The organism is Sinorhizobium sp. 7-81 (genome assembly GCF_030124405.1).
Classification (GTDB): domain Bacteria; phylum Pseudomonadota; class Alphaproteobacteria; order Rhizobiales; family Rhizobiaceae; genus Sinorhizobium; species Sinorhizobium psoraleae.
Genome location: NZ_JASKLT010000002.1, coordinates 798,507 through 913,849, shown reverse-complemented (window position 1 = coordinate 913,849; position 115,343 = coordinate 798,507). Strand labels below are relative to the sequence as shown.

Sequence of the window (115,343 nt, the reverse complement as noted above, 5' to 3'; positions counted from 1 at the left end):
ATCTTGCCACCGAGCGGGCTACCGTTCGCGTGATCAAAGGGCTCGCATCTGTTGACGTGCTCATCGAGGCCGTGCGTGGCGCCGGCTACGATGCCAGGCGCATAGCAGGCGGGCATGACGTCGACCAGGAAGCGGAGAAACGCGAGCAGGAAAGCCTTCGCCTGAGGCTCGCTCTCGTAATCGCCGCGCTGCTGACGCTGCCTGTCTTCGTCCTCGAAATGGGGTCGCATTTCATTCCGGCGATCCATGATTTCGTCATGACCCGCATCGGCATGCAGGAGAGCTGGTACCTGCAGTTCGTTCTCGCGTCCCTCGTCCTTTTCGGCCCCGGCCTTCGTTTCTTTGAGAAGGGCATTCCGGCGCTACTGAGAGCCGTACCGGACATGAATTCGCTGGTCGCGATCGGCACGCTTGCGGCTTGGGGCTATTCCGTCGTTGCGACCTTTGCATCCGGCCTGCTCCCGGCGGAGACCACCAACGTCTATTATGAAGCAGCGGCGGTGATCGTCACGCTGATCCTGCTCGGCCGCTTTCTCGAAGCGCGCGCCAAGGGCCGCACATCGGAGGCGATCAAGCACCTCATGGGCCTCCAGCCCAAGACCGCCCGTGTCATCCGCAATGGCGAAACGGTGGAAATTGCGATCGGCGACGTGCACGCGGGTGATATCCTTGTCGTCCGCCCCGGCGAGAAGGTCGCCGTCGACGGCATGGTCGTCGAGGGCAATTCCTATGTCGACGAATCAATGATCACCGGCGAGCCGGTCCCCGTTCAGAAGACGGAGGGGGCCGAGGTCGTCGGCGGCACGATCAACAAGACCGGCTCCTTCAGCTTCCGTGCCACCAAGGTCGGAACGGACACGGTGCTCGCGCAGATCATCCGCATGGTCGAGCAGGCCCAGGGCGCGAAGCTGCCGATCCAGTCGCTTGTCGACCGCGTGACCGCCTGGTTCGTACCCGCCGTCATGGTAATCGCTTTCGCAACGTTCCTCGTCTGGCTCGTCTTCGGCCCGGATCCCGCTTTGACGTTCGCGCTCGTCAATGGCGTCGCCGTGCTGATCATCGCCTGCCCCTGCGCCATGGGGCTCGCCACCCCCACTTCCATCATGGTCGGGACCGGCCGCGCGGCCGAATTGGGCGTGCTCTTCCGCAAGGGCGAGGCACTGCAGACGTTGCGCGATGCCGAAATCATCGCAATCGACAAGACCGGAACGCTGACCCGGGGGCGGCCCGAACTGACCGATCTCGAGACCGCAACGGGCTTTGAGCGCGATGCCGTTCTGGCCTTGGTCGCCGCGGTCGAGAAACGCTCCGAGCATCCGATCGCGGAAGCCATCGTCTCCGCGGCAAAGGAGGCCGGTCTCGCGGTCGGCGAAGCGGAGCAATTCGAGGCGATCCCCGGCTTCGGAACCCGCGCCGATGTTGCTGGACGAACCGTTCATATCGGCGCAGACAGGCTGATGGCGCGCGAGGGTATCGACGTCACCGTCTTCGCCGATCACGCTCGCCGCCTCGGTGACGAAGGCAAGAGCCCGCTTTACGCGGCGGTCGATGGCAAGCTCGCGGCAATCATCGCCGTCGCGGATCCGATCAAGGAGACGACGCCGCAGGCGATCCGCATGCTGCATCAGCTCGGCCTCAAGATCGCGATGATCACCGGCGACAACCGCCGCACGGCGGAGGCAATCGCCCGCAAGCTCGGGATCGATCAGGTCGTCGCCGAGGTTCTGCCCGAGGGAAAGGTCGCCGCGCTGAAGCAGCTGAAGACGACGGGACAAAACGTGGCCTTCGTCGGCGACGGCATCAACGACGCCCCGGCGCTCTCCGCAGCCGATGTCGGGCTGGCGATCGGCACGGGAACGGATGTCGCCATCGAGAGCGCCGACGTCGTGCTGATGTCCGGCGACCTCCTCGGCGTGCCGAATGCCATCGCGCTTTCGAAGGCCACGATCCGCAACATCAAGGAGAACCTGTTCTGGGCCTTCGCCTATAATGCCTTGCTGATCCCGGTCGCCGCCGGTGCGCTCTACCCGGCCTACGGCATTTTGCTTTCGCCGGTTTTCGCGGCCGGGGCCATGGCGCTTTCCAGCGTCTTCGTGGTCGGCAATGCGCTGCGTCTGAAGAGCTTCAGGAGCATCTCGCGTGAGAGCGCCGCAGTTCGATAGCGCCTGGCGCCATTGGCGCCTTGCGAGTGAGAGTCCTATATCAGCGGCATATGCTGCATTGTTCATTGAAACAGTGAGAGAATGATCCAACTCTTTGAATTAACGCAATTCCGGACGGGAAACTGTTGCACGCTTTTCCTGGAATTGCCCTGGAAGGTGATGTCATGAATATCGGCGATGTCGCGCGCGCCTCCGGCGTCTCGACGAAAATGATCCGCTACTACGAGACGATCGGCCTCATTCCGCCTGCCCACCGCAGCGAAGCCGGTTACCGCAACTATGGCGCCAACGACGTCCATACGCTCCGCTTCATCCGCCGCGCGCGTGATCTCGGCTTCACGGTCGAGCAGATGACGGATCTGCTTGCACTCTGGCGCGACCGCTCCCGCGCAAGCAGCGAGGTCAAGAAGATCGCGCTCGATCAAGTGGAAATTCTGGAGCGCAAGGCGGAAGAACTGAAGGCGATGAGCCGGACGCTCAAGCATCTTGCCGCCCATTGCCACGGCGACGAGCGGCCGGATTGCCCGATCCTCGATGACCTTGCCGAAGCGGAAGCGAATTCCGACAAGGCACAGGAATCAGCCCGTTTCGGCCGCAACGGTATCGATCCGCTGCGGGTCAAGGCACGATGAAGCCTGCAGGGTTCGCCGTCGAAGTCACGATGTGAACGACGGCGCGGCGGCCAAGAGCCGCTTCGCCGTACCGGCGGCCGGCGCGGCCCCGACTATGTCCTGCGAACGCGCCCAGCTGCACACGACGCCAGGGGGGCGCCTGCAGTCATTTCGCGACAAAGAGCAGATCGAAGCCCCTGAATTCGCGCCGCGCCACCGATTTGCGGATCGCCGCCCAGATGGCGGACGGGTTTTCGAGCCTGAATCCGCGAAAGCTCCGGATTAGGCGCACGGTGGCCGTGATCGTTCGCAGCGCGCGGGTGAACCGTGGACCGGATAGGGAGGCGGCGAGGATCTGCGGATGCACCGCGATCAGCACGCCCGCCGTTCTCTTGCGGTCGATCGCCCGGAACTGGTCGAGCGCCTTGTACTCGTAGCCTTCGATGTCGATCTTGAAGCAGAGCCGTTCCGTCCTTGCCATTCTCTGAAGGTCGGCAATGGTGACGGTTTGCGCCGTCACTGCCATGCCGGTGTCGTCGGCAATCAGCGCCGAGGTTTCGGAACTGCCGAAGCCGCCGCCGACCGAGTGCAACACCAGGCATTCGTCCTCGGAGAGCGCAGCGTTGATGAGCTTCACCTCGCCCGCATTTTCGCGTTGCATCTGCGTGAGTATGTCGAAGCACACCGGATCGGGCTCGACCGTGATGACATTGTCCGCGATCTGCGCCGTCCAGTAGGGCGTTACGCCGATCCAGCCGCCGATGTCGATGAACGTCGTCGTCCCGTCGACGAGGCGCTCTATGTTGCGGAACGTACCGGGCTCCCACTGGCCACCTTGCAGTCGGGCAAAGAAGCGCGCCTTCTCCGGCTTCTCGGGGAAATAGACGGTCTTCTGAAAATAGGTTATCGCGCGCATCGCGCCTCTTTAAGCATTTCGGGGCGACGTGTGAAGCGGTTCCCCAGGGAAATGCGAGGAAACAAAGAGTTAGGGCAATGCTGCGCCGCTGCCCGGTTGCAAACGTCAACGCGGCCGAGTGGTGCTTACGCCTCTGCCCTCTGAGCGCGGCTGCGCGCTTCGGTGAGTTCGGAGGTGGTCTGGCTGAGGCGGTCGGCGAGCACGCGCATGATTTCCACCGCCATCTCCGGGAAGTCCGCCAGCAATTTCAGGAAATCGTCCTTGCGAATGCGCAACGCTTCGAGCCCCGTACTTGTCTTGACGGTAGCTGTGCGCGGCGTGTTGCAGAGGATGGCGATCTCACCGACGATCGAATTCTGTTCCACCTCGGCGACTTTCAATTGTCCATTTGGCGTCGTAACTAAAACATCGGCTTTGCCGGAGAGGATCACATAGGCCGCGTCGCCGATATCGCCTTGATGAAACAGATTTTCTCCCGCGCTGTACATTACCCTGTCGGAGGTGAATGCCAGAAGCTTGAGCTTGGCGGGTGGTAAGCCGGAAAACAGCGTGATCCGGCGCAGCATTTCCACTTCATCTTTTAGGAGCATAACAGTCCGCTTCTCCGAGTGTGTCGCGGGCATAAGCACCCTTTCCCCCGGCGAGCGGGAAAATATGCTTGCGCCTTGACACTAATACTACATCAAGATGCCAGTTCCTTATAGTCGCTGTCTTTCACGCGTGTTTCCACAGCTTCGTCGCTCACGAGCCGCCCGTTTTCGAAGTACGCCTCGCGGTCGAACAATTCGGAAAGAGCCGGATTGGCGAGAACCCAGACGATCGCCGGCTTGCGTTCGTCCTGGCGCAGGAAGGCAAAGACGTTGCGGGTGATCTGCTCCTGTGCTCGCTGGTCGAGCGCGAGCAGCGGTTGATTGAAGATGTAGAAGTCCGATACGCGGATCAATGCGCGCGCAAGGTTGAGTTTCTGCCGCTGGCCCGCGGTCAGCCGCTTGCCGCCCGCGCCGACGTTGAAGTCCAATCCGAAGGCAAGCACATCGTTGTAGAGCCCGAGCGACTCGAAGAGATCGCGCACGATTGCGCGGATTCTCTCGGAACCGTCGGTGTGCTTGTGGCCGATGCGACCGAAGAGTACGTTATCGATGATGCTGGCCGAGGCTATGTAACGGTTCGGCTGGTAGTGCTCGATGATGCCGACGAGATCCTCGGGCAAACCTTCGCTGAACTCCCGCCGCGCCTCGACGATCTTCGTCATCAATTCTTCCGACAACAGGCCGAAGCGGTGGCGTGGCTCGATATAGCCGAAGCACAGACGGATGATCTTGATGGCATCATCCTCGGAAACTTCGTCGAGCGCTCGTCCCCTCACCTTCTGGAGCAGCGCTTCATAGACCGGAATCTCTTCTGCCGCCATGAAGGTGAGTTGCTGGAAGAACGGGTGGTCCGGAGGCAGGTCGCGGAACAGTTCGACGACGTTGCCGGCAATTTCCAGGCCCATCTCGTAGAAGATCTCGTGCAGCCCGGCTCTTCTCAAGACCGTCTTGAAGAAGGGGTGATCTTCGAGCGCCTTTTCCCAGCGCGCATGATCGGTCACCGTCCCGAAGAGCAGGTTTTCGCCGACCGTCGCCTCGATATTGTAGGAACCGGGTTCGAAGAACACGACGAGATCGCTGAGCTTCTCGGCTTCGAGGCGCCTGCGAAGGGCTCCACGCATCTCCACGATTTCAGCGGCAAAAGCTTCGTGTTCCTCAGGATTAATGGTCGCGCGGCCCGCAAGCGCCATGATGTCGTTCGTGAGAAGCACGGTATCGAGCACAGCTCTGACCTTCGCGAAGAGATCATCCGGGCCGGTCGCACCCGCAGCCCCATAATCGATCCAGTCGCTGTTGAGATCGAGCGAGGGATTGCCGGCAAGTTTTGCTTCGAGCACCTCCCACCGACGATGGGCAGCCTTGTCGCCCTCGTAAGCCACCTCCTGCAGAGGCGCGTGCTTGAGGCCGTAAAGCAGATTGTCGCCAAGGCTGCCCTGGAAGGTGTAGACCTCCGACGAGGCGTAGGAGATTCGCCGTCCGACGACCGATTCCGGCATGTCGTGGATATCATCGTCGCCGACGACGATCCTGCCGCTTTCGGGCCATGTCAGGCGTCCGAAGGCCTCGGCAAGCGCTTCTCCCCCGCCGGTCGAGCCGCCCGTGATCGCGACAGCTTCGCCGGGGCGCACCTGGAGCGACACATGTTCCACGAGCTTCGAACCGCCGTCGTCGGCGACAGAAAGGTTGACGGCTGCAAGCGCTCCCGTGATCGGCGCGGCAGCGGTGACTGAGATCGCCTGGACGCCTGGATCGATCAACGGCTGGACACTGAACTGCTCGACGACTTGGGCGTACTTGACCTGCACGTCCTGGCGCGCCTGGTCCCAGTCAATGAGTTCTTTCAGGGGACCGGGCAGGTCCTTATAGGCACCGATCACCGCAACGAGCTGGCCGATATCGAGCCGGCCCTGCAGGGCGAAATAGCCGCCGATCGAGTAGAACAGGAACGGAGTGACCTGAGCCAGGAAGTTGTTCAGGAACTTGACCAGGAACTTCCACTGATAGAGATCATAGCGGATCTTGAATATCCGGCCGAGGCGGGCGGCGATGTCGGCTCTTTCATAGTTGGACGTATCGTGCCCGCGAATGGTGCCGATGCCGTCCACGATCTCGCTGACCCGGCCCGACAATTCGCGCGCCGTCAGTTGGCGTTCGCGCCCGAGGACGATCAGCCGCCGGCGCATGCGTGGGATGATCACCGCCTGTATCGCGACGATAAAGGCGGCGATGAGACCGAGCCACAGGCTCTGGAGCAGGATGAAGATCAGTGCGGTCAAGGCCTGGCCGCCAAGCAGCGCCGGCTGTACGAAGGCATCGCCGGTGAACCCGCCAAGGGGCTCGACCTCATCCTTGATCATGGTCGAGATTTCGGCGGGCTTCACGCGCTTGAAGTGACCCGGCGGGAAGCGAAGCACGCGGTCGACAAGCTCGAAGCGGATGCGCCGCAGGAGGCGCTCGCCGAGCCGGCCCTTGTAGGTATTGATGTAGAACTTGAAGAGCCCGTTGATGATGACGAGCAGCAAGAAGACAAGGCTGAGGGCAAGCAGCATTCCCTCCCGCTCAAGCTGAAAGCCCGAAAACAGATTGACCTCGCCAAAAAAGGGCAGATCGAAGGAAATCGGCAGGAAGGCCTGGGTTGCCTCGGGGCTTTCGAAACCCGCGCCCTGAATCGGTCCGTTGACGATCTGCTTGGGGAGATCAAAGGACAGGAAATAGGGTACCATCGACAGCGCAACGACCAGCAGTATCCAAAGCTGCTGCTTGCGTGTGTGAGTCCAGATGTAGCGGGAAAGACGTGTTTCCATGTGCCGGCAATGTGACCTAACTTAAATACGGATCGCCGAACCGATTTGGGCCGGCGGGTTCCTGTCGCAGATGGTTCCAGTCCACCAGATCGTCAATGGACTCGCGCATCGTCCACGAAATCGTGACTGCCCGGCATGAGAGCAGAGCCCTGCCCCATGTCAAGCGGACACGAACCGCTAATAAGATCCGTCGAACAGATCGCCCCTTCAGCAAAGCCTGACGGTCCCTTGCATATGTCGCGAGCATCTTCGGCCTGCGGCGTCCTCGCGCGTGGCTTGCACTCGCCTACCCGTCAGCTTACAACAGCCTCATGATGCATGCCACCCATTCTCCCCCCGAAGATTGGCACGAGAACGCCTATGATCTCGTACGCGGGATCGCCGTTTATTCCGGCAGCGCCGTCGTGGCGGGCATCGGCAAGGTGATAGCCAAGCACCGGGACGCGGACATCGCGAACGCGTTCAACTATAAACAGGTCGGCTGCAAAATCTGGGCGCGTGACAAGCTGCTCGAAAGCTCTGGCCCGGCCTTCGATCGAATCGCCATGCTGGGCGGCTGGTACGGGATTTTGCCGGCAATGCTCTTCGAAGACGCGCGCTTCGACATCGGCGCGATCGATAGCTACGACATCGATCCTGCGGTGGAGGAGGTCGCACGCACGCTGAATTCTGCGCATGGCGACCGGTTCCGGGCGATAACGGCGGACATGTATGCTCTCGACTACCGGACCATCGGGGCCGACTTGATCGTCAATACGAGCTGCGAGCATATTGCCGATCTCGGACTCTGGCTCGAGCTTCTTCCACGGGCGACCCGCGTACTGCTGCAGTCAAACGACTATTTCAGCGAACCGACCCACATAAGCTGCGTCTCGTCGCTTGAGGAGTTTCAGGCACGAGCCGGCCTGGCGAAAGTTGACTTCGCGGGCACGCTGCCGATGAAAAAATACAACCGCTTCATGCTGATCGGGACGGTCTGACCTCCCGCTTACAGGTGCTCCCGGAGGATCGCTGCCGTCCGGGCGGCTCCGTCAAGATCAAGCGGCGGGACCTCCGGTTTAGGCCGGTCAAGCATCGCCTCGATATCGCGTGCGAGCCGATCGGACGTGATGTCTTCCTCCGGCAGAACGCGGGCAAGGCCGAGTCTTTCGAGCCGTATCGCACGTGTACTCTGCTCGGTTTCCCCACCCGCCGTGAAGGGAATGAGCAACGAGCCGCAGCCGGCGCGAAGAATATCGCAAACGGTGTTGTATCCGGCTTGAGAGACCGAGAGCCGGGCCCCGGCGAGCAGGGCCGCAAAATCCTGCCGAAAGCGAAAGAGGCCGACGCCGGCCGGAGCTACGGCGGCGAGGGCATCGAAATCAGCCTGCGGCAGGTTGGGCCCGGTTACGAGGCACCAGCGAAGCGTCTTCGGCAGGATTGCTGCGGCTCCGAGCGCTGCGCCGATCAGATCCTTGCCGACGGCGCCACCACCCGCCGAAACCACGACATCGAATTTCTCCTTCGGTTCGGCAGGTGGCGGCGGTGCGACAAGACCGGTGTAGGCGACCTTCTGGGCGATCTCGCCCGCGAGCGGAAAAGTTTCCTCAAGCCGAGCAAAGGCTGGATCGCCGTGGACGAGCACGAGATCGAAATGCGCCTTGACCAGTTCCACCGTCTCCTCTGCACGGCCGGGTTTGACCCGTTCCTGAAGAATGTCGCGCAGCGAAGTCGCCACCAGCGGCCGCCGCTCCATCGCCGCAATGGCATCCAGCAGCGGCAGCAGTTCGAAACGCATCTGCCTGCGGCCAAAGGGGAACGCTTCGATGATGACGACATCAGGCTTCGAAGCGTGCAGTGCCTCGATCAGCAGGTTCTTGCGGTGTTGCTGGAAAGCGTCCGTCACCGGATTGCCGTCGCCGTCGGTCAGACCGGAAAAGCCCTTGTCTCCGGCCGTTACCGACGGTAGCGCGACCGTCGTCAGGCCATCTGCCGGAAATCCCGGAACAGGCGCACCGCCGGTGACCAGCGTCACGTCGAACCCGTCGGCGGACAACGCTTTCGCGATCCGGCTCGCTCGTGCCAGATGCCCGATACCGAGCAGATGCTGCACATAAAAGAAGACGCGCTTGGTCAAGAGGCCTTGCTCCACTCGCTTTCGAAGAGCCCGATCAGTTGGCTCACACTCGCATGATGGTCGAACTCGGCGCGAACGCGCCGTTCGGCGGCCGCGCCAAGCTGGCGCCTGAGATCCGGGTCGCGAGCCAGCCGCTCGATCGCTACGGCGAGCGCACGAGGGTCTTCGGGGGGCACGAGAAGGCCGTTCTGATTGTCCGCCAGCAATTCCGGGACGCCCGAAACGGATGTCGAGACGCAAGGCAATCTCTGGCTCGACGCTTCGACCAGAACGTTGGGCAAGCCGTCGCGGTCACCATCGGCTGCAACCCGGCACGCCAACGCGAACATGTCGCTGTCGCGGTAATGCTGGAGCACGTCAGTCTGGTCGAGCGCACCTTTCCAGCTGACACGGTCGGCAAGGCCGAGTTCGCGGGCGATCTTCTTGAGGTCGCCGGCAAGTTCGCCCGCGCCGATATGCTCGAAGCGCCAGTTGAGATCGCCAGGCAAAAGCGACAAGGCTTTCAGCAGGATATCATAGCCCTTCTTGGCGACGGCGCGCCCGACGCTGACGATTCGAACGGGATCGGCAGGATCGGAGCCATCGCGGCCGGAGTGGTCGCCTCCAAAGGCCGGGAAGCGGTCCAGGTCGAGGCCATGATAGCTCAAATGCACCCTTGATTTCGATGCCGTCAGGCTTTGCAGGTGCTCGAAGCCGCTGCGTGTGCAGGTAACAGTCCAGCGGGCCCGGTCGAGCTTTTCGGAAAGCTCCCAATCGGACGACGTCCAGATATCCTTGGCATGGGCGGAGCAGGTCCAGGGGACGCCTGCGATGATGCTGGCATAACCGGTCACCGAGGCGGGCGTGTGGATGAAATGTGCGTGAAGCCAGGTCGCGGCGCCCGGCCATTCGGCGACCAGTACCAGTGCCTGCCCGAACCGCCGGAACCGGTTGCGCGTCGGGTCGCGCATGAGGTCCGCAAGGAATAGGCCGAGCGCTCGCCAGAAGCCGGCTTTCGGCATCAGCCGGAGCCACGCGCGAAACACGCGCCACGGTTCCTCGTGCAAATATTCCGGCAAATAGTAGACGTTGGCGCGGATTTCGTCGTGCACGGGATGTCGCTTGCCATCGGTCGGACGACGGAGCGCGACCAGAACGAGTTCGTGCCCCGCCTTTTCGAGGCCAAGCAGTTCCTGCGCGATAAAGGTTTCCGACAGGCGCGGATAGCCTTTCAGGACGACGGCAATCTTACGATTTGGCGACACTGGCTCAGCTCGTTTGCTTCACGATGCTCAGGTGCTCTTTCGATCTATGATCGAGCCAGCTGCCGACAAGCTCGGAGATGTGGACAAGGCCCTCAAGCCTTAGGCCATTGGCGGCGCGCGACGGGGGCGCGCGTCCCGGCAACGCCTTCAACGCGGCCGCAAACCGCAGCGGATCCTCGGCCTCATCGGGAAGCAGCATCTCGACCAGGCCAAGATCGGACGCGCGTCGAGCGCGGATCAACTGCTCCTCGCGCGGCTCGAGACGCGGCACAATCAAGGCCGGTTTGTCAAAGGAGAGAATCTCGCAGTAGGTGTTGTAGCCGCCCATCGAGACCACCCCTCTTGCGCCGGCGATCAGTTCCTCCATGCGATTGTCGAACTCGATTATCTTGATGAAAGGGATACGACCGCCCTTCTTGATCAGCTTGTTGCGTTGCTTCGCCGGCATGTAAGGCCCGAGCACCACGAGGGCGTTGTACGTCAGTTCGGGATCCTGCTGATAGGCGTGGATCACGTCATGAATGAGTTCGGCGCCGTCACCGCCTCCACCGGTGGTGACCAGGATATAGTCCCCTTCCGGCCTGTGGTCGGGCAGCCCGTCATGCGGCACGCTTCGTTGCAGGAAACCGACGAAGTTCATGCGTTCGCGCACCGCCGCGGGCACCTCAAGGCCCACCAGCGGATCGTAAAAATCCGGCGGGCCATAAACCCAGATCGCATCGTAGAACTGCTCGATCTTGCGCATGGTGTCGCGACGCTTCCATTCGACTTCGAGCAGATGCGGCGCGTCCATGATCTCCCGAAGCCCAAGAACCAACTTCGTGCCGTGGGTCTTGAGATAGGTGAGTGTATCCTCGACCTCTCCGCGCAGGCCCATCGGCTCTTTGTCAACGATGAAGATGTCCGGCTTGAACGTCTCGGCCGTGGAGCGAATGATCGACTGGCGCATCTTCAGGGTCTCGTGCAACTCGATGTGCCGGTCGAGCGATGTGTATTCACCGTTTCTGAGTTTGATGACGCTCGGAATCTTCACGAAGTCAACACGCGCGCGATAATCAAAGGCTCCGGCGATCGTTGCACCGGAGATGATCAGGATCTGCAATCCGCTATAGTCTTCCACGAGCGCATGCGCGATCGTCCGACAGCGCCGCAGGTGACCGAGGCCGAACGTGTCGTGGCTGTACATGAGGATCCGGGCATCCTCGAAACGCCGTACCATGCGAAGAACCTTTCGCTCATTATTTAGAAAGCCTGCAACACGATACAGGGCCCGCGGCAGTCAATGGCATGCCGGCCTTATTTGTAGGGATCGGCCGCGTCGCGCAAGCCGTCTCCCAGGAAGTTGAACGCCAAAATCACAAGAATGACCGGTATAGTCGGAAAGAGCAGCCAGGGATAGAAAGCGATGACGCTGACGCTCTTTGCCTCCGTCAGCAGAATGCCCCAGCTCGTTATAGGCGGGCGCAGACCCAACCCGAGGAAGCTCAGCGCCGTCTCGCCGAGGATCATGCCGGGTATGGAGATCGTCGCGGTGGCAATGAGATGGGACATGAACCCCGGCACAAGATGTCGCCCGATGATGCGGCTGCTTCGCGCGCCCATTAGCTGTGCCGCAAGGACATAATCCTCCTCGCGCAGCGCAAGCAGCTTCGAGCGGACGGCCCGCGCAAGGCCCGTCCAATCGAGAAGCCCCAGAATCACGGTGATGCCGAGATAGATGAGGATCGGGCTCCATGTTGCGGGCATGATCGCCGCAAGCGACAGCCACAGCGGAATGCTCGGAATCGATTGAAGCACCTCTATCAATCTCTGGACAATGAGATCGAAAACGCCGCCATGATAGCCGGCAAGCCCGCCGATGACGATCCCGAGCACAAAGCTCACGGTAATGCCGAGAAGACCGATCGTCAGGGAGATCCGCGCGCCGTAGATGATGCGCGACAGCACGTCGCGTCCGAGCCGATCGGTCCCCAGGAGAAAGAGCTCGCCGCCCTCTGCGGGGCAGGCCAGATGCAGGTTGGTCTCGAAAAGACCCCAGAAACGATAGCTGTCGCCGCGGCAGAAGAAGCGGATCGGCTCCACGTCCGCGGGATTGTCCGCGTAGTTCCGCTTCAGCGTGTCCATGTCCAATGTCATCGTCCGGCCGTAGACGAAGGGGCCGACAAATGCGCCCTCATGGAAAAAGTGAACGGGCTGCGGTGGCGTGTAGATGAAATCGACATTGCGCGTGTGGAGGTTGTATGGCGCCAGAAACTCGCAAAAGAGAATCATGACGTAGAGGATTGCCAGGAAAATGCCGGAGGCGAGCGCCAGCTTGTGCCGCTTGAACTTCCACCACATCAGGCGCAATTGCGACGCCTGGTTCACGCGCACCTGCTCCTCCGTCATGATCTCGACGGAATAGGGATCGAACGGGGCGGTGGATACGTAATGCGGCAGGGGTTCGCCGGGCGCCGGTATAGGTGACGTCACTTCGTACTCCTGCCTTGCAGACGGATTCTGGGATCGAGAACGGCGAGCGCAAGATCGGAAATCAGCACACCGATGACCGTGAGAAATGCGAGAAACATCAGGAACGAACCAGCGAGATACATGTCCTGGCTCTGCAGCGCCTTGATCAACATCGGTCCTGTCGTTTCAAGCGAGAGAACGATCGCCGTGATCTCGGCGCCGGAGATGATCGCCGGCAGGATCGAGCCGATGTCGGAGATGAAGAAGTTGAGCGCCATGCGCAACGGGTACTTGAGGAGGGTCTTGGTAGGTGAGAGCCCCTTCGCCCTCGCGGTGACGACATATTGCTTTTGAAGCTCGTCGAGCAGGTTGGCCCTGAGCCGCCGGATCATGCCCGCCGTTCCCGCCGCGCCTATGATGATCACTGGTATCCACATGTGCTCGAGCATCGACTTGGCCTTGTCCCAACTCATCGGCTCGGAAAGGTATTTCTGATCCATGAGATGGCCGATCGAGGTGCCGAACCAGATGTTGGCGAAATACATGAGGATGAGCGCCAGCATGAAATTCGGCACCGCAATCCCGATGAGGCCGATCAGGGAAAGTCCATAGTCGCCCCAGCTATACTGATGCGTCGCGGCATAGATGCCGATCGGGAACGCGATGATCCAGGTCAGCATGATCGTGAAGAACGAGACGAGGATCGTCAGCCAGAGCCGGTCTCCCACGACCTCGCTCACCGGCAGTTCGTATTCGAACGAATAGCCGAAGTCGCCCTGCAGCATCCCGGCGACCCAATAGACGTAGCGCAGCACCGGCGGTTGATCGAAGCCATACTCTTTGCGCAGCGCGTCGATCTGCTCCATGTTGACGCCTTCGCCCTGCGCCCTGATCTCGGCGATGTAGCTCTCGAAATAGTCTCCCGGCGGCAGTTCGATGATCGCGAACACCAGGGCCGAGATAATCAGGAGGGTCGGAACCATCGCGGCGATACGCCAGAGAATGTATCGCAGCATGTCAGGCGTCCTGTTCGAGCCAGAAGGTGTCGGGATTGTACACGCCGAAATAGCTCGTCGGGTCGAAGCCGTATAGCGCCTTGTCCGGCACATTCCGGAGCTTCGCGGCGACGAGGATCGGCTGCAGCGATGCGTTTACGAGGCCGATCGAGAAGACCTGATCGGTATAGATCGAGAGCATCGATTTCCAGATCTCCGCCCGCTCGACGTCGGTCGACGAATGCCGCCAGCGTTTCAGCAGGTCCAGAAGCTCGACCACCGGCGGCAGCTCCGGCGCCTCGCCCATTTCGCCGTGCGAGAGATAGTTGAGCCCCCAGACCGGCCATTGCAACTGGTCGTCGGCCGTGGGTGCAAGCTGTCCCGGATTCATGTCCGCGGTCGGAACGCCGTTGTCGATGCCGAACCACATGGACATGATGATCTCGCCGCCGACCGCGCGGCTGCGGAAGGTGTCGCGCTGGGATGTCCGGATGAAGAGCGATATGCCGACCTTCTGCCAATAATCGGTTATGAGCTGCAGAACATCGGTCTCAAGCGTGCTTTCGCCCGCCGTCTCGACGACGATCTGCGCCGCCCTTCCGTCCGGCAGGATACGAATTCCGTCGCTGCCGCGCTTGGCCAGGCCCGCCGCGTCGAGCAAACTGTTGGCCTGATCCGGATCGTGGGCCGCCCAGGCGCTGGCGAATTCGGGCCGGAACAGCGGGCTGTCCGGAAGCACCGTATCGGCGCTCTCCTTGGTAAGACCATAGAACACCGCCATGTTGATCTCGCGCCTGTCGATCGCCAGCGACAGCGCGCGCCTGACACGGACATCCTGCAGAAGCGGGCGCCATATCGGATCGGAGCAGTTGAGATTGGGAAGCAGCGCCAGGCGCGACCCTTGCGTCTTCTTCCACAGCTTGATCTTTACCGGATAGCGCTTCTCGGCATCCTTCAGATAAGTGTAGTCGACGAAATCAATGCCCGTCGCCTGGAGGTCGCTTTCGCCCGTACCGGTTTTCGCCGGGATGAGCGAAGAGGAGCTGACGTTCAAAACGAACTTGTCGATATAGGGCAGTTGCAGGCCGTTCTCGTCGACCCGGTGGAAATACGGATTGCGCTCGAAGATGAACTGCTCGGCCGGAAGGGATGTGGTGTTCCGCCAGGGATCGAGTGTCGGCAGATCAGGATTTTCCGGCCGATAGGAGCGGGCCATGCGCATGTGCAACTGGCTCCACTTCTTGACCCGCTCTTCCTTCATCGTTGCTTTGAGCTTGTCCTCGTCCTGATACTTCTTGTGGAACTGCTTGAGGTAGGCGGCCGGCATCACGATGACCAGTGGCTGCGGAGCGGCGAGCTTCTGCAGGAAATCGGGATTGGGCTTCGCCCAGGAATAACGCACAGTCCGCTCGTCGACGATCTCGAATTTACCCGCCTCGCCATCCATGACCAGCGCCGTCGGGAGCCCCGCCGGCGAGAGATCCTCATTGAGCAGCACGTCCTCCCAGCAGTAGCGGAAGTCTTCCGTCGAAAGCGGCGTTCCATCCGACCACTTGTGGCCTTCGCGCAGACGCAGCGTGAAGATGCGGTCCTCGACCGTTTCGTAGCTTTCGAGAACGTCTGCCTTGAGGTTCAGCGCCTCGTCGTAGCCGACAAGCCTGGAGTAGCCGTAGACCGTCATCAGGCGGATGTCCTTGGCGCTGCCGATCAGGCTGCGGATCACGCCTCCATGCCTGCCTGGCGTGCGCCCCATGGCCGCCACATTGATCACGCGCGGCGTTTTCGGCAGCCGCTCGTTGACCGGAGGAAGCTTGCCTTCCGCAACCAGCGGCGCAAGCGCCTCTGCCTCCGTTCCCGCCGCGAGGAGGCGCGGCGGCAGAACGGTGGAAGCCAGCATGGCAAGTGCCGTTCTTCGGGTGATCATGGGCGTAGCTCCCTTGCATCCACCGACTTTCTGGCAAGGACGAAATGATCGCCGCCGAGATTCGCAGGAAAGAGGGCGTCTTCCTCACCATCGTCCGAGAACTGTGCTCCCCACCGCCGCTTGTCTGACCCCCCGCTCGCCTGGAGGGCGTCGAAATCGAGCTTCCGATCGAGATCGGGATAGGGCACGGCTGCGAGCAGTGATTTGGTATAGGGGTGCACGGGATTGCGCATCAGCACTTCGCGGGGCGCAAGCTCGACAATCCGGCCGGCGCACATCACCGCGATCCGATCCGCCATATAGTCCACCACCGCGAGATTGTGCGAGATGAACAGCGATGTCAGGCCCAATTCCTTCTGCAAATCCTTGAGAAGGTTGAGAATCTGGGCTTGCACCGAGACATCGAGCGCGGAGACGGGCTCGTCGCAGATCAGCAGCTCCGGAACGAGCGCGAGCGCGCGGGCGATGCCGATACGCTGCCTCTGACCGCCGGAGAAACTGTGCGGATAGCGGTTGATGAAACGCTGGTCGAGGCCGACGGCCTGAAGCAGCGAGCGGACGGTTTCCACCCGGGACTTTGCCGTTCCGCGACCGTGGATCTCGAGCGGTTCGCTGAGAATGTTCTTGACCGTCATGCGCGGTGAAAGCGACGATACCGGGTCCTGGAAGACCATCTGGATTTTTGCGCGCAACTCTTTCAGTGCCGCGCCCTCGAGCTTCAGGAGGTCGATCGCCCCCTCGCCGTCGTCGTAGGTTATCGACCCTGCATCGGGGGTCACCGCACGCATCAGGATCTTGCTCACGGTCGTCTTGCCGCAGCCGCTTTCGCCGACAAGACCGAGGCATTCGCCGCGGCGAATGTCGAAGCTGACATTGTCGACGGCGCGGTGCTCAGAGCCACCATTGCTGCCAAACCAACCCGAGCTTCGGGTGGTGAACGTTTTCGTCAGGTTACGGACGGAGATCAGAATATCCGAGCCCGAGGTCTTCCGAGACTGCTTCTTTCCAAGAAGGTTTTCGGCCTTGACCGGCACCTCGCGCAATGCCTTCAACCGCTCTCCGGGTTTCATGTCGAAATGCGGCACAGCGGCCATCAGCCCCTTCAGATAGGGATGCTGCGGGTTTCGGAAGATCGCATCGACCGTTCCCGCCTCGACGATCTCGCCGTGATAGATGACGACGACTTCGTCAGCCATGTTGGCGACGACGCCGAGGTCATGCGTGATCAACAGCATGGCCATATCGAGCTTCGCTTGAAGCTCGCGCAGCAGTTGCAGAATTTGCGCCTGTACCGTCACATCGAGCGCAGTTGTCGGCTCGTCGGCAATCAGGAGCGCCGGCCGGCAGATCAGCGCCATGGCGATCATCGCACGCTGGCGCATCCCGCCGGAGAGTTCGAAAGGGTACATGTCGTAAGCGCGCGTCGGATTGGCAAATCCGACATAGCCCAGCAGCTGCTCGGTCCTCGCTCTCCGCTCCGCCTTTTCGGCGTCCGTGTGTACCGCCATCACCTCGGAAATCTGGTTTCCGATCGTGTGGAGCGGCGACAGCGAGGTCATCGGTTCCTGGAAGATCTTGCTGATGCGCGCGCCACGAATATCCTGGATATCGCCCCCGTTCGGGTCGAGCGAAAGCAGGTCGACAGGCTTGCCCGCGACGGCCGGGTCGTTGAACAGGACGCGTCCGCTAACCCTTGCGACGCTCGGCAGAATGCCCATGATGGCTTGGCTGATCGCCGACTTGCCGGACCCGGACTCGCCGACGAGCGCAGTTACCTTGCCTGGCAGAATCCTGAAATTTGCACCCCTGACGGCTTCGACTTCGCCGCCGAGCACCGAGAATGTGATCCGCAGACCCTCAACTCGCAGCAGGTCCGCTCCTGATGTCATTGCAGCACGCTTCCCTCACTACCCCAGAGCGCCGTACGTCGTCCCGGAACGCACATGGTCGCTCTCCTCTTTGGTTCTACGCATCGTTTCCCGAACGCGATTCCGCGCCCGGCGATGGCGTAGCGTCCGGCCCCAAAAAAAGAGTAGCCTAGCTTCAACGGGCTGTCCAGCACACCACCCGAAGCGCCAGAAGTGCTGTATTTGCGCGGGCCGCGCAGCCTATGAGAAAGGACAAATGCCGCTCGGCAGGACGTCAGCGCAACGCGTGGAGCGACGGAAATCGTCATAGTAAAGCGTCCAGTTCGTAGTATCCGCCGCCCGGTACGGCCCGAACTTGAAATATTGGTTTTCGCCCAGCCCCTTGTCCGCGTGGCCGACATGCCCCTTCACGGTAATGACCGGCTGCCCATTGGCGAACAGCTCTATATGTCCGGACCCCTCAGGTCCGGGTTTGGTGAAGACGGCAAAGTCGATCCAGCCGGACTTGGGGTCCGGCAGCGGATTGCCGTGGTTGGTCACGGTGACCGCGGTCGTGCACGAATTGAAAAGGCGACCATCTTCCGCCTTCCAGTTTGCGTCCGACGCAACCAGCATGCGCATCTGGTTCAGTTCGGGGCGAACCCATACGGGAACCTCCCCCGGCGCGCAGCGCGCCGGCGTGCTCGCCGGCCCGGTGGACACTGGCGGCAGATAATTGGTCTCGACGGTAACGAAGAGCTTACCCAAGCTCATGCGGAACGCCAGAAAGGGGCTGAAGTCTCCGTTGGCGCCGTGATCGATTTCACGTTTCCATTGCGCGATGAGGTAGCGATGGTCTCCACTCGGTACGGGATCGGCGAACTTGACCGAAAAGCCGTACCAGACTCCCTGGTCGTAAGGCACGCGCAGTGCCGTCTTCTCCCAGATTTCCGCCCGCTCGCTGCACCCGTCGTCCGACGGCGGGCATTTCGGCACGATGGACAGTTTCAACCCACCATTTCCGGTGCGCTTGACTTCACTCTGGAATACATAGGAGCCGGCGCTCTGTTCGAAGTTGTCGCGATAGTAGAGCCCGCCCTCGGGGGCAAAATCCCTGCCCTCGAACCCGTCGACCAGCTTCTGCTCCAAGGTCGGTTGCTGTTCCGTCGATTGGGCATGCGCAATGCTTGTTGCAGCGAGTGCTGCGGCCAGAAAAACGACACGGAACATCGAACCTCCTCAAAGCGAGCGTCTTGCCGATCTATTGCAACATCTTGTCGATAAGGCCGCGTGGCCCCGGCGACTGCTTCGTGTTGCGGTAGAGCAGCATGACATGCTCCGCCTCCGAAAGTCCATCCTGAGTTGCATCGTCGGGACGCTCTTCCGCAATTGCCGCAAGCGCTGCGTCCTTGGGATAGAGGATGGTGAATTTCTGCCGTACGCCGCGCAATTTCTCCTGTCCGAGCGTTGCCCAGTCGCCGCCGCAATAGTTGACGAACGCCTCGCTGGCGACAACGTTGTGGGCGTATTTTTTCGTCAGGTTTTGCAGCCGCTGCACTTCGTTCACCGCCGAGCCGAAGACGGAAAAGGTCAGCCGGTCGCGAAGTCCGACATTTCCGAACATGACGTTGCCGACATGGAGGCCGATTCCATAGCCGATCAGATCGCGTCCCTGCCGCTTCCTCTCCGCGTTCAGCGCCGCCACGCGCGCCGTCGCCGCGCTCACCGCGGCAAACGCCTCGCGGCTGGCCATTTCCGAAGGCTCCTTGTGGCGGCCGCATGGATAGACGGCAATGAACCCGTCTCCAACGAAGCTCAGGATCTGCCCGCCGTTTCTATTGAACGGCGTCGCGATCGCATCGAAGAAACCGTTGAGCGTCTCGATATAGGCCTGGCGACCCTCCTTCTCCGCGAGCATGGTCGATTCCCGCATGTCCGCCATCACAAGGACGGCGCGAACCGTCTCGCCGTCGCCGCGCCTGACCTGGCCGCTCATCACGCGCCGTCCGGCATTGGCGCCGAGATAGGTCGTCAGCATGTTGTCGGCGAGCTTGCCGAGGACGGCGACCTTGGCCGCGACCGCCAGATGGTTCTGAAGCTTGAGCAACGCCGCGATCACGTCGTCGCTGAAGCCGCCATGGCGATCCGTCGTCCACGACCCCACCATGCCATGGTCGGAATCGGTCCCGAGCGGCTGCATGAAGGCCAGATAATCGGTGGCACCGTGCTCCTTCAGCTCGTCGAAAATCGGAAACTCCGACGGTTCCGTCGGATCGATGCGCCGCCTTACGTGATCGAGGTTGTTGTTGAGCAGATAGTAGTAGGGGCTGCGCAGAAAGCGCTCGGGATTGAGCGCCAGCTCCTCGTGGCGCAAACCGCTCACCTCGACGCCCTTGCCGCGCCACCACGTGAACCCGAGTGCATCGTAGAGCGGATGAAGCATCGAAAAGGAGAGATGGACGCGCATGAGCGGCAGGCCCGCGGCGGCCAAGCGTTCGCAGAAGCCGCGCACGAGGGTTTCGAGCGTCTCGTCGCTGAGGGATGCTCGCATCAGCCAGTCTGCGACCTTGTCCAGAAGAATCTCGGAAACGCTGTTGTTGATCGGGCTCATCGCATTCCTCATATCGGCATGACGGCCAGCAACGACAGCTATCGCGCGGACCTTGCGACAAGGCCGCGTCTGCCGTGTGATGCCCGTTGTAACGAACGGCGTGTGCCGCGCTTTGCGGCAGGCATTGCAGCGATCGGATCGCCGCATCTTCTTACCTGCAGATATTCACCGCCGAGCGCGATTTCCAGAGACGTTCGCAATTTTTGATCATGCGTCGATGGTACACGGGATTGATCGTGCAATTGCACCCTGTAATTGTTGGGGTGGTCTGCTGCATGCGGCCCGTGCTTGACTTGCGACGGCTTTCTCGCCAACAAACGGCGACAATCGGGATTGCCGTGATCGCACGTCGCCGCCCCTGAAAGATGGAACCCTATCTCTTGACTTCCCTTCATCACGACAGGCTGCTTGAATCGATCTCTCAGCGCCAGGCGCGCGTTGGTGTCATCGGCCTTGGCTATGTCGGCCTGCCGCTCGCGGTCGCGGTGGCACGCTCCGGTTTTTCGGTGACCGGTTTCGATATCGATCCTTCGAAGATCGTCGCCCTCGATGACGGCCACTCCTATATCGAGGCGGTTACGGATGATGCGCTTGGCCGCGAGATCGCCGCAGGCCGGTTCCATTCGACGACCGATTTCGCCGATCTTGCTCTTTGCGACGTGATCGTCATTTGCGTACCGACGCCGCTGACCAAGCATCGTGATCCCGACCTCTCCTTTGTCGAGGGAACGGCGCACTCGATCGCCGCTGCCCTCAGACCGGGCCAGCTCGTCGTGCTAGAATCGACTACCTATCCGGGCACCACCGACGGTATCGTCCGCTCGATTCTGGAAGAAACGGGTCTGAAATCCGGCGAGGACTTCTTCATCGGCTTCTCTCCGGAGCGCGAAGACCCGGGCAACCGCGCTTTTGAGACTGCGAGCATCCCGAAGATCGTGGCCGGTGACGGGCCGCGCGCGGCGATGCTGATGCAGCATTTCTACGGCGCTGTGGTCAAGACCGTCGTACCGGTCTCCTCGAACGCCACGGCCGAAGCCGTAAAGCTCACCGAGAACATCTTCCGCGCCGTCAACATTGCCCTCGTCAACGAGCTCAAGGTCGTTTACGAGGCCATGGGGATCGACATCTGGGAAGTCATCGAAGCGGCCAAGACGAAGCCGTTCGGCTATATGCCCTTCTATCCCGGACCGGGACTCGGCGGGCATTGCATCCCGATCGATCCTTTCTACCTCACCTGGAAATCACGCGAATACGAGCTGCCGACCCGTTTCATCGAACTTGCCGGCGAAATCAACTCGGCGATGCCGCGCCATGTCGTCAGCCGGCTTGCCGAAGCGCTCGACAGGAGGCAGGGCAAGGCGCTCAGCCGCTCGAACGTGCTCGTCATCGGCCTCGCCTATAAGAAGAACGTGCCGGACATTCGCGAAAGTCCCTCTCTCAGGCTGATCGAACTCATCGAGGAGCGCGGCGGCAGCGCCGCGTTCTACGATCCGCATGTCGAAGAAATCCCGTCGACCCGCGAGCACCTCCCCTTGAAGGGCCGTCGATCGATTTCCTTCGACGAGGAAAGCGTGCGCCGGTTCGATGCAGTGCTCATCGCAACGGATCACGACGGCATCGACTATCAGGCGCTGGCGGACTGGGCAAAGCTGATCGTCGATACACGTAACGTTTTCGCCCGCCTCGGCATTGCTGCGGACCAGGTGGTCAAGGCCTGAGCGACCTCGCGTTTGCGAGCGGACGGGCGCGCCTCTGGGCTTACCCTTCGAGACTACGCAATTCCGGACCGGAAAGCCATTATTGCTAGCCGGCTGGAGCGAGCGTCTTGAGATTCTTCGCCGCCATTGCGTAACCGCCGGCGGCTCCGTCGACGAAGTGCACGTGGTCGCGGCTCATCGCCGCCGGTACGATGCAGGTCATCAGCGCGGAATCCTGCTGATGCAATCCGTAGCTGGACACGCCGGCATCGGCCGCCCTTTTCAACCGCTCTTCGATCTGGCGCAGCCGCTCGACGCCGATATCGATCGTCATCTTCAGCCCGTCGTCGAACTTGCGAAAGTCGGAGTTGCGGACCAGATCACGCTTGTATTGCGTGACATCGAACTTGCCGAGGTTCCAGCCGAGCTTGAAGCACAAGAACAGCACCAGGCTCTGCAGCGTTATCCAAGACCAGGCGAGGAAGCGTCGACCTCTGGGCGCTACGGCGCGCGATTCGACCGCGACCCCTTGCATGGAAAGCCGCGGCTCGGGACCATTTTCCGGCACAGGGTGTCCGCCACGCTCCTCGCCTTCGGCCAATGCCACGATGTCGCCGACAAGTGCCTGGAACTCCGGACCATTGCCTTGCGGGCCAGGAAGAGCAATGATCGAGACGATCGCCCCATGGCGCGAGACAATCGGATTCCAGCGGCAGGACAGTCCGGTCAAATCCGGCCTGCTTCCTGGCGCCGCGGCCTCGATCTGGTAGCGCCCGGCCTTCATTTGCGCCTCTGCCCAACTGGCGCCGCCACCAGAAAACATGGCGTAGGACACCTCCTCGCTTGCCTTGAAGCGCGCGACACGCATGTCGAGCCCGCTGGTGCGTATGTCGCTGACCGGAACAAGTGCGGCGCGCAGATCGAGGTTCAGCTCTTCCGCCACCCAGGTCTTCGCGGCCGCCAACGCCGCTCGTGCCTTTGCCGCCATTGCCTCGGGTACTGCCGCGAGCGCCCCGTCACCCCCAAAGACGAAGGGCAGGTTTCGTTCATCGAGCGCATTCATCAGCGCCGATATGACACTTGCGCCCGCCATGTTGACGCTCTTGTAGCGACCTTCCGCGATGGCGCCGGTCGAATCGACGATGTCTGCAACCGCCAGCACCCATCTATCCGGCAAGGGCCGGTAGTTGGCCTCGTCGGCAACCCCTTCGAATGCCTCGAAGAGGGGGAGGCTGTCGTAAAACTGCATATCAGCTGCCTGCGCCATGATCGCGTCCAACCTTTGCCTTCAGCCCGAATGTGGCTGAAAAATCGCTTCTCAATTCTTCGTTTTGCTCCAGATCACGTTAGATCTGTAGATAAAGTTTCAATACAGGCTTTGGAGAGCAGAACTTAGAAATAAAGCAAGCCCTACAATCTGATTGGAACTTATGGCGTTGCAGGACCCTTATGATCTGTGCTTGTCTAGAGAAAATGCACGCAGGCAAAAGCGCCGAGGCGGACAGCACGAAGCCAAAACAGGAATGCAGGAAAACACCTTTCGAGTCCGGTTCTGGGGAGTAAGAGGCAGTTTGCCGGTATCCGGCGAACAGTTCCTACGCTATGGTGGCAATACACCTTGCATTGAAGTCCGTTGCGGCAGCGAAGTCCTGATCTTCGACGCCGGCTCGGGATTGCGCGAAGCGGGGCTGGCGCTGATGGCCGAGGGCGTCGCCGAGTACGACGTCTTCTTCACCCACACCCATTACGACCACATTATCGGGCTTCCCTATTTCAAGCCAATCTATCGCTGCAGTTCGGCGGTGCGGTTCTGGTCCGGCCATCTTCACGGCACGATGTCTACCCAGGAAATGATCAACGATTTCATGCGGCCGCCCTGGTTTCCGGTTGGCCCAGGCATCTGCCAGGCAAGCCTCGACTGCGTCGATTTTCGCCCCGGCGAAACCCTTTCACCGCGAAAGGGCGTTTCCATCCGCACGATGAGCCTCGTTCATCCAGGCGGTTGCGTCGGCTATAGGGTCGATTGGGGCGGCCGCGCCGTCGCCTTGATCTACGACACGGAGCACGAGGCCGGTATTCTCGACCCTACACTCCTCGAGTTCATCGCCGGTGCCGACCTCATGGTCTACGACTGCACCTATCTCGAATCGGAGATGCCGACCTATCGAGGTTACGGACACTCGACCGGCATGCACGGCGCCAAACTGGCGCAAGCTGCCGGCGTACCGCGCCTGGCAATGTTCCACCATGATCCGTCGCGGACGGACGTCGAGATCGCGGCGATGGAAGAGGAAGTACAGGCCTTTTTCGAGGGAGCCTTCGCGGCCCGCGATCACCAGATCATCGAGCTATGAAATCACCGACCTTGCGCCAGCGGCAGGCGGGGTGTGCAGCGGTGAGATCGAACAATCGCGACAGAAATTCCCATACGCTCTCGTCGTGGACCAGATGGTGCGTGAGAATACCGACCGCCTCCTCGTCCAGGTTCATTTCGTCCAGACGCCGTACGATATCCCGAATGATTTCCCGGTGATCCCGACAGCCGCGCGTTCCGCGCCAATCCATTACATCCACATGCGTGTTGATAAGCCTCAGCCGCGGAAAAGCGGATAGCGAACTCGCTGTTGCGTCCTCCGCATTGCGCGCGGGCTTCCGTTCGGGACCGAACACCGACACGGCCCTGAAGCCGATCTCCGGCAATCCGCCAAGCAGGTTTGCATTGATCCGGTTCCATGGCGGGACGAGCAGCGGCACGAAGGAGGAGGGATGGAGCGCTCTCAGTCGGGAGCACCCCTTGCTTAACTCGTCGAGAACAATCTCCCGTGGCCGGTGGCCACCGAGTTCCTGCCGCTTTTCCGCCGGTGACGCATGGTTTCGGTGCTCCCAGCCATGAACGGCAATGCTGATATTGTCACGGCAGGCGAGATAACGCGAGAGCTCGCCGTTGGTATGCGCCGGGATAACGGCCAAGGTCGCCGGCACTGAAAAGCGTTCCGTCAGTTCCACCAGCCGGTCGAGCGCCGGCGTCGGCTCGACCGCGTCATCGTCGCGTAACCAGAAATCGACGCGCTGCCCGGCCGCACGCAAGCGATCCAGCCTGTCGATCACCGGTTGCCAAACCGACGTCTCCGTCATGCCGCCTTCTCCACAAAATCCCTGAAGATCTCGCCGAGGCGTCTTGCCGCCGCCTGCAGCGACCGTTGTTCGATAACGAAGCGGCGCGCGTTTGCCCCGAACTCGGCGCGCAGGGCGGTGTCGCTGATCAGCCGCCGAATCGCTGCGGCGAACAGGTCGATCTCACCGGCTTTCGTCAGCAAGCCTGTTTCCTCATCCCTGACCACTTCCGGGACGCCGGCGGTTCGCTGTGCGACGACCGGCAGGCCAGCCGCTTGCGCCTCAAGATAGGAGAGGCCATAGGCCTCGCCGCAGCCCGGCCAGACATAGAGATCGCCGCGTGCGAGAATCCCGGCGATCGCTTCAGGCTCCTTCTCGCCGAGCCAGTCCAGCCGCTCGGCCGGCAGCCCGGCAAACACCCCCTGCACTTCTGCCCGAGCGGGGCCGTCGCCGACGATCGACATTTTCCAGGGCAGATCGACCAGGAGCGTCAGCGCCTTGGCCAGCATCCGATAACTATCCATCTTGTCACCCGGCCGCATCATCGCCACCGACAAGAGCCGGCAAACGCCGGCCGCGGTTTGCCGCGGTTCGTGGAACGGCGCCACGTCTATGAACGGCGCGAGCATGGCATAGCGGACACCCGGAATCGCTTCCTCCAACCCTTCGCGGTCGCGTTGCGTAAAGCAGATGTTGACGGCGGCCTGTCTGGCGCCGGCCGCGACTTCATCCTGAGCTGGCTTCCTGGCACCCACATTGCGGCGGTAGGAGTAAGAGCTTTCGGCGGTGACATAGGGAATGGAGAATTCCCCCGAAATGCGAGGGCCGATCAGGTCAGGTGCCTTGTAATAGGGATGATAGCAGAACCACGCGTCCGGCGATCCCTCGTCGCGCCAAAGGCGCCGGAGACGGCGAACCTCTCGCTCGGCCTCCGTTCTAAGCGACGAGAGCTGTTCCTCGGAGGCCTCGCGCGAAAAGCTGCGCAAGTGCGACGCAATGCCGACATCATGTCCGCCCAGCCGAAGCGCATCGATCAACAGGCGCGCCATCTGCCTGTCGCCGGAGGGGACGGCATGATCGGGCGATTTCAAAGGCGCGTAAAAAGCGATCTTCATTCGAGGCGAGCTATCCCGCCTTCCCGATCGGATGTCAACATGGGCCCCGCACGGTGCCCCTTCGGCGGCCGGTATCGCGGGCATACCGGCGCCCGTCACGCATGCTGGCAGTGCCTCTGGTTCCGGATTGTAACGACTACTCCGTCGGCATCCCCTCGGCCTGGGCGATCGCCGCGTTTTTCTTGGCGATAGCATCGCGAGTAGCCGCAGCCGCCGCTGTCGATTGCGTATCATCACCCGCAACCTGCACCGTCGGCGAGGCGAACATGATGCCATTCGCTTTGAACACTTCCTTGATCAAGGCCTGCGCCCGCCGCCTAACCTGCGTCTGGTGGCCCGGCTTTGTCGTCATGGAGAAGCTGAGGGTGATGCCATAGTCCCCGAACTGCTCCACGCCCTTCATCTTTACCGTCTCGATGATCAGCGGCCCCAACTCAGGATCCTCCAGAAGTGTCGCGCCGATTCCCTTCACGACCTTTTTGACCTTCGCAATATCGGAGTCGTACGAGACGTTGATCAGGAACTTGTCGATGACCCAATCACGGCTCATGTTCTGGACCGCACCAAGTGACCCGAACGGCACGGTAAAGATAGGGCCACGGTGGTGGCGCAGTTTTACCGAGCGGATGCTGAAGGATTCGACAGTGCCTTTGTAGCTGCCGCTCTGGATGTATTCGCCGACCCGGAAGGCATCGTCCATCATGTAGAAGATGCCGCTGATGATATCCTTGACCAGGGTCTGCGAGCCGAAGCCGATCGCGACGCCGAACACGCCCGCGCCGGCGATCAGCGGACCAATCGCGACGCCGAGGCCGGAAAGGACCATGAGCACTGCAACCACGGCAATAAAGGCGGCCAGGAAGTTGCGCAGAATCGGCAGTAGCGTGCGCATGCGCATATTGCGGGCGAGTTGCGCCGGATCCGCGACCTCGACACTGGCCTGGTTCACACGCAGGTTGATGACCTCCTTCGCCAATTGCCAGATGAGATCTGCCGCGAGCAAGATGACGACACCGGCGAGAACGCCGCGGAAGATGCGATTGAAGGCATCGTCCTGAATCATTGCGTTGCCATTGAAGCGGAAGACGACGGCGAGCCAGGCCGCCGCCAGTGCGATGATCACCAGCCGGGCACCCCGTTCGATCAACACATTGCGCAACACGCGCATACCGTCGGTTGCCGAAGTATCGAGTATCGCCCTCGTCGTCGCGCTGGTAAAGCGCAACAGCGGCGGCAAGCCGAGAACATAGATGCCAATCCAGAACAAGACTTTCATGCCGGCAACCCAAAGGAGCCACAGCAGCACCAGAAAGGCGACGATCATCGCGTTGCGGAGCATCCGACGCGCAGCCGCCACGCTCTGGACAGGCCGGCGAAGCGCCGTGTCGATTGCCAGGCCGAGAACAACGAGCCCGAGAACCGCCGCGGCGAGGTCGCGGACGTCAGCCGGAAACGCCAGCGCCTGCATCAAGTCGCCAACCGCCCACGCAACGGCGAATGCGCAGATGAACAGTACCGATCGATTGAGCCAGTACCGCGCTGCAGCCGGAGCGAGAACGGCATGTTCCTGTTCCGCGTCCGGTGTCACTACCGCCTCCGCCGCTGGCTTGAGCACCGCAGATGCGATAGCAATCAGCAGGCGGGCGGCGATCCAGGCTATGAGCAGTGGTGCGATCGCTGCCTCCAGTCGGGGAGGCCAGTCGGAGAGCACGAATGCGGAAATGCCTGCGATCGCGAAAACCACAAGCGGGGCGATGCGAGCAAAGGCGGCGAGACCAGCCGTGAATTGTGCAGCGTTACGGTGCGAACTGCGCCTGAGGAGATAGCGCAGGAAAAATTCGGCGCCGTAACCGACGAGAAGTATGAAGGCAAATCCCCTGAGGATTGGCATTGCTCCATGGTTCTGCATGTCGCTCGCGATGCGATCTCTTGCCGCCTGCCATTCGGGCATCATCCGAGGAACCGCATCACGCATGCCGACAAGGTGCTTCTTGATTTGGGCGACCAATCGGGAGGCAACCGTCGAGGGTGCTTGTGCCTCTGCCTCTGGTGTGGCGGTCTGCTTGGACGCGAGCCACTGGCGCACCTCGGGATCATCAAGCAGTCCGATCAATTGCTGCACCTTGGCCGGCGGTGGAGTAACCGCCGATTCCTGTGCGGCCACAGGGCCGATGAGCGCGAAAACCAGCTGGAGAAACAGGACAGACGAGGCGAGAAACACGCCATTCCTGCAATGACTTGAAGCTACATTCATGGACCCCGCCCTCCCGTTTGCGGCCGACCGCCATGAGGTTCCCAGCCACGATGACAAATTACATATCAGATGCCTTGTAAAGGTGTCAGAGCGCAACACCATCCTGCGTGATCTGGTTTTATGATTGATGGAGACCGGAGCACGCTCGTGCAAGGCGGTTGCGTGTTTGACGTGCACGCATTCGCGCGCAGCGCTTTGTTGGCGCTCCGCTCAAGGCTGGTGTGGCCGTTGAGGACTTGAAACCGGCCGTTGCGCGCATAGTTTCCCGGCAGAGATATTGGCGATCAAGGCGAGGAAAGTGCAATGCCAAAGAAGATTGCAAACGCTGCCGCCGTCCATACGTGCCACGGTGCCTCGATACGGCTGACGGCAGGCCTCGTGGCGATGACCCTCCTCCCCTCCGCCGGCAGCATCTCGGCTGGCGACGGCAAGCTCTCGGGCCTGCCCTCGCTGATCCTTGGCGGCCAGACCGCCGATGCACCGACATACAATTTCGAACAACCACTAGTCGAACGGGTCAAGACGCCGCAGCTCGATATCGTTCTCGACAAAACCACGCTCGAAGACATCAAAGCAGCGTTCGGCGGTGAAATTCGGACACGCTCGGCCGGCAATATTGCGGTCGGTTGGCTGTGCTACACGATCCCTGCAAGGGACCGTCAGCACCGGGTGTGGTTCATTGCCGATGGCGAAGATGCCTCCGGGGCGAAGCCCACGCTTACCATGGTTTCTGTCGAAGACACTGCAGAGAGCCGTGACGATTGCGACAAGGGCCAATTCGACGTTTCGAGTTGGAGACTGCCTGTTCCCACCCTTGGCGGCAACCCGGACTCCCTTCGCCAGCGTTTCGGCAACGCTCCGGACGAGGGCATCGTGCGCTATGCTCATGAGAATCCGGGCGGCAATGCGGGCGCCGGCCTCTCGCAATCCCTGGTCTACCGCCTGAAAGGCGGCCAGATCGATGGCCTGGCCTTCTCACAGGAGACTTCGAGATAGCGGCGCGCGATGCGTGATAAACGCGAACGCCGCAGGACAGCGTCGACCTCGATGAATGTCCTCGAAAGCGTGCGCGCCGGGCCATTCTCTGACCCAGCTTGCTCTTCAGCGACCGAAGGCGACCGGAGAGATTGAAATCGCCTTCGCGCTGCAGGCAAGCGTGACCCGCTCCGCCAACACGACGTCGAGCAATCGCGACGAAAGGAATGCCAGATTAGACGGCGTTATCAGGTATCTGCATGTGCATCTTCGACGCATGCATCAGCGCGCAGGAGGCTAGTAGGTCCCACTCGGCAAGTATCTGCTCGGGCATGTACCTTTGAGCGCTCGCCTCCGCCCTCGTCCCCAGCCGTTCCCTAAGATCACGATCTGCCATCACCCGTGCAAGTGCCTTCGCAAGGGCTTCGACATCCTCCCTCGGCACCAGTATGCCGTCGCTATCATGCGTTATCATGACGCGCGGCCCCCAATCGCATTCGTAGGAAACGACGGGCAGGCCCGCGGCCATGGCTTCCAGCAAGACAATCCCCCATCCCTCGTAACGTGAAGACAGGACGAAGACGTCCGCGTTCTCAATCCAAAGCCCCGGTCGCCGGGTCAGCCCCGGCATTTCCACGCGCTCTTGTAGGCCGAGGGCATCTCGCAAAGCCTCCAGGCTGCGCCTTTCATCACCTTCACCCCAAATCACCAACTTCCATTCGGGATGGATCTCGGCGATCTTCGAGAATGCTTCCAGCAAAAGGTCGAACCCCTTTTGGCGGGTCAGGCGGCCCACCGCCGCCAGAATGTTCTCTCCACGCCTTTTCTGCCAGCCGTCGGGCAAATCGACGGGATTGGCGATTACCCATCCATTGCGGCGTATTCTCGCTGGGAACTGGTCGAGGGCCCCCTGGGTCATCGTGACCATGCCGAATGCTCGCGGATACAGGCCCCTCTGGAGCCATCTCCAAAACGGTCCGAGCGGCTGCAGAGACGGGTTGTTGCGCTCGGAAACGATTACCGGAACCGCAAGGCCGATTGTGGCCAGGAGCGTCAGGACATTCGTTCGCGTCAGAAAACTCAGGACGAGGTCCGGCCGCGAACCGCGGACAGCGGTCCGAAGCCGCTGAAATCGCCGAAACACGAGGGAGCCGGACCGCATCTTCGAAGCCCTGCGAGGAGGCACCCCCAGGCGCACGACGGCAATCTTGGGATCGAAATCGTAATAGGGCTGCGCATCCGGCGGCTCCAGCGTGATGAGCGTCACCGTGCAGCCGAGCCTATTCCAGTGGTTGCTGACGACGTTCACCACGTGCTCGGTGCCGCCCGCTCCAAGGCCTGGAACGACGATCGTTATTCGCGCGCCAGCGATCTTCGACAATCCAAAGGTCCGGGAATCCGCACTCTCATTCATATCGAAATGCCCCTCCCCCGACGGCCCAAGGATCGGGGCGAATCTCGTCTCATCGTGCAGACTCTGGTGACCTCCGAACGGGTAAACAGAATTTCTGGCGTCGGCACGGCGCTCCCCCAGGTGCAATGGCGAGTGCGCTATTGACAGGATGCAAGTTTTTTATTTCAGAATCAACTAACCGAATTGATTTTCAACAATCGTGTCAATAAGCTCTAGCTGTTTTACGGACTGTATTTGGCGATATTCGGAGAATCAATATTAATTTTATCGGTACTTCCGGACATAAAAAGCATCGTCGGCATAGATACCCTAGGAGGTCCAATCGCCCCCAGAGAACGCGGAACGAATATTTTTCCGCCTATTGATTGGTTCTGCCCGCTCTGAGCGTTCAAAGCTGCAAGTCAGGTGAGTTACGCTAGATAGCATTTATTACCCTCTTTGACGCATGGCAGTTTTATACTTTCTCGGCAACGCCGGATTGTGGAGACTATAATGGCCAGCATTGTCAAGCGAGCATGGCGTAGGGTGGCGAAGCGCGTACGGCTTACCGTACATGCGGCTCACGCCGACAGTTTCCTGATCTCCTATCCGAAGTCGGGCCGCACATGGTTCCGCTACATTCTTTCCCACTACCTCGCTGCAATCGCCGGGATTTCCGAGCCGGTAGACCTTCACAACATGTTTTCGATCGTGCCAAATTTCGATCTCGACCCGGTGCGCGGAATTCCCGGCTATCGCTTTCGCGGGGAGAAGAGCGTGATCCCCACGGTCCTTGTCAGCCACCTCGACTATAGCGCAAGCCTCTTTCTCAAACGCCCGGTCATAATGATGGTCCGGGACCCGCGCGACGTGATCGTCTCGGCCTACTTCCACGCGAGCCGCCACAAGCACCGTTTCGCGGGCAGCCTTTCGGATTTCATAGCGGACCGCGACCAGGGGCTGCCCGCAATGATCGATTATCTGAATGGTTGGGCCGGCGGCTTATCCAATCGCGCTCACTTCGTTCTGAGTTATGAGGCTCTCTCTGCCGACACGGAGCGGCAAGTGGAAGCGGCTCTTGAATTTCTCGGCTGCCCAATGGATCGAAAGGCTCTCCGGGCAGCGGTCGAGGCCGGCCGCTTCGAGGCCATGCAGGCTCGAGAGCGCGCCGAAGGCATTCCGGCCCATGACTATGACCGAAACGACGTCGAAAGCCTGCGCATGCGGCGCGGCAAGGCAGGCGGGTTCAGAGACTATCTGGACGATGCGCAAGTGGCTAAAATCGAGCGCTTGTGCGCCGCGGATCTGACGGCAGCTGCCAAGCACCTTGTCGGCCGCACCGGAATGCAGGTCTGATCGCGGCAATCGCCACCCCCGCATCTTGATTCTATAGCTACGACAGCTATGACGTTCGTGCGGCGTAACGCGCTTCCTTGGCGTGGCTGGCACTCGCAAACACTTCACGCAGGACGTGTGCAGCCTCCTCCATCGTGGCCGTATCGAGGGCTGGATCGACGAGAAATGCGAGGCTCGTCTCTCCAAGTTCCCGTGCGTTCGGCAGTCTCTCGGCCGAGCCCATGCCGATGTCGGCAAATGCCTTCTCCAGATAAATCTCCGAGCAACTGCCGCTGAAGCAGACGACCCCCGCTCCATTGATCTCCGCTACGATCCGGTCCCTGCTCCAGTTCGGCTTCAGGAGTTCCGGCCTGAGAAAGGTGTAGAACCGGTACCACGCATGTCGGATGCCCGGGGGCGGCAGAGGGGTACGCAGAGCATCGATCTCCTCGGCGGCCCTGGCGAGGATGGCTGCATTATGCGCCCTGATGCCGCGCCATTGCTCAAGGCGCTGTAGTTGCCGTGATCCCAATACCGCCTGGATGGACATCATGCGCCAGTTCGTCCCGATGGATTCGTGCAGCCAGCGGAAGCCCGGTGGATGATGCCTGTTGTAAACGGCATCATAGGACTTGCCGTGGTCCTTGCGGCTCCAGGCCTTCTTCCACAGTTCGTCATCGTTCATGGCCACCAGTCCGCCCTCGCCTCCGGTGGTGATGATCTTGTCCTGACAGAAGGAGAAGGCCGCGATATCGGCGAAGCTGCCGACCGGCCGACCGTCGATTTCGGCACCGTGCGCCTGGGCGCAGTCCTCGATGACCCACAGCCCCCTCTCGCGGGCGAACGCCATGATCGCCGGCATGTCGCAGGGCCAGCCGGCGAGATGCACGACGATGATGCCCTTGGTCCTCGACGTCAACTTCGCCCTGATGGTTTCGACGGTGATGTTCTGGCTATCGCGATCGACGTCAGCGAAGACCGCAACCCCGCCTGCCATCGGCACCGTGGATGCCGAAGCGATGAAGCTGCGTGGGGTAACGATCACTTCGTCGCCGGGCTGAAGTCCAAGCGCAAAGAGCGCGAGGTCGAGCGCCACCGTTCCGTTCGCCACAGCCACCGCATGCTCGACACCAAGATAGCGCTCATATGCAGCCTCGAAGTCACGAACATGCGGCCCCGTCCACGCATTCACCTCGCCCGATCTCAGGACGGACACGACGTCCTCGATTTGCTCCTCGTCGTAAACCGGCCAGCGTCCCATTTATCCCTCCAGATCTGCATTTGATCGGTCTCCGGCCATGTGCCGAAGGAGCATCGGATAGTCGGGGATGGCCGGCGATGGCGCCGGCCGGTTCCCACAAAGCTCAAATGACCTGCCTAACCAGGACGAACGCTTCGGCCGCCTGGCGCATCACGGTCGCGCCGCGCAGGGTGGCGAGCGCGCGTAGTGTCGCTATGGAACGCTCGTGCGGTGCCTCGCGCAGCTGCGATGCGAACAGCTGCATTGCCTTCACCTTCACTTCGAGCTGCGCGGTAATGTCGACAAATACATTTGGAAGAAATCCTGGCGATAGATACGGCGCATTCCAGTTCGTTTCCGAGAGCGTCTCGTAGGCGAGGATCAGCTTCGGATACTCGGTCTGGTGTGGTCGGCAGGCGACCAGCGCCGAGGTGAAGGTCAGTTGATGATCCATGTGCATATCGCCTGCAAACGGCACGAGCACGGTTCGCGGCGACAGGCGGCGAACCACGTCGAGCAGCGCGCTGTTGACGGTGGCATGCGCCGTCTCCGCAAGCTGGGCCGCAGGCAGACGCAGCCACAAGGTTTCTCGCACTCCCAGGGCCCGGTGCGCCTCCCTCGCCTCGGCTTGCGTCTTGGCTATGGTCGCCGCGTCGAAAGCCGGCGGCTTTCCCTCGGTTACGATCGCGACGAAGACCTCCTCGCCCTGCGCCGCTAGCTTCGCGATCGTCCCGCCGGCGCCGAGCACCTCGTCATCAGGATGCGGAGCGACGACCAAAGTGCGTCCAAAAGAGAAATGCGAACCATCCATGGGACCCCCAAAAGACCTTGCCGCCATGCACGCGCTTAACCCTCGGCCATCCAACCGGGCCAGCCGACAGGCATGCTATCGCATCATCATTCGCGGCTGCTGACCGCAAGGGTGATGCAAAAGAAAATCCTTAGCAACCTTTAGATGCCGCTCGTCGATATGTTCTCCCGTTACGAGCGTCTTCAGCGTCAACAGGAGAATTCGCACATCGAGCCACAGACTAGCGTGCGCGACATACCAGAGATCGAGCGCGATCTTCTCGTCATCCGAGAGCAGCGTGTTGCCATTTACCTGGGCCCAGCCCGTCATGCCCGGGGCAACCATCGAGCGAATGCGGCCAAGTTCACCGAAGCTTGCAACCGTCGCCAACGGCAGCGGGCGCGGCCCCACCATTGACATGTCGCCTGAGAGCACGGCAAGCAGCTGCGGCAACTCGTCGAAGCGGAGCCTGCGTAACAGCGCGCTCGCGGCGGTCTGCCGCATCTGGTCCGGCAACAGGACGCCGTCCGGTCCGCGCGCGTTCGTCATCGTGCGAAACTTGGCGACCGTGATGACACGCATGCCCGCGCCTGCGCGCGCCTGGGTGAAGAACAGCGGCAAGCCAAGGCTCACCCAAACGACCACCGCCGTTATCACCATCAGCGGTAGGCAGAGGACGAAAAGCGTTCCGCCAAGCGCGCACTCAAGAATACGCTTGAGATGGTATGATCCCGAGGAAGCAGGCAAACTGAAAGCGGAGACTGCATGCTCTCGATTGGGCTTCAAGTTAATGTCCCTTTGGCGCGCGGCGGACTTATTACTTGCCGACGATCCTTACATGCCCGCGATACCCACGACGACGACATCGCCCGGCAGCAATTCTGTCACGAGGGACGCCTGTAGGCTGGTCGGCTTTCCGCCGACCGGGTTTCGACGGATCTCATAGGTATATGAAATCTGATTTTTTTTGGTTTCATCTTCGGCCACCGCGGCCATGAGCAGAATTTGTTCTTCCGCGGAGTGCTGATTCGAAATCAGCTTCTTGATGGCAATTTCACGCTGCTGGAGCTGGGTCAGAATGTCCTTCTTCCTGTCAGCTGCAAGCTTTGCAAGTTCTAGCTTCAGCTCGCTCAGTTCCTGGCGTGTCCGCGCAAGGGTCGCGAAGGTTTGCAGGAGCTGGGCCTTCTCGGCAGACGCGCTGTTCTCGGCACGAGAAAGCTCGCTTTCGGTGTTCAGCCCGCGCTTACGAAGCGCGCCGACACGCGCCAGATCTTCAACGCTGTTCTTAACGACATCCTTTTGCTGCTGCACGAGCTCGTTCAGGATCTCGATCCCACCCTCGGCCTGGGCGATTCCTTCCGTGAGAATTTGCGTCTGCGATTTGTGGGCGGCGAGATCCTCCTTCAGGATCTTCGCCTCAAGCTCAATGACGCCATCAAGCGGCACGCCATCGACATATGCGCGCGCGAACTCCGGGACGTCGTTCAGGTCGATCTTCTCACTGGATTTCAACTGCGCAGCAAGTCTTGCCGCATAGACGGCTTCATGAACGATTTCGGCTCTTGCGGCCTCTACTTCCGCGCGCAGACGGGCGCGTGCGATCAGCCGGTCGGATGCGTTCGCCGCGATGACCTGCATACCACCTGCGAGGCCGATGCCCTGCTCGACCGTCAGGCCGCTGTAGAAGGGGAACGACCCCGGGCTCCTGACCTCGCCGAGAACGAAAATTGGCCGGAAGGTCGACACGTTAAGGGACAGCTTTGGATCGACAAGGATCTCGCGAGTCCGGAATTCGTTGCGAAGCTTGTCCAAGGCCTCCGTTATCGTCAGACCCACGACGTTAACCCCACCGATGAGGGGGAACTGTGCTTCGCCGTTGCCGGAAATAGTCGCGGTGACAGGCAATTCAGCATCGTCGAGGAAGTCAAAGGTCAGAATATCGCCCGTGTTGAGCCGGTATTCACTGGCGTAGCCGCGCGACGCGGGGCCCATTGAAAATACGACTGCCAGCAGCAGGACCGCAAACATATATGCGCCCCAAGCCCGCAAAGGCAAGCTCACGGCCGTTAGCGCAGGTAATATCCCCATCGCAACCGCACCCCAAAAAGCATTAAAGAAAAGGCTGTCAAAATATATTGAGCGACTATATTCTCCCTCGCACTGTCACGTCAAAGGATTTTAGCTATTTTTTTGCGCCGGGGCTGTGATCGACAAGGCGGCTTTCCACGAGGGTTCATGCGCCAACTATATGTACGAATGGCGGCGGGTGTTCTTGCCCCCGATGTCAGGCCACCCCAACAGAAGATTTAACAAGGGCATCAACCCCGTGCCTCGGCCGTAGGGCGGCGCCTCTTTTATCAGCTGGCCTCGTTGGAGGCAGGAGGTATCGTTTGGCGATCCGGAAAAAACTTGCCAAAAACTTCAACGGCCTCAGCAAGATATTCGCTCGGGAAAAAAGCCTCAAGGGTCGCCTTGGAAATATAGCACATCTACTTACCGGAAATGCGCTCACCTCGCTGTTAGGCCTCGTTGGATTCGCCTTGACTGCAAGGGCACTCGGTCCGTCCGAATATGGCATTTTGGCACTTTGCTTCACATACACGAGCGCGGTGGAACGGCTCGTAAACTTCCAGTCCTGGCAGCCGCTGATCAAGTTCGGTGCGCAATCGGAGAGCACCGAAAAGCTCAATTCGTTGTTCAAATTCGGCCTCCTGCTTGACGTTTCCGCCGCCGCGACCGGGTGCGTGATCGCCGTGGCGCTCGCGTGGGCCTTCGGTCCGTGGCTCGGGATCTCGTCAGAGATGTTGGGGCTCGTCACCCTCTATTGCGCCATTCTGCCGTTTCAGATCTCCGGCATGCCGATGGCCGTGCTGCGCCTGTTCGGCAAGTTTCGATCAATCGCCTATGGCCAGGTCGCTTCAAGCGTTTTCCGCATTGTATTGTGCGCGATCGGCTTTTTCACCGGCGGCACCTTGCGTGAATTCGTCCTGATATGGATGGCAGCCCAGATCGTCGGCTCGCTGACCCTCGTCGTCCTTGCGCTTGCGGAGCTGCGAAAACGGGGAATGTTGGCTAGCATGCTCACTGCGTCTGTCCGCGGTATTACCTCCCACTTTCCAGGGCTTTGGAAATTCGCGATTTCGACGAACCTGTCATTGACGCTGCGTTCGAGTGCCAACCAGCTCGACACGCTTCTCGTCGGCTACCTGGCCAACCCGGCCGCCGCGGGTCTTTATCACATCGCCAAGCGCATCGGCCGCATGGCACTGCAAATCGGTGACCACGTCCAGGCCGTGCTCTACCCGGATTTGGCCCGGGCCTGGGCCGCAAGCGCAATCAAGGAGTTTCATCGGGCTGTCGTACAAATGCGGACGCTCCTCCTCGGCTTCGGATTATTGCTGGTTGGCGGGGTCTATTTGACGATCGATCCGGTGCTAAGGCTGGCTGTCGGTCCGGAATTCGAGGCGGCGGCCCCGTTGGTCGTCGTTCAATCCATTGCCGTGACGATGACGTTGTATGGGACAGTCACCCGCTCTGCGCTTCTGGCCATGGGGCGGGAAGATCGAGTCTTGAAGGGCGTGCTCGTTGCGACAGTTGCGTTTCATGCCACCGCGCTGATCCTGATCCCACGGGTCGGCCCGATGGGGGCCAACATGGCTCATATCGCGATGGCGTTGATCTGGCTCTCGATGATGGCGGTCGCGTATCGCCAGGCCTTGGCGGTACGGTAGGGCTCTCTCGACGCCCGTTATCACGCAATTGCTCGACACTCGTGGCCACTGCTTGCCCAACTTGCACACGTTTATTATCATGATGCTCACATTGCCTGTAGTTCCTTGATGCACTTTGTCGATTTCGAGCACGAATGCTTTTCCTGCACCGGCTTTTGAATAGAAGGACCTACTTACGTGGCTTACGTCATTGGCGCTGAGGAAGAACGCCTTCCTCCCAGTTCCGGAAAAAATGTCATAGCCTTTCCCTTTGCGAGCGATGAACTACGCGGCAGCCGTGTGTTTGCGGCGGGCCTGATGCTCGCCTCGGCTAATGGTCCCGACCGAGCGTGTCGCCAGGTGCGCGCAGGAGAATTGCGAATTTCAGGCCGATCCAAATGATGAGCGTTCGCTGCGCGTGATCTGTGGATGCGTTATCTTCAGCTCCGCGCGAGCTCTGTGAGGGGGAATAACATGAAGTTGCAGGACATCGATTTCCTGATCATTGGCGCGACCAAAAGCGCCACGACGTGGCTCCAGCAATCACTGCAGCAAGACCCGAACATATACATGCCGGCTCCAGAATTGCATTATTTCAGTCGTTACTATGATCGTGGAGACGAGTGGTACCTTTCAAACTTCGAAGGACAGAAGGATCAACGTCTCGTCGGCGAAAAGTCCAATTCCTATATGGACACCGAGGGCGCGGCGGAACGGATAGGCCAGAAGCTGCCGAAGGCACTGCTGATCGCCCAGCTACGCAACCCAATCGAGCGCGCCTACTCGGACTACTGCATGCTCTATCGCAGGGGCGAGGTGGATCGCGATATCGCAAGATATCTTGATCCCCGCAGCGGTGCCGGCGGACGCTTCCTGAACGGCGGGCTGTATTTTCAGCAATTGCAAGCCTATCTCGACCGGTTTCCAGCCGAGCAGATTCTCGTCGTTCTTTACGAGGACATGAAAATCGATGCGAGTGCACAGCTCGATCGCGTCCGAAAATTCATGAAGATGACCAACGACCAGCCGCTGCGGCCTCTGGAAAAGAAAGTCAAAGACAAGGCCGAGCCGGTGATCAACCCGACGTTGCGCCGTCTGCTGCGCCCGTTGAAGCCTGTGGTCGCGCCTTTCAGGAAAAGCGCGAGCTTCAAAAAGCTACGGTCGATCGCCGCCGCCGAAGTGCAGTACGCACCGTTGAGCGGTGAGTTGCGCGCGCGCATGAGCGACTTCTACGCGGCGGAGATAGAGAAGCTCGGTACCATCGTCGGCAGGGATCTTGATGGGTGGCTGAGAAATGGAAGCGTTCAGCAATGACGGGTGGTCAATGTTGCCGGGCGTGTATGCAGCCGTGATCAGATGCTGGCACGGGCGATACTGGCGAGATCCGGTTTCGCGTGATCACGCCCTAGGCAGCCCGTCGCCTCTGGCATGACGACTATTGCCGGCGCCTCGCAAAGTTGACGCACCGGAACTATCTGTTATGCTCAAACCTAAAGCGCAATGCATGACTTTCTTTTATTGTTTTTCCCGGTCACCAGGACCAATGACTATTAATCAACGGATTGGTTGACGAACGAACTTATTTTATGTCTTGGCGGAGTAACTTTTGTCATGACGAACTCACAAAGCAATTTCCCCTTGGTAAAACATCCGGTTACGGCTTCGCTGGTGACCGTGCGATTGAAACAAATGCAGCTTTGTCCTGTCGGTATTGCCGGCGTGCAGGATCGCGTCGTGAAATTCGGCGTCACCCTGAGCGTCGAAGGTCGAGCCCGGCGCCGCACGCGGCTTGAAGCGACAGTTCCCATGCAATTCTCCCCGGCTGTACACCAGGAAGGAGCGCCAGCATGAAGCCGCCCATCCGCACCGTCATCGTCGATGATCATCCGCTGGTGATTGCCGGCGCACGAACGCTCATCGAGGCATCCGGGGATATTCTCTGCGTCGGCGAAGCCAAGACCGGCGCGGAGGCCATGACGCAGATCAGTCAGACCACACCGGATGTCGCCATACTCGACGTGTCCCTTCCGGACATGAGCGGTCTCGAACTTGCCGCGAAGGTCATAGCCAACGGTCACGCCGCTCACGTGGTGATAATGACCCATTATCATGACCGTTCTTACGTTCAGCAAGCGCTGCAGGTTGGCGTGAAAGGATTTGTGCAGAAATGTTCGGCCGCGGAGAACCTGTTGCTGGCGATACGTTCGGTGATGCTCGGCGGGCTCTTTTTCGACTCCCTGACGGCGCGCGAGATGGCGACACCCGTCGCCGACCGGAGCGCTGCACGCTCGGCTTCGATCGGTGCACTGGGGTTAACCGCACGCGAACAGGCCGTCCTTCGACTGGTCGCGCTCGGATACTCGAACAAGGAGATCGGCGCCCACGCGAACATCAGCGTCAAGTCGATCGAGACCTACAAGGCACGAGCCACTGAAAAGCTCAACCTGCGTTCGCGGGCGCAAATCGTGCACTTCGCTTTGACCCACGGCTGGATGAGCGTCAATTGATGCCAGCAAACCGTTCACCGACCGAGTTCGTTATTCTCGGACGTTTCCCGTAGGATCAAGGGGGCAACGTGCCAGATGGAAACCTGAAGTGGCCGCAATGTGGTTGGCCACCATTCTACAGCGAACCCACATTGCTCACCCGACCAAGCAATCCGGCCGGACCTGCCCCGCCGACAAAAAGACATTTGCGAGAAGGCCCTGGGGCAAAGCGTTGGAGGTTACCTTGCGGATAGCATTCGTCCTCTCGGGGCTCGGCGCGGGCGGCGCGGAAAAAGTCGTCAATCTCCTTGCGCACCATCGCAATGCACAAGGCGATATTGTTCACGTTCTTGCAGTCAATGCCGATGGCCCGAAATCCTATTTCCCCTACAGCAGTGCCATAGCGATCGAGGCGCTTGGAGGTTCGGCTCGCGCCATGCCACGGATCGCGCAAGCCGCACAACGGCTGTCGAGACTTCGCCGTCGGCTAGTGGCGCTCAAACCGGATCTTGTCGTTTCCTTCCTGACCAAGGTCAACGTACTGGTCGGCTTGGCCACCCGTGGGCTCAACACGCCGATCATTATGTCCGAGCGGAACAACTTCACGTCCCAGGAGACGCATCTCTTCTGGCGGCTCATTCAGCCGATTGCTGTCAGAGGTGCAGCCAGCTTGGTCATGCAAACTCAGGATGCCTTTCAATCGCTGCCGCCGAACTTGCGCGGGAAGGCGGAGATCATACCCAACCCGGTGACGCTCCCGCCCGATGTGGCACGCATTCCGAGCCAAGGCACTCGCGTCGTCGCCGTCGGGCGCCTGGAAAAGCAGAAAGGTTTCGATTTGCTTCTCCAAGCGTTCAGCTACGTGGCACGATCCGTTCCAACGGCCGAGTTGACCATATTTGGCGACGGCTCTCAGCGCGGCGCCCTCGAGCACCTCGCCCGAGATCTCGGCATTGGCGATAACGTCAAAATGCCTGGTGTTACCAGGTTTCCGCTCGAATGGGTTGGAGCGGGCGACATCTTCGTGCTCAGCTCGCGTTTCGAAGGCTTTCCAAACGTGCTTCTGGAGGCGATGACCGCAGGGTTACCGTCGATCGCATTCGATTGTTCGTGGGGGCCATCGGAAATTCTCAGCAGTCCAGATGCCGGTTTGCTTGTTCCCCCTGGCGATGTCCAGCAATTGAGTGAAGCCATTCTCTCGCTGATGGCCGACCCGGCCTTAAGGAATAAGCTCTCTACCTGTGGCTCGGCCGCCGCCTCGGCGCGATATGCGACCTCATCTGTTTTGCAGCAATGGGACAACGTGATCGCGAGATCTGTTAAGCCGCCGTCGCTTAAGTCGAGCTATAGCGAAAGCGCTGCTCCCCCTCGTGCGCAACGCCATGCCTGAGCTTAACCGGGCACAGCCGTTTGCGATGACGACATACACAAACGGAGACGCAAAGCGCGTCACGATGCCGTCGCACTTTGAATTGCTGCATGTTTTTGTCCTTAAATCGGTTCCTAACTAAGGAAACATGCAGCAGATCATTGCGGCGAAGGCTTTATATACAGCACCGGGCTGCCATATCGGTCCTTGAACCCAAGGTCGGTTGAAGGCAGATAGCCATTTCGCCGCGCATAATCGAGCATCGGCCGCTCAAGCACCTCGTCGAAGCCCAGCAGCAGCGCCGCCGGCGGGTCAGCCTCGAACATGGCCGTAATTCGACCCGGCGACGTCATCCTGTACCAGGCTGCAAGAGCCGGTTCGGTGAAATCTGCGGTTCGATAGGCGAAGGGCCCTGTCGCCAGTTCCGGATAGACCTCCAGATGACCCTCAAGCGGATAGATCGGCGACAGCGTGGCCACCTTTCCCTGCGCGCGCGCAACCGCAATCCGCTGCGAGATCGCAACACCTGCCTCGTGAACCCGCGTTACCGTCCACCGGTCCGGCCGGACAGCCGTCCCGATATACTGGGCAAGGCGCGGCGCCTCGATCGCCAGAACCACCATCGTCGCGGCAACAAACACCGGCTGGAAGCGTGTTCGCGTCTCGGGCGCAAGACTGCCGAAAAGCAGAGCGAGCCCCAAGGGGAGACAGATCAGCGGCGGCGCGAAATATTGGGGGAAGCTGGGCGTGGGCAAGAGGCTCATGGCGGCGCTGCAAACGAACGCGCCGGCGACAACGAGAAGCGGCCCGTTTACGATACGAGAAAGCCGGGCCCGCCCACCGTCGTCCGGCGCCTGGAGCGCCGTTAGAAGAAGTGCGACGAGAACGGAAATCACCACGGCGCAGGTCGCGGAGAACCATATACTCTGTGCGAGCAACAGCTTCGCCATCAGCGATAAAGCCTGCTCTTCCCCGGGTGCATCTGCTATTCGCCAATACTGCAGATGCGGGCCGGTGTGATACTGCGCAACATGGGCAAGGAACCTCTGCGGCGCCGAGAGCAAGGGTATGAGAACCGGCATCCCTCCCACCAGACCTCCCACAGCAAGCGGCGCAACGACACGCAGAAGGCGGTCCTTGAAACCGCAAGCGCGCGGCAGCAGAAAGGCTGCGATCGCCACCGGCGGGATAAAGGCCACGGCACTGATCTTGAAGGCAGCGGCAAGTGACAGGCAGAAGCCTGCAATCGCAAGCAGAAGGGGCCTGGGATGCCTCTCTTTGACAGCGAGCACAAACAGCCCGAGACCGATGAACGCGAAAGGCAGCGGTAGAAAGTTATTCGTCGCCGCCATGCCCGTCTGCGTCAGGAAGAGATCGTTCGCAACGGTGACAGCGGCGACGCACCAGCTGATCAGGCCGGATCGCGTCAGCGAGTAGGTGATGCCTCCGATCGCCGCCAGCAACAACATCCAGGCAAGAAAGACCGACAGCCGGCCGCTGAACAACAGATGGTCCGATCCGACGATCGCGCCGACCCAATGGAACAACCAGGCCGAACCCGGCGGATGATTGTAGAAGAAATCCTCATAGAGGCGATGGTGATCGAGGAGCGCGATTGGCGGCACGTATAGCTGCTCGTCCTTGCGCATCTCGTAGTTCATCACCCTCAGCAGCAGGGCAAAAAGAAGCAGCGCCGAGAGAATGACGATCGCAACGCGATAGAGCAGCGCCCTCAGGTCTGCCGACGGCATTGCGACCTGTGATGGAGTGGCCTCTTTAACATCCGTCATTCAGATTCCCCCGACCGCAAAGACATTCCAGTAGTTGGGACATCGATCACGTTGCCGCCGGCCCGCAGCCGCTGCTCGCCTTTGGGAAGCACGGTCCAAAGTCTCGGGGCCTCATGACATCCTTCTCTGTATCGAAAGCGATTCCTCGGCACCATCCCGGGTTATTCCCGACAACGCCATAGGGATTATCCTGACACCGCGCAGCTTGCGGATTCACGGAAGGATGGATAGCATGAGCTTAAATAAGATATTTCTGGAATAATTTCGGAGAAATATAGCTTAGTTACAGTCGTTTTAGTACTGAAATCTTCGCGCCCGCTCGGCTTGTTCGCTTTTTTCATTCACGCCCCTCGCGGATGCGTTTTTATCGGTTCGCTGTGCGCACCCGTTTACTTCTATTGTTCCTTAGGCCGGCTTTGATTTAAGGCGAAGCGACGCAGCAAATATAGTTTTGCGAACCTTGTGCGTCCGAGAGGATGCAGGGCGACGCGGTAGACGCGTGCACGACACCGATTGGATGATCCAATCGGATTTCCGTCGCTAAAGTTGTTGGAGGCCGTCATGAAGGTCGTTCTTTTCGCAGGAGGTATGGGATCCCGCCTCGCCGAGGAGACCACACGCATTCCAAAGCCCATGGTGGAGGTCGGCGGCAAGCCCATCATTCTCCACGTGATGGACATATACAGCCGCTGGGGCTTTAACAACTTCGTCGTCGCCGGCGGCTACAAATGCATGTTCATCAAGAACTTCTTCCACAATTTCCACTTGTCGACCGCGGATTTCACTGTCGCGCTTGGAAACGGTTCCATGGTGCTGCGCCCGGTTCATCCCCTCGACTGGAACGTGTCGGTGGTCGACACCGGCCTTTCGACGATGACCGGCGGCCGATTGCTTCGGCTGCGGGACTGGCTCGACGGCGAGACCTTCATGGCCACCTATTCGGATGGCGTCGGCAATATCGATATCGAAGCGCTGCTCGACTTCCACCGCTCGCACGGTCGTCTGGCCACTGTCACCGCCGTGCAGCCGCCGGCGAGATTTGGCAACCTGGAGATCGAGGGCGACAAGGTCGTCGAGTTCACGGAAAAGGTGCGCAGGCATGAGACCTGGATCAATGGCGGCTTCTTCGTATTTGAACCAGGCGTTCTGGATTACATTTCTGGCCCGTCGGATCCGTTGGAGATGGCGCCGCTTACGAATCTCGCCCGGGATGGTGAGCTCTTTGCCTACAAGCACAAGGGCTTTTGGCATCCGATGGATACGATACGCGACCGCGATTATCTGAACGGCCTTGCAGAAACCGACGATCCGCCGTGGATGCAATTCGACCGAAGCCCGACACCTCAACCTGCCGCGGTTGAGTTGCCGCTGGCAAGGCTCTAGGCGGAGCGGGAAACGTGAACGAGTCGGATCTCTCACGGGTTCTACGCGGCCGCCGGGTCCTCGTTACCGGGCACACCGGTTTCAAGGGCGGATGGCTGTCGCTTTGGCTTCGCCGTCTCGGCGCGCATGTGGTTGGCGTCGCACTGCCGGCGCCCGCCCCTTCGTTCTGCTCCGCCGTTGACCTCGAGGGCCTCGTCGAGGGGCGCGTTGGCGACATTCGCACCGAGGCAGGTTTCATGGAGGGCATAGGCGGGCAGGACTTCGACCTCGTCATTCACATGGCGGCGCAGGCCGTGGTGCGAACCTCCTACGAGACGCCGGTCGACACCTATATGACCAACGTCATCGGAACCGCCGTGGTGCTCGAGGCGGCACGACGCATGCCGTCGTTGCGCGGCATCGTCATTGTCACGAGCGACAAATGTTACGAGAACCGGGAATGGGTGTGGGGGTACCGAGAGAGCGATCCCATGGGCGGCCGCGACCCTTACAGTTCGTCGAAGGGATGCGCCGAACTGGTTGCCGCGGCCTACCGCTCCTCCTTCTTCAGCGATCCCGGGGGGCCGCAACTTGCCACGGTGCGGGCAGGCAACGTGATCGGAGGCGGAGATTGGGGCGCCGACCGGCTGATTCCGGACCTGGTGCGTGCTGCCGAAACCGGCATACCGGCGCGCCTGCGCAACCCGAAGAACGTGAGACCGTGGCAGCATGTTCTTGAGCCGCTTCGCGGCTACCTCATGCTGGCGGCCGGCCTCGTCGAAACCGGCGCGCGCTTTGCGGGTGGCTGGAATTTCGGCCCCGAAAAGGACGCAACGGTGAATGTCGGTGCGATCGCGGAATTGGTCGTTTCTCAATGGGGCGGCCAACCACCCGAATACGTCGTCGAACGCCGGGCCGACGAACCGGCCGAGTCGGTCGTTCTGCGCCTCGACAGTACGAAGTCGCATGTCGAACTCGGCTGGAAGCCCTTGCTCCGGCTGGACGAGGCCGTGGCAATGACTGTCGCCTGGTACTGCAGATACATGGAAGATCCGACAGACATGCGCCGGTTCTCACAGCAGCAACTTGACGGATACGCAGCAGACTGGGGCCGAGCGGCCTGAACCGCAGATGGGGAGCATCACATGCGTGTCAATTATGGGCAGGCCGTTTACGGAGAAAAGGAAATCGCAGCCGTTGTGGATGCCATGCGGACGTCGACCCAAATGGGTCGCGCGGTGAGAAACATGGAGGAGCGCGTCGCGGCGCACTTCGCCAAGCGGCACGGCATCATGGTCAATTCCGGATCCTCGGCCAATTACCTCGCCGTGGAGATGTTGCAGTTGCCGCGAGGTGCGGAAGTCATCACTCCGGCCCTGACCTTTGCGACAACCGTCGCGCCCATCGTCAGGGCGGGTCTCGTACCGGCATTTGTCGATGCGGCGGAGGCGACCTACAACATCGATGTTGACGCGATCGAACGGATGATCTCGCCAAAAACCCGAGCCTTGATGATCCCGTCACTGATCGGCAATCTTCCGGATTGGGAACGCATTCGTGCGATTGCCGATGCGCATGGTCTATTCGTCGTCGAAGACAGTTGCGATACGCTCGGCGCCACCATCAAAGGCGCCAGCACCGGCAAGCGCTCTGATATCAGCACGACCAGCTTCTATGGCTCGCATGTGATTACTGCGGCCGGAAACGGCGGCATGCTCTGCGTCAATGACGATGAGCTGGCGCGCCGCGCGAGGCTGATGCGCTCCTGGGGCCGCACCTCCTCACTGTTCGTCGATTCCGAGTCGGTCGAAAACCGTTTCAATGTCGAGGTCGACGGCTTCTCCTATGACGCGAAGTTCGTGTTCGAGGCGCTCGGCTTCAATTTGGAGCCCTCCGAGATAGGCGCCGCCTTCGGGCTTGTTCAGCTCGATAGGCTCGAAGAGAACATTGCCGCCCGGGAGCGCAACTTTGCCGCCCAATTGGCCTTCTTCAAACAATACGAGGACTGGTTCATCCTGCCGCGGCAATTGCCCGAATCCCGCACCGGCTGGCTTGCCTTCCCGCTGACGATACGGCCGGATGCGCCGTTCACCAGGCGCGATATGCAGATCTTCCTCGAACGCAGGGATATTCAGACACGCCCCGTGTTCACCGGCAACATCCTGCGCCAACCGGCAATGGAAGGCGTCAACAGCCGGGTCTCGCACGAGGGCTATCCTGTCGCGGACGAGGTGATGCGCGGCGGGATATTGCTCGCCTGTCATCACGGCCTCACTCCGGAGCAACTCGACCATATCCATTCGTCTTTCCGCGAATTCGTCGACAGCTTCTCGGCGAGATCGAAGGTGCGAGTACCGCTGCAGGCAAGTGCGACTGGAATCTAACGGATTGAGGTGCGGAAGTAATGTACGCGGTTTTCCGCCAGCCTCTCAACGATCGGAGACGATCCCGTTCATTACCTCGGGCCGACTCCGCGAGGTGACACGGCGGCGGCGGAACATGGGTGAGCCGCTCAAGGTGGGCGGTAATGCTTCGCAATTCCTGAGCGGCATGCAGGCTTCGGTCGCATGACCAAGGTGCAACAAGGCAGGCTGGGTCCAAGTCGATGGAGCGTATTCTCATTACCGGTGGCGCAGGCTTCGTCGGCTCGCATCTCGCGAGGGCTTGCCTTGCGGCCGGCCACCAGGTTCACCTCATCATCCGACCCGGCTCCGACGATACGCGGATCCGGGATCTGCGCGGGCACGTCATTCGACACAATTTTGACCTGCAATCAGAGACAGCGCTCAAGCATTGTCTTTCCGACGCCGAGCCCGAGTGCATCTTTCACCTCGCGGCCCGTCCGCGCCGGCCGGAAAATCCGGACTTCTCCGACGCCAGGGATGGAATGCGCGAGCAGGTGCAAGTGTTGATCGGCTTGCTGAGCGCAGCCGCGACCGCGCCTCGTCCTCCAAAAACCATGATCCGGACCGGCTCGCTCGCCGAATATGGATCCGCACAGGCGCCCTTTCCGGAGGAGACACGCGAAATGCCGGTCAACTCCTACGGGGCCGAACTCGTGGCTGCCACGCACCTGGTCGGCGCCCTTCAGCGTCGGCTTCCGTTCCCGGTCATCACCGCTCGCCTCGCCTTGGTCTACGGCGCCTGGCAGTCCACCGCCTATCTCCTGCCATGGCTGGTTACCCAATGCCTGGCCGGAGAGCCTTCGATCGTGCGACATCCGGAGGATCGGCGTGATCTGATTTATATCGACGACGCCGTCGGCGGGCTTCTCCGCTTGGCAGCAGCGCAGCTGCCTGGCGGCACGATCATCAATATCGGCACCGGTTTTGCCCCGACGATGCGCGACGTGGCCCGACTGATCATCGCCGAAACGGGCGCCGATCCAACACTCGTTCAATACGGCCCGGCAGACGGCTCGTCCGGCATTCCGGATTTCCGCGCCGTCACCGCCCTGGCGCGAAACCTGCTCGGATGGAGCGCATCCACTCCGCTCGCGGAGGGGCTCGTGCAGACCGTCGCATGGTATCGCGAGCACCTGCGCTTGCAGGAGCCGCATAACCAGCTGCCGACAACGTCACGCCGGGAAAGAACAGGAGCGCCATAGTGGCTGACATGAAGCCGTTGATTTCTGTCCTTGTACCAGCGTTCAACGAAGAGGCGAACGTCCGGCGCGCCTATGCCGCCATCGTGGATACGTTCGGCGAAATGCCCGGCTACAGGTATGAGATTATCTTCACTGACAATCATTCATCGGACCGTACCTTCCAGATCCTCCAGGAGATTGCGCGCGAGGATCGCTGCGTTCGCGTCATCCGTTTCAGCCGCAATGTCGGATATCAGCGCTCGCTCCTTGTGGCGTACAAGGCGGCCACTGGCGATTGCTCCGTTCAGATCGATTGCGATCTTCAGGACCCGCCGCACCGCATTCCTCAGATGGTGGCCCTCTGGCGGCAGGGTCATCAGGTCGTCTACGGAATTCGCCGCTCGCTCACGGATGATTGGTTCACGGCCTTCATGAGGCGCACCTTCTACCGCTGCATCAATGCCCTGAGCGAAGACGACCTCCCCCTGAACGTCGGTGAATTCCGCCTGGTCGACAGACGCATCCTGGATGAGTTGCGCCGGGTCGACGACACGTCACCCTATCTGCGCGGGCTGATCAGTGCGATGGGCTTCTCTCAAATCGGTTTCGAGTATGACCGAGAGGCGCGGGTGGCGGGCGAAAGCAAATTTCCGTTCAGAGCCATGTTCTCGCTGGCTGTGGACGGCATTCTCAATCACTCGCTGACGCCGTTGCGGATTGCCTCGATGACCAGCCTGATCATGGGGACAGCGACCTTTCTGCTGCTCATTGGCTATGTCATCGGCAAGCTGGTTTTCGGTCAGGAATGGCCTGCCGGTTTTGCCACGACAACGATCCTGATCCTGCTCTCCATCACGCTGAACGCGATCTTCCTTGGGATCATTGGCGAATATATCGGCCGGATATTCATGCAATCCAAGCGACGTCCGACACCGATCATCGAGGCGAGCCTAAACGACGAGTTCCACAGCCAGCCTGAGCATGCGCCGTCGAGAGTGGGGTCAGCCTGATGCGCAATCTTCTCGCCCGCTACACCTTCGGCCGGCAAGAAGGCGCCGACAGGTTGCTGCGCTTTGCCACTGTTGGTGCGGTCACGACGACCTTGGATTTCGTTCTCTTCACCGGTCTATTTGCCGTCGGCGCCGCACCGGGCCAAGCCAATATCCTATCCTATTCCTGCGGCATTCTTGTGAGCTATATTCTCAACCGTTCGTGGACCTTCCGCGCGCGGCATAGTCAGGTTCAGGCGCTGAAGTTCGTCCTCGGCACTCTCACCGGCCTCGTGATCTCGACCTGTCTGGTCGCGCTGCTGGCGAGGTTGGTTCCGCCGCCTCTTGCAAAAATTCTGAGCGTTCCTGTGGTCTTCGCCTGGAACTATCTCGTCGCACTCCTTTGGGTCTTTCGGACCTAGTGGACGACGCCGAAATGCGCAACGGTTTTGCGTTAACGACATGCACCGCAACAAAGGAAAAGTGCGCGAGCGCACCGCACTGAAGCATTGAAACGAACCCACTGCCCGCGCTTTGCGGCTTTAGGGATTCCGAACGGGAGGATTAGCCATGGCAGTCATCACCGGCACATCTGGAAACAATACCCTCATCGGCACGGATCAGGACGACACGATCCTCGGCGCGGCCGGTGACGATCTCATTCAGGGACTGGGAGGGGCTGACGTCATCGACGGCGGCTCAGGCGTGGACACGGCCGACTATCGGGAGAAGACGGCAGGGATCACCGTCACGCTCAACGGGATCAATGATGCGGTGGTGACGGTCGGCGGTGTTGCCGAAGACATTCTCCGCAAGATCGAAAACGTCTATGGCGGCTCGGGTGCCGACACCATCACCGGCGACGCGCAAAACAATCTTATCAGAGGCGGGGGCGGAAGCGACGTGCTCGACGGCGGCGCCGGCAACGACACGGCCGACTACACCGACAAGACCACGTCGGTCGTGATCACCCTGGGTGGAGCGACGCCGACCACGGTCTTCGTCAACGGTCTTGCCGAGGATACAATCAGCAACTTCGAGAACGCTTATGGCGGCTCGGGCGATGACACCCTGACCGGCAGTGGTCAGAACAACGTCCTGCGCGGCGAGGCCGGCAACGACACCCTCAACGGCGGCGGTGGCGACGATTCACTCTTCGGTGGCGCCGGCAACGACACTGCCGATGGCGGCGCCGGGGTCGACACTTTTGACCTCAGGGAGAAGACGGATGCGGTTGTCGTAACGCTCAACGGCGCCAATGACTCCACTGTCTTTGTCGACGGTGTTGCGGAGGATACGATCCGCAATGTCGAGAACATCGTCGGCGGATCGGCGGGCGACACGCTCACGGGCGATGCCGCCGCCAACAAGCTTTCAGGCGCGCGCGGCGATGATTGGCTGAAGGGCGGCGGCGGGACCGACGTCCTGGACGGCGGCGAGGACAGCGACACCGCCGATTACAGCGACAAGACAGCCGCCATCGCCGTGACGCTGAACGGCAGCGGCCTGGCCACGGTAACCGTAGGCGGCATTGCCGAGGACACGATTGCGAAAATCGAGAATATCGTCGGCGGGTCGGCGGCCGATACGCTCACGGGGGATGCCGCCGCGAACACGTTCCGCGGCGGCTCCGGTGCCGACACATTGGATGGCGGTGGCGGCAGCGACACCGCCGATTTCAGCGACAAGACTCAATCAGTTGTCATCGCACTCAACGGTGCTACCAACGCCGTCGCGACCATTGGCGGAGCAGCAGAGGACACGGTCCGCAACATCGAGAACATCATCAGCGGATCTGGCAACGACCAGCTCACGGGCGATGCGGCCGCCAACACGTTCCGCGGCGGCCTCGGTGCCGACGTGTTGGACGGTGGCGGTGGCGTCGATACGGCCGACTATAGCGACAAGACGGCGTCCTTGGTCGTCCGGCTGGCCGGCGCGAGCGCCGCTACGGTATCCGTCGGCGGGGTTGTTGAGGATACGCTTCGCAACATAGAGAACATCATCGGCGGCTCGGGCGATGATGTCCTGGGCGGCGACAGTCTTGCGAATGTGCTCGACGGGTCGGGTGGTAGCGACACGGTCGATTATTCGGCATCAACCAAGCAAATCGCGGTCACGCTCAACGGCGCCAACAGCTCAACAGTCTTCGTCGGCGGGGTTGCCGAAGATACCGTCCGCAATATCGAGAATGTAACCGGTGGCGCCGTTTCGGACGTTATCACCGGCGACGCGCAGGCGAATGTTCTGGTCGGCGGTGCGGGTGACGACTTGCTGAAGGGCGGAGGCGGACTCGACGTCATCGACGGCGGCATTGGCTCCGACACGATCGACTTCAGCGACAAGACCGGTGCGATCGTCCTGACGCTGGCGGGGGCTGCCAATGCGATCGCGACAGTCGGCGGGGTGGCCGAGGACACGGTTCGCAACATCGAGAACATCTTCGGAGGCGCTGGCGCCGACGAACTGACCGGCGACGGCGGTATCAATACGCTGCGCGGTGGCGGCGGCACCGATAGTCTCGACGGCGGCGCGGGTGTGGACACGGCCGATTATCGGGACAAGACGAGGTCCGTCGTCGCCACGCTCGACGGGGCGAATGCCACGATCGTTAGGGTCAACGGCGTGAATGAGGACACGATCAGGAACTTCGAGAACATCTCGGGCGGCGCCGCCGGCGATACACTCACCGGCGACAGCCTGGCCAATGTACTGCGCGGCAATGACGGCGGCGACACGCTGAAGGGCGGGCTGGGCAAGGACGTGCTGGACGGCGGCGACGGCATCGATGCCGCCGATTACCTCGAGAAGACCGATGCAATCAGCGTCACTCTCAATGGCGCGGCGAATGCAAGCGTCGTCGTCGGCGGCGCAGCCGAGGACACCATCCGCGCCATCGAGAATTTTCTATCGGGATCCGGCAACGACACTCTTGTCGGCGACGGCGCGGACAATCTGTTCCGGGGCGCGCTCGGATCTGATTTCATCGACGGTGGCGCAGGCGTCGACACGGCAGATTATCGCGAGAAGACGCTTTCCGTCAGGGTAATCCTTGACGGAGGAAACGACAGCTTCGTCTTCGTCGGAGGCACGGCGGAAGACACCATCCGCAACATCGAGAATGCGTTCGGCGGTAAGGGAAACGATACGCTCACGGGCGACGATCTTGCAAACAGGCTCGATGGCAATGACGGGAAGGACCTGCTTACGGGCGGCGGCGGCGCGGATACTCTCGATGGCGGGGCGGGCGCCGACACGGCAAGCTATCGCGACAAGAGCGCATCGGTCTCTGTCACCCTCAATGGCGCCACCTATGCGACCGTCACAGTTGGAGGCGTGGCTGAGGATACGATCCGCAACATCGAGAACGTCTGGGGCGGGACCGGTGGTGACAACCTGAGGGGCGACGCGAACGCCAATCTGCTTTCGGGAGGCGGCGGAAGCGACGCGCTCTACGGTGGCGCAGGTGCCGATACGTTCCAGTTCGATTTCGCCCTCGGCGCGACGAATATCGACACTGTCGCGGATTTTGACACGGGAGACAAACTGGCCCTGTCGCGGAGCGTTTTCACCGCGCTGAGCGGCAGTTCCCTTTCGAGCGCGCAATTCCACGCGGCGGCCGGCGCAACCGAGGCGCAGGACGCGAACCATAGGATCATCTACGACACGGCGACCGGTGCGCTCTACTACGATGCCGACGGCAGCCTTTCCGGTGCCACGGCCGTGCAGTTCGCCGTGCTCACGACGCGTCCGGGTCTGACAACGGGAGATTTTCTCATCGTGTAGTGCTCTTGTGCCGAGAGATGGCGGCAATGCTTCAAACCCGCTGGTCAGGGGCGGCGGCCGCCGTCATCGGAAGGCGGAGGCGGGTTTGGATCTATGATGGCTCACAAAAAGAAACGGGCCAAACAGCAGCTGCCGCGCTCGCAAGTAGCTGTGAGCGCTGTGAAATGCCCTCTTTCAGTCTCCCCATATCGAAGATCAGGGGGCACGGAAATCCAGCACGAGCTTTTCGATCTCTGATCCTCCACCCACGCGCTCCAATACGGCGAACGAGCCGTCCTCCCTGAGCTCAAACAGGGTGCCAGCATTTTCCTGCGCGCGATTCGTGCGGGCAATCATGACCAAGGTGCCCGGACTGCGGAGATAGGAGTGTATGTTCCCAATCGCGGTCCGGATCTGGTCCGGCGAGAAATAGCTCGTATTCAGAATGTTGGCGGCACGCACCAAATCGAACCGGCGGATAAAGTGCCGTGACCGACGCATGATATCATTTTCCACGAATTCTATTTCACCATTCGATGGCAATGATCGGGTAATCATTTGCACGGGCCTGCTCATCCCGGCCCTTATCCGCGAGCGCAGGCGCGGGCGCAGCATGCTGCGGCCAAGGACGAGTGGAATAAAAGCCAGCGTCACGTAGTCCAACCTTCGGACCCACGGACGAATTGTGATCCCCGAGACGTCATACTGCAGCGGCCACCCCTCCGGGTCGCATAATACTCTGACGCTCGACCCCAGTTCCACGATGTGTGCCTCGATGAAGAGGTCGGTTGCCGTGATGCGGACAGCAGCACCACAATCCTTCAAGAAGCTGGCGAGTTCCACGGTCGTCAACCCGGTGGAAACCCCCACATCCAGGACCTCGTTGAGCGAGCCCGTACGCTCCTCGATAAAAGGTCGAAACGCGACCTCCAGCTCTCGAAAACGCGAAGGCCGGGTCAGCTTGAAGGTGCCGTTTCGCATCTTGAGCTTGGCGAAGAAGGCAGATTCCGACACCACATCGATCGCATCGGCACTCGATGAATAGAACTTGCTGGCACTCACGGTCATGGCCTGTCAACCCGCCTCCATTCAACCCAAACGAATACCTTCACGCTTCGCCTGCAGCGCCGCCGGTCTCATCAGACTCGCAAAGGACGCTGTAGCACGTTGAATTGCTGCATATTTCCTGGATCGGCTAGGATTTGAAACATGCAGTAGAGATCATCACCCGCCCTCGCAATCACCGGACGCCATGGTTCTCTGCGTCCAGCTTAGGAGGAATACACAGCCTTCTTAACCCGTAACGACATCATTCTTGGCCCGAGGGTAACCCGACGTTGCCGCCTCCGGTATCTCCGGCCATGAAATGGAGAAACTCCTCCAGGTTTGTCCATCCGTCGTCGTCCGCATCTTGCCGGCCATCGTTGGTATCGGCCGCATCCATGCCGTTCTTGACTTCCCAATCATCCGAAATGCCGTCCATATCAGCATCTTGGTACGGCATCCCAGCAGCAAGCTCCGGCCAACCGCCAACGTCCATCGGATTTCTTTCGAGCAATCGTCCGCGACGATGCTTGACGTCCTCAATTATGCGTCTGTCGACCGGATCGCGTTGCGGTTTTGTCGCGCCGGCATTCGCCAGGACATCTTCGTAGGCATTCATAGGCGCGGAGGTGCGGACCTGTGGCGCACCAAATGGTGCCGCCACGACAAATCGCCTCTGTTCCTCAGCCAAAACCAAGCTCTCATCCTGTCCGGATTCAGTCCGATAGGGTTCGTCGTAGTTGTCCTTGACATAAATCGAGTGGCCAAGCCCGCTTTCATCGAAAAGATGCACCATGTGATCGTTTCGCAACTTCTCTCCTGCAATCTTGTAATTGCCGACGACATTGGCCTGGTTATGCGCCCATTCATCGCCAAAGCTCAGGACGTACTGCCACTGAGGCGAGAAGAAAACGTTGTTCACGACATCCGCGACTGCGCCGGGAATTTTCATTTTTATCTGCGGATTTCTGAATTTGCCGAACGCAAAAAGGGAATGATGCACAGAGAGGTTGCCGCCTTTGGTGAACAACATATTGCGTGCACGATTCTCTTTCCCCGGCCCGCCTTGCAGGAGCGGCTCGCTGGTAATTCCCCACTGCCATGTGAAATTGCTGGCCTCTTCTGAATCGATCGTCTCGTCCGATCCCCAGCTGGCAGAGATGTGATCAAGCATGATGTTTTTCGCCGCCTCGGAGTACAGGCCAAGGCCCCCGGAACAACATGCTTTGCGCGTATGCGGACCAGCGCGAAGACGAATGTGCCTTATGATCACGTCGTTGGTCACAATTTCGATTGAAGGACGTATTTGTGTTTCGCTGTTCCGGATGGCAATGCCTCCGCCCGGCGCCGTCTCTCCGGCAATCGTCAAGAACGGATGTCGTACAACCAACGATCGCTCGCCGAGGACAATGGTACCGCCTGTGCGGAAGATGCAAATGCGCGGCCCGGACGCTTCGACGCAGTCCCGCAAGGAACCTGGACCCGACTCGTTCGTGTTAACGACATAGATCACCTTTCCCCCGCGGCCCCCGATAGAGCCGGCACCGAAGCCTTCGGCCGTGGGAAAGGCCCGTTGCCTACCGTCCGGAAGCTTGGGTGAAAGAGGCTGCTCGAGTGCCGTTGCGACCTGGGCAATAGCCTCCTGCGGGTTCCCGATACACGACACGTAGAGCAGCCCCGCCAACATCAAGCAGCGAGCGGCCGTGAAATGAAATACGCTTGCACCACGCGACTGAGTCATTGCCGTCATGCTCTTATGCCACCAGATCGAAGCTGAAATCGTTCTTTCCCGAGTGTAATCGCCAGTGCAGGTTCTCGAATGCGTTTTATAGTTCGCAGAGGCACATGATCTCTGCCGATGAGATAATGCGGACTTCTCAAAGATAGCCGTAGCGTCTGAGCATCCAACCGCCCAATCGCTGAAAGGAAACTTGCTGACCGGCCGGCATCCGTGTTCGCCACGCCTCATCCTTATTGAGTGCGATTGATGCATTCATACGCAATCGATTCCCTGCGACCTGGTGCCCTGGTCCGATGGGGCGGCCGTTTTGAAGCGTCGAACCGATTTCAGTCAGGTCAAGCTCAAGAAATGTTCCGATTTCCCGCATAATCTCGACAGGATTAGATGCAAAATCCTCGTATCTTACTCGCATGACCTTTTGCGGGCCTAGCTTTCGCAAGAGATATTCGACGGCAAGATTGACGATACTCCATCGCAACGCCGTCCTGAATACGGACTTTGGCTTGATTTCCTTCTGTAAACCTGATTTTTCATCGCGCTCATAACCTTTGAGCAGCGACCATGCCACTCCACGCCCATCGCGCACCAGATGGATGACGCGCATGTCGATTCCCGGGATCTGGGCAAGCGCCATCGCTCTGCCCGGCAACTTCGAAGAATCGACAATCATTTGCCTGCCGGAGCACGACAGCATCGCGTCGAATAGACGTTTTGTATGAAGTGCATATGGCGCAAATTGCTTTCCGAGACCAACGCCGCAAAATACTTTCATGAACATCGGCAATCCTTCAAATTTTTGTTGAAGTGCGCAATATTCCGACATGAGTGTCGAATCCCAACCCTTCGACCACTCTTGTAAAACTGTACTCCAGACGGCACAGTCGCGAATTGGATGACTGCATGCACAATATTCATTGTGGCTCCATACGTGCCGTGTGAGAGAGGTTATCTCTCCCGCTCCCACCACGGCGGGATGTTGCCCCAATGCAATGTCGAGAAGGGTTGACCCGCTGCGTCCGTAGCCTGCGATATAAACAATGCGAGTTGATTGCGAGGGCATCCTATAAGCCTTCCATTTGCTAGTGCTTTACCCTGATGTTGAGTCTGGCATTTGCATCTTGTGCGTCTGCATGCGCACCGGAATAACACTCACTCTCTCGACAACTGATCACTGCTCTCGTGAACTGGTCACCGACGCAACATGTCTGGCGACCTCCGGCCTCGAGGTACGATCACTACCGTAGTCGCCACGATCCGGGCACATCCACTGTCCCTCCGATCGCTACAGCACCACCCGGTGCGGTCCCGTTATGCAGGCAGAAATGAAGTGATCACAACTCCATGACAATCTGACCAGCGCGACGACCGACGGCCATGTACCCCCCGATAAAATAAAAAAACAAAATATATCAATAATGAGTGCTCGTTTGCCGGCAATCGTCCGAGTTACTGCCGACTATGCGTGACGTTACTTCATTCTCATCTCTTCGCCAACCTTAGATATTCCGCGATTCACCGGGGCACGTAGCCATGGCGTGTGGTCCGCCGCAGTTGTGCAAGGCCGAGCCCGAGACATAAAAGAACTGGTATTGTCCAGTATCTCGCATACATGTGCGGATTGAATAAAGCGATCGTGAGAAAGACCACGACAGTCGTAACCATCGCCGCTAGTGCATGTTTATCGCCACCAGCCCTTCTGATCCCCACCGCAAGCAGCACGCTCACACCCGAAAACATCATCCAGCCGACTAGCGCGAGCAACCCGCCTTCAACCCAGAGAAGAAGATAAAGATTGTGAACGGGAGCAGTTTGTACGCTCCTCTCTCGGAATTGATCGGCGCCAACTCCCACGAACCAAATCCGCTCGTCAGAAATCATCTGAAGAGCCTCCTCCATAAGTGCTGCTCTTGAGACGAAAGTCCCCGCTTCTGAGATATCACCCGAGGAAATAGCGCCCAGAACGCGCGTTTGGAACGTTTTGGGCAACATGTCTTTGCTGCCGAATAGTGCCAAGGCTCCAACGAGAATAGCGGCTCCAAGTGTCAGGCGTAACAGCAACCGCGGGGTCGAAATGAACGCAACGAAGACGGTCAAGCAAATCACCGTCACAAACAGTCCGCTGTTGGAACTTGTGAGGACAACCGTAACGATGAAAAGTGCAATTATCGGCAAAGCCACGTAAGACTTGATCCGGCCTGAAGACCAGAAAAAGAGAAGAATGGGCATTGTCAGACCGTTCATCGCCGCTGCCAGATTCGGATTTCGCAGCACGGTGGCCAAGCGCTTTCCCCCCGTCACTACGCCCCGTCCTTCTCCAGGCACATAGCCGACCGTGTAGAACGTAATGATGCCGTGGATATCGATGAGAATTATGCTTGCCAGGAAAATCGCTGCCAGTCGGTACGCTTCCCTGGGGTCGTTACGGATCAGGATGATCATCAAAATCAGATACGCGAAGAGATACTGCGCTGTCACAATCAGCCCGCGATCGGGACTGTTGTGAAAAAGGCTTCCGATCATCATCCCGATGAACAAGAGCGTGAACGCGAAAAGCCAAAGTGTTGTTGCTTGCTCGAGCGGTTTGTTCCAAACCCGCCCGCTGATCAGAAGAAGGAAAAGGCTCAAGCAAAAAAAGAAATCGCTAAAGGTAAAGAAAAGAGCAGAAAACCGCAAAGTGGCGTAAGGCGCTAGAAAAACTGCCACGTAGACGACCACACGCTCAATCACCGCCAGGTGAATGTGCAATCTGCGAGAATGACCCCCGACGTGTACCTGAGCAGCCGTTGTCATGCCTGCCTCTGACACTATACTATCGCCTCACACTAAATACTCGCGTGATCACAGCTTATCGATGCGCTCGTGGAGCGCTGAATCCCATCGACACCCATGAGCTCTTCGTAAACCGATGTAATTGCATGCACGTGGCGCTCGACACTGAAGCGCGCGCGCGCTGCGATGCGCGCTGTTTCCACGATGTGATCGTGACAGGCAGAATTATTGAACAGCGTCAAACATGCCTTGGCGAATTCATCCGGATCATCCGCGCGAACGAGCATGCCGGTCTCGCCATCTTCAACGACTTCCGGATTTCCACCTGAGTCGGCCGCAATGACTGGTGTGCCTAGCAGCATAGCTTCGACAAGCGTTCTTCCCAGAGGTTCATTCACGGCCGTTACCAGAAGAGCATCGAGCCCTGCGATCCAAGGTTCGCTCGGATAACGAAAGCCCATAAAGTGAATGCAATCGGCAAGTCCCAGTGCTTCGGCGCGCGACCTTGCAGCGTCGTCGAGCCCGTTGAGCGCGTTCCCGAAAAACAGTCCCGCAAACTTGACCTGGGGCGCTAACCGCTTCAGCGCCGCCAAGGCTTCAACAAACAGGATTGGCCGCTTGCGGTCCACCAAAGTTCCTACATATCCAAGGAGCTTCGTCTCGGCCGAGCATCCAATCGCCGCTATCACTTTCTTCCGAGCGTCTTCGCGTTCGACGCCGATCGTTTTCATCACGTCGAATGGGCTGTGAACGACGCTGCACTTGCCCGCAGCCGAGAAAAGGCCCGGGCGCGGCGACGCAAATTTCGAAACGGCTACGACGCGGCTGGGGAGCCAGGGAGCGACATGTCGCAGTCCAAATGAACTTGCGTCCCCGCGGTGGTGCCAGAGATGCTTCGATCCCGCGAGTCGTGCTGCAAGTCCCCAAACGAGATGTGCGCGACCGTCATTTGTGTGCACTATCGCGGTATTTTTTGCTCTCAGAAAACTCACAAGCGCAGGAAGGCTTCGCGCGACGTTGACGGCTGCCGCACCATTGCGCGCGCCCGCCCGCTCCAAACGGTTCACAACGGGAGCGGCTTCAAAGTCGATTTCCTCTCGACGAAACAGATCAGCAACTGGACCGTCGGTATCATGAAGGACAACCAATGGTACAAAACGCGACCTGGGGAGGTTCCGGATTAACCCAAGTGCAGACATGTGGCTTCCGCCAACAAAATCTCCGATAAAAGGAAAACATACAACAACCTGCTTGCCGCATTCCCTCATGTTGAACGTCTCCACCAGAACACTTCGAAAGCGCAAAGCGATTGCCGCAGCTATATGATTTGGCCTTCTGCCCAAGGGCCTTTATACTTTTGCAAACATCACAGCGCGCCGCACGCTACTCAATGCATATCTGAAACACCATTATCTTCCAGCAGCCATCGTCGCTCATGCCGTGCGGATTACTAGCAGTGGTTGCAATTCAATGGGCGAGACCCAATTCTCGCGAGCACGAATTCTAACGGACGTGCGAGGAAGAATTGAGCGGGGCCCTCGCCGAAGACGTGGAAAAGGTGTTCACCTCTACTTCTGTATCCGCGTGACTGAAAGTCTCGCCATTGCGGCGGAATCGGCCCTGAGTCCAACCGATAGCCGGAATGCGTTTGGAAGTTATGACAAAGCCTCCGTAGCGATGGCTTTCATGAACTTCCGGATTAACTTGGTTAATTACGGTGCCGATCAACGGCGCATGGTTCATCCGAAGCTGAGACACACTGTCCAGCAACTGCTCTTCGGTAGTTTTGCCCCAAGACACCAACAAAATCACCCCATCAACAAAGGGCGAAAGCCAGTTTGCATCCCCAGAGGTGAGGACCGGCGGAGCGTGAAGCACAATGAAATCATACCCGTTCTGTCTGAGCGCCAAAATCAGCTCACAGAGTTTGTCTGAGTCCAAGGATCTGAATGGCTCCATCATTACGGGCGTCGCGTCAATGAAACCAAAAGCAGGTAAAGTCGGAATCGTCTGTACCACATCCGCCAGGGAAGCTTCATTTCTAAGATAGCGTTCAATTGATTCCGGCGAACGTTCCGCGCTTTTCAGATACGGGACGTTGTGTTGATGAAAATCGAGATTCACGAACACGGTAGAGCGTCCGTCTGCTGCCGCAGCAGTTGCAATACCCCATGCCGTCGAGGCGTTCGCGACGTCCTGAAGGCAGGAGGTCACCATGACAACGCGATGCGGTTGTTTCGCTTCAGAGTAGCGACAGGCCATATAGACTGACCGCTCTGCTTCTGCTGACGTAAAATTGCTCCAGTCTGGAATACACCACGACCGCTTGGTGTCGGGCGACAGCAGGTGCTTCGGCACCCTTGGTACGTAGCCGAGGTTCGGCAGCCGCAGAAGTTGCGAGATACGCTGCCCGCTTCGGATTCGCGTGTCGGCTGTCTCCAGCATGAGCGCGAGCAAAAAGGCCAGCATAGTGGACCCTGTAAATGCCGCCGGGATAATAATATTGGGCTTAGGAAATGATGGCGAACTCGGAACTTCCGCGGCCGACACAATACGTGCACTTGGCTTTAAAGATTCGGCTTCAAGATCCGACAAGATACGCTGAACCTCATCCTCGATCATGTTGCGAACACCCGCGATCTGCGAATCTGCATCAATCATCTCAGGATGATTCTTGCCAAACTTTGCAGCGAGTTCCGCTCTATTCTGCTGCAAACGGGCCTCTTCGTTCCGCAATGTTATCAAGAGCGGTTGCGTCATGCTCTGCCGAAGAAAAGCCACGGCGCCACCTGTATTAAGCGCGCGTTCCTTATCTGCGATCCGTTCGTACTGCTTGAACTCGAGCGAAGCTTCAACGTATAGGCTGGCAATCGTATTTGCGATTTCTTGAGCGAGTTTAGGATTGCTATTCGTTACAGTGATTCTTACCGCGAGACTCTCGCCAGTCCTGCTCACGGTAAATTGGGATAGGACCGCGGAAATCGCGCGGTCTCGTTGAGTTCTCGTGTCCGGAACTCTAACGGGATCACGTGGCCTCTGGATTCCGATACTTCCTGCGAGATATCTAAGAAGCCGATCGCCGAAGTCTTCCGATTTATTGCCGCCCCGGGCATGCGGGTTGAAGTTCGGATCATCGATGAGATTCAATCGATCGACGATACGGCCGGCAAACTCCCGCGATTGCAGGACGTCCATCTCGGTTTCTGCCGCCGAGCGGTCGCGTTCAAGCGACGTCAAGGACGCGTCAGTCGCAAACGGCCGAACGTCTTTCCGCTCCAACACCACTTCCGAGCTGGCGGTATAGGTTTTAGGAAGCGTATACGATGCAACAGTAGCCAGCAAAGTGCACAGGATGACCACTGAAGCGATAAGCCACATACGCCGCTTGATCAGGGCCCAAACATCTGAAAGGCCTATCGTATGCCCACTCCGCTGAGCGGCGAATTCAACACTTTCTCGATAATGAGCGCGAGCAGATAGGCTGCCATCCGGAACGAATGTCGTCATGGAAACCTTCAAAAATAAAAATTTTCTCTATTCAGTTAGCTTAGTAAAATATTCAATACGGCGCAATAACTCAGTTTGAACTTGCTAGCATCGCATTTTACGGCGTCAGTGTCACGCCTGATCGGCTTCACGTCCGATGTCCTGTGACGCGGAAGACTTAAAACATGTCCCGCGACGGTATCCAGAATAGCGCGCCGCGCATTATTCGCAAGGAATGACTTCAGCTTCGAGGTCTTGGATCGGTTGAACAGGGCGGCAGCGCCCTGCCACTAACCTCTCAGCAAGCGTAGAAAACGGCAATGCTGCACTCAAGCAGCACCCCTCCGACAAATGCCGGCTGCGGCAAGCAACAGCTAAGCAGGAGCGATGAAATGCCCGCGCAAACAAAGGGCATAGCACGTGGAGGGGCAATCTTTTGCCTGTCTCTCGTTGCTAACGAAGTCGAGCGTCACCGCGTACATTTTATGCGCGCTGTTGGTCCACTGGCCCCTGTTAAGCCGACGCTCGTCGCACAGTGGACGTCGGTCAAGCAGCCGGCCGCGTCGGCCCCACGAAGCCAGACGACAGGGAATGAGCATTGAGGAGCTCCGATCGTGAAGAACTGAGCGCTTCCGCACTGGACACCGCAGTCCTTATTGTGTTCAATGAACCCAATTGTACATAACGTTGCATATTGCCCGTCCGGTTAGGACGTCTCGCGCTTGTTCATTATTTTGGCCATTGCTGGATCATGCGTATCGTTTTCGTTGGTTCCGTCGAAAGCTCCAGAATAGCTTTAGAAGCGCTCATAAATGCTGGGCGAGTTCCTGCGCTGGTGATTACTCTCCCCTCCGAGGTGGCGGGACGCCATTCTGATTTTGCCGATATAGGAAATCTGGCGCGGACGGCCGGGAGCGCGGTTTGCTACACGACGGACATCAACAGTCCTGCCGTCCTGGGGGCAATGGCATCGGTCGAGCCCGATCTCACGCTTGTCATCGGCTGGTCGCAGGTCTGCCGACAGCCGTTTCGAGATGTTGCGCGTGAAGGCACCATCGGGTTCCATCCGGCAGCGTTGCCACGTCTGCGTGGTCGTGCAGTCATTCCCTGGACGATAATAAGAGCTGAAGATGTTACGGGCTCGACGCTGTTCTGGTTGGATGAAGGGATCGACTCAGGTCCCCTTCTGCTTCAGAGGCTGTTCGCGGTCGCGGCCGACGAAACCGCACGCAGCCTCTATGCCAAGCATACAGCAAATCTCTCCGAGATGGTGGTTGAGGCGGTTACACTGGTAGAGACAGGTAACGCACCGCGAATGACGCAGGATCATGAGAGGGCAAGCTATTGTGCCAAACGCACGGCTGAGGACGGCCTGATCGACTGGAATGCTTCTGCCGCCTCGGTGCTCCGCCTTATCCGTGCAGTCGGCGCCCCCTACCCCGGCGCATTTTCCCTTTACAACGGCGAAAAGATCCGTATCGACGCAGCCGCACAGATCGAAAACGCCGGTCGGTTTATCGGCTTGGTGGGCCAGGTTCAATGCCATTCGGAACGCGGCTTCGTCGTTCTATGCGGCGATGGTGAATGTATTGATGTACTGGCTTGGGCCTCGCCCACTGGGAAGCGCCCGCCGGTACACAGCAAGCTCCATCGATAAGCGCATTGAATGACGAGAACACGGGCCCGGTGAGACCCGGAGCTCGGGTCCTGACGCCCGTCCGCACCTGGCCCAAGAAACCCATCAGAGTGGCTCCCCAACACTGACCTTCTTCGAGCGCGCGTTGCAGGGGCTGCGCCTTGTCCGCGAGGCCGGCACGGAACTAGAAATCTCGAACGAACCTAGCTCTTCGTGATGTAATTCGACATAATTCCGTGTGTTCTGCCCTGCGACTGCACAAAACGTCCAGGAGATCTGCGGCGCAGTTCTGTAAAGTGGCAATTTTATCGGCACAGGAGCCGAAATGAGAGTGTCGCGTACCTTCCTGCAGGGGGCGTTCAGTCCCCGCCAGTGGTTTGTAACGCTGAAGGAATGGACGGTGGCGGTGAAGCGCTGGGCGGCCGCGATCTCTACAGAAGCGTCCCAAGGCGGACTGGCCACGGCGACCGGTCGCCAGACGTGGATGAATACATTCAGGGCCCGCTCGGACGGCGTGATCGCCATTGCTCGTATTGTCCTGGCGATTGGCAGCCTCTGGCTTACATGGCTGGATGCCACGATCCGGCCCGTCCGCTCGGACTTCGTCTTCTGGCTGCTGGTCGCTTATCTCGTCTACGCCATCGTTGCCGCCCATTTCGTTTGGAAAGCACAGGTTCATCAGGTCCGCGGCACCCTCATACGGCATGTTATCGATGTCGCCACGTTGATTGCCTTGGCGTTTCTTGAAGGTCGCGTGTCCGGCCCGGTCTTCATGCTCATGCCCTTTGTCCAACTGACAGCGACGTTAAATTGGCTCTGGCGCGGCGCCCTATGGACCGGTCTCGTTGGCGTTCCGATCCTGGCATACCTCGCGCTTTCGAATACCGCCTGGTTGTTCAGGTCGGACGTGGATGCCGCAGTCGCGCTGTCGTTCGTTCTCTTCCTGCTGATGGCAACCCTTCTTCTCACGTGGCTCGGGACGCATCAGGAGGCGGTGCGCTCTGAGTTGTTGCGACTGGTCGAACGGACGCCCTCCGCGTCCGACGGGCGCGATTGGCCGGCCCAGGCGGCATTGGACTATGCGGCGCAGGTGATGCGTGTGCCACGCGCGCTGCTGATCTGGAGCGATGGTGACGAACCCTGGACCAACCTCGCGATATGGCAGAATGGCACATTCGAGGCCAGGCATTTGTCGCCATCCGCCTATCTGCCATGGACGCCCGAGGTGCTGCAGGGGGCAAGTCTTCTGATCATCGACGCAAAGCGCTCCCGAGCCCTCATCCATCGCGGCGGGGGACGTTTCGATCGCTGGTGCGGAGGCGGATCGCCAATTTCTCCGGCTCTCGTCGCCGAATTCTCGATCATTTCCGCGATCTCGGTGCAATTCGAGGTGAGCGATGTCGAGGCTCGCCTTTTTCTCCTCGATCCGCCGGCCCAGACCCTCGACGACGTCGCCATGGCCGAAATCGTCGCGGACCGGTTGAAGACACTCTTCGAACAGGCGATATTGCTGCGCCGTCTCAGCGATGCCGCCGCGCTTGAGGAGCGCATAAAAATTGGGCGCGATATTCACGATGGAGTGCTGCAGACGCTGGCCGGCACGGCCCTGCAGCTTCAAGCCCTGCGCTCGTCAAAGCCCGATCTTGACGAGATCGACAGGCGTCTGATGGCTATCCAAGCGATGCTTTTCGAAGAACAGAGAGATCTTCGTGCGCTCATTCGCGCGCTCGAACCGGGATCTCGTGATGACCACGCCGGGGACCGCCAGCTCGCGCCTCGATTGGAAGCCCTGGCTGAACGTCTGCGGCAGCAATGGTCGATAGACTTTCGCTTTTCTCTGGAACCTGAAGACCTTCAGTTGCCGGCAGCAGTGATCGACGAGCTGGCGCGCATGATCGCGGAGGCGTGCGCCAACGCCGCACGTCACGGGAATGCGCGAACGCTCAAGGCCCGGCTTTGCCTCGATGCTGGAACGGTGATCTTGACTGTGGACGACGACGGAACGGGCTTCGGCTTTGACCGGCGCCTTGAGCACGCCGAACTGGAGAGCAGCAAGGTCGGTCCACGAAGCCTGCGTGAACGCGTTGCGACATGGGGTGGAGAACTCTCGATCGACAAGGTGGAGCAATGGACGAGGATAACCATCAAGATCCCGGCTCATCCATGAGTTCGCGCATCGTAGTCGTCGATGATCACTTGATAGTTCTGGACGGGTTGCGCCGTTTGATCGACGCCGAACCCGGTTTGCAGGTGGTTGCGACATGCAGAACTGCCGCAGATGCGATCGAGGCTGTCTCGACCAAGCCAGTCGATCTCGTCGTCATCGATCTGCGCATGCCGGAAATGGACGGGCTGGACCTTGTTCGTCACCTTCGCCGCGACCGGCCGGAGCTGGCTTGCGTCATTCTTACCGCTGATATCAGCGATGAAGAACTTGCCGAAGCGATGCGAAATGGTGTGAGCGGCATCGTTCTCAAGGAGCAGGCGCCGGGTGCGCTTGTCGAGTGCATTCGCGCCGTCATCGCGGGCCGCACCTATGTCGCGGATCAGGGTTTGGGTGCCGCGATTGATCGCATCCGGGAACGCGAGGCCGAACGTCGCTCGATCATGCAGAAGTTGACACCCCGCGAACTCGAGGTGTCCCGCCTTGCAGCCGCAGGTTTGCGCAGCCGCGAAATAGCCGCCCGGCTTGGGATAGCCCCCGGCACCGTCAAGCTCCACCTTCATAGTGTCTACGGCAAGCTCAACATCACGACACGCGTGGAGCTCGCCAATATTTCGCAACGGCTGCAGCTTGGCTCCAGCTGACATCGTGGCGGCGGCGCCACCGGGCGAGCAGCTGACGCTCGAATGCTCCGCGCGATCTTCAGCTCACTTCTTCTCTACGGTTTCCCGGTTGCCTTGCGCCATCGCCTCCACGCGGCGGAGAATCTCGTTCGCGGCAAATTTGGCCCCGGCGGGATTAAAATGGGCATCGGGAGCATACATGAGAATAGGCTCGGCTTGGGCGCGAATGGCTTCATGAATATCAATTACCTCGATGCCCTCGGCCGCGGCAGCATCGCGAACCTTCCGCCTCAGCGGGTCGAAGGGCCGATCTGATGAAAAAGGTCCGATGAAACGGTCTATCCTGGGTACGTAGACCAGTGTAAAGGAGCCGCCCCAGCTCTCGGTAAGTGCTTTCGCACGATGCAATATTCGTCTGAACTCCGGGTTATCCGGGGTAATCTTGGGATAGACCAGCCCGAGCCTCGTGAGAGTTTGTTGCAGGGCGACAAAATTGCGCAACAAGGCTGTTTTCGTGAAAAGCTGCACACTCGTCACTCCGGCGCTCTGGCGCTCCGCCAAAATGCTTCGAGCCTGACGCATGGTTTCTTGCGCGGTCGTTTGCAAACCATAGTCCGCATCCGGCGAAAGCGCGGTGCGAAGCCACGGCACTGCAAGTTCGCGCTCCAAATTCTCCCAGTCGTTGCCTTCGAAGAAGACCATCATCACGTGACGGGGTCGCAAAATTTCACCAAAACGGCCGAGTGTTGCGAGCTCGATCAGGGGACCATTTCCGCGGATGCCTATGCTTGCGGTGCTGAGGCCCCCCGCCCGCAGCCTCGACGCAAGGTCCTCGCCCGGGGGCAAGCAGAAGCCCTCGACGAACGAGTCCCCGAGGAGCATCAGGTCCACGCGGTGGTTATACACGTCGTCGGGATTATTGAAGCCGTACCGATCCGCCGTGTAGCTGACGACGCCGCTTTTGGACGTGCACAGCACCACTTGCGTCGACGGAAAGCCCGACAGCAGCGCCTCGGAAAGTTCGTCCGTGCCCGAAAGCCGGTTCAGTCCACGAAGCGTGAAGCCAGGAACCACATTCTTGTTGCGCTTGAGCGTTTCGGCCTGCGCCTCGCTGAGTTGGCCGAGCATGCCCAACCGGACGGACACGACCGAAACCGTATGCATCGCCTCAAAGAGGAAGAGGGCTAGCAACACGCTCGAGCCACAAATACCGACGAGTGCGGAAAAGCGCGGTTTCGCAAACAGGCCCACGGCGAAGAAGGCTATCGCCAGGAGGCCCGGGATCAGCACGTAACGGACGAAATGCGGGGCTTCAGCTGCAAACAGTTGGTAATTCAGCAGAGCGTAGATGGGGCTTGCCAACAGGTACAGGCCCGGAAGGGCACATACCACAAGCCCGAGATGCCGCTTGATCATGACGCCTTGTCCCCTCTCGCAAACCGTTCAGTAAGAGGTGCGATTGCCGACCGCCGCATTCAGGCGGCGGATTTCGACTTGTCTGTCCTGACGGCTTTGGCTGATAAGAGTATTATCTTTTGCACTTGAACTCACACAAATGGATTCAGAATAGAAATTAATACAGGGGCATTTTTGCGTAAGCGGAATATACCTGCTTCTGCCTATCGAGTCTCCCCGAATTGGGAGAAGACCGAAGTCTGATCGACGGCCTGTTTGAAGCTGCTATATCGTTTCGGCCGGAACTACGCGTCGGCTGCCGTCTATATCCAATGGTATATTGACTGGCCCGACCCCCGCTTGTTCTATACCATTCTCCTTTATTCCTTTCAAACAAGGCGCGACTGCAATACGCGCCGTATAGTATTTTAGAAATTAGCACTGGCCGCTTAGGAAGTGCCCAATGAACAAGTCTCACGAAGCTTTCCTCGAGCATATCCCGGAGGGACCTTCCAACCGCAGCTTCGGCTATACGGTCGGAGGCATTCTTCTCGTTTTCGTGCTCGTAAGATGGCTTATCAGCGGTGGGCTGACAGCGATCTCCTTAGCGATTGCCGTTATTGGTGGTGTCCTCGTCCTGTTGGCGTTCGCCGCACCCGACTGGCTCGCCATCCCGAACCGGCTATGGACCAAGCTTGGCCTGTTGCTGTTCAAGATCGTCAATCCCGCGGTGATGCTGCTGATCTATATCGCGGCCTTCATTCCGATCGGGCTTTTCTTGAGGATACGCGGCTACGATCCGCTCGCCGCTTCATTTGACAAAGGCGTCGACACTTACTGGATTAAGCGTTCACCGCATGAACCGGATCCGGCGACGATGCGCAATCAGTTCTGAACGCAGGCGGGGCTCTGGCGCGGCAAGACCGTCGTCGGATCATGATGGGGGAAATGCGACATGGAACTGATACGTGAACTCTGGGCTTATATGGGTGTCCGCAAGAAGTTCTGGCTCTTGCCGATATTCATCATCTTCGGCGTTTTCGGTGCATTGGTGGTCTTGACCCAGGGCACGGCGGTGGCACCGTTCATCTACACCCTGTTCTGATCCGGGTCCGTCCATGCGTATTCTCGGTATTTCGGCGTTTTATCACGACAGTGCGGCGGCCCTGATCGAGAACGGGCACATCGTGGCGGCCGCTCAGGAGGAACGATTTACACGCAAGAAGCACGACGCCAGCTTTCCGGCCAATGCCCTGGCCTATTGCCTGGCGGAGGCCGGCTGCGGCATGGCGGGCGTCGATCATGTCGTCTTTTATGACAAGCCGTTCCTGAAATTCGAGCGATTGCTGGAAACTTATCTCGCGACAAGTCCTCGCGGGTTTCGTTCCTTCAGGATGGCGATGCCGCTCTGGATCAAGGAGAAACTGTTTCAGAAGAACCTGTTGCGCAAGCACTTGGGCAAGCTCGCTGGATCGAAGGAATGGTCCGGATCGCTTCTGTTCAGCGAGCATCATCTGGCACATGCGGCGAGCGCCTTCTTCCCGTCGCCGTTCGCAAGCGCCGCGGTTTTGACGATGGATGGGGTGGGAGAGTGGTGTACGACCTCGCTCGGCCTCGGTCGCGGAAACAGCCTCGAGATCATAAAGGAAATCCGTTTTCCGCATTCTCTTGGTCTGCTTTACTCCGCGTTCACGTACTATACCGGTTTCAAGGTGAACTCCGGCGAGTACAAGGTGATGGGCCTGGCGCCTTACGGCCGCCCCCGCTTTGCCCAGACGATCCTGGACAATCTGATCGACCTCAAAGACGACGGCTCGTTCCGGGTCGATCAGCGGTATTTCGATTATTGCACCGGTCTCACCATGACCTCACCGGCCTTCCACCGGCTTTTCGGCGCGGAACCGCGAAAACCCGAAACGCCCTTGACCCAGCGGGAGATGGATCTAGCGGCCTCTATACAGGCGGTGACCGAGGAAGTTGTTCTGAAGCTCGCCCGCTTTGCCAGGCAGGAAACAGGCGAGCGCCATCTGTGCCTGGCTGGCGGCGTCGCCTTGAACTGCGTTGCCAATGGCAAGTTGCTGAAGAACCGCATTTTCGACGACATCTGGATCCAGCCGGCGGCTGGCGACGCGGGCGGCGCCGTGGGCGCGGCACTGGCGGCGTGGCATGGACATCTCGGAAAAGGCCGCCTAGCCAATGGGCGAGACGGTATGGCAGGCGCCTATCTCGGCCCGGCATACGGCCAGGGCGAGATCGAGCGGCGCCTTGCCGCAGCCGGCGCGGTCTACAAGGTCTTGTCGGATAGTGAGATCATTGCTGACACCGTCGAAGGCCTGGTGCAAGGCAAGGCGGTCGGGTGGATGCAGGGGCGAATGGAATTCGGGCCTCGGGCCTTGGGCGGAAGGTCGATACTGGGAGATCCGCGCTCGCCGACAATGCAGAAAACACTCAATCTCAAGGTCAAATACCGCGAGAGCTTCCGTCCCTTTGCCCCTTCGGTGAGGCGCGAGGACGTGGCGGAATGGTTCGATATCGACACCGACAGCCCCTATATGCTGCTGGTGGGCGATGTGCTCGACCGGCGGAGATTGCCCCTCGGTCCTGACGAGGGTGCGTTGTTCGGCATAGACCGCCTGAACGTTCCACGATCCGAGATACCGGCCGTCACGCATGTCGATTATTCTGCCCGGGTGCAGACGGTGCATCACGACACGAACCCACGCTACTGGGAATTGCTAAGCGCGTTCAAGGAGCGAACCGGCTGTCCCGTACTGGTCAATACCAGCTTCAACGTGCGCGGCGAGCCCATTGTGTGCACCCCGGAAGATGCATTCCGCTGCTTCATGGGCACGGAGATCGAATGTCTCGTCGTCGGCAACTGCTTTCTACGGAAAGAGGATCAGCCGTCGGCCCTGCGGCAGGACTACAAAGAGTGCTTTGAACTCGACTAGCCACGGAGCGCAGGACGATAACGTCAACATTGGATGATGTGTGAATTAAAGCGTACTGCCGGACGTCTGTAGCAGCTCGCATGACCGCCTTATCGAGTCAGTCGCACGCCAGCCGAGGCGATTCGGTGCGTGGATGGCGGCGGCAATCTCCGGCTCTGCAATCTTTGGCGCGCGGGAGCCCCGCTCGGACACAAGAGTGCGACTTTCCAGCTTCGGAATGGCCACGGCAACTGACAGGACAAGGCTCGGTGCGATGCCATAGCAATCTGTCAGATGACGAAAGATTTTGGACGCACCATAAATCTCCTCGGCGCACATTACTGCCTCGCGCACGCGCGTCCTGTCGCTAATGTCAATATAAAGCACGCCGGGGATTGATAACGGCAGCGTTGTCACGATCGGGTCCAGAACGAAATTGATCGCCTGGGGCGTGACACCGTTGAGAACAAATGCCACGAGTCCGGCTTGGCTTGCCCAATATCCGGCAACAATCAATTCTGCAGGCAATCGCCCCTCAGATTCGACAATCTCGATAACGCTTCGCGTCTGCATGTTGTGCCCACGTCGATGAAAGAGGGGCTGGCGCCGTGATCACAATGGCAATTGCCGGCTGGGTGGCACGCGATCAATTACATTTCGTTGAACGTTTGATGTCAAAGCTTCAAGAGAGGTCTGAGACTATCTTCTTCATTCAGGCCACGCCATATGTCTTTGGATATATGAGGCTCGTTGCGCCGGAGACGAAGGCGAACGGTCCCGGGCCGTCTCCAGGCGCGCGGCGACGGCAGGTTGATCACCGGCGCCGGATCGAAAAAGGACAGTTCCAACGAGCGAGACGATCTGTGAACAGCAGATTCTCAGACCCCTTTGGCTAGGTCTCGCGGCAAATAAGACATGCATCGCAAGCAGATACCGATCGGCCAGCCAGGCTCGGTGGCGGATAAGCGTTGGATATATTAGGTAGTCGACATTGTCGCACGACTATGCGATTATCAAAGCTGTTGAGCGGTCACTTTATAGCCGCGGCTGTGTAATTGCGTACAAAATCGCTTTCAAGGACTGATTTACGCGCTTGGCCAATGGAGCGCGAGTATTTTTTAAGTTCGCGGGCATATCACGCGCATGATGGGGGCTTAGCGAAGATTTCGATCGACGGCTGTTACTCTGCCTGACCGGGTTTTTCGGTGCGGCAAAGAACAAAGTCCTTTGTGGGGTGAATTCTACCTCTGTCAGCACGTTTAGGCCAAACGAACGCACCAGAAATGGGAGCGGCGGCTTTATGAAGCGAGAACAACAACTGCGCGTGCAACCAGGTTCGGCGGTAACCGCCAACGATGCACTGGCTCCTGTTCATGCGAGGGCGCAACTCGTCGCGGCTGTCGTCCTCTCGTTGGCAGTCTCCCTGCTGTTCTTTGCAACGACGTCACACGGAATAGGGATTCTGCCTGACTCCGTCGCGTACATGCGCATAGGAGGCGCCCGTCATTTCGCTCCGCTCTATACCTGGTTGCTGCAATTCACGGCACTCGCTCAGATCGAGCTCGTGGCGGCGGCCTGGTGGCTCAACTGGTTTCTTTATGTCGTCAATACGGTGTTGATTCTTCGGTTGTTGCTTCTTGCGCAGCTGACCCCGACCTGGTCCGCATTGGGCACGGCCCTGATCGTTGGCCATCCGGTCTTCGTCGAATTTCACTCGGTCGCAATGACGGAGCCGTTGTTTATCGCGTTGACCCTCGCCTCCGTCCTCGTGTTTCTCAGGGCGATGCAAGACAACCGTGTCGCAAGTGTCGCACTTGTGGGGGCGATTTTGGGGCTCGCGATGCTGACGCGATTTGCTGCTGCTCCGCTTCTTCCGGCTTTTGCAATCTTGAGGCTGCTCGCGGGTGGCGGAGGCCTTACGAGACGGCTAGTCGATTGTGCTGTGATGACCGGTGCGTGCGGTGCTGTCTTCGGATCATGGCTGATCGCGAGTGAGCTGACATCCGGCGATTCCACTGGACGTTCGCTTGAACTCCTGGGCGACACTGATCTGGCATACTGGATCCGGACGGCGGGCGCCCTGTCGACGATGCTTCTGCCGTCCGCGGCCGGGCCGGTCATTCGCCTCCTGTTTCTTGCCTTCGCCAGCGTTGTCGTCGTTTTCATTACCGTAAACTACGCGCTCGCTTGGCTGCGCCTATCCTCCACGCAACGCGCACGACCGCATGCGCTTGTCCCCATCGTATTCAGTCTCTTTTCGATCTTGTATCTGCTGTTCCTGATTCTGTCCGTCATGATTCAGTATCGACTGACCCTCACCGGACGGTTTCTCCTGCCGCTCTATGTTTTTCTCGCACTCGCCGTCATGACTCCCTTCGGAGCGAGCAGACCTGATTTTGCGCGCCACCGCAAACTTGGGATCGTCCTGGTCGGCCTCGCAGCTGTGATCGGAGCGTCAAACCTCGTCCGAACGACTGTGTTCACCGTAGCCACTTATGAATCGGGTCAAGGATACGCTCACAAAATCTGGTCCACGTCGCCCGTACTCGCATCCGCAAGCAAATTGCCGGCGTCTGCCGTAATCTATTCCAACGCACCGGACGTGATTGAATTCCGCCTGAGACGCAGCGCGGCGTACATACCGCGCCGCTTCAATCACCTGTCTGGCCGGGATGAGGCAAGCATGCCCTTTGCGCAGCAGATGGACGCTATGCGTCGCCGTCTTGCGGAAGGCGACGCCTACGTCGTCTTCATCTACGGCGTGGACTGGCGAGACTACCTGGTCAGCGAGAACGACCTTCTTAATTCCGTTCCGCTCGTCGAGCAGGAAACTCTTGCTGACGGGCGGATCTATCGCTCAGCAACCCGCGCAACCGAGATGCAGGTTTTGCCGTGAAGGGGCCGTCAAAGCATCGCCGAATTGGACATTGGCTTACAGGATTGGTGCACCGAGAAGAATGTAACGGGAGTACGGATCGTCATGCTTCAGAAGAAGATTTTTATTGTTATCCCCGCTTATCAAGCCGCTCTGACACTCGAAAGCGTGTTTGAGAGAATTCCGAGGGAAATTTACGAAAAAGACGTCCGCATCGTCGTCGTGAACGACGGCAGTTCCGACGGAACGGGCGACGTCGCGCGCAGAATTGCTCGTTCACGGGCGAATGCGGAAGTAATCGACCATCCTCAGAACAAGGGTTACGCCCAAGCGCAGAAGACCGGCTTTTTGCATGCCTTGGCTCAAGGCGCCGACGTCGTGGCACTCCTGCACGCTGACGGGCAATACGCGCCGGAGCTGCTGCCCCGTTTGCTCGCGCCGCTGGAAAGGGGTGAGGCAGATGTCGTCATCGGGTCGCGCATGCTCGAGGGCGGCGCCCTGAAGGGCGGCATGCCGATGTACAAGTATATCGCCAACAAAGCGCTTACGACGATAGAGAACCTCGCTTACGGCCTTCGCGTGAGCGAATACCACAGCGGCTACATGCTTTATTCCCGCCGGTGCCTCGAAACTATTCCCTTCGTTCGCCTCAGTGATACATTCCATTTCGATGGTGAAATGATCATGATGGCGGGAAAGCGTAAGTTACGGATCAAGGAAATTGCGATACCCACACGCTACGCGGATGAAAAGTCGCATCTGAAACCAGTCCAGTATGGATTTGATGTACTAAAAATCGTGTGGCAGAATTACCGGGGTAAATACGAATTTTAAATATAACATTTCTTTTTAAACATAGGGAACCATGCCATGAAGATACTCGTCACAGGAGGCGCAGGGTTCGTAGGCTCATTTTTATGCGAGAACCTTCACAAATCCGGACACGACATACGAATTTTCGATAATTACGAACCCCAAGTTCATTCTGGATCCCGGGGTAATCTTAGCGCCTTGTTGCAGCCCAACGGATTACCTATGAAGGGAGTCGAGATCATTTTTGGTGACACTCGCAACCCTGCCCAACTCGACGCTGCCTTGAAGGACGTCGATGCCGTTGTCCATCTCGCCGCGCAGGTGGGGGTCGGCCAGTCGATGTACGAGATCCATCGTTATGTCGATCACAATACGGTTGGAACCGCAGTCCTCCTGGAACTGCTGGCGTCCCGCAAGCACAGCGTAAAGAAGCTGGTCGTTGCGTCGTCGATGTCGATCTACGGCGAAGGCGGAGCGCGGTGCAGCCACTGCGGCGATGTCACACCGACGCTTCGTGAGGCGGAGCAAATGAGGCGTGGCGATTGGGAGGTGCGCTGTCCGATCTGTGATCGAACCGCGACGCCTATACCGACCAACGAGGCAAAGCCGGTCCTGCCGACCTCGATCTACGCCATTTCCAAGAGGGATCAGGAGGAAATGTGCTTGGTCGTCGGCAGAGCCTACGACATTCCCGCAGTGGCGCTGCGCTTCTTCAACATCTACGGTCCTCGACAGTCGTTGGGCAATCCCTATACCGGGGTCGCTGCGATCTTCTCTTCCCGTCTGCTGAACAATAACCGTCCGGTGGTTTTCGAGGACGGCAACCAGACGCGAGATTTTGTGCATGTAAAAGACATAGTGCAGGCTATTTCGCTTGCTCTCGCGAAAGACGAGGCGAATGGCCATGTCTTCAATGTGGGCACCGGTCGCCCGACGTCGATCAAAGACGTCTCGATCATCCTCGCTCGGAAAATGCGGCGCGACATTGCTCCCCAGATAGAGAACAAGTTCAGGGAGGGCGATGTGCGGCATTGCTACGCCGACATAAGCAAAATCCAGCGCTGCCTCGGCTACAAGCCTACCGTCGAGCTCGAATCCGGCATCGAGGATCTGATCGCCTGGGCAGAAGAGCAGAAGGCGGACGACCGGTTCGAGCATGCGGCCGCCGAGCTGGCGAAAAGAGGGTTGGCCCGGTGACTGGCTGCATGAAGTTTTAGAGCGCGTTTGCGTTGGGGCGCGGATGTGGACGTCAGGATCTGGTCGCTGGCCGGAAACTGGAGTGCCATCCCGCTGCCAGCCGCTTCAGATGAGGTAAGCGTAATGGGGCGTCAATTTACAAATCGCGTATTGGTGACTGGAGGGTGCGGCTTCATCGGGTCGCACCTTTGCGAGCGGTTGATCGAAGGCGGAGCAGACGTCCTGTGCGTCGATAATTTCTTTACGGGGTCGCGCGCGAATGTGGAAGAACTGCTTTCCCATCCGCGTTTCGAGCTTTTGAGGCACGATGTGACGATGCCCCTCTACGTGGAGGTGGATAAGATCTTCAATCTTGCCTGCCCGGCTTCTCCGGTGCACTACCAGTTCGACCCGGTGAAGACCACGCGAACAAGCGTGCAAGGCGCGATAAACATGCTCGGCCTTGCCAAGCGGCTGAAGATCAATGTTCTTCAGGCCTCCACGTCGGAGGTCTACGGAGACCCCTCCGTTCACCCGCAGACCGAGGACTACTGGGGCAACGTCAACCCTATCGGGCCTCGCTCCTGCTACGATGAAGGCAAACGTTGCGCCGAAGCGCTATTCTTCGACTACAGGCGGCAGCACCAAACAGCGATCAAAGTTGCGCGCATCTTCAATACCTATGGGCCCCGTACGCATCCGAGCGATGGCCGTGTTGTCTCGAGCTTTATCGTCCAGGCACTGCTCGATGCCGACATAACCGTGCACGGGGACGGCTCGCAGACGCGATCCTTCTGTTACGTCGACGACACCGTCGCGGCCTTGCTGCGTTTGATGGATTCGCCGTTTGATGTGACCGGCCCGATTAACATCGGCAACCCCAACGAAATTTCCATGCGCGAACTGGCGGAGTTGATCATCGACCTCACCGGGTCCAGGTCACGTATCGTGTACCGGCCATTGCCCCAGGACGATCCTTGCAGACGGCGCCCGGATATCTCGCGAGCAAAAGAACAGCTCGAATGGTCACCCAGGATCGGCCTGAAGGAGGGCCTGCTGAAAACGATCAATCACTTCAACGAGCTCCTGATGCGCCCCAATTCCCGAACGGATCTCGGCGCCTTGTATGAGGCACATCATGCTTAGCAGACGGAGGTTCCCTTATGTCGCGAAACTGGGCGACTGTGCCTCGGCCGACGGGGCGGCAGCGCCGGGTTCTCGACTGCAACCGCTGGGCCACCTGTCTGGCGAACCTTATGCCGGCGCAGCACCTCGCCTCAGGCGCAACATCACGCGGCAATTGTCTTTTGTGGGAGGGGTTCTGAGCGCGATTTTTGCGGTGCGCGTGCTGCGATACGCTTTTGTCGGCGGTTGCGCGGCGCTGCTGCAGGTGTGTTTGCTCACCTTGTTCATAGAACTGGCCGACATGAACGCCGTGGTGGCGTCAACGTTGGCGCTCTCAATCTCGGTCCTGGTCAACTATAGTCTTCAGCACCGCGTGACATTCAGGTCGAAATCGAAGCACACCGTTGCGGCTCCACGTTTTGCCGTACTGACGCTCTGCACGCTGGCGGCGAATGCCGTTCTCTTCAACGGCCTTTTGGCTGTGCTGCCCTACATCGCGGCCCAGATCGTCACGCTCGGAGCTATCTTCCCCATCAATTATTATTTGAACCGAACCGTGACATTTCGCCGTTGACCGCCAATGTCGCCCAAAGTGGGCAGCAACTGGCCAACAACATGCGCGAAGCAAGGACATAAAGCGCGTCGCATGCATTCGATTGACTCCGCTGCGCATAGCGGAATTCAACTTTGCCGTTCATTGCGAGCGGCTCGCCTGGAGGGGAACCACCAGGCACTCAGCGGCCCGGTTTGTCAGAAAACTATAATTGGGCGGATTCGCCGAAGACTATTTACAACCAGTTAATTACATGCTTTTTTATTACAGAATTCGAATATGCCAAGGACATTTTGCGCCGGGACCTAGTCAGTCGCGGTCGCCTATATTTTGTTGAAGTTAATTTATCTAGCCTCTCGAGCCAGTCAACGGGACAACCAATAGACAGCAACCTTCGGCCACCATTTACATTGTGGGGGAGAGGTGCAGCGTCGTTGAGCAGGTCGGTGGGGCTTACAGCTTTTCAGGAAGGGGCCTTCATGCTGCGTATACACACAGCCGCTAAGGCAGTTCGTGATCGTTTCTTGATGCTGCCATCGATATTACGGAGAGAAGAGGCGGGAAAAGGCACCGCCAAGATGCTGTTGGCGGTATGGGGAGCGGCGGTCGACATAGGCAGCCGACGCATCCGCGGCGCTGTTCGCAGCGTTCACAAATGTTCCGCCCTGTACCTTGGCGATCTCGGATCAGCGGCCATCGCGCTCGCCGTGGCCTTGTTGTTGCGCTACGGCGTCGCCGAGCTCAAGACGAGACCGGAAACAGCCTCCGTCCTGTTATGGTCCGGCGCACAGTACCTCGTCATCTGCGCACTCGTTTTCCCGTTGTCCGGGCTCTACAGCCGAAACTGGAAATACGGTTCCATTTCCGATCTTTTCATCATCCTTCGCGCGGTGCTCCTGACATCCCTGCTGCTTGTTTCGCTCCTATTCTTCTCCACCAGGCTGACCGATATCCCACGAACCGTCGTGCCGATGCAGTCGCTGCTCCTGATCGCATTCCTTGCCGCCGCACGGCTGAGCTTTCGCGCAGAGGAAATCCCGCTGGCGCGGCCCGTTTTCAGGAACGGACGCAACAAAGGGGCAGAAAACGATCACCGCATACCGTTGCTGCTCGTGGGCGCGGGCGACGCGGCCGATCTCTATTTGCGGGCGCTCGCACGCGATCCCAATGCCACCTATATTCCGGTCGCCTGCCTCGACAGGAATGAGGACCAGATCGGCATGAGCCTGCGCAGCGTGCCGATTGCCGGACGCATCGAGGATTTCGAGCAGGTGGTGACGGATTTGCAGCAGCTCAACAGGCAGCCGCGTCACGTAGTCTTCACGGAAGCCCCTGCGGCCTTCGGCGAGGAGGCATCGGATAACCTCCTGCGCTCCGCCGAAAAACTTGGGATTGCCGTCTCGCGCCTGTCGCAGATGACCGAACTTAAGCGCGCAAAGGGCGACAACCCCTACGAGCTGCGGTCTATCGAACTGACCGACCTGCTGGAGCGCCCCCAGGCGGCGCTCGACCGCGAGGCAATCGGTCGCCTCGTTCGCGGCCGGCGCGTGCTCATCACCGGAGCGGGCGGTTCGATCGGCAGCGAGCTGACGACGCAGGTCGCCGCCTGTGAACCGGCGGAACTCGTGCTGATCGACAACACGGAATACAATCTTTACGCGATCGACATGGCCCTGAACGAAAGCTTCCCGGACGTATCGCGGTGGAGCTATCTCTGCAGTGTCCGCCGCAGCCAGCGGGTTGAGGAGATATTCGCGCGGCATCGGCCTGAGCTGGTCTTTCATGCGGCCGCCCTGAAACATGTGCCGATGGTGCAGTTGAACCCCTGCGAGGGCGTACTCACCAATGTCATCGGCACCATGAACGTCGCTAATGCGGCGAAGAAATTTGGCACGCTTGCCATGGTTCAGATCTCGACCGACAAGGTGGTGAATTCAACCAGCGTCATGGGCGCGACGAAGCGCCTTGCGGAGCTTTATTGCCAGGCGCTCGACCTGAACGGCCTCGAAACGGGTCAGGGGCCACGCTTCATGACGGTTCGCTTCGGCAATGTCCTGGGGTCCAGCGGTTCGCTGATCCCGCTTTTCAAGCGCCAGCTTGCAAGAGGCGGGCCGCTGACCGTGACCGATGAAAACATGACGCGGTTCTTCATGACGATCCGGGAAGCTGTCGAACTGACGCTGCAGGCTTCGGCTTATGGCTTCGAAAAGCAGCTCGGACAGGGCGAGATCTTCGTCCTCGACATGGGCGAGCCGATCAAGATCATCGATATCGCCCGCCGGATGATCCGGTTGGCCGGCTTCACGCCGGATCAGGACATCGAAATCAAGATCATTGGTTGCCGGCCGGGCGAAAAGCTCTTCGAGGAGCTTTTCGACGAAACCGACAAGCGCATCAACTCGCCGGTGCCGGGCGTCCTCGGAGCGGTGCCGGAGCCCATACCCTTGCCAACTCTGAAGGACGCCTTCGCACGCCTGCAGCGCCATTCGGAGCGGGGCAACGAGACGGACGTCGTGGCGGTCATGCGCGAGTTGCTACCGCGATATGAGCACGAGGCTGATCGCAAGCCCAGGGCCGCCAGCAAACGCATGCCGCGGCGGCCGAAGGACCACATCAAGGCCAAGGCACGCACATCGCGAGCTGGCTACCGCAAGGGCACCCGCGGGGAGCTCCGCTTTCCGGGCAATTAAAGGAAGACAGGCGCGATTGGTAAGGGCGGATCGTGCAATGCATCTGTGGGTGCCGGCGATAGTGGCTGCTCGGATTCCGCGGCCGGGACACGCACCACTCTCCTGCCTGCGAATGCGGACAACACCGCGAAGCAGGAGAGCCGGGCGCGGATGTCTCAATTCTCGGGGTGGAGTCGAATCTGGAGGTAAGCCTTGAAGCTTGTTGAACAGGTTTCGCGCACCGCAGCCGAGCAGATTGCGGGCCAGTCGGCAAAACCCGCCGGCGCAGCTTACCCGCCCCGTCAGAAACGCGTGATTGCGGTCGTCGCCAGCTTGACGGCATCTCTCGTGATCTTTCGGCTCGAATTGCTGAAGCGATTGGTCGCCGCCGGACACGACGTCATAGCCTTCGCTCCCGAAAACGATGTGCGAGTCGAGCAGGAGCTCGCCCGGATCGGCGTGCGTTTCGTTCGCATCCACATGGCGCGAACCGGACTCAACCCGTTGGACGACATCCGTACCTTTTGGTCGCTGCGACAGCACTTCAGGCGGCTGAAACCGGACATAGTCCTTCCCTACACCATGAAGCCGATCATCTACGCCGGAATCGCGGCCAGGGCCCTTGGGATAAAGGAGCGCTGCTTCCTCGTGACCGGCCTCGGCCACGTGTTCTCGGACGCGGCCGGTCACTCGTTCAAAGCGCGAGCCATTCGCCATTTGTGCGTCCGGCTGTATCGTTTGGCGCTGCGGGGCGCCAGAGTGGTCTTTGTCTATAACGACGCAGATGCTGACGACATTCGCCGCTACCGAATGTTGGGAGCCGACCTCTTGCCGACAAAGATTCCCGGATCTGGCGTCGATCTGGACCATTTCACATTCTCGATACCGCCTCGGAGCGGGCCGACTTTCCTGATGATCGCCCGGCTCCTGCGCGACAAGGGCATTGTGGAGTATGTTGAAGCCGCTCGGATCGTGCGTCGATCTTTCCCAAATGCCAAGTTTCAACTGCTCGGCCATTTCGACAGCAATCCGACGGCCATCTCGCGCGAGGAAATCGACGGCTGGGTGCGCGAGGGGGTATTGGACTATCTCGGCACGACCGCGGACGTCCGGCCTTACCTTACGGCGTGCAACGTTTTCGTCCTGCCGTCCTACTACCGCGAAGGCATTCCGCGAAGCATCCTCGAAGCCTTGGCCACAGGACGAGCCGTCATTACCACGGATCTGCCGGGTTGCCGCGACACGGTACAGCCGGGAGTGAACGGCATGGTCGTCAAGGCGCGCGACATCGTCGCTCTCGCAGACGCAATGGCCTGCTATGCCGAGAGCCCGGAGTTGGCGGAAAAGATGGGCAGGCAATCACGGGAAGTGGCAGAGACCAAGTTCGACGTGCACATGATCAACCGGATGCTGTTCGCCGGCATGAACTTGGCAGATTGAGGGCGTTCTTCCAGGGCGCGGCAGAATCGGCAGTGGCGAGCTAGGGCGCTCAAATGATAATGCATGTCATTACCAACTTTACAGCCAGTGCCGGCGCCGAAACGATGCTGGCACGTTTGCTACACAATTCGACCGACGAGCGTATCATTGTCGTGTCGCTCATGGGCATATCGGAACGGAACCGTCGCCTCGCCGACAACCCGAGGGTCGTCTACGTTTCGCTTGAGGCCGCCTCCCTCGCCGCGCTCACGGGCGCAGTTCTACGCCTCTCCCGGCTGATCAAGAAGGAGCGGCCCGACGTGATCCTGTGCTGGATGTACCACGCGATGATCGCCGGCACCGTCGCTGCGCGCGTCGCCCGGCACGGGGCACAAGTCTTCTGGAACGTTCGTCAATCCCTGGATGACCCTGCCTCCCTCACGCGCAGTTCGCGCCTGGCAATTGCGATGGCGAGATTGTTGTCGAATCTGCCATCGGGGATCATCTACAATAGCGCCCGCGCCCTCGACTTGCATCGCAAGTATGGCTACGCAAATCGGAATGCCATCGTAATCCCGAACGGATTCGAACTTCCCCGCCTCCCCCCTTCCCCGTCGAAGGCCGCCGCCAGGCGGATTGGCATTGTCGGCCGCTTTCATCCGCAGAAGGATCACGGGACCTTCTTCAAGGCTGCGGCTTCAGTCATCCAGACCCACCCGCAGGCAGTCTTTTCCGCGGCGGGAAATGGGTTGTCGCGCGACAATCCCGCTGTGGTCGAACTCATGGCGCAGGCAGGGCTTCCAGTTCACGCGGTCGACCTCCGCGGGGAAATCACCGACATGGCGAAGTTCTATCAAGGCATCGACCTTTTGGTTCTTTCTTCGAGGACCGAAGGTTTTCCCAATGTCATTGCCGAAGCCATGAGCTACGGCAAGCCGATCGTGACGACCGACGTCGGCGATGCCGCCGCCGTGGCGGGAAATGCCGGAATCGCCGTGCCCGCCCGAGATCCCGAAGCTCTCGCCATTGCTATCCGCCGAATTCTTGACCTGCCGGCTGCCGAGTATGCGCGCTACGCGCGCAACGCACGGCAGCGCGTCGAAAATGAATACGCAATCACTGCGATCACCGAAAAATATGCAGAGTTTCTAATGCATTAAACCGAACTCACGCATGCAATTGTCGTGCATCGCTCCTTGCATTTCTCGTTAAAATTGCCACGCCTTAAGAAATACTCTTCGCTTCTCGTTCCCAAAGCGCAGTTGAGGAGCAATAATACATACCACGATAAGTAGTATAGCTTAGTTTTCCACTGTAAAATACTGCGCCTTCTGCGTCGCTTGGCGTCTTTGACGTCGGGATCACTTTTGCGCCCCATTCGCAAACTATCCGCCCTCCGGCAACTGCTAGGAGATTATGATGCTATTAAAGGGAACCAATCTTACCAACTCGATTGTCGGCACTCTGGGTAACGACGAGATCTGGGGCTATGCCGGAGACGATTACCTCGAGGGTAGAGATGGGAACGACAGAATTTTTGGCGGCCTCGGCAATGACTTAATCAAGGCTGGTACGGGCGACGACTATGCCGACGGCGGCGACGGCAACGACCGTTTTGATGGCGGCCTCGGTTTCGACACTTTCATCGGTGGACTGGGTAACGACATCTTTGATGGCGGCGACGGCAACGACACGCTCAACGGTGGCGATGGCCATGACAAGTTTCTCGGCGGTGTCGGAAACGACAAGATCTACGGTGGAGCGGGCGAAGAGTACATCGACGCAGGCGATGGCGATGACATCATCTATGCCGGCTCAGGCAATGATGGATTCAACAATCGAATAAATCCCGCAACCGGACAACTCACGCAGCAGGCAGTAGGAGGCGGTGCCGGAAACGACACGATATACGGCGAAGAGGGCAACGATGCCCTGAAGGGTCAATCTGGCAACGACCGCGTTTATGGCGGCATCGGCGACGACATCGTCGATGCCGGCGACGGGAACAACTATCTCGACGGCGGCGACGGATATGACGTGCTCGACTCCGAAAGCGGCATCGACGAGGCCCACGGCGGCCTGGGCAACGACAGGATTTCGGTGGGTGCCGGAAACGATCTGGCCTACGGCGACGACGGCAATGATACGCTGTCGGGTGAAGGAGGCGACGACGTCCTTTACGGCGGCACCGGCAGCGATTTCCTGTATTCCGGCGACGGTAACGACACGCTGCGCGGCGATTCGGGAAAAGACACTCTTATGGGCGAGGCGGGAAGCGACATTCTTTGGGGTGGAGCAGATTCCGATCGCTTCATATTCAAGTCGACCCCGGCGCTCAGCGGTCGGGACACCGTTATGGATTTCCAGGACGGCGTCGATTTCCTTGTCATCGAGAAACTCGGAGTCACCCAATACTCGAGTTCCGGCGCCAAGGGCACTGTCTACGCTTATGACGCAGCCGGCGGCGACGTGCTGGTAAAGGGTTACGACTCCGTGGGCAATGCGTTTTCCATCCTCTTGGATGACCCGAACGGCAGTCTCTCCGCGTCCAACTTTTCGAGGAGCGATTTTCTCCTCGCCTGACGTGGGCCGCCTACTGCATGTTTCCTTAAATCGTAACCGAGTTAAGGACAAAAAATGCAGCAATTCAAAGTGCTACGGCGTCCTTTGCCATAGACGCGCGGCGCTGTAGCGCGGAATGAAAAAAGTGCGGGCGGTCTTCCGCCCGCATCCTCTTTGCGGCGGCACTGCTGCATGATTCCCCGGAATCGATTTATGGATGAAATCGTGCAGCAATTCAAAGCGTTACAGCGACTTTTGCGGTCTCAAAAGGCGCACGGCGCTGTCAGGGCTCAGCCTTGCGCGCTCCCGTTTCGGAAGTCGGCCAGCCCTGTCTCTGCCTTCCATGCTTCGATGCCTTCGCGAAAGGCGCGTGGGCTGTAACCTAACTGCTCGGCCGCCTTGGCGACGTTCAGCGTCGCAAAGCCAGTCGTGCTTCCGTTCCCCCGCTCGCCATCGACGTTGACCAAGTTCGGGTCCGCTCCAAGGATATCGGCGACGATTTGAGCCGCTTCCAGCGACGTGCAGCCATACCCGCTGCCGGCATTGAACACTCCCGCCTTTTCTTTCTCGATCGCTTCCAGTGCCAGGGAAACGACGTCATCGACAAATACCAGGTCGACGCGATATCGGCCGCCGTCTCGTATGGCCACTGAACGCCCGCTCCCGAGCGCACGGATGAACGTCGGCACCATCCCCGAGCCATGCATGCCGGGACCATAAACCGAGGCGAGGCGAAGCACCGTCACCGGCATGGCGTTTGCCGTTCCGAAAGCCAGCAGGCAAATTTCCGCCGAGAGCTTGCTCGCCAGATAATAGCTGGCGCGATCCACCGGAAAGGCCGGGCTCGTCTCAGACGCGGGTACGGGCGCGGGCGTGTACACCTGCCCCGATCCGAAGAAGACAAACCGCTTAACACCCTGCGAAGCGGCATCCATCGCGACCCGCAAGGCACCATTCGTGTTGACCTCGAAACATTTCGCCGCCTGATGCGCGTCGGTGAGATCGGCGGGAATGTAAGCGGCCAAGTGAAGAATGGCGTCAGCCTTCATCACCGCCGGCAATGCGTCACCAATCGACCATTTTTCGATTTGCAAACGAGAGCTTTTCGATGCCACACGGTCCGGGTCGCGCGCGAGGGCGATGACCTGGTAACCTTTTGAAAGTGCCTGGCCGATCAGTCTCGAAGCGAGAAACCCTGTCGCGCCGGTAACAACGAGCTGCATCTGCGTCGAACCTCGCCTTACTGGCCGCCTAGACTTCTTCCTGCAGCCGCCCGGTGGCCGTGATCAAATCGCCGGGTCTCACCACTGTCTCCGACCAGTGCCGCAATATCGTCACCGGCATGATTTCCGGCTGCTCGACTGGCTCGCCGAAGAGGATATGCCGGATCGACATCTCCACTTCGTTGAACCCTGCATGGATTCTGACGGCCGTCGTCCCGGAGAACCGCGCATTGATCTCGAAAATGCGGGGAACACCTTCGTCCAAGCGGAACTGGAAGTTCGCCGGGCCATAGGCGCCAAGAGCGTCGGCCGCCAGCGCCATCGCGTCATTCAGAGCAGGAAAGGCTTCGGCAAACGCCCTGTAAGTGTTGCCGTCACGAAGGTCTCTCCGCATGACGATTGTCGCGCGGCAGTTCCCATCGAAAGTCAGCGTGCCCGCGGTGTACTCGGTCGCTTCCGAGCCGACATATTTCTGTATGACGATGCCGGCCTGCTCGGCTATGGCCCGCTTCAATTGCTCCCGGTCACGCACGACGCTGAAGCCGATCGACCTGGCGCCGACCCGGGGCTTGACGACGAGGGGAAAGCCGCACTGTTCGATCAGGGCCTCCTCGTCACCCGGCAAACACGAAGGAACGAACCCCAATCCCTGCTCCCGGAGGAACTCGGCGGTGAGCCACTTGTCGTTCGCTATGGATACGACGCGAGGCGAGCTGATGATCACCTTGGTTCCATAGGTCCTCTCGATCGCTTCGCGATTGGCCGAGAGAATCGGGAGCTCGACATCGGTTCCGGGAATGAGGATGTCGGGCCGCTCGGCCCGCAGCAGGTCGCCCAACCTGTCCAGATAGGCAGGGTCCTTCGCCATCGGGACAAGGTAGGCGACATCGCCCCAGTAGAGGCCGGCCGAGAGCGGGCTTGGATCGCCCGCGACGATCGTCGCGTTCAGGGTCGAACGCCGCAAGGCGCGAATGATGCCCTGCCCGAGGAGGGCGCCGGCACCCGTGATGAAGACCTTCATGATCGCCCTACCCCCAGTTCAAGCAGCTGATCCCTGCACCGGCCCAATTCGTTCAACTTATGCGCATCCGAACCGATCGAAACAAACGGGTTGACCTCTTCGCACAGGGCCAGAAACGCAGGCATATCGACCAGGTACGAGGAGTTGATCTCGATCGCGATCCGCCGCTCGAGCGTCGCCGTCATCAACGCGCGATAATACCTCTCCGGAAACAGGCCGTGCCGCCTAAGGCTCATTCCACCCGGATGTCCAAGGACGTCGATCGGCGCATTTGCGATCATTCCCATCGAAAGTCGGAATTCGATTTCGGACGTCTCGTCGAATGACAGTTGTTTGAAATCCAGATAGCCGCCCTGGCCGTCCGGGAGCCGATGAACGACGCCGAGAACGATGTCGCATGCGTCGAGCACAGACTGCGACACATCCAGCCGGCCATTGTCATCCATGGCTTTCGTCTCGCAGCCGACATAGACGCGCAAACCATCGAACCCGCGCGCAGCGGAAAGAATCTCAGCCTTGAAGTCAGGAAACCACGACGTGTCTTCTCGGACATGCTCCGTGAAGGCAAGCTCAGCGAGACCGCGTTCATCGGCCGCCTGCAGGACTTCGAGCACCGTCGCCTGCCCATCGGTCCAGTTGGTATGAACCTGGAGTTCCACGTTCAATTGCTCTCGGTTCAGATCCCGAAAACGGGAGAACACAGGCTTGCCGGCACCGGTTTTTCGTTGCCCGTCCATGTTCACTGCGCCCTCGATAAGTGCCCGGTCGACTTCCCGGACCGTCTGCTGAGACGTGTGCAGCCATCACCATTCAGCATTGGGCGAGCGCCATCGCAGACATGTCCGCCCAGGCGACGAAATGCGGGTTTGCAAAGTCGCTGTCAGCGTCCTGCCTCGTCTTGCCATAGAGCAGGCGCGAGCCATCCAGCCGCACCACCGATCCGCCCGCGGCCTTCAGCACCGCATCGCCGGCCGCCGTATCCCACTCCATCGTTCGGCCGAAGCGCGGATAAACATCCGCTTTGCCTTCGGCCAGAAGGCAGAATTTGAGCGAAGAACCCACCGAGGCAAAGTCGGTCACGCCGTAACCGGTTAGGAACGCCTCGGTCTCGAAACTGCCGTGCGAGCGGCTGGCAACGGCCGTCAGCGCGGCGCCGCGCGTGCGCACCCGGATCGCCTGCCTCTGCTCGACCTTCCAATCTTGGCAAAGGAGAAGCTTTTCCGCCCGGCCACCATCGGCGACATAGGCGCAGCGTTGCGCGGGCGCATAGACGATGCCGGCGATCGGCACATTCCCCTCGATGAGCGCGATATTGACGGTGAAGTCGCTGCGTCGGTTGATGAATTCCTTCGTCCCGTCCAGCGGATCGACCAGAAAGAAGCAGCCGCTGCTGATGTCGGGAACGCGGCCCGACGCGACCGCCTCTTCGGCGACGACGGGGATGCGCGGAAAGGCGACCGCCAACCTGTCGAGGATGATGGCTTCGGCTCGTTCGTCCGCCTCGGTGACGGGCGACTGGTCGTCCTTGTAGGAAACATTGGGGCCGGCGTCATAAACATCGAGAATCGCCGCTCCGGCGTCGAGCGCAATGCGTTCAAGCACTTCGCAAAGGGGGGTCATTTGTCCTCCATCAGCCGGTCGAGGAATTCCTCGATCTCAAGCGCCAGATCGATCGGCTCATGACCGACCGTCCGCAGATGCAATTCCGGGTTCTCCGGGGCCTCGTAGGGCGAGGACACCCCGGTAAAGTTCGCAATCTTGCCGGCGAGCGCCTTCTCATAGAGCCCTTTCGGATCGCGACGCGCGCACTCATCGAGCGGGGTGTCGATGAATATCTCGATGAACTCGCGCTCGTCCATCAGTTCTCGCGCCATGCGCCGCTCGTCACGGAACGGAGAAATGAAGGACACGAGCACGATCAGGCCGGCGTCGGCCATGAGCTTGGCGACCTCGGCCACGCGGCGGATGTTCTCGACGCGATCCTCTTCGGTAAAGCCGAGGTCCCGATTGAGCCCGTGACGCACATTGTCGCCGTCGAGCAGATAGGTGTGCTTGCCGCGCGCATGCAGGATCCGGTCCAGCGTGTTCGCAATCGTCGACTTGCCGGAGCCGGAAAGGCCTGTGAACCAAAGCACGGCAGGGCGCTGGTTCTTCATCGCGCTGCGCGCGCCCTTGTTCACGTCGAGCGCATGCCAATGGACGTTGTCGGCGCGGCGCAGCGGGAAGTCGATCATGCCGGCGCCGACGGTGGCGTTCGTCACCCGGTCGACGAAGATGAAATTGCCTGTCGCCCGGTTGTCCTTGTAGGCGTCGAAGGCAATCGGCGTCTGCGTCGAGATGTTGCAGACGCCCACTTCGTTCATCTGCAGCGACTTCGCAGCCTCCCGGATGAAGCTGTTGATGTTGACCTGGTGCTTGAGCGTCGTGACCGTCGCGCTGACGCTGTCCGTCTCGGTCCTGAGGATATAGCTGCGCCCTGGCATCATCGCATTGGCGTCGAACCAGATAAGATGCGCCTGGAACTGGTCCGCCACGAAGGGCCGCGAGCCGGGGGCGACGAGCATGTTGCCGCGCGAGGCGTCGACCTCATCCGAAAGTATGAGCGTTACAGCCTCGCCCTCCTCCGCCGTCTCGAGGTTGCCGTCATAGGTGACGATCGCCTTGACCGACGAGCGTTGCCCGGATTTCGCGACGACCACCGGATCGCCGACCGAGATCCTTCCGGACGCAACCTGTCCGGCATAGCCGCGGAAATCCGCGTTCGGCCGCATGACCAGTTGGACCGGGAAACGGAACGGCTTCTCCCGATCGGTCGGGTCGAGTTCAACCGTCTCCAGATATTCAAGCAGAGCCGGCCCCTTGTACCAGGGCGTGTTCGCAGAAGCCGAGATGACATTGTCGCCGTAACGGGCGGAAATCGGGATCGGCCGGATACTGGCAAAGCCGAGTTCCTTGGCAAAAACCAGGTAGTCTTCGACGATCTCGTCGAAGCCCTGCTGGCGGAAGTCGACCAGGTCGATCTTGTTGACCGCCAGCACGACATGCCGGATGCCGAGCAGCGAGGCGATATATGAATGGCGCCGTGTCTGCTGGAGAATGCCCTGGCGGCTGTCGATCAGGATGATGGCGAGATCCGCGGTCGAGGCGCCGGTCACCATGTTGCGCGTATATTCCTCGTGGCCGGGCGTGTCGGCGACGATGAACTTGCGCTTTGACGTGGCGAAATAGCGGTAGGCGACGTCGATGGTGATGCCCTGTTCACGTTCTGCCTCGAGCCCATCGAGAAGCAGGGCCAGATCGATCTCCTTTCCGTTCGCGGCGCCTGGGCTGCCGACGCGGCCGAGATTTGCCAACTGATCCTCGAAGATCAGCTTCGCATCGTAAAGCAAGCGTCCGATCAGGGTCGACTTGCCGTCGTCGACAGAGCCGCAGGTGATGAACCTCAGGATCGACTTGTTGTCGTGCTCGGCCAAATGCGCCTCGATATCATGCGGCGGCATGGTTTGAAGATACGACATCAGAAGTACCCCTCCCGCTTCTTCTTCTCCATCGCCCCGACCTCGTCCGTGTCGATCAGGCGACTCTGCCGTTCGGACGTACGCACCGTCAGCATTTCCCGCAATATGTCCGGAAGCGTGGCAGCCTCGGATTCGACCGCCCCGGTCAGCGGATAGCAGCCGAGTGTGCGGAAACGCACCAGGCGCTCCGCGATCTCCTCGCCAGGCTGGATCGGCATGCGGTCGTCATCCACCATGATCAGCATGCCGTCGCGCCGCACGACCGGCCGCCGGGCCGCAAAATAGAGCGGCACGATCGGAATGTTCTCGCGCAGGATATATTGCCAGATGTCGAATTCGGTCCAATTGGAAAGCGGGAAGACCCGCATCGTCTCGCCCTGGCCGACCCGCGTGTTGTAGGTCTTCCACATCTCGGGACGCTGGCGCTTCGGGTCCCAGCCGTGCTGGGCGCTGCGGATGGAGAAGACGCGCTCCTTGGCCCGCGACTTCTCCTCGTCGCGTCGCGCTCCCGCGAGGGCCGCGTCGAACCCGTATTTCTCCAGCGCCTGCCTGAGCGCCATCGTCTTCATGACGTGGGTATGGACATTGGACCCGTGCGTGAACGGCCCGATACCCTGATCGATCCCGTCCTGATTGACGTGCACCAGAAGGTTGAACCCGAGCTGCCGCGCCATCCGGTCACGAAACTCGATCATCTCCCGGAACTTCCATCTGGTGTCCACATGGAGAAAGGGAAAAGGCGGTTTGGCCGGATAGAACGCCTTCATCGCCAGGTGCAGCAAGACCGAGGAGTCCTTGCCAATGGAATAAAGCACAACCGGGTTGGAAAACGTTGCAACGACTTCTCGAATAACATGAATCGCCTCGGCTTCAAGCCGCCGAAGATGGGGAAGAGACATGTCGCAATCCCTCTGATTTTAAATAATAAAAATTCTTGTATGCGATAAAAAAAGTTGCCGCCGCCAAACGTTTGCAGGCGCATTCAAATAACTGGTGCAGCAGCTAAACATTGTCCCGCCGACTTGGCCGCATTTAAGCGCCATATTGCTAATATTTCAAGTAACAATAGCAACCTTGCCTTTCGCAAGCTGGGCGCGACATGTAGGTGCCATCCTGCTGCAGTCAGACCGCGCCCGCCGTTGCCGTCTTCAGGATCGCGGAAAAGCGAGGATCGAAAGTCCGGCTGATCGGCTCCGCGGCCGCACCGATCGCCACGGCCCAGGGATCCGTAAAGCCGAGCTGCAGGCGCGGTATGCTTCTCGCGCGATGCTCCGCTATCGAAGGTAACAGCGGGTGGATGGCCTCCATCAGCAGCCGGGCGAGACCCGGTGGCATGCCGCCGCACAGGATCACGGTTTGCGGATCGAAAATGCTCTCCAGCGTCTGGATGGCGGCTTGCAGCTCGAATGCCGCATCCTCGACCCAGGCGGTGACGCGTGCGTCCGGTCCGCCTGCGATCTCGTCGATCCGGCGATAGAGACCCGGATCGGCGGGATCGAGACCGAGGATCTTGCTGAGCGATGCAATGGAAACGCGGTGCTCGAGCGGGGCACGGTGGGTGCCGGACGCCGCGCGCGGCTGGCTCAAGATCATGCCGATCTCACCGGCATTGCCGTTGGCGCCGCGATAGAGCTCGCCGTTGAGGATCAATCCGGCCCCCAGGCCGTAGCCAAGATAGATGCAGATCGCCTGATCGAGCCCGTGCGCCGCGCCGACCATCTTTTCGGCAGTCGCTGCGGCGGCCGCATCGTTCTGCAAACGCACGTCGAGACCCGTACCGGCCGATAGTGTTTCCAAGAGAGGAAAGTTCTGCCAGGCCGCCATCATCCAGGGATCGTCGGCGTCTGCGTCAATGCCGAAGGGGCCGGGCATCGCAATGCCGAGGCCCACGAAGCGGTCTCTGGATTGGGGCGCGATCCCCGCCAGGTCGTGACGCGTTCTGGCGATCAAATCCAAGATGGTGCCGACGCCTTTTTCCGGACCGCCCGCAGGCAGGTTCGCCTCGCCCCGTGCGAGCACGGCGCCGATCAGATCGACCGCGATCGTGCGCGTGACGTGCCGGTCGATCTGCAGCCCGATCGCGAAGGCGCCTTCGGGAACCAGCCGATAGGGGGTCGACGGCTGACCGCGGCCCTTACGGACGGCAGCAAGAGACGCCACCAGGCCGTCGCTTTCGAGTTCCTCGATAATGTTCGATACCGTCTGCTTGGTGAGTGCTGTCGCCCTCGCAAGATCGGCGCGCGACAGTTGCCCGTTCAGCCGCAGAGCATCGATCATCACGCGGCGGTTGTGCGCGCTGGTCCCCTCCTGATTGGTTCCGCTCTTTGCCCGAATGGGGCGCATCTCGTTCATCCACAGATCCCACTTGACACTGTTAGAATATTGGCGAAGAAATAAGTCAAGACAATTGACTTAATAGAGGTCGCAAGAACCTCGGGGGAACGAAAGCGACGGTGCTATTCTGTCGCAAACGCTCCGATTGATTTGTCGACCGTCGCCGCACGTCGCGGCGGATTTCCCGCTCCGGCGCTCGCAAGCAACGCCGGGAACTGAAACGATCGATTATTGGAGGCAACAATGTTGAAATCGACACGCAACGCGCTCGTCGGCGCCGCTCTTGTCGGAATATCCTTCAGCAGCCAGGCTCACGCGGAAACGACGCTGAACGCGTTGTTCATGGCTCAGGCCGCCTATAGCGAAGCCGATGTTCGCGCCATGACCGAGGCCTTCACCAAGGCCAATCCGGACGTGAAGGTCAATCTCGAATTCGTCCCCTATGAAGGGCTGCACGACAAGACGGTGCTGGCGCAGGGTTCCGGCGGCGGTTACGACGTCGTCCTGTTCGACGTCATCTGGCCGGCCGAATACGCCACCAACAACGTGCTCGTCGATGTCACCGACCGCATCACCGACGAGATGAAGAACGGCGTCCTGCCGGGCGCGTGGACCACGGTCGAATATGACGGCAAACGCTATGGCATGCCGTGGATCCTCGACACCAAATATCTCTTCTACAACAAGGAAATCCTGGAAAAGGCAGGTATCACCGCGCCGCCGAAGACCTGGGACGAACTTGCCGAGCAGGCAAAGACGATCAAGGACAAGGGACTGCTCCAGAACCCGATCGCCTGGAGCTGGTCGCAGGCGGAAGCCGCGATCTGCGACTACACGACGCTGGTGAGCGCCTATGGCGGCAACTTCATCGAAGGCGGCAAGCCGGCCTTTACCACCGGCGGCGGACTTGATGCGCTGAACTACATGGTTTCGAGCTACACCTCCGGTCTCACCAACCCGAATTCCAAGGAGTTCCTTGAGGAGGATGTGCGCAAGGTGTTCCAGAACGGCGAAGCCGCATTCGCGCTCAACTGGACCTATATGTACAACCTTGCCAACGATCCCAAGGAAAGCAAGGTGGCGGGCAAGGTCGGCGTCGTGCCGGCTCCGGGCGTCGCCGGCAAGAGCGAGGTTTCGGCCGTCAACGGCTCGATGGGCCTCGGCATCACCTCGACCAGCCAGCATCCGGAAGAGGCATGGAAATACATCGTCCACATGACCTCGCAGCCGACGCAGAACGCCTATGCGAAGCTCAGCCTGCCGATCTGGGCCTCGTCCTACGAGGACCCCAGCGTGACGACGGGCCAGGAAGAGCTGATCGCGGCGGCAAAACGCGGCCTCGCGGCCATGTATCCGCGTCCGACGACGCCGAAATACCAGGAGCTTTCGACTGCCCTGCAGCAGGCTATCCAGGAAGCGCTGCTCGGCCAGACCTCCGCCGAAGATGCCTTGAAGACGGCTGCCGAGAACAGCGGTCTCTGAGGACGCCAACTTGACATCGGGCGGCCGGGCCGCCCGATGTGAACGGCGAGACACGATGAATCGCATAATACGGCTCTGACGGCCGCAAGGGTCTTTCATTCCATGCCCGGTACCTGGATAACAACGCGTGCGTGGCTCTTGATGCTGCCGCTGCTCGTGGTCATGGTGGCAGTCATCGGCTGGCCATTGGTCGATACGGTGCGGCTCTCCTTCACCGATGCGAAACTCGTCGGCACCGCGGGCGGTTTCGTCGGCCTCGACAACTACGCAAAGACGCTCGGCGGCTCAAACTTCCAGCGGGCGCTGATCACGACCACCTGGTTTGCGGTCGTGTCCGTCGCCGCCGAAATGGTGCTGGGCGTGCTCGCCGCGCTCCTGCTCAACCAGCAATTTCGCGGGCGGACAGCACTCAGAGCCCTGATGATCCTGCCCTGGGCCTTGCCGACGGTGGTCAACGCCACACTCTGGCGGCTGATCTACAATCCGGAATACGGCGCCCTCAACGCCGCACTCACCCAACTTGGCCTGCTCGACAGCTATCGCTCCTGGCTCGGCGAGCCGGGTTCGGCGCTCATCGCGCTGATCGTCGCCGATTGCTGGAAGAATTTCCCGCTGGTGGCGCTGATCGCGCTCGCCGCCCTTCAGGCCGTTCCCCGCGACATCACCGCGGCAGCACTTGTCGACGGCGCGGGTCCGTTCAACCGCTTCCGCTACGTGATCATGCCCTATCTCGCGGGCCCCCTGCTTGTGGCGCTCGTGCTGCGCACGATCGAGGCCTTCAAGGTCTTCGACATCATCTGGGTGATGACCCGCGGCGGACCGGCGAACAGCACGCGCACGCTCTCGATCCTCGTCTATCAGGAGGCCTTCTCCTTCCAGCGGGCGGGCTCCGGCGCATCGCTCGCCCTTATCGTCACATTGCTCGTGACTATTCTCGCGGTTGCCTATGCGGCGCTGCTTCGCAAGGCGGCTGGAGCGTCATGATGGAACGCCGGAACCCGCTCTTCACCGCCTTCGTCTATTTGAGTGCGCTGCTGCTTGCGATCGTCATCCTGGCGCCACTTGCCTGGCTCTTCGTCATGAGCATCTCGTCGGCCGCCGACCTTTCCGCCAAGCCCCTCAACTGGTGGCCGGACGAGATCGATCTTTCGCGCTACCGCGCCCTGCTGTCGACGATCGAAAACACCGCCGGCGCCGCCTTCGTCGCCTCTCTGCTCAACAGCCTGAAGGTTGCCGGCATGGCGACACTGGCCGCGATCGCCGTCGCCATTCCCTCCGCCTGGGCGGTTTCGCGCACACCGACGGTCTCCTGGTCGCTCTATGCGGTGATCGCCACCTATATGCTGCCGCCCGTCGCGCTCGCGGTGCCGCTCTATATGGGGCTTGCCTATCTCGGTCTGCTCAACTCCGTCTTCGGGCTGGCGCTGGTCTATCTGACGATCCTCGCGCCCTTCACCACCTGGCTGCTGAAATCGGGCTTCGATTCCATACCGAGGGAAATCGAAAGCGCCGCGATGATCGATGGCGCACGGCTCGACCAGATCCTCAGGCTGCTGACACTGCCGCTTGCCGCCCCGGTCATGGCGACCTCCGCGCTCTTTGCCTTTCTGCTTGCCTGGGACGAATTCTTCTACGCGCTGCTTTTCACCTCCGACCTGCGCGCCAAGACCCTCACTGTCGCCATCGCGGATCTCGCCGGCGGCCGTGTCTCCGACTACGGATTGATCGCTACCGCCGGTGTGCTTGCCGCCCTGCCCCCGGCGCTGATCGGTCTCGTCATGCAGCGGGCCCTGATTGCCGGGCTCACAAGCGGCGGCGTCAAAGGATGATCATGAAGGCTTCCAAGGAGCGCCCCGCCGGGCTCATCGCGATCGACAAGGAGATGGCGCGCCAGCACGCCGATGCCATCGCTTCCTACGAAGGTTCGGCTGCCCTTGCGCAAAAAATTGCCGCATCGCTGAAATCGACAGGCCGCCTCCTCCTGCTTGGCATGGGCGGCTCTCATGCCGTCGGCCGTGCCGTCGAGCCGCTCTATCGGGCACTCGGCGTCGAAGCCGTGGCGATCCCGCTTTCCGAACAGCTCGGCCAGCCGCTGCCGGTCGAAGGAAGGACTATTCTGATCACCTCCCAGTCGGGCGAAAGCGCCGAGGTGCTGCGCTGGTTCAGGGAGATCAACGGCGGCACGCCGGATACGTTCGGCCTGACGCTGGAAGGCAATTCCTTCCTGGCGCGTTCGACGCCATCGCTCATCGGCGCTGGCGGCACCGAGCAGGCGTTCGCCGCAACCCGCAGTCTGACCATCAGTTTCGCGCTGCATCTCGCAGTTCTCGCCGCACTCGGTGAAGATCCGGCCGATGCGCTGCACGCCCTTCGCGAGCCCGAGGCGCCCGCGATCGACGATGCTCTGACTGCGCTCGCCGATGCGCGCACCGTGGTCACCTCCGGCCGCCGGCTGCAGGGCCTCGCCGAGGCTATCGCGCTTGGGCTCACCGAACTGTCACGCCTGCCCTGCTTCTCGCTCGAAGGCGGACAACTTCGCCACGGTCCCATGGAAATGCTGGGGCCGAATGTCGGGGTCGTGCTCTTCCGCGCTGCTGATCCGACGGCAGACCTGGTGGCCGCCATGGCGAACTCCGCAGCCGAAGCGGGCTCCCCCGTGATCGTCTTCGATGCGTCCGGTGAACCGCCGGTCGAAGGGGTCGTGACGATCCGCTTCGGGCGCGCCGCAGGCATGGCGGCCATCTTCGCCATGCTGCCGGTCGCGCAGTCACTCATGCTCGCCTTTGCCGATGCCCGCGTAGACAATGCCGGCACGCCGGTGCGCTCCACCAAGATCACCCGGAGCGAGTAACGACATGCGCCCGCTTGCAGTCATCGGCAACGTCAACATCGACCTGATCCTCGGTCCGGCCGAACCCTGGCCGAAGGCCGGCACGGAAATCATCGTCGACCACGACGAGTTGCGTGTCGGCGGCTGCGCCGGCAACAGCGCGCTCGCCTGGGATTCGCTCGGTGTGGACTACGCGATCGCCGCGAACGTCGGCAACGACCAGTTCGGCATCTGGCTGAGAGAGGCCTTCGGCGCGCGCTCCAAGGGCTGGCCAGCGGTGGCCGTGGGCACGACGCTCTCGGTCGGCATCACCCATCCGGACGGCGAGCGCACGTTTTTCACCACGCGCGGCCACCTGCCGCTCTTCAGCTTCGACGAGGTTCGCGCGATGCTTGACGGCGAGCGTCTCCGTGGCGGCTACGCGCTGCTTGCCGGTTCGTTCCTGACCGATGCGCTGACGCTTGCCTATGACGACTTTTTCGATTGGGCAGACGCGCACGATATCGCTGTTGCGCTCGATACCGGCTGGCCGCTCGACGGTTGGACCGAGGCGAACAAACGCAGGACTCTCGATTGGCTGAAGCGCTGCCATTGCGCCCTCTTCAACGAAGTCGAGACGACGACCTTGACCGGAGAGACGGACCCCGGCGAAGCCGCGCGACATCTGAAGGAAAGGATGCCGGCCGAAGCGATCGTCGTCGTCAAGCGCGGACCCTACGGTGCGCTTGCCTTCGACAAGACCGGCGCGCAATTTTCGGTTCCCGCGCCGCGCGTTGACGTCATCGACACCATCGGCGCCGGCGATGTCTTCAACGCCGGCCTCCTGGCCGCGCTTGCCGCCGATTTGCCGCTCGAAGAATGCCTGCGGGTTGGTGTCGCGATCGCTTCCGAAGCCATATCCACGCTGCCGCGCAGCTACGGCAAGCCCCTTTCGGCCTTCCTCCAGGAGACCAGGAAATGAGCGCACTCGAGATCCGCAACATCCACAAGCGCTACGGTGAGGTGGAAACGCTGAAGGGCATCGACATTGCGCTTGAAAGCGGCGAGTTCCTGGTGCTGCTCGGCTCGTCCGGCTGCGGCAAGTCCACCCTCCTGAACATCATCGCCGGGCTTGCCGAGCCGAGCGGCGGCGACATCCGCATCAGCGAGCGCTCGATCATGGGCTTGCACCCCAAGGATCGCGACATCGCCATGGTGTTCCAGTCCTATGCGCTCTATCCGAACATGAGCGTTGCACGCAACATCGGCTTCGGCCTCGAAATGCGCAAGGTACCGGCGCCCGAGCGCGAGAAGGCCGTGCGCGAAACCGCCCGCCTGCTCCAGATCGAAAATCTTCTCGACCGCAAGCCGAGCCAGCTTTCCGGCGGCCAACGCCAACGCGTTGCGATCGGCCGGGCGCTGGTGCGCAATCCGCAGGTCTTCCTTTTCGACGAGCCGCTGTCGAACCTCGACGCCAAGCTGCGCATGGAGATGCGCACCGAGCTGAAGCGGCTGCATCAGATGCTGAAGACCACCATCGTCTACGTGACCCACGATCAGATCGAGGCGATGACGCTTGCGACGCGCATCGCCGTGATGCGCGACGGCCGCATCGAGCAGCTCGGCACTCCGGAGGATATCTACGACCGGCCGGCAACGCTTTATGTCGCCGGCTTCGTCGGTTCGCCGCCGATGAACATTCTCGACGCCGCCGTAGCCGACGACGGTTTAAGGCTTGCCAGCTCAGGCGAGTCGCTACCGCTGCCAGTGGATTTCAGAAATGCCGTGACGGCGGGCCGGCGCGTCAAGATCGGAATACGACCAGAAGCATTGCGACTTGCAAACATGGGCATGCCAGGCACGCGTGTCACGGCACGCGTCGAAGTCGTGGAACTGACCGGGCCGGAGCTCGTCGCCACAGCGAAGCTCGGCGAGCAGCGCATTACTGCCTGCCTCCCGCCGCGCACCCGGCTCGTCGCCGGATTGGAGCATGCCTTCTCCTTTGACGAGGCGGCACTGCATCTGTTCGATCCAGAAACGGGGCGCACGTTGCTTACGGCGTGAGAACTGCCGAGACTGTCGGCAATAATGAGCGGTTCTGCTACGAACCTGGGCTTCAATAGCCCGTGGCTGCCCGGGCTGCGGTCCGTACTGACGGTCCATCCTGCCTATAGCCAAGTTTCTCGGAAAGTTCGGCTGCCGCATCGATCAGTACGCGAAGATAAGCATCACGATTGCGCAAACCGTCCTCCTTGGGAGCGACGAGGCAGAGCGTCGCGATGCAAATTCCTTCAGCGTCGTACACCGGCACGGCAAAACAATGGGTAAAGCTGTCGACGATGCTGTTGAAGGTGAAATACCCGTCCTTCTTGGCTTCCCGGACCTGGCGGATAAAATCGGGCGGATCGAGGCGCTTGCCCGTCGGCAGCACGAAATCCTCGGCGGGAATGAAATCCAGTATCTGCTCGTCGCTCATGTGGTCGACCAGCAGACGACCAGACGCTGTCCACGGAATGGCGACCGGCTCGCCGATATTGGTGGAGATGCGGAAGGGGCGGCTGCCCTCGTTCATCAGAACAACTGCATATTTGTTGCCTTCCAGTTGGCACATCTGCGCGGTCTCCCGCGTCTCCTCGGCGATCCTCGTCAACAGATGTTCGCACTCGCGCATAAGATCGAATTGCTCGGCGTAGGCCGCACCGAGAAAATAGAGCTTGCGCCCGAGAAAGACACGGCCATCGTCGCCCCGATACTCGATCACGCCCTGCCGGATCAGCAGGTTAACGAGTTCGTAAACGGAAGAGCGCGGAGCGCCGATGCCCTGGGCGATTTCGTTCGGGCGCATGGGCTGACGTTGCAGGCGCAAAAAGTCGAGGATCTCGAATGCCCGGTCGAGACCCCGCGCCCTCCGGTTGACCGTATCTACTGCATCAGTCATAGCCATTCTCCTGCGGGTCTCGGAGCACGTGTGAAACGCATGCGGGCAGAAATCCGCACTCACTTCACCCGCTCCGCAAACCCGACGCCAAGTTCACCTCATTTAGCCTTGTAGGCGACGCAGTCAACTTCGACCTTGCAGTCGACCATCATGCGTGACTGTACGCAGGCGCGTGCCGGCGGGTTCTCACCGAAGTATTGCGCGTAGATCCCATTAAAGCTCCAGAAGTCGCGCGGGTCATCGAGCCAGACGCCGACACGCACAACGTCTTCAACGCCGTAGCCCGCCTCATGCAGGATCGCGATCATGTTTTCGATCGCCTTGCGGCTTTCGGCAATGATGCCGCCATCGATGATCTCGCCGGCCTCCATCGCGACCTGTCCCGAGACGTAGAGCCAACCGTTTGCCTCGACGGCGCGCGCAAATGGCAAAGCCTGCTTTCCCGCACCGGTTTCGCCCGTTCCATAACGCTTAATCATCACAGCACTTCACTCCAATTCTGCATTTCGATTACTGGTTCTCCGGTTGAACCGGTTCTTCAGTTGAACGATGAAGTTTTCAGAAAATCTGTCAGGCGCTCGGTCTTCGGTTTCAGGAACATCTCGCGCGGATTTCCTTCTTCGCCGATGCGGCCCTGGTTCATGAAGATTACCCGCGACGAAACCTCGTAGGCGAAGCGCATCTCATGGGTGACGAGCAGCATGCTCATCCCGTCATCGGCGAGTCCCTTGATCACTTGCAGCACTTCGTTCACCAACTCCGGGTCGAGCGCCGAAGTGACCTCGTCGAAGAGCATTAGCTTCGGGTTCATCGCGATGGCGCGAGCGATTGCTACGCGCTGCTGCTGCCCGCCGGAAAGCTGACCAGGATAATGATCCTTGCGCGACAGCAGCCCGACGCGGTCAAGCCACTTTTCCGCGATCGCCTTTGCCTCGTCGCGGCTCATCTTCTTGACCTTGACGAGGCCGAGCGCGACGTTGCCGGCGGCAGTCATATGCGGGAAAAGGTTGAACTGCTGAAAGGCCATGCCGGTGAGTGCGCGTTGGCGTGCGATATCCTTCTCCCGCTTGCGGCGGCGGACGCCGTTCACCATCTCATAGCCGATTTCCTCGCCGTCGATGCTGATCGTCCCGCCCTGGAACTCCTCCAGCATGTTGATGCAGCGAAGCATTGTCGTCTTGCCGGAGCCGCTCGAGCCGATGATGCTGATCACCTCACCCTGCTGCATGGTGCAGTCGACGCCCTTCAACACTTCGACCGTGCCGTAGCGCTTGTGAAGGTCGCGGATTTCAAGAAGATTGTTGGTCATCGGATGCGAAGCCTCACGACGGAACAGCGGTCTTGCGCTCGACATAGCGACCGAAGCGCTCGATGCTGTAGTTGATGACGAAATAGAGAAAGCCCGCGAAGAAATAGAATTCGAGGCTCATGAAAGTGCGGGAGATCAGCTCCTGCGTACGCAGAAGCAGTTCGCCGACGCCGATGATCGAGAGCAGTGTCGACGCCTTGACCATCTCGGCTGCCGTATTGACCCAGGCGGGCAGCGCCTGGCGCAATGCCTGGGGCCCAAGCACATAAGTGAAGGTCTGCGAGAACGTAAGCCCGATCGCTTTTGCGGCCTCCGTCTGTCCCTTGGGAATCGACTGCAATGCGCCGCGCACCAGCTCGCCAACATGCGAACTGCAAAAGACGGCGAGCGCAAGGATGCCCGCCTGGAACGGTCCGAGTTCGACGCCGACAGTGCTCAGCACGTAATAGCTCGCCAGCACCAGTACCAGGACCGGTGTGCCGCGGATGAAGTCGGTATAGCCGCGCACCAGCCATTGCACCGGCTTGTAGCCATAGGTCAGCGCCAGCCCGACGAAAATGCCGAGCACGGTGCCGACCGCGATCGACAGGAAGGATATGGAAATCGAGACGCCGAGCCCCTTGATGAGCGGCAGGCGGGCAAGCCAGAGCTGATCGAGAAATGCGAGATCCATGACGGTCACCTCGGAACGGCCAGACGCCGCTCGACGGCACGCATCAGCGCGGCAAGGAGCGAACAGGTTGCGACATAGAGGCAGCTCGCCACGATCCAGGTCTCGACGACCCGAAAGGTCTCGACATTTATCTTGCGTGCCTCGAACGTGAGTTCCGGTACGGCGATCGCCGCGGCGAGCGAGGTATCCTTGAAAAGCGAGATCATGGTGCTGCCGAGCGACGGCAAGACGTTGCGCAGCATCAGGGGGATGATGATCGAAGTGCGGATCTGCATCTCCGTCAGCCCTATCGCAAGACCCGCCTCGCGCTGGCCAGGCGGCACGGCGATGAGGCCGCCACGGAACACCTCGGCAAGATAGGCGCCGGAGTAGGTCGCCAGCGTCAACACAAAGCTTTCGATCTTGCCGAGGCGGACACCAAGTTCCGGAAGAGCGAAATAGCTGAAGAGAACGAGGACGAGGATCGGCGTGTTGCGGATGATCGTGACATAGAGCCCGGCAGGTTTGCGCAACGCGACAGTCCTGGAAACGAGCCCGAAAGCCGTAATCAATCCGATCACGCAACCGGCAAGGATTGCCGCGAAGGCGAGGCCGAGACTGAGCGCAAGTCCTTCCAGAAGAAGGTCGAACGAGCGCCAGACCGCCGCGAAGTTCAGCGAGTAAGTCATGCGTGCCAGCCATTATTGAAAACAGGGCGAGAGGCAGCCCCGCTGGCGGGGCCGCCTCGGCGAAGGGTTCATTTGTATTCGACCGGGAACCCGATCTGCGGCGCTGTCAGATCCTTGCCGAACCAGGTCTTGAAGGACTTGGCATAGAAGTCAAATTCGACACCTGTCATCGCCTCGTGCAGTGCCGTGTTGACGAAGTTCAGCCAGTCTTGGTCGCCGCGCTTGACGCCACAGGCGTAGGTCTGCGGATTCCAGCCATAGCCAGCATCCTTATAGCGATCCGGATTCTGGGTCATGTACCAGGCAAGCGAGGACTGGTCGGTGGCGGCAGCATCGGAACGCCCCGATTCAAGCGCCTGGTAGATCAGGTCAACAGATTCATACTGATCGACCGTTGCCTCCGGCAGGGCGGCGTGGACCATATCCTCGGCATAGACGTTCTGCAGCACCGAAATCGTGACCGAGGAACCAGCTTCCTTGAGCGCCTTGTAGTCGGCATACTTGCCGTCCGCCTTCAGCATCAGGCCCACGCCTTCGCGATAATAAGGAATGGTGAAGGCGATCTGCTGGGCGCGCTCCCCCGTGACCGTCATGAATTGGCAGGTGATGTCGACCTTGTTGGTGGTGATATTCGGAATACGGGCATCCGACGACTGATTGACGAATTCGATCTTTTCCGGATCCCCGAACAGCGCCTTGGCAATAATGCGGCCCATATCGACGTCGAAGCCCTGCAGCTTGTCGTCGGCGCTTTTGAAGTGCCAGGGCGCATTCGTGCTGCCGGTGCCGAGCACCAGATGGCCGCGCGCAAGCACTTCGTCGAGTTTGCTTGTCGGCTGCTGCGCGGAGGCCGGCGCCGCTGCCAGCGTGGCGATTATGAGGCCCGCAGTCGCATGAAATGTCTTGATCATCGGAGATCTCCCCTTTGTCAGTTCCCGGTGATTTTTCTAGGATCCAGTATAATGGACATGCGTCCTGAATATTGGATTGACCCATGAAATGCCTTGCGTCATAACTTGTCAAGTCGGACCGGCTAAATTCGCCGCACATCCCGTTGTCTGAGAGAGGAAGCCAACCGCATGACCCTGCAGATCGAAACGCCCGCGGTGCTGGTGGACATCGAGATCGCCCGCCGTAACATCCGCGTCTTCCAGGACTATGCGGATCGCCACGGCATTCGGGTGCGGCCGCATATTAAGACCCACAAGCTCCCACAGATCGCCGAGCTGCAGCTTGAAGCCGGAGCGATCGGCATAACCTGCCAGAAGGTCACCGAGGCCGAGGCGATGGTCGAGGGCAGCGCGCACATCAAGGACGTGCTGATCACCTACAACCTCCTCGGAGCGGAAAAGCTCGCGCGCCTCGCTAGGCTTAACCAGTGCGTCGCGCTCAGCGTGGTCGCCGACAATCCGACCGTTATCGACGGCCTGTCTACCCGCTTTGCCCGCGAGGACGCACCGCTAACCGTGCTTGTCGAATGCAACACCGGCGCCGATCGTTGCGGCGTGGCGACGCCGGCCGAGGCTGCGGGCCTCGCTCGACGCATAGCCGATGCGCCCGGATTGCACTTTGGCGGACTGATGACCTACCCGCCCGTCGGAGGAACTGAGCGCGTCCAAGCCTTCATGAGCGAGGCGAAGCGGCTGATCGAGGCGGATGGCATCGCGGTTCCGGCCATCACCTCCGGCGGCACCCCGAGCATGATGGAGGCGGCCAGCGCGCCGGTCGCGACCGAACACCGTCCGGGAACCTATATCTACAATGATCGCTCGCTCGTCGCCCGCGGCGTGGCGACGTGGGACGATTGCGCGCTGACGGTGCTTGCGACGGTCGTCTCGGTTCCGGCCGAAAACCGGGCGATCATCGATGCCGGCAGCAAGGTTCTGACCTCCGACCTTCTCGGTCTTTCCGGCTACGGCCATGTGCTGGGGCGCGACGACATCAGGATCGACCAGCTTTCCGAAGAGCACGGCCGGCTCGTCGCGGACGGCCCGATCCGCCTGAAGGTCGGAGACCAGGTGCGCATCGTCCCGAACCACGCCTGCGTGGTGACAAACATGGTCGATGCGGTTCATATCGTCGAGGGCAATGAGGCGAAGGCGATCTGGCCGATCGTTGCGCGCGGCCGCGTTCTCTAGATCATTTCATTCATTCACGCTGAAATGACCTAACTCGTTGAAATGAGGCAATTCCGGACGGAAAACCGTTGCACACTTTTCCTGGAATTGCTCTAGCTATAGTCAGTTCTCGACGCCAGCAGCTTGTCGATGCGCATGCCGTCCATGTCGACGATTTCGAAACGCCAGCCTTCGAAGTCGAAGCTCTCGCCGACATGCGGGAGATGGCCGAGCACCTGCAGTGCGAAGCCGGCGATCGTGTGGAAGTCGCCCTCCGGACGGTCGTGGAAGCCCAGCCTCTCGAAGGCGTCGTGCGCGGCCATCATGCCCTCAATCAGCATGCTGCCATCCTCGCGCACCACGATATCCGGCTCGACGGTTTCCGTATCCGGCAGGTCGCCGGCAATCGCCTCCAACAGGTCAGTCTGGGTGACAATCCCCTCCAGGCTCCCGTACTCGTCGATGATTGCGGCGAGCCGTACGGGGGCGCTCTTGAACTTCTCCAGCACCCGGAAGACGGCCGTCGACTCGTGCAAGATCAATGGCTCCCGAACCACGCTGAGGACGTCAAGCGACTGACGGTCGAGCAACTGGTCGAGCAGATCCTTCTTGAGCACCATCCCGAGCGGATAGTCGATGTTGCCCCTGCCGATCAGAAGCTGCTCGTGACGACATTCCCTGATCGTCTTGAGGATCTCCGCTTGGCTGTCGTCCGCGTCGATCCAATCGATCTCGATCCGCGGCGTCATGAAGTCGGAAATTCTCCGGTCGCCGATGCTGAATATCCGCTCCACCAGTTCCTGCTGGGCGGCGTCGAGAAGTCCGGCTTCCTGGCTTTCGGCGACAAGAAGCTTCAGCTCGGTCGGAGAATGCAGCGATGCCTCGCCTGCTCCCGGGCGCAGACCGATCAGCCGAAGCACGAGATTGCCGAGGCCGTTAAGGGCGAGGATCGCGGGACGCAGCAGAAAAAGGAACAATGCAAGCGGGCGGACGACAGCCAGCGCCGTGCCCTCGCTGCGCTGCAACGCCAGGCTCTTCGGTGCCAGTTCGCCGAGCACGATATGCAACGCGGTAATAATGATAAACGATACCGCAACGGCTATCGCATGCGATCCGACCGAGGCCCAGGTCGCAGGCAGGACCGTCATCAGCGGCTCGATGAGGTGGGCGAGCGCCGGCTCGCCGACCCACCCGAGCGCCAGGGACGATATCGTGATCCCAAGCTGGGTCGCGGCCAGATTGGCGTCGAGATTGTCGACGGCATGCTGGAGCGCGCTCGCATTCATGCGCCTTTGCGAGACCAGTTCGGCCACGCGGCTGCGGCGGACCGAAACGAGCGAAAACTCTGCAGCGACGAAAAAGCCGTTGGCGCCGACAAGCAGAAACACGGCCAGTATCCCGATATAGTCGAGAATACTGCCATCGGAACCGGACATGATCTCCCTTCGGGCGGGCGGACGCCTCGACTGTTGACGTTGCAACTACCGTATCACGCTCTTGCCGTCGGAGGCAGATATCCTCTCGAAGACGGTTCTGGCGAATACCGCCTCCTGCGTCGATCCCAATCCGGAGTGGGTGGCAAGCCCCTTGGGCGCGCGTACCGCGACGAATGATCAATCTCTTCGATTTCACATCTAGATTTGCACCCGGGAACTTTTCTAGGATGCACGGGCGGAAGGCTGGCCGCCTTTCGGCCTGCTGCTCGACGCCCCGCCCTCCTCTCCACTCGTGGGATTACCGATGCCAAAGACATTTCTCTCGATCGGCGAATGCATGATCGAACTTTCACAGGCCGGCGACGGCCATCTCAAGAAGGGTTTCGCGGGCGATAGCTTCAATACCGCGTGGTATGCGCGCGCCTTTCTCGGCGGCGGCTGGCAGGTAAGCTACTTCACGGCGCTCGGAACGGACAGGCTGTCCGACGAGATGCTCGCTTTCATGAGCAGCGCCGGCATCGCCACCGATCATGTGCGCCGCATCGACGGGCGCAATCCCGGCATGTACATGATCCACCTGAAGGACGGCGAGCGCAGCTTCCAGTACTGGCGCGAGACATCCGCAGCCAGATTGCTTGCAGAAGACCGGGAGCGTCTGCGCGCGGCGATCGATGGCGCCGAACTCATCTATTTCTCCGGCATCACGCTCGCGATCCTCTCGCCCGACGATCGCGGCCGTCTCATCGAAGAGATCCGCCGGGCACGCGAGTTGGGGAAGGCTGTTGCTTTCGATCCGAACCTGCGGCCGCGGCTGTGGGAAAGCACCGACACGATGTGCGCGGCCATATCGGACGGCGCTCGTGCGGCGACGATGATCTTCCCGAGCTTCGACGACGAACGCAGCTATTTCGGAGATACCACCCCTGAAGCGACGGCGAAGCGCTATCGCGATCTCGGAGCGGAGCTTGTCGTGGTCAAGGACGGCGAGAACGGCATAACGATCAGCGACGCCGAAGCGCTCGTGCATGTTCGCGCCCATCCTGCCAACCCGGTCAGGGACACGACCAGCGCCGGCGACAGCTTCAACGGAGCCTTCCTGGCGATGCAGTTGCTGGGTCAGCCCTCGCGGCGCGCAGCGGAGTTTGCGGCAAAGGTCGCCGCGAGGGTGATCGAACAGCCCGGCGCTCTCATTGGGTCCGATCATTTGCCGCAACCAGAAGTCGTCTGAACTGCACCGGGCGGCAGCAGAGCCCCCATACGGCGGATCAAGATGTATGGCGCCGTTCTAAAATACCGTGCTATTTTCTGACCGCAGCACATGAGACGGGAGGGCCGCGAGCAAAGAATTTTCGCAAAAGCCGCGAAAACGATAGGGCATTTCACGAAACAGCGGCAGGGCGTCATAAGTTTGCGTTGTGATAGTCGATTAAATTGATAGTTTTATCTGGCAAAGGATGGAGGGCGATATGGGCTCGAATAGACTTACCGGAGTAGTAAAACTAGCGCTTGTAGTCGGCAGCCTGCAGCTGGGCTCTCTTGGCCTGGCTCAAGCAGACACAACGATCCTGAACGTGTCCTATGATCCGACTCGGGAGCTCTACAAGGACTTCAATTCGGCCTTCGCCGAAAAATGGCAGGCCGATACCGGCGAAACCGTGACGATCCAGACCTCTCACGGCGGCTCCGGCAAGCAGGCTCGGTCGGTGATCGACGGCCTCGAGGCGGATGTCGTGACGCTCGCGCTCGAGGCTGATATCGATGCGATCGCCGCGGCGACCGGCAAGATACCGGCGGATTGGAAAACTCGCTTCGAAAACAACAGCGCCCCCTACACCTCGACGATCGTCTTCCTCGTCCGCAAGGGCAACCCGAAAGGCGTCAAGGACTGGGGTGATCTTACGCGGGAAGATATCCAGGTGATCACCCCGAACCCGAAGACCTCGGGTGGTGCGCGCTGGAACTTCCTTGCAGCCTGGGCCTGGGCACGGACCGCCAATGGCGGCGACGACGCAAAGGCGCAGGAGTACGTGGCGCAGCTCTTCAAACATGTGCCGGTTCTCGACACCGGTGCGCGCGGCGCAACGACGACCTTCGTCCAGCGGGGCCTCGGCGACGTGCTGCTCGCCTGGGAAAACGAAGCCTATCTCTCGCTGGAAGAGCTCGGGCCGGATAATTTCGAGATTGTGACGCCATCGATCTCGATCAAGGCCGAACCGCCGGTCGCGCTTGTGGACGGCAACGTCGACAGCAAGGGCACGCGGAAAGTGGCCGAGGCCTACCTGAACTATCTTTACAGCGATGTCGGTCAGAAAATCGCGGCCAAGCACTATTACCGACCCTTCAAGCCGGAGCTTGCCGACCCCAAGGACACGGCGCGCTTTGCCGATGTGAAGCTGGTCACTATTGACGAATTCGGCGGTTGGAAGGAAGCTCAGCCGAAGTTCTTCGCCGACGGCGGAATTTTCGACCAGATTTACAAGCCGGGACAATGATATTTCATGGCCTTTCGCAACAGCACGCGATGGCAGTTTCGGCAACCGAGCGTCATTCCGGGGTTCGGATTGGCGCTCGGCGTCACGCTGACATGGCTTACCCTCATCGTTCTCATTCCCCTTTCCGGCCTCATCTGGCGTTCAAGCGGTCTCGGCTGGTCGAAATTTTTCGCGCTGGCGTCCGACGAGCGGACCGTCAACGCTTTGACGATCAGCTTCGGTACGGCCCTTATGGCCGCGGTCATCAATCTCGTTTTCGGTGTCGTGCTGGCCTGGGTGCTTGTTCGCTACCGGTTTCCGGGCAAGCGCATCATCGACGCCATGGTCGACCTGCCGTTTGCGCTGCCGACGGCGGTGGCCGGCATCGCCTTGACCGCACTTTACGCTCCGAATGGCTGGATCGGTTCGCTTCTCGAACCACTCGGCATCAAGATCGCTTTCACACCTGCCGGCATCGTCGTGGCCCTCGTCTTCGTCGGCCTGCCCTTCGTCGTCAGAACGGTGCAGCCGATCATGGAGGAAATCGACAAGGAGGTGGAGGAAGCGGCGGCAACCCTTGGCGCCAACCGCTACCAGACGATCAGCCGAGTCCTGTTACCTGGGCTTTTGCCGGCCGGATTGACGGGCTTCGCGCTCGCCTTTGCACGCGGCGTCGGCGAATACGGCTCGGTCATTTTCATCGCCGGCAACCTGCCTTATGTCTCGGAGATCGCACCGCTCCTGATCATCATTCGCCTCGAGGAGTTCAACTATCCGGCGGCAACCGCGATTGCCGCGGTCATGTTGCTCCTGTCCTTCATCATGCTGCTGGTCATCAACATGATCCAGTCCTGGAGCCGACGGAGGTATGGCAATGGCGCATGATGTCGGTTCCGCGTCGATTTCGGCGCCATCAACGCTGGTAACGGCGGCGACTTCGGAGAGCCGGTTCGCACGCACGACTCTGATCGTGATTGCCCTCGCTTTCGTGGCGCTGTTCCTGCTCTTGCCGCTTGCCACGGTGTTCATCGAGGCGTTCCGCAAAGGACCGGCAGAGTTCTTCTCGGCGTTGCGTGATGCGGAGACGTTTTCCGCCATTCGCCTGACGTTGCTGGTCGCCGGGATCGCCGTGCCGCTCAATCTCGTCTTTGGGGTGGCGGCCGCGTGGGCGATCGCCAAATTCGAGTTCAAGGGCAAGGCCTTCCTGACGACCCTGATCGACCTGCCCTTCTCGGTGTCGCCTGTGATTTCCGGCCTCGTCTTTGTGTTGCTCTTCGGATCACACAGCCTGCTCGGCCCCGTCCTGCAGAGCTATGGTATCCAGATCCTCTTTGCCGTGCCGGGGCTGGTGCTCGCCACCGTCTTCGTCACCTTTCCTTTCGTCGCGCGCGAACTGATCCCGCTCATGCAGGAACAGGGCACCAGCGACGAGGAAGCGGCACTGTCACTCGGCGCCACCGGCTGGCAGACCTTCTGGCATGTGACACTCCCCAACATCAAATGGGGCCTGCTTTACGGCGTGCTTCTCTGCAACGCCCGCGCCATGGGTGAGTTCGGTGCGGTCTCCGTCGTCTCCGGCCATATTCGCGGCCAGACGAACACGATGCCGTTGCAGGTGGAAATCCTCTATAATGAGTACAATTTCGTCGCTGCCTTTGCGGTGGCGGCGCTCCTTGCGCTTCTGGCGCTTGTGACGCTCGTCCTGAAGACGGCACTTGAACTTCGTTACAGCGACGAGATCGCTGCGAGCCGCAGGCATTGAAAGGTCCAGATATTCATGGAAGTCCGCGTCCAGAACATACGCAAGGAATTCGGCCGCTTCCCGGCGCTCGACGATGTCTCGCTCGACATCCGCTCCGGCGAACTGATCGCGCTCCTCGGTCCTTCCGGCTCAGGAAAGACCACGCTGCTCCGCCTCGTCGCCGGGCTCGAAAGCCCGACGGGGGGCATGATTTTCTTCGGCGACGAGGATGCATCAAAGAAGAGCGTGCAGGAACGCAACATCGGTTTCGTTTTCCAGCACTATGCGCTCTTCCGGCACATGACAGTGCTCGACAACGTCGCCTTCGGGTTGAAGGTGCGTCCGGCCAACAGGCGGCCGCCGGCTGCCGAAATCCGCCGCCGGGCGCTCGACCTGCTCGATCTGGTGCAGCTCTCCGGTCTTGAAAAACGCTACCCCGCCCAGCTTTCCGGCGGCCAGCGCCAGCGCGTGGCGCTCGCGCGCGCCATGGCGGTCGAGCCCAATGTGCTGCTGCTCGACGAACCCTTCGGGGCGCTCGACGCGCAGGTGCGCAAGGAACTCAGGCGCTGGCTTCGGGAAATCCACGATCGCACCGGCCACACCACCATTTTCGTCACCCACGACCAGGAGGAAGCGCTGGAGCTTGCCGACCGCGTCGTCGTGATGAGCAAAGGCGCGATCGAGCAGGTCGGCACACCCGACGACATCTATGACCACCCCGTCTCGCCTTTCGTCTACGGCTTCATCGGCCAGTCCAACTGCCTCGAAGTCTCGCTTTCCAGCGGCGAAATCTGGTTCGAGGACCGGCCGATCGGGTTGCGCGCGGCGAGCGAACCCGACGGGTCGGCAACCCTTTACTTCCGGCCGCATGATATCGAACTTATCGACGGCTGTGGCGGCTGTCTGGCCGGTCTTGTAACAAACAGCCGCCGCGTCGCCGGAACGCGCCATCTCGAGCTCGATCTCGGTAGGACCCACCCGACCGTTGAGATCGAACTGCCGCCGGAACGCGCGGCGGCCGCCGACCACGCCCGCATCGCCTTCAGGCCGACCAAATGGACACTCTTCCGCAAGGAGGAGAAGCTGCCTGAAATTCAGAGAAGCGTCGCGACGCAGACCAGCGAACTGGCGCGCACGGGCACGTGATGTCCATCATCGAAGACCTCACGCGATCGCTCGGCGAGGCGGTCGTGCTGACCGGCGAGCGGGTCGCGGAACGCCATCGCAGCGACGCAAGCCTCACCGGACGCAGCCTGCCCAAGGCGGTGCTTCGCCCCGCGAGCGTGGCGGAGGTTGCCGCCGCCCTCAAGATTTGCAACGACCATCGGCAAAGCGTGGTGCCGCAAGGCGGCATGACCGGGCTCGCCGGCGGAGCCAATTCCGACCCGGACGACATCGTCATCTCGCTGGAACGGCTTTCCGGCATCGAGGAGATCGACACGGCGGCCGCGACCATGACCGTTCTTGCCGGCACACCGCTCGAAGTCGCGCAACGCGCGGCCGAGGACGCGGGCTTGCTGCTGCCGATCGATCTCGGCGCTCGCGGCTCATGCCAGATCGGCGGTAATCTCGCCACCAATGCCGGCGGCATTCGCGTCATCCGCAACGGTGTTGCGCGCGACAATGTCCTGGGCCTTGAGGTCGTGCTCGCCGACGGCACCGTGGTCTCCTCGCTCAACAAGATGATCAAGAACAACACCGGCTACGACCTCAGGCAATTCTTCATCGGTTCGGAAGGCACACTCGGCATCATCACCCGCGCCGTGCTGCGCCTGCGCCCTTTGCCAGCCGGACGGCTGACGGCACTCTGCGCGCTCGACAGCTATGCGGACGTTGTCGCCTTGCTGAAACGGGCGCAACGGGAGCTATCCGGTCTCTCGGCGTTCGAGGCGATGTGGGATAGCTATTTCCGTTTCAATTGCGAGGCGGAAGGACGACAATTCTTCGAAACCGCTCCAGCCTTCGCCGCGATCATCGAGCAGGACATCCGCGGACATGACGGCGAGCGCGAGCAGTTCGAAGCCTTCCTCGGACAGGTCCTCGAGGACGGATTGATCGGCGATGCGCTGCTCGCCCAATCGGAGAAGGAGGCCCAAGCCTTCTGGCGCGTGCGCGAAGGTCATGCGATGGACAGGTTGCTGCCTTCCCTCGTCAATCTCGATGTCAGCCTCCCGATCGGCGACATCGGCCGCTTCGCCGACGAATGCGGCAAGGCGCTTTCCACCCGGTTTCCGTCTGCGCACGTCTCCTTTTTCGGCCATGTCGGCGACAGCAACCTGCATATCGCCTTCTCCGTTCCGGACGCCGATGAGGAAACTGCGCATCAAGTCGATGCGATCGTGTACCCGCTAGTCGCCGTGTACTGCGGATCGATTTCCGCTGAACACGGGATCGGCACGCTGAAGCGTGACTTTCTCGATCGCTCCCGCAGCGCAGCCGAGTTGGACGTTATGCGCCGGATCAAGAATGCCCTTGACCCAAACGGCATCCTCAATCCCGGCAAGGTGCTGCGCTAACGCGAAGAGGCAGCTTGCCAAATCTCCGGGAGGCCTCTCGGCGCGGATACCGGGATTTATTTGCGTTCAGCCGGTAGGCGAGGCGCTGGCCTTACTCCTGCATCGATGACAGAAGGGACCTGCATGTGACCGACCAACAAAGCGAGTCCAGATCGGCAATGGACGGCGAGCTCGGCATTCTTGCCAGGCGCAGGATCGAGGCGGGGATCATCGCGCCGATCTATGAGGTCATGCGCGAGAAGATCGGCGACGAGCTCGCCCAATCCATTCTCGACACAGCGATAACCCGCGCTGCCATCGATGCCGGAAAGGGCTTCGCGGCAAAGACGCCCGGCGGCACCAGCCTGCGGACGTTTCAGGAGTTGCAGGACCTCTGGACCCAGGACGACGCGCTGACGATCGAAGTCGTCAAGGGGACGGACGAGGAGTTCCATTACAATGTGCTGCGCTGTCGTTATGCCGAGACCTATCGCGAAATGGGTTTGGGGCATATCGGGCATCTCCTGTCCTGCAACCGCGACGGCGTGTTCTGCACCGGCTACGATCCGCGCATCACGCTTGAGCGCACGCAGACCGTGATGCAGGGTGCATCCCATTGCGATTTCCGGTACCGCCTGAACAAAACTGCCGATCAGTCCTCCGAATAGGCCATTGGATGGTGAGCCAGCAACCCCCTGGCGTCGTCTCAAAGCCAGGAGGCGGGCGACTTCGGCAGCCTGCCTTCGGGATCGATGATCTCGAGCCGCGGCGCGCCCGCGCCGTTCCAGCGCCAGAGTGCGACGCAGGTGCCGCCGGGCGACATGAAAGATGGGTAGATCACGCCATGGAATTCGCGGGCCGCGAGATCGGCATGTAGCTTATGAGTCTGCGGCGTCACGCCCTTGTCGAGATCGTCTCGCCATTCGCAGTGATGAATGGAGTCGCTCAGGCCAAGCTCCGCGAGAACATTGGCGTCCGTGAGCTCGGCCAGCCGCGCATCGTAAAGCTCAAGCCTTACGATCAGCGCCGGATGCTGCACGAAACCCTGGTTGTATTCGGCCCAGGCGGTCGAAAGCTCGCGCGCGGCATAGATCGTCGGCACGCCCACTGGATTCCATCGGCCACCGAAGCGGGCGGCACCCTCGCCGGAAAGCGGCAGATGAGCCCAGCGCGGTACGAAGGCGCGCCAGAGCGGCATCGGCGCGGCAGGCGGCGGCTCTAAGTTGGAGCGGGATGCGGACGGAAAACCGCTCACACTTTTCCTCATCCCGCTCTACGCGTAGACGCCGGCGCGAACAGCTTCCAGATAAGCGAGGACCTTGTCAGCCTTGCTTTCTCCGACGAGGTCGAACGCCGTCTTGCCGGCCCAGCCGGGAATCGGCTGGTGTTTGAACCAGATGACGGCGCGAGCTTCGTCGCCCGCCATTTCGGACGCCATGGCGAGGATGCGGACGACCTTGCTTAGTGCGCTGTCGACCTTGCGGGCACCGGTCCTGGCTGTCAGCGTGTTGCGGGCAACGCCGATCAGCTTGGCGAGTTCGGCAAGCGTTATGCCCAGACGGTCGGCGACGAGGCGCGCCGACAGAAATGGGGAATGATCCTCCCCGAAGCGGGCGGCGGGAATGTCCAGGTTGAGGGCGCCCATGGCAAAACTCGATCCTGTTTTGATCAACACACCAGTAAAATAGGTTCAATCCGTGATCATTTCAAGCGCAGCTTCTGCTCAAATCTGCCAGGAGGGGGTCCGCCGTTCGAAGAAGGCCGAGACTCCTTCCCGGGCTTCCTGCGTCTCCCACGTGTCGGCCAGTTGCTCGATCGTCGCGGCGATAACCGCATCGGTGATCGGCATGCCAAGCGATCGCGCCAGCCGTTTGGCTCTTCCGGCCGCTTGCGGCGCGGCGGCAAGATAGGGGGCGATTTCCGCATCGACGGCGGCGTCCAATTGGCCATCGTCGACCACAACAGTCGCAAGACCGGCCGCGAGCGCCTCTTCGGCGCCGAAAAGCCGTGCCGACATGAACAGCGGCCGCGCCCTTCCTTCGCCAATCCTGGCGACGACATAGGGACTAATCGTCGCCGGGATCAGCCCGAGCCTCGCCTCCGTCAACCCGAACTTTGCGCCCGCCGCCGCAACCACTGCATCGCAAACGCTCATCAGCCCGACACCGCCGCCGAAGGCATTGCCATGCACCCGTGCGATCAGCGGCTTCGGCATCTCGTTCAGCACCTTGAACATCATGGCCAGCCGGGTCGCCTCACCGATCCGCGCCTGCCGGTCGGCGTCAAACTGCTGGTGCATCCAGTCGAGATCGCCGCCCGCACAGAAACTCTTCCCCTCGCTGTCGAGGATGACGACGCGGACCGTCTCGTCATCGCCAAGCCGGACCGCCGCATCCGTGAGTTCACCGATCATTGTGGCGGAAAGCGCATTGTGCTTATCCGGACGGGCGAGCGTTAGGCGGGCGACGCCCCGCTTGTCGACGGTGCACCGGATCGTTTGGTCAGTCATGTTGCGCTCCTCAGGGACCGAGCAAAGGCCGCTGCGCGATCGAGCTTTGCGGCGTCAAGCCCGGTCGAAAATCCCCGCTTCTGCAGGAAGGCATTCACTGCGAGCGTATCGACGTTGCCCGCTGCACCCGGAGCATAAGGACAGCCACCGAGCCCTCCCGTCGAAGCGTCGAACACCCGCAGCCCGCGATCGAGGCCGACCGCGATGTTTTCCAGCGCCCGGCCGGACGTATCGTGGAAATGACCCGCAAGCTTCGCCGCGTCGATGTCGCTGAGCACCGTCGCTAGCATGGTGTCAACGGCTTCCGGCGTGCCGCGCCCGATCGTGTCACCGAGACTGATCTCGGCGCAGCCGAGTTCGAACAGCCTGCCCGCCCCG

At 60.2% G+C, this 115,343-nt stretch carries 95 protein-coding genes and 1 pseudogene (1 of these 96 only partly in view); 48 read left to right on the top strand and 48 right to left on the bottom strand.

Going from position 1 to position 115,343, the window contains the following annotated elements; translation table 11 throughout:
• On the top strand, window positions 1–2,162 hold the 3' portion of the coding sequence (locus tag QN224_RS11425; protein WP_283976933.1) for a heavy metal translocating P-type ATPase. The gene continues 346 nt to the left of window position 1, outside the view; only the last 2,162 of its 2,508 coding nucleotides appear in the window; its start codon lies beyond the left edge, outside the window; its stop codon occupies window positions 2,160–2,162.
• A gap of 164 nt (window positions 2,163–2,326) precedes the next feature.
• Window positions 2,327–2,794, top strand: coding sequence for a Cu(I)-responsive transcriptional regulator (gene cueR / locus QN224_RS11420; RefSeq protein ID WP_283976735.1), 468 nt, complete (start codon window positions 2,327–2,329; stop codon window positions 2,792–2,794).
• Between the two features lie 145 nt (window positions 2,795–2,939).
• On the opposite strand, the gene QN224_RS11415 is transcribed toward cueR, so the two are convergent.
• From QN224_RS11415 to QN224_RS11405, 3 genes are all read right to left on the bottom strand, one after another.
• Window positions 2,940–3,689: an FkbM family methyltransferase gene (locus tag QN224_RS11415; protein ID WP_283976734.1), complete on the bottom strand. Its 750-nt coding sequence runs from the start codon at window positions 3,687–3,689 to the stop codon at window positions 2,940–2,942.
• Window positions 3,690–3,814: 125 nt separating this feature from the next.
• The gene (locus tag QN224_RS11410) at window positions 3,815–4,279 is read right to left on the bottom strand and encodes a cyclic nucleotide-binding domain-containing protein (protein WP_173512285.1); all 465 of its coding nucleotides are present in this window, start codon (window positions 4,277–4,279) and stop codon (window positions 3,815–3,817) included.
• Window positions 4,280–4,371: 92 nt separating this feature from the next.
• On the bottom strand, window positions 4,372–7,083 hold the full coding sequence (locus tag QN224_RS11405) for an ABC transporter ATP-binding protein (protein ID WP_173512284.1): 2,712 nt from the start codon (window positions 7,081–7,083) through the stop codon (window positions 4,372–4,374).
• 311 nt (window positions 7,084–7,394) lie between these two features.
• Between QN224_RS11405 and QN224_RS11400 the strand changes: the two genes are divergently transcribed.
• Window positions 7,395–8,063, top strand: a complete 669-nt coding sequence (locus QN224_RS11400; protein WP_283976733.1) for a class I SAM-dependent methyltransferase — start codon at window positions 7,395–7,397, stop codon at window positions 8,061–8,063.
• Window positions 8,064–8,071: 8 nt separating this feature from the next.
• On the opposite strand, the gene QN224_RS11395 is transcribed toward QN224_RS11400, so the two are convergent.
• The 9 genes from QN224_RS11395 to QN224_RS11355 all read right to left on the bottom strand — a co-directional run bounded on the left by QN224_RS11395 (window position 8,072) and on the right by QN224_RS11355 (window position 20,271).
• Window positions 8,072–9,199, bottom strand: a complete 1,128-nt coding sequence (locus QN224_RS11395) for a glycosyltransferase family protein (RefSeq protein ID WP_210267486.1) — start codon at window positions 9,197–9,199, stop codon at window positions 8,072–8,074.
• Window positions 9,196–10,443 (bottom strand): glycosyltransferase family 4 protein, encoded by a 1,248-nt coding sequence (locus QN224_RS11390; protein ID WP_283976732.1) that lies wholly within the window; start codon window positions 10,441–10,443, stop codon window positions 9,196–9,198. The genes QN224_RS11395 and QN224_RS11390 overlap by 4 nt, the downstream gene beginning before the upstream one ends.
• A gap of 4 nt (window positions 10,444–10,447) precedes the next feature.
• Window positions 10,448–11,662 carry a glycosyltransferase family protein gene (locus QN224_RS11385; RefSeq protein ID WP_173512280.1) on the bottom strand — a complete coding sequence of 405 codons (1,215 nt, stop codon included), beginning with the start codon at window positions 11,660–11,662 and terminating at the stop codon, window positions 10,448–10,450.
• Between the two features lie 77 nt (window positions 11,663–11,739).
• Entirely contained in the window at window positions 11,740–12,915 is a 1,176-nt protein-coding gene (locus tag QN224_RS11380) for an ABC transporter permease (protein WP_283976731.1), read from the bottom strand.
• The gene (locus tag QN224_RS11375; RefSeq protein WP_283976730.1) at window positions 12,912–13,910 is read right to left on the bottom strand and encodes an ABC transporter permease; all 999 of its coding nucleotides are present in this window, start codon (window positions 13,908–13,910) and stop codon (window positions 12,912–12,914) included. Before QN224_RS11375 ends, QN224_RS11380 begins: the two co-directional genes overlap by 4 nt.
• A gap of 1 nt (window position 13,911) precedes the next feature.
• A complete protein-coding gene (locus QN224_RS11370; RefSeq protein ID WP_283976729.1) occupies window positions 13,912–15,813 on the bottom strand; it encodes an ABC transporter substrate-binding protein in 1,902 nt (633 codons plus the stop codon).
• On the bottom strand, window positions 15,810–17,702 hold the full coding sequence (locus QN224_RS11365) for an ABC transporter ATP-binding protein (RefSeq protein WP_283976728.1): 1,893 nt from the start codon (window positions 17,700–17,702) through the stop codon (window positions 15,810–15,812). Before QN224_RS11365 ends, QN224_RS11370 begins: the two co-directional genes overlap by 4 nt.
• 219 nt (window positions 17,703–17,921) lie before the next feature.
• Entirely contained in the window at window positions 17,922–18,890 is a 969-nt protein-coding gene (locus QN224_RS11360; RefSeq protein ID WP_283976727.1) for a polysaccharide lyase, read from the bottom strand.
• A 31-nt stretch (window positions 18,891–18,921) separates the two neighbouring features.
• A complete protein-coding gene (locus tag QN224_RS11355; protein ID WP_283976726.1) occupies window positions 18,922–20,271 on the bottom strand; it encodes an adenylate/guanylate cyclase domain-containing protein in 1,350 nt (449 codons plus the stop codon).
• A gap of 380 nt (window positions 20,272–20,651) precedes the next feature.
• On the opposite strand from QN224_RS11355, the gene QN224_RS11350 reads away from it, so the two are divergent.
• A complete protein-coding gene (locus tag QN224_RS11350) occupies window positions 20,652–21,989 on the top strand; it encodes a nucleotide sugar dehydrogenase (RefSeq protein ID WP_283976725.1) in 1,338 nt (445 codons plus the stop codon).
• Between the two features lie 85 nt (window positions 21,990–22,074).
• Here QN224_RS11350 and QN224_RS11345 read toward each other — a convergent pair whose 3' ends face one another.
• A complete protein-coding gene (locus tag QN224_RS11345; RefSeq protein ID WP_283976724.1) occupies window positions 22,075–23,235 on the bottom strand; it encodes a DUF3095 domain-containing protein in 1,161 nt (386 codons plus the stop codon).
• Window positions 23,236–23,491: 256 nt separating this feature from the next.
• Here QN224_RS11345 and QN224_RS11340 point away from each other — a divergent pair, with 256 nt between their 5' ends.
• The gene (locus QN224_RS11340) at window positions 23,492–24,322 is read left to right on the top strand and encodes an MBL fold metallo-hydrolase (protein ID WP_173512271.1); all 831 of its coding nucleotides are present in this window, start codon (window positions 23,492–23,494) and stop codon (window positions 24,320–24,322) included.
• Here the strand turns inward: QN224_RS11340 and QN224_RS11335 are convergent.
• The 3 genes from QN224_RS11335 to QN224_RS11325 all read right to left on the bottom strand — a co-directional run bounded on the left by QN224_RS11335 (window position 24,309) and on the right by QN224_RS11325 (window position 28,451).
• A complete protein-coding gene (locus QN224_RS11335) occupies window positions 24,309–25,103 on the bottom strand; it encodes a polysaccharide deacetylase family protein (protein ID WP_283976723.1) in 795 nt (264 codons plus the stop codon). The two genes, QN224_RS11340 and QN224_RS11335, sit on opposite strands and share 14 nt — an antisense overlap.
• A complete protein-coding gene (locus tag QN224_RS11330; RefSeq protein ID WP_283976722.1) occupies window positions 25,100–26,197 on the bottom strand; it encodes a glycosyltransferase family 4 protein in 1,098 nt (365 codons plus the stop codon). Before QN224_RS11330 ends, QN224_RS11335 begins: the two co-directional genes overlap by 4 nt.
• 136 nt (window positions 26,198–26,333) lie before the next feature.
• Entirely contained in the window at window positions 26,334–28,451 is a 2,118-nt protein-coding gene (locus QN224_RS11325) for a mechanosensitive ion channel domain-containing protein (protein ID WP_283976721.1), read from the bottom strand.
• Between the two features lie 303 nt (window positions 28,452–28,754).
• On the opposite strand from QN224_RS11325, the gene QN224_RS11320 reads away from it, so the two are divergent.
• Window positions 28,755–29,447, top strand: a complete 693-nt coding sequence (locus QN224_RS11320; protein ID WP_283976720.1) for a hypothetical protein — start codon at window positions 28,755–28,757, stop codon at window positions 29,445–29,447.
• Window positions 29,448–29,661: 214 nt separating this feature from the next.
• On the opposite strand, the gene QN224_RS11315 is transcribed toward QN224_RS11320, so the two are convergent.
• Window positions 29,662–30,840, bottom strand: coding sequence for a glycosyltransferase family 4 protein (locus QN224_RS11315; protein ID WP_283976719.1), 1,179 nt, complete (start codon window positions 30,838–30,840; stop codon window positions 29,662–29,664).
• A 492-nt stretch (window positions 30,841–31,332) separates the two neighbouring features.
• Here QN224_RS11315 and QN224_RS11310 point away from each other — a divergent pair, with 492 nt between their 5' ends.
• Entirely contained in the window at window positions 31,333–32,175 is an 843-nt protein-coding gene (locus tag QN224_RS11310; protein WP_283976718.1) for a sulfotransferase domain-containing protein, read from the top strand.
• Window positions 32,176–32,221: 46 nt separating this feature from the next.
• Here QN224_RS11310 and QN224_RS11305 read toward each other — a convergent pair whose 3' ends face one another.
• The 4 genes from QN224_RS11305 to QN224_RS11290 all read right to left on the bottom strand — a co-directional run bounded on the left by QN224_RS11305 (window position 32,222) and on the right by QN224_RS11290 (window position 36,272).
• The gene (locus QN224_RS11305; protein WP_283976717.1) at window positions 32,222–33,415 is read right to left on the bottom strand and encodes a DegT/DnrJ/EryC1/StrS aminotransferase family protein; all 1,194 of its coding nucleotides are present in this window, start codon (window positions 33,413–33,415) and stop codon (window positions 32,222–32,224) included.
• 103 nt (window positions 33,416–33,518) lie between these two features.
• A complete protein-coding gene (locus QN224_RS11300; RefSeq protein ID WP_283976716.1) occupies window positions 33,519–34,205 on the bottom strand; it encodes a PIG-L deacetylase family protein in 687 nt (228 codons plus the stop codon).
• A gap of 75 nt (window positions 34,206–34,280) precedes the next feature.
• Window positions 34,281–34,970, bottom strand: a complete 690-nt coding sequence (locus QN224_RS11295; RefSeq protein ID WP_173512262.1) for a sugar transferase — start codon at window positions 34,968–34,970, stop codon at window positions 34,281–34,283.
• Between the two features lie 48 nt (window positions 34,971–35,018).
• The gene (locus QN224_RS11290) at window positions 35,019–36,272 is read right to left on the bottom strand and encodes a polysaccharide biosynthesis/export family protein (RefSeq protein WP_173512261.1); all 1,254 of its coding nucleotides are present in this window, start codon (window positions 36,270–36,272) and stop codon (window positions 35,019–35,021) included.
• Window positions 36,273–36,574: 302 nt separating this feature from the next.
• Between QN224_RS11290 and QN224_RS11285 the strand changes: the two genes are divergently transcribed.
• From QN224_RS11285 to QN224_RS11265, 5 genes are all read left to right on the top strand, one after another.
• Window positions 36,575–37,915, top strand: a complete 1,341-nt coding sequence (locus QN224_RS11285; RefSeq protein WP_173512260.1) for a lipopolysaccharide biosynthesis protein — start codon at window positions 36,575–36,577, stop codon at window positions 37,913–37,915.
• A 453-nt stretch (window positions 37,916–38,368) separates the two neighbouring features.
• Entirely contained in the window at window positions 38,369–39,208 is an 840-nt protein-coding gene (locus QN224_RS11280) for a sulfotransferase (protein WP_173512259.1), read from the top strand.
• Window positions 39,209–39,505: 297 nt separating this feature from the next.
• Entirely contained in the window at window positions 39,506–39,745 is a 240-nt protein-coding gene (locus tag QN224_RS11275) for a hypothetical protein (RefSeq protein WP_283976715.1), read from the top strand.
• The gene (locus tag QN224_RS11270) at window positions 39,742–40,401 is read left to right on the top strand and encodes a response regulator transcription factor (protein WP_283976714.1); all 660 of its coding nucleotides are present in this window, start codon (window positions 39,742–39,744) and stop codon (window positions 40,399–40,401) included. Before QN224_RS11275 ends, QN224_RS11270 begins: the two co-directional genes overlap by 4 nt.
• Before the next feature lie 97 nt (window positions 40,402–40,498).
• Window positions 40,499–41,770, top strand: a complete 1,272-nt coding sequence (locus QN224_RS11265; protein ID WP_283976932.1) for a glycosyltransferase family 4 protein — start codon at window positions 40,499–40,501, stop codon at window positions 41,768–41,770.
• Between the two features lie 137 nt (window positions 41,771–41,907).
• Here QN224_RS11265 and QN224_RS11260 read toward each other — a convergent pair whose 3' ends face one another.
• Window positions 41,908–43,539 (bottom strand): glycosyltransferase family 39 protein, encoded by a 1,632-nt coding sequence (locus QN224_RS11260; protein ID WP_173512255.1) that lies wholly within the window; start codon window positions 43,537–43,539, stop codon window positions 41,908–41,910.
• Between the two features lie 561 nt (window positions 43,540–44,100).
• Here QN224_RS11260 and rfbF point away from each other — a divergent pair.
• The 7 genes from rfbF (at window position 44,101) to QN224_RS11225 (ending at window position 53,262) form a co-directional block, all read left to right on the top strand.
• Window positions 44,101–44,922: a glucose-1-phosphate cytidylyltransferase gene (gene rfbF / locus QN224_RS11255; RefSeq protein WP_173512254.1), complete on the top strand. Its 822-nt coding sequence runs from the start codon at window positions 44,101–44,103 to the stop codon at window positions 44,920–44,922.
• A 14-nt stretch (window positions 44,923–44,936) separates the two neighbouring features.
• Window positions 44,937–46,025, top strand: a complete 1,089-nt coding sequence (rfbG, locus tag QN224_RS11250; RefSeq protein ID WP_283976713.1) for a CDP-glucose 4,6-dehydratase — start codon at window positions 44,937–44,939, stop codon at window positions 46,023–46,025.
• Between the two features lie 21 nt (window positions 46,026–46,046).
• Window positions 46,047–47,285: an aminotransferase class I/II-fold pyridoxal phosphate-dependent enzyme gene (locus QN224_RS11245; protein ID WP_283976712.1), complete on the top strand. Its 1,239-nt coding sequence runs from the start codon at window positions 46,047–46,049 to the stop codon at window positions 47,283–47,285.
• 221 nt (window positions 47,286–47,506) lie between these two features.
• The gene (locus QN224_RS11240) at window positions 47,507–48,508 is read left to right on the top strand and encodes an NAD(P)-dependent oxidoreductase (RefSeq protein ID WP_283976711.1); all 1,002 of its coding nucleotides are present in this window, start codon (window positions 47,507–47,509) and stop codon (window positions 48,506–48,508) included.
• An 8-nt stretch (window positions 48,509–48,516) separates the two neighbouring features.
• Complete coding sequence (locus QN224_RS11235; RefSeq protein WP_283976931.1) at window positions 48,517–49,497, top strand: glycosyltransferase family 2 protein; 981 nt, start codon at window positions 48,517–48,519, stop codon at window positions 49,495–49,497.
• The gene (locus QN224_RS11230; protein WP_173512250.1) at window positions 49,497–49,898 is read left to right on the top strand and encodes a GtrA family protein; all 402 of its coding nucleotides are present in this window, start codon (window positions 49,497–49,499) and stop codon (window positions 49,896–49,898) included. The genes QN224_RS11235 and QN224_RS11230 overlap by 1 nt, the downstream gene beginning before the upstream one ends.
• A 148-nt stretch (window positions 49,899–50,046) precedes the next feature.
• Window positions 50,047–53,262, top strand: a complete 3,216-nt coding sequence (locus QN224_RS11225) for a calcium-binding protein (RefSeq protein ID WP_283976710.1) — start codon at window positions 50,047–50,049, stop codon at window positions 53,260–53,262.
• Between the two features lie 195 nt (window positions 53,263–53,457).
• Here QN224_RS11225 and QN224_RS11220 read toward each other — a convergent pair whose 3' ends face one another.
• The 6 genes from QN224_RS11220 to QN224_RS11195 all read right to left on the bottom strand — a co-directional run bounded on the left by QN224_RS11220 (window position 53,458) and on the right by QN224_RS11195 (window position 62,302).
• Complete coding sequence (locus tag QN224_RS11220; RefSeq protein WP_283976709.1) at window positions 53,458–54,309, bottom strand: class I SAM-dependent methyltransferase; 852 nt, start codon at window positions 54,307–54,309, stop codon at window positions 53,458–53,460.
• Between the two features lie 241 nt (window positions 54,310–54,550).
• The gene (locus QN224_RS11215; protein WP_283976708.1) at window positions 54,551–56,035 is read right to left on the bottom strand and encodes a pectate lyase; all 1,485 of its coding nucleotides are present in this window, start codon (window positions 56,033–56,035) and stop codon (window positions 54,551–54,553) included.
• A gap of 127 nt (window positions 56,036–56,162) precedes the next feature.
• Entirely contained in the window at window positions 56,163–57,086 is a 924-nt protein-coding gene (locus QN224_RS11210; protein WP_269285891.1) for a sulfotransferase, read from the bottom strand.
• Between the two features lie 452 nt (window positions 57,087–57,538).
• Window positions 57,539–58,831 (bottom strand): O-antigen ligase family protein, encoded by a 1,293-nt coding sequence (locus tag QN224_RS11205; protein ID WP_283976707.1) that lies wholly within the window; start codon window positions 58,829–58,831, stop codon window positions 57,539–57,541.
• A gap of 17 nt (window positions 58,832–58,848) precedes the next feature.
• Window positions 58,849–60,063: a glycosyltransferase family 4 protein gene (locus QN224_RS11200; RefSeq protein ID WP_283976930.1), complete on the bottom strand. Its 1,215-nt coding sequence runs from the start codon at window positions 60,061–60,063 to the stop codon at window positions 58,849–58,851.
• Between the two features lie 235 nt (window positions 60,064–60,298).
• A complete protein-coding gene (locus QN224_RS11195) occupies window positions 60,299–62,302 on the bottom strand; it encodes a tyrosine-protein kinase domain-containing protein (RefSeq protein ID WP_173512244.1) in 2,004 nt (667 codons plus the stop codon).
• Window positions 62,303–63,032: 730 nt separating this feature from the next.
• Here QN224_RS11195 and QN224_RS11190 point away from each other — a divergent pair.
• From QN224_RS11190 to QN224_RS11180, 3 genes are all read left to right on the top strand, one after another.
• Window positions 63,033–63,938 carry a methionyl-tRNA formyltransferase gene (locus tag QN224_RS11190; protein ID WP_283976706.1) on the top strand — a complete coding sequence of 302 codons (906 nt, stop codon included), beginning with the start codon at window positions 63,033–63,035 and terminating at the stop codon, window positions 63,936–63,938.
• Window positions 63,939–64,242: 304 nt separating this feature from the next.
• Complete coding sequence (locus QN224_RS11185; RefSeq protein WP_283976705.1) at window positions 64,243–66,084, top strand: sensor histidine kinase; 1,842 nt, start codon at window positions 64,243–64,245, stop codon at window positions 66,082–66,084.
• Window positions 66,045–66,725 (top strand): response regulator transcription factor, encoded by a 681-nt coding sequence (locus tag QN224_RS11180; RefSeq protein ID WP_336621105.1) that lies wholly within the window; start codon window positions 66,045–66,047, stop codon window positions 66,723–66,725. Before QN224_RS11185 ends, QN224_RS11180 begins: the two co-directional genes overlap by 40 nt.
• A gap of 63 nt (window positions 66,726–66,788) precedes the next feature.
• Here the strand turns inward: QN224_RS11180 and QN224_RS11175 are convergent, their stop codons facing one another.
• Window positions 66,789–68,120 carry a GDSL-type esterase/lipase family protein gene (locus tag QN224_RS11175; RefSeq protein ID WP_283976703.1) on the bottom strand — a complete coding sequence of 444 codons (1,332 nt, stop codon included), beginning with the start codon at window positions 68,118–68,120 and terminating at the stop codon, window positions 66,789–66,791.
• Window positions 68,121–68,562: 442 nt separating this feature from the next.
• Between QN224_RS11175 and QN224_RS11170 the strand changes: the two genes are divergently transcribed.
• The 3 genes from QN224_RS11170 to QN224_RS11160 are packed head-to-tail and all read left to right on the top strand — an operon-like array spanning window position 68,563 to window position 71,050.
• The gene (locus QN224_RS11170; RefSeq protein WP_283976702.1) at window positions 68,563–68,994 is read left to right on the top strand and encodes a hypothetical protein; all 432 of its coding nucleotides are present in this window, start codon (window positions 68,563–68,565) and stop codon (window positions 68,992–68,994) included.
• 60 nt (window positions 68,995–69,054) lie between these two features.
• On the top strand, window positions 69,055–69,204 hold the full coding sequence (locus QN224_RS11165) for a DUF5989 family protein (protein ID WP_173512238.1): 150 nt from the start codon (window positions 69,055–69,057) through the stop codon (window positions 69,202–69,204).
• Window positions 69,205–69,217: 13 nt separating this feature from the next.
• Window positions 69,218–71,050: a carbamoyltransferase gene (locus QN224_RS11160; RefSeq protein ID WP_283976701.1), complete on the top strand. Its 1,833-nt coding sequence runs from the start codon at window positions 69,218–69,220 to the stop codon at window positions 71,048–71,050.
• Window positions 71,051–71,095: 45 nt separating this feature from the next.
• Here the strand turns inward: QN224_RS11160 and QN224_RS11155 are convergent, their stop codons facing one another.
• The gene (locus QN224_RS11155; protein ID WP_283976700.1) at window positions 71,096–71,602 is read right to left on the bottom strand and encodes a hypothetical protein; all 507 of its coding nucleotides are present in this window, start codon (window positions 71,600–71,602) and stop codon (window positions 71,096–71,098) included.
• 727 nt (window positions 71,603–72,329) lie between these two features.
• Between QN224_RS11155 and QN224_RS11150 the strand changes: the two genes are divergently transcribed.
• The 9 genes from QN224_RS11150 to QN224_RS11110 all read left to right on the top strand — a co-directional run bounded on the left by QN224_RS11150 (window position 72,330) and on the right by QN224_RS11110 (window position 84,242).
• Window positions 72,330–73,925 (top strand): glycosyltransferase family 39 protein, encoded by a 1,596-nt coding sequence (locus QN224_RS11150; RefSeq protein ID WP_283976699.1) that lies wholly within the window; start codon window positions 72,330–72,332, stop codon window positions 73,923–73,925.
• An 84-nt stretch (window positions 73,926–74,009) separates the two neighbouring features.
• On the top strand, window positions 74,010–74,738 hold the full coding sequence (locus QN224_RS11145) for a glycosyltransferase family 2 protein (protein WP_173512234.1): 729 nt from the start codon (window positions 74,010–74,012) through the stop codon (window positions 74,736–74,738).
• Window positions 74,739–74,774: 36 nt separating this feature from the next.
• On the top strand, window positions 74,775–75,914 hold the full coding sequence (locus QN224_RS11140) for an NAD-dependent epimerase/dehydratase family protein (protein WP_283976698.1): 1,140 nt from the start codon (window positions 74,775–74,777) through the stop codon (window positions 75,912–75,914).
• Between the two features lie 123 nt (window positions 75,915–76,037).
• A complete protein-coding gene (locus QN224_RS11135) occupies window positions 76,038–77,039 on the top strand; it encodes a UDP-glucuronic acid decarboxylase family protein (RefSeq protein WP_173512505.1) in 1,002 nt (333 codons plus the stop codon).
• Window positions 77,020–77,592, top strand: coding sequence for a GtrA family protein (locus tag QN224_RS11130; protein ID WP_283976697.1), 573 nt, complete (start codon window positions 77,020–77,022; stop codon window positions 77,590–77,592). The genes QN224_RS11135 and QN224_RS11130 overlap by 20 nt, the downstream gene beginning before the upstream one ends.
• 557 nt (window positions 77,593–78,149) lie before the next feature.
• Entirely contained in the window at window positions 78,150–80,261 is a 2,112-nt protein-coding gene (locus QN224_RS11125) for a nucleoside-diphosphate sugar epimerase/dehydratase (protein ID WP_283976929.1), read from the top strand.
• 192 nt (window positions 80,262–80,453) lie between these two features.
• Complete coding sequence (locus QN224_RS11120; RefSeq protein WP_283976696.1) at window positions 80,454–81,680, top strand: glycosyltransferase family 4 protein; 1,227 nt, start codon at window positions 80,454–80,456, stop codon at window positions 81,678–81,680.
• Window positions 81,681–81,733: 53 nt separating this feature from the next.
• Window positions 81,734–82,819, top strand: a complete 1,086-nt coding sequence (locus QN224_RS11115) for a glycosyltransferase (protein ID WP_283976695.1) — start codon at window positions 81,734–81,736, stop codon at window positions 82,817–82,819.
• A gap of 259 nt (window positions 82,820–83,078) precedes the next feature.
• Entirely contained in the window at window positions 83,079–84,242 is a 1,164-nt protein-coding gene (locus QN224_RS11110; RefSeq protein WP_283976694.1) for a calcium-binding protein, read from the top strand.
• A 269-nt stretch (window positions 84,243–84,511) separates the two neighbouring features.
• Here the strand turns inward: QN224_RS11110 and QN224_RS11105 are convergent, their stop codons facing one another.
• The 7 genes from QN224_RS11105 to QN224_RS11075 form a co-directional block, all read right to left on the bottom strand.
• Window positions 84,512–85,444, bottom strand: coding sequence for an NAD(P)-dependent oxidoreductase (locus tag QN224_RS11105; RefSeq protein WP_283976693.1), 933 nt, complete (start codon window positions 85,442–85,444; stop codon window positions 84,512–84,514).
• A 28-nt stretch (window positions 85,445–85,472) separates the two neighbouring features.
• A complete protein-coding gene (locus QN224_RS11100) occupies window positions 85,473–86,465 on the bottom strand; it encodes an ATP-grasp domain-containing protein (protein ID WP_283976692.1) in 993 nt (330 codons plus the stop codon).
• The gene (locus tag QN224_RS11095; protein WP_283976691.1) at window positions 86,462–87,202 is read right to left on the bottom strand and encodes a PHP domain-containing protein; all 741 of its coding nucleotides are present in this window, start codon (window positions 87,200–87,202) and stop codon (window positions 86,462–86,464) included. The genes QN224_RS11100 and QN224_RS11095 overlap by 4 nt, the downstream gene beginning before the upstream one ends.
• Before the next feature lie 73 nt (window positions 87,203–87,275).
• Window positions 87,276–88,085 carry a 3'(2'),5'-bisphosphate nucleotidase CysQ gene (gene cysQ, locus QN224_RS11090; RefSeq protein ID WP_283976690.1) on the bottom strand — a complete coding sequence of 270 codons (810 nt, stop codon included), beginning with the start codon at window positions 88,083–88,085 and terminating at the stop codon, window positions 87,276–87,278.
• Window positions 88,082–89,983 carry a sulfate adenylyltransferase subunit CysN gene (gene cysN / locus QN224_RS11085; RefSeq protein WP_283976689.1) on the bottom strand — a complete coding sequence of 634 codons (1,902 nt, stop codon included), beginning with the start codon at window positions 89,981–89,983 and terminating at the stop codon, window positions 88,082–88,084. Before cysN ends, cysQ begins: the two co-directional genes overlap by 4 nt.
• Complete coding sequence (gene cysD, locus QN224_RS11080; protein WP_173512222.1) at window positions 89,983–90,882, bottom strand: sulfate adenylyltransferase subunit CysD; 900 nt, start codon at window positions 90,880–90,882, stop codon at window positions 89,983–89,985. Before cysD ends, cysN begins: the two co-directional genes overlap by 1 nt.
• Before the next feature lie 223 nt (window positions 90,883–91,105).
• Window positions 91,106–92,335 carry an ROK family transcriptional regulator gene (locus QN224_RS11075; RefSeq protein WP_283976688.1) on the bottom strand — a complete coding sequence of 410 codons (1,230 nt, stop codon included), beginning with the start codon at window positions 92,333–92,335 and terminating at the stop codon, window positions 91,106–91,108.
• 225 nt (window positions 92,336–92,560) lie between these two features.
• Here QN224_RS11075 and QN224_RS11070 point away from each other — a divergent pair, with 225 nt between their 5' ends.
• The 6 genes from QN224_RS11070 (at window position 92,561) to QN224_RS11045 (ending at window position 98,672) form a co-directional block, all read left to right on the top strand.
• The gene (locus QN224_RS11070) at window positions 92,561–93,799 is read left to right on the top strand and encodes an extracellular solute-binding protein (RefSeq protein WP_283976687.1); all 1,239 of its coding nucleotides are present in this window, start codon (window positions 92,561–92,563) and stop codon (window positions 93,797–93,799) included.
• 102 nt (window positions 93,800–93,901) lie between these two features.
• Window positions 93,902–94,783 carry a sugar ABC transporter permease gene (locus tag QN224_RS11065; protein WP_283976686.1) on the top strand — a complete coding sequence of 294 codons (882 nt, stop codon included), beginning with the start codon at window positions 93,902–93,904 and terminating at the stop codon, window positions 94,781–94,783.
• Window positions 94,783–95,628, top strand: a complete 846-nt coding sequence (locus tag QN224_RS11060; RefSeq protein WP_283976685.1) for a carbohydrate ABC transporter permease — start codon at window positions 94,783–94,785, stop codon at window positions 95,626–95,628. The genes QN224_RS11065 and QN224_RS11060 overlap by 1 nt, the downstream gene beginning before the upstream one ends.
• Complete coding sequence (locus QN224_RS11055) at window positions 95,625–96,650, top strand: SIS domain-containing protein (RefSeq protein WP_283976684.1); 1,026 nt, start codon at window positions 95,625–95,627, stop codon at window positions 96,648–96,650. Before QN224_RS11060 ends, QN224_RS11055 begins: the two co-directional genes overlap by 4 nt.
• A gap of 4 nt (window positions 96,651–96,654) precedes the next feature.
• Window positions 96,655–97,590, top strand: a complete 936-nt coding sequence (locus tag QN224_RS11050; protein ID WP_283976683.1) for a PfkB family carbohydrate kinase — start codon at window positions 96,655–96,657, stop codon at window positions 97,588–97,590.
• Window positions 97,587–98,672, top strand: a complete 1,086-nt coding sequence (locus tag QN224_RS11045; RefSeq protein WP_283976682.1) for a sn-glycerol-3-phosphate ABC transporter ATP-binding protein UgpC — start codon at window positions 97,587–97,589, stop codon at window positions 98,670–98,672. Before QN224_RS11050 ends, QN224_RS11045 begins: the two co-directional genes overlap by 4 nt.
• A gap of 52 nt (window positions 98,673–98,724) precedes the next feature.
• On the opposite strand, the gene QN224_RS11040 is transcribed toward QN224_RS11045, so the two are convergent.
• The 6 genes from QN224_RS11040 to QN224_RS11015 all read right to left on the bottom strand — a co-directional run bounded on the left by QN224_RS11040 (window position 98,725) and on the right by QN224_RS11015 (window position 103,107).
• Window positions 98,725–99,546 (bottom strand): IclR family transcriptional regulator, encoded by an 822-nt coding sequence (locus QN224_RS11040; RefSeq protein ID WP_283976681.1) that lies wholly within the window; start codon window positions 99,544–99,546, stop codon window positions 98,725–98,727.
• A 98-nt stretch (window positions 99,547–99,644) separates the two neighbouring features.
• Window positions 99,645–100,028, bottom strand: coding sequence for a RidA family protein (locus QN224_RS11035; RefSeq protein ID WP_269285934.1), 384 nt, complete (start codon window positions 100,026–100,028; stop codon window positions 99,645–99,647).
• A 56-nt stretch (window positions 100,029–100,084) separates the two neighbouring features.
• Window positions 100,085–100,855, bottom strand: coding sequence for an amino acid ABC transporter ATP-binding protein (locus tag QN224_RS11030; RefSeq protein WP_283976680.1), 771 nt, complete (start codon window positions 100,853–100,855; stop codon window positions 100,085–100,087).
• Window positions 100,856–100,868: 13 nt separating this feature from the next.
• The gene (locus QN224_RS11025; RefSeq protein WP_283976679.1) at window positions 100,869–101,528 is read right to left on the bottom strand and encodes an amino acid ABC transporter permease; all 660 of its coding nucleotides are present in this window, start codon (window positions 101,526–101,528) and stop codon (window positions 100,869–100,871) included.
• Between the two features lie 5 nt (window positions 101,529–101,533).
• Window positions 101,534–102,196: an amino acid ABC transporter permease gene (locus tag QN224_RS11020; RefSeq protein WP_283976678.1), complete on the bottom strand. Its 663-nt coding sequence runs from the start codon at window positions 102,194–102,196 to the stop codon at window positions 101,534–101,536.
• Window positions 102,197–102,264: 68 nt separating this feature from the next.
• Window positions 102,265–103,107, bottom strand: coding sequence for a transporter substrate-binding domain-containing protein (locus QN224_RS11015; protein WP_283976677.1), 843 nt, complete (start codon window positions 103,105–103,107; stop codon window positions 102,265–102,267).
• Window positions 103,108–103,275: 168 nt separating this feature from the next.
• On the opposite strand from QN224_RS11015, the gene QN224_RS11010 reads away from it, so the two are divergent.
• Window positions 103,276–104,334: a D-TA family PLP-dependent enzyme gene (locus tag QN224_RS11010; protein WP_283976676.1), complete on the top strand. Its 1,059-nt coding sequence runs from the start codon at window positions 103,276–103,278 to the stop codon at window positions 104,332–104,334.
• A gap of 92 nt (window positions 104,335–104,426) precedes the next feature.
• Here the strand turns inward: QN224_RS11010 and QN224_RS11005 are convergent, their stop codons facing one another.
• Window positions 104,427–105,749, bottom strand: coding sequence for a hemolysin family protein (locus QN224_RS11005; RefSeq protein ID WP_283976675.1), 1,323 nt, complete (start codon window positions 105,747–105,749; stop codon window positions 104,427–104,429).
• Window positions 105,750–106,053: 304 nt separating this feature from the next.
• Here QN224_RS11005 and QN224_RS11000 point away from each other — a divergent pair, with 304 nt between their 5' ends.
• The 7 genes from QN224_RS11000 to QN224_RS10970 all read left to right on the top strand — a co-directional run bounded on the left by QN224_RS11000 (window position 106,054) and on the right by QN224_RS10970 (window position 113,124).
• Entirely contained in the window at window positions 106,054–106,977 is a 924-nt protein-coding gene (locus tag QN224_RS11000; RefSeq protein WP_283976674.1) for a sugar kinase, read from the top strand.
• A 238-nt stretch (window positions 106,978–107,215) separates the two neighbouring features.
• Window positions 107,216–108,241: a sulfate ABC transporter substrate-binding protein gene (locus QN224_RS10995; protein ID WP_283976673.1), complete on the top strand. Its 1,026-nt coding sequence runs from the start codon at window positions 107,216–107,218 to the stop codon at window positions 108,239–108,241.
• Window positions 108,242–108,247: 6 nt separating this feature from the next.
• The gene (cysT, locus tag QN224_RS10990; RefSeq protein ID WP_283976672.1) at window positions 108,248–109,105 is read left to right on the top strand and encodes a sulfate ABC transporter permease subunit CysT; all 858 of its coding nucleotides are present in this window, start codon (window positions 108,248–108,250) and stop codon (window positions 109,103–109,105) included.
• Window positions 109,095–109,982 (top strand): sulfate ABC transporter permease subunit CysW, encoded by an 888-nt coding sequence (gene cysW, locus QN224_RS10985; protein WP_283976671.1) that lies wholly within the window; start codon window positions 109,095–109,097, stop codon window positions 109,980–109,982. The genes cysT and cysW overlap by 11 nt, the downstream gene beginning before the upstream one ends.
• A 15-nt stretch (window positions 109,983–109,997) precedes the next feature.
• Entirely contained in the window at window positions 109,998–111,107 is a 1,110-nt protein-coding gene (locus QN224_RS10980; RefSeq protein WP_283976670.1) for a sulfate/molybdate ABC transporter ATP-binding protein, read from the top strand.
• Entirely contained in the window at window positions 111,107–112,477 is a 1,371-nt protein-coding gene (locus tag QN224_RS10975; RefSeq protein ID WP_283976669.1) for an FAD-binding oxidoreductase, read from the top strand. Before QN224_RS10980 ends, QN224_RS10975 begins: the two co-directional genes overlap by 1 nt.
• 119 nt (window positions 112,478–112,596) lie before the next feature.
• The gene (locus QN224_RS10970; RefSeq protein ID WP_283976928.1) at window positions 112,597–113,124 is read left to right on the top strand and encodes an L-2-amino-thiazoline-4-carboxylic acid hydrolase; all 528 of its coding nucleotides are present in this window, start codon (window positions 112,597–112,599) and stop codon (window positions 113,122–113,124) included.
• Window positions 113,125–113,162: 38 nt separating this feature from the next.
• Here QN224_RS10970 and QN224_RS10965 read toward each other — a convergent pair whose 3' ends face one another.
• The 4 genes and pseudogenes from QN224_RS10965 to QN224_RS10950 form a co-directional block, all read right to left on the bottom strand.
• Complete coding sequence (locus tag QN224_RS10965; protein WP_283976668.1) at window positions 113,163–113,723, bottom strand: RES family NAD+ phosphorylase; 561 nt, start codon at window positions 113,721–113,723, stop codon at window positions 113,163–113,165.
• 6 nt (window positions 113,724–113,729) lie between these two features.
• On the bottom strand, window positions 113,730–114,101 hold the full coding sequence (locus tag QN224_RS10960; RefSeq protein WP_283976667.1) for an antitoxin Xre/MbcA/ParS toxin-binding domain-containing protein: 372 nt from the start codon (window positions 114,099–114,101) through the stop codon (window positions 113,730–113,732).
• Window positions 114,102–114,179: 78 nt separating this feature from the next.
• Window positions 114,180–114,965, bottom strand: a complete 786-nt coding sequence (locus QN224_RS10955; protein ID WP_283976666.1) for a crotonase/enoyl-CoA hydratase family protein — start codon at window positions 114,963–114,965, stop codon at window positions 114,180–114,182.
• A pseudogene (locus QN224_RS10950) lies at window positions 114,962–115,343 on the bottom strand (hydroxymethylglutaryl-CoA lyase); the annotation flags it as partial. The gene QN224_RS10955 and the pseudogene QN224_RS10950, both read right to left, overlap by 4 nt.

Bases quoted from the DNA above. Each gene is read 5' to 3' on its own strand.
- QN224_RS11220 (WP_283976709.1), bottom strand. From the start codon at position 54,309: ATGACCGTGAGTGCCAGCAAGTTCTATTCATCGAGTGCCGATGCGATC.
- rfbF (WP_173512254.1), top strand. From the start codon at position 44,101: ATGAAGGTCGTTCTTTTCGCAGGAGGTATGGGATCCCGCCTCGCCGAG.
- QN224_RS11280 (WP_173512259.1), top strand. From the start codon at position 38,369: ATGAAGTTGCAGGACATCGATTTCCTGATCATTGGCGCGACCAAAAGC.
- QN224_RS11140 (WP_283976698.1), top strand. From the start codon at position 74,775: ATGAAGATACTCGTCACAGGAGGCGCAGGGTTCGTAGGCTCATTTTTA.
- QN224_RS11025 (WP_283976679.1), bottom strand. From the start codon at position 101,528: ATGGATCTCGCATTTCTCGATCAGCTCTGGCTTGCCCGCCTGCCGCTC.
- QN224_RS11340 (WP_173512271.1), top strand. From the start codon at position 23,492: ATGCAGGAAAACACCTTTCGAGTCCGGTTCTGGGGAGTAAGAGGCAGT.
- QN224_RS11040 (WP_283976681.1), bottom strand. From the start codon at position 99,546: ATGACTGATGCAGTAGATACGGTCAACCGGAGGGCGCGGGGTCTCGAC.
- QN224_RS11240 (WP_283976711.1), top strand. From the start codon at position 47,507: ATGGAGCGTATTCTCATTACCGGTGGCGCAGGCTTCGTCGGCTCGCAT.
- QN224_RS11010 (WP_283976676.1), top strand. From the start codon at position 103,276: ATGACCCTGCAGATCGAAACGCCCGCGGTGCTGGTGGACATCGAGATC.
- QN224_RS10960 (WP_283976667.1), bottom strand. From the start codon at position 114,101: ATGGGCGCCCTCAACCTGGACATTCCCGCCGCCCGCTTCGGGGAGGAT.
- QN224_RS11230 (WP_173512250.1), top strand. From the start codon at position 49,497: ATGCGCAATCTTCTCGCCCGCTACACCTTCGGCCGGCAAGAAGGCGCC.
- cueR (WP_283976735.1), top strand. From the start codon at position 2,327: ATGAATATCGGCGATGTCGCGCGCGCCTCCGGCGTCTCGACGAAAATG.
- QN224_RS11410 (WP_173512285.1), bottom strand. From the start codon at position 4,279: ATGCTCCTAAAAGATGAAGTGGAAATGCTGCGCCGGATCACGCTGTTT.
- QN224_RS11315 (WP_283976719.1), bottom strand. From the start codon at position 30,840: ATGAATGAGAGTGCGGATTCCCGGACCTTTGGATTGTCGAAGATCGCT.
- QN224_RS11150 (WP_283976699.1), top strand. From the start codon at position 72,330: ATGAAGCGAGAACAACAACTGCGCGTGCAACCAGGTTCGGCGGTAACC.
- QN224_RS11370 (WP_283976729.1), bottom strand. From the start codon at position 15,813: ATGATCACCCGAAGAACGGCACTTGCCATGCTGGCTTCCACCGTTCTG.
- QN224_RS11020 (WP_283976678.1), bottom strand. From the start codon at position 102,196: ATGACTTACTCGCTGAACTTCGCGGCGGTCTGGCGCTCGTTCGACCTT.
- QN224_RS11165 (WP_173512238.1), top strand. From the start codon at position 69,055: ATGGAACTGATACGTGAACTCTGGGCTTATATGGGTGTCCGCAAGAAG.
- QN224_RS11330 (WP_283976722.1), bottom strand. From the start codon at position 26,197: ATGAAGATCGCTTTTTACGCGCCTTTGAAATCGCCCGATCATGCCGTC.
- QN224_RS11145 (WP_173512234.1), top strand. From the start codon at position 74,010: ATGCTTCAGAAGAAGATTTTTATTGTTATCCCCGCTTATCAAGCCGCT.
- QN224_RS11110 (WP_283976694.1), top strand. From the start codon at position 83,079: ATGCTATTAAAGGGAACCAATCTTACCAACTCGATTGTCGGCACTCTG.
- QN224_RS11245 (WP_283976712.1), top strand. From the start codon at position 46,047: ATGCGTGTCAATTATGGGCAGGCCGTTTACGGAGAAAAGGAAATCGCA.
- QN224_RS11400 (WP_283976733.1), top strand. From the start codon at position 7,395: ATGATGCATGCCACCCATTCTCCCCCCGAAGATTGGCACGAGAACGCC.
- QN224_RS11175 (WP_283976703.1), bottom strand. From the start codon at position 68,120: ATGATCAAGCGGCATCTCGGGCTTGTGGTATGTGCCCTTCCGGGCCTG.
- QN224_RS11095 (WP_283976691.1), bottom strand. From the start codon at position 87,202: ATGGACGGGCAACGAAAAACCGGTGCCGGCAAGCCTGTGTTCTCCCGT.
- QN224_RS11210 (WP_269285891.1), bottom strand. From the start codon at position 57,086: ATGCCCTCGCAATCAACTCGCATTGTTTATATCGCAGGCTACGGACGC.
- QN224_RS11335 (WP_283976723.1), bottom strand. From the start codon at position 25,103: ATGACGGAGACGTCGGTTTGGCAACCGGTGATCGACAGGCTGGATCGC.
- QN224_RS11135 (WP_173512505.1), top strand. From the start codon at position 76,038: ATGGGGCGTCAATTTACAAATCGCGTATTGGTGACTGGAGGGTGCGGC.
- QN224_RS11000 (WP_283976674.1), top strand. From the start codon at position 106,054: ATGCCAAAGACATTTCTCTCGATCGGCGAATGCATGATCGAACTTTCA.
- QN224_RS11355 (WP_283976726.1), bottom strand. From the start codon at position 20,271: ATGAGCCCGATCAACAACAGCGTTTCCGAGATTCTTCTGGACAAGGTC.
- QN224_RS10980 (WP_283976670.1), top strand. From the start codon at position 109,998: ATGGAAGTCCGCGTCCAGAACATACGCAAGGAATTCGGCCGCTTCCCG.
- QN224_RS11070 (WP_283976687.1), top strand. From the start codon at position 92,561: ATGTTGAAATCGACACGCAACGCGCTCGTCGGCGCCGCTCTTGTCGGA.
- cysD (WP_173512222.1), bottom strand. From the start codon at position 90,882: ATGTCTCTTCCCCATCTTCGGCGGCTTGAAGCCGAGGCGATTCATGTT.
- QN224_RS11310 (WP_283976718.1), top strand. From the start codon at position 31,333: ATGGCCAGCATTGTCAAGCGAGCATGGCGTAGGGTGGCGAAGCGCGTA.
- QN224_RS11190 (WP_283976706.1), top strand. From the start codon at position 63,033: ATGCGTATCGTTTTCGTTGGTTCCGTCGAAAGCTCCAGAATAGCTTTA.
- QN224_RS11360 (WP_283976727.1), bottom strand. From the start codon at position 18,890: ATGTTCCGTGTCGTTTTTCTGGCCGCAGCACTCGCTGCAACAAGCATT.
- QN224_RS11215 (WP_283976708.1), bottom strand. From the start codon at position 56,035: ATGACGGCAATGACTCAGTCGCGTGGTGCAAGCGTATTTCATTTCACG.
- QN224_RS11185 (WP_283976705.1), top strand. From the start codon at position 64,243: ATGAGAGTGTCGCGTACCTTCCTGCAGGGGGCGTTCAGTCCCCGCCAG.
- QN224_RS11305 (WP_283976717.1), bottom strand. From the start codon at position 33,415: ATGGGACGCTGGCCGGTTTACGACGAGGAGCAAATCGAGGACGTCGTG.
- QN224_RS11050 (WP_283976683.1), top strand. From the start codon at position 96,655: ATGCGCCCGCTTGCAGTCATCGGCAACGTCAACATCGACCTGATCCTC.
- QN224_RS11105 (WP_283976693.1), bottom strand. From the start codon at position 85,444: ATGCAGCTCGTTGTTACCGGCGCGACAGGGTTTCTCGCTTCGAGACTG.
- cysN (WP_283976689.1), bottom strand. From the start codon at position 89,983: ATGTCGTATCTTCAAACCATGCCGCCGCATGATATCGAGGCGCATTTG.
- QN224_RS11325 (WP_283976721.1), bottom strand. From the start codon at position 28,451: ATGAATGTAGCTTCAAGTCATTGCAGGAATGGCGTGTTTCTCGCCTCG.
- QN224_RS11235 (WP_283976931.1), top strand. From the start codon at position 48,517: ATGAAGCCGTTGATTTCTGTCCTTGTACCAGCGTTCAACGAAGAGGCG.
- QN224_RS11405 (WP_173512284.1), bottom strand. From the start codon at position 7,083: ATGGAAACACGTCTTTCCCGCTACATCTGGACTCACACACGCAAGCAG.
- QN224_RS11045 (WP_283976682.1), top strand. From the start codon at position 97,587: ATGAGCGCACTCGAGATCCGCAACATCCACAAGCGCTACGGTGAGGTG.
- QN224_RS11180 (WP_336621105.1), top strand. From the start codon at position 66,045: ATGGACGAGGATAACCATCAAGATCCCGGCTCATCCATGAGTTCGCGC.
- QN224_RS11385 (WP_173512280.1), bottom strand. From the start codon at position 11,662: ATGGTACGGCGTTTCGAGGATGCCCGGATCCTCATGTACAGCCACGAC.
- QN224_RS11200 (WP_283976930.1), bottom strand. From the start codon at position 60,063: ATGAGGGAATGCGGCAAGCAGGTTGTTGTATGTTTTCCTTTTATCGGA.
- QN224_RS11125 (WP_283976929.1), top strand. From the start codon at position 78,150: ATGCTGTTGGCGGTATGGGGAGCGGCGGTCGACATAGGCAGCCGACGC.
- QN224_RS11015 (WP_283976677.1), bottom strand. From the start codon at position 103,107: ATGATCAAGACATTTCATGCGACTGCGGGCCTCATAATCGCCACGCTG.
- QN224_RS11225 (WP_283976710.1), top strand. From the start codon at position 50,047: ATGGCAGTCATCACCGGCACATCTGGAAACAATACCCTCATCGGCACG.
- QN224_RS11055 (WP_283976684.1), top strand. From the start codon at position 95,625: ATGATCATGAAGGCTTCCAAGGAGCGCCCCGCCGGGCTCATCGCGATC.
- QN224_RS11065 (WP_283976686.1), top strand. From the start codon at position 93,902: ATGCCCGGTACCTGGATAACAACGCGTGCGTGGCTCTTGATGCTGCCG.
- cysT (WP_283976672.1), top strand. From the start codon at position 108,248: ATGGCCTTTCGCAACAGCACGCGATGGCAGTTTCGGCAACCGAGCGTC.
- QN224_RS11270 (WP_283976714.1), top strand. From the start codon at position 39,742: ATGAAGCCGCCCATCCGCACCGTCATCGTCGATGATCATCCGCTGGTG.
- QN224_RS11345 (WP_283976724.1), bottom strand. From the start codon at position 23,235: ATGGCGCAGGCAGCTGATATGCAGTTTTACGACAGCCTCCCCCTCTTC.
- QN224_RS11365 (WP_283976728.1), bottom strand. From the start codon at position 17,702: ATGACATCAGGAGCGGACCTGCTGCGAGTTGAGGGTCTGCGGATCACA.
- QN224_RS10975 (WP_283976669.1), top strand. From the start codon at position 111,107: ATGTCCATCATCGAAGACCTCACGCGATCGCTCGGCGAGGCGGTCGTG.
- QN224_RS11320 (WP_283976720.1), top strand. From the start codon at position 28,755: ATGCCAAAGAAGATTGCAAACGCTGCCGCCGTCCATACGTGCCACGGT.
- QN224_RS11155 (WP_283976700.1), bottom strand. From the start codon at position 71,602: ATGCAGACGCGAAGCGTTATCGAGATTGTCGAATCTGAGGGGCGATTG.
- QN224_RS11195 (WP_173512244.1), bottom strand. From the start codon at position 62,302: ATGACGACATTCGTTCCGGATGGCAGCCTATCTGCTCGCGCTCATTAT.
- QN224_RS11100 (WP_283976692.1), bottom strand. From the start codon at position 86,465: ATGAAGGTCTTCATCACGGGTGCCGGCGCCCTCCTCGGGCAGGGCATC.
- QN224_RS10955 (WP_283976666.1), bottom strand. From the start codon at position 114,965: ATGACTGACCAAACGATCCGGTGCACCGTCGACAAGCGGGGCGTCGCC.
- QN224_RS11170 (WP_283976702.1), top strand. From the start codon at position 68,563: ATGAACAAGTCTCACGAAGCTTTCCTCGAGCATATCCCGGAGGGACCT.
- QN224_RS11265 (WP_283976932.1), top strand. From the start codon at position 40,499: ATGTGGTTGGCCACCATTCTACAGCGAACCCACATTGCTCACCCGACC.
- QN224_RS11260 (WP_173512255.1), bottom strand. From the start codon at position 43,539: ATGACGGATGTTAAAGAGGCCACTCCATCACAGGTCGCAATGCCGTCG.
- cysW (WP_283976671.1), top strand. From the start codon at position 109,095: ATGGCGCATGATGTCGGTTCCGCGTCGATTTCGGCGCCATCAACGCTG.
- QN224_RS11375 (WP_283976730.1), bottom strand. From the start codon at position 13,910: ATGCTGCGATACATTCTCTGGCGTATCGCCGCGATGGTTCCGACCCTC.
- QN224_RS11300 (WP_283976716.1), bottom strand. From the start codon at position 34,205: ATGGATGGTTCGCATTTCTCTTTTGGACGCACTTTGGTCGTCGCTCCG.
- QN224_RS11030 (WP_283976680.1), bottom strand. From the start codon at position 100,855: ATGACCAACAATCTTCTTGAAATCCGCGACCTTCACAAGCGCTACGGC.
- QN224_RS11160 (WP_283976701.1), top strand. From the start codon at position 69,218: ATGCGTATTCTCGGTATTTCGGCGTTTTATCACGACAGTGCGGCGGCC.
- QN224_RS11115 (WP_283976695.1), top strand. From the start codon at position 81,734: ATGATAATGCATGTCATTACCAACTTTACAGCCAGTGCCGGCGCCGAA.
- QN224_RS11130 (WP_283976697.1), top strand. From the start codon at position 77,020: ATGAGGCACATCATGCTTAGCAGACGGAGGTTCCCTTATGTCGCGAAA.
- QN224_RS11290 (WP_173512261.1), bottom strand. From the start codon at position 36,272: ATGGGGATATTACCTGCGCTAACGGCCGTGAGCTTGCCTTTGCGGGCT.
- QN224_RS11005 (WP_283976675.1), bottom strand. From the start codon at position 105,749: ATGTCCGGTTCCGATGGCAGTATTCTCGACTATATCGGGATACTGGCC.
- QN224_RS10995 (WP_283976673.1), top strand. From the start codon at position 107,216: ATGGGCTCGAATAGACTTACCGGAGTAGTAAAACTAGCGCTTGTAGTC.
- QN224_RS11060 (WP_283976685.1), top strand. From the start codon at position 94,783: ATGGAACGCCGGAACCCGCTCTTCACCGCCTTCGTCTATTTGAGTGCG.
- QN224_RS11275 (WP_283976715.1), top strand. From the start codon at position 39,506: ATGACGAACTCACAAAGCAATTTCCCCTTGGTAAAACATCCGGTTACG.
- QN224_RS11415 (WP_283976734.1), bottom strand. From the start codon at position 3,689: ATGCGCGCGATAACCTATTTTCAGAAGACCGTCTATTTCCCCGAGAAG.
- QN224_RS11075 (WP_283976688.1), bottom strand. From the start codon at position 92,335: ATGAACGAGATGCGCCCCATTCGGGCAAAGAGCGGAACCAATCAGGAG.
- cysQ (WP_283976690.1), bottom strand. From the start codon at position 88,085: ATGACCCCCCTTTGCGAAGTGCTTGAACGCATTGCGCTCGACGCCGGA.
- QN224_RS10965 (WP_283976668.1), bottom strand. From the start codon at position 113,723: ATGAGGAAAAGTGTGAGCGGTTTTCCGTCCGCATCCCGCTCCAACTTA.